99 protein-coding genes, 2 pseudogenes and 2 riboswitches (3 of these 103 running past the window's edge) are annotated in these 115,343 nt (G+C 73.2%); of the genes and pseudogenes, 47 read left to right on the top strand and 54 right to left on the bottom strand.

The genetic code is table 11. The annotated features are described in order from the left end of the window. Positions 1-273, bottom strand: the 5' portion of a protein-coding gene (locus tag C6W10_RS08295) for a DUF2993 domain-containing protein (RefSeq protein ID WP_107257556.1). It extends 540 nt beyond the left edge of the window; only the first 273 of its 813 coding nucleotides appear in the window; its start codon is at positions 271-273; its stop codon lies beyond the left edge, outside the window. Between the two features lie 148 nt (positions 274-421). Continuing rightward, positions 422-1,459, bottom strand: a complete 1,038-nt coding sequence (locus C6W10_RS08290; protein WP_107257555.1) for a hypothetical protein — start codon at positions 1,457-1,459, stop codon at positions 422-424. A gap of 269 nt (positions 1,460-1,728) precedes the next feature. Between C6W10_RS08290 and C6W10_RS08285 the strand changes: the two genes are divergently transcribed. From C6W10_RS08285 to pstB, 7 genes are all read left to right on the top strand, one after another. Continuing rightward, positions 1,729-2,442, top strand: a complete 714-nt coding sequence (locus C6W10_RS08285; RefSeq protein WP_107257554.1) for a response regulator transcription factor — start codon at positions 1,729-1,731, stop codon at positions 2,440-2,442. A gap of 231 nt (positions 2,443-2,673) precedes the next feature. After that, positions 2,674-3,768, top strand: a complete 1,095-nt coding sequence (locus C6W10_RS08280; protein ID WP_234361663.1) for a polysaccharide deacetylase family protein — start codon at positions 2,674-2,676, stop codon at positions 3,766-3,768. 46 nt (positions 3,769-3,814) lie between these two features. Next, positions 3,815-4,849: a mycothiol synthase gene (gene mshD, locus C6W10_RS08275; RefSeq protein ID WP_199853892.1), complete on the top strand. Its 1,035-nt coding sequence runs from the start codon at positions 3,815-3,817 to the stop codon at positions 4,847-4,849. Between the two features lie 417 nt (positions 4,850-5,266). Continuing rightward, the gene (gene pstS, locus C6W10_RS08270; protein WP_107257553.1) at positions 5,267-6,370 is read left to right on the top strand and encodes a phosphate ABC transporter substrate-binding protein PstS; all 1,104 of its coding nucleotides are present in this window, start codon (positions 5,267-5,269) and stop codon (positions 6,368-6,370) included. Between the two features lie 49 nt (positions 6,371-6,419). After that, positions 6,420-7,538: a phosphate ABC transporter permease subunit PstC gene (pstC, locus tag C6W10_RS08265; RefSeq protein WP_107257552.1), complete on the top strand. Its 1,119-nt coding sequence runs from the start codon at positions 6,420-6,422 to the stop codon at positions 7,536-7,538. Further along, positions 7,535-8,614 carry a phosphate ABC transporter permease PstA gene (gene pstA / locus C6W10_RS08260; RefSeq protein ID WP_107257551.1) on the top strand — a complete coding sequence of 360 codons (1,080 nt, stop codon included), beginning with the start codon at positions 7,535-7,537 and terminating at the stop codon, positions 8,612-8,614. The genes pstC and pstA overlap by 4 nt, the downstream gene beginning before the upstream one ends. 16 nt (positions 8,615-8,630) lie before the next feature. Next, complete coding sequence (gene pstB / locus C6W10_RS08255) at positions 8,631-9,407, top strand: phosphate ABC transporter ATP-binding protein PstB (protein WP_107263761.1); 777 nt, start codon at positions 8,631-8,633, stop codon at positions 9,405-9,407. Positions 9,408-9,482: 75 nt separating this feature from the next. Here pstB and C6W10_RS08250 read toward each other — a convergent pair whose 3' ends face one another. After that, positions 9,483-10,313, bottom strand: coding sequence for an NUDIX domain-containing protein (locus C6W10_RS08250; protein ID WP_107257550.1), 831 nt, complete (start codon positions 10,311-10,313; stop codon positions 9,483-9,485). A gap of 577 nt (positions 10,314-10,890) precedes the next feature. On the opposite strand from C6W10_RS08250, the gene C6W10_RS08245 reads away from it, so the two are divergent. Next, positions 10,891-11,886 carry a Gfo/Idh/MocA family protein gene (locus C6W10_RS08245; RefSeq protein WP_107257549.1) on the top strand — a complete coding sequence of 332 codons (996 nt, stop codon included), beginning with the start codon at positions 10,891-10,893 and terminating at the stop codon, positions 11,884-11,886. Between the two features lie 92 nt (positions 11,887-11,978). On the opposite strand, the gene C6W10_RS08240 is transcribed toward C6W10_RS08245, so the two are convergent. Next, complete coding sequence (locus tag C6W10_RS08240) at positions 11,979-12,980, bottom strand: inorganic phosphate transporter (protein WP_107257548.1); 1,002 nt, start codon at positions 12,978-12,980, stop codon at positions 11,979-11,981. 3 nt (positions 12,981-12,983) lie between these two features. Then, the gene (locus C6W10_RS08235; RefSeq protein WP_107257547.1) at positions 12,984-13,610 is read right to left on the bottom strand and encodes a DUF47 domain-containing protein; all 627 of its coding nucleotides are present in this window, start codon (positions 13,608-13,610) and stop codon (positions 12,984-12,986) included. Positions 13,611-13,916: 306 nt separating this feature from the next. On the opposite strand from C6W10_RS08235, the gene sigJ reads away from it, so the two are divergent. Further along, positions 13,917-14,885 carry an RNA polymerase sigma factor SigJ gene (gene sigJ / locus C6W10_RS08230; protein ID WP_107257546.1) on the top strand — a complete coding sequence of 323 codons (969 nt, stop codon included), beginning with the start codon at positions 13,917-13,919 and terminating at the stop codon, positions 14,883-14,885. A gap of 49 nt (positions 14,886-14,934) precedes the next feature. On the opposite strand, the gene C6W10_RS08225 is transcribed toward sigJ, so the two are convergent. Beyond that, positions 14,935-15,438, bottom strand: a complete 504-nt coding sequence (locus C6W10_RS08225; protein ID WP_107257545.1) for a DUF402 domain-containing protein — start codon at positions 15,436-15,438, stop codon at positions 14,935-14,937. Positions 15,439-15,721: 283 nt separating this feature from the next. On the opposite strand from C6W10_RS08225, the gene C6W10_RS08220 reads away from it, so the two are divergent. Next, on the top strand, positions 15,722-17,839 hold the full coding sequence (locus C6W10_RS08220; RefSeq protein ID WP_107263760.1) for an ATP-dependent DNA helicase: 2,118 nt from the start codon (positions 15,722-15,724) through the stop codon (positions 17,837-17,839). Positions 17,840-17,918: 79 nt separating this feature from the next. Here the strand turns inward: C6W10_RS08220 and C6W10_RS08215 are convergent, their stop codons facing one another. Beyond that, a complete protein-coding gene (locus C6W10_RS08215) occupies positions 17,919-19,220 on the bottom strand; it encodes an AI-2E family transporter (RefSeq protein WP_369938656.1) in 1,302 nt (433 codons plus the stop codon). A 103-nt stretch (positions 19,221-19,323) separates the two neighbouring features. Here C6W10_RS08215 and C6W10_RS08210 point away from each other — a divergent pair, with 103 nt between their 5' ends. Further along, positions 19,324-19,662 (top strand): co-chaperone GroES, encoded by a 339-nt coding sequence (locus C6W10_RS08210; RefSeq protein ID WP_101369320.1) that lies wholly within the window; start codon positions 19,324-19,326, stop codon positions 19,660-19,662. A 76-nt stretch (positions 19,663-19,738) separates the two neighbouring features. On the opposite strand, the gene C6W10_RS08205 is transcribed toward C6W10_RS08210, so the two are convergent. Next, positions 19,739-21,298, bottom strand: coding sequence for a PrsW family intramembrane metalloprotease (locus tag C6W10_RS08205; RefSeq protein ID WP_107257543.1), 1,560 nt, complete (start codon positions 21,296-21,298; stop codon positions 19,739-19,741). A 66-nt stretch (positions 21,299-21,364) separates the two neighbouring features. Further along, positions 21,365-21,484: riboswitch (SAM riboswitch) on the top strand. A 46-nt stretch (positions 21,485-21,530) separates the two neighbouring features. Between C6W10_RS08205 and C6W10_RS08200 the strand changes: the two genes are divergently transcribed. Continuing rightward, the gene (locus C6W10_RS08200; RefSeq protein WP_107257542.1) at positions 21,531-22,841 is read left to right on the top strand and encodes an aminotransferase class V-fold PLP-dependent enzyme; all 1,311 of its coding nucleotides are present in this window, start codon (positions 21,531-21,533) and stop codon (positions 22,839-22,841) included. Positions 22,842-22,890: 49 nt separating this feature from the next. Here C6W10_RS08200 and C6W10_RS08195 read toward each other — a convergent pair whose 3' ends face one another. Beyond that, complete coding sequence (locus tag C6W10_RS08195; protein ID WP_107263759.1) at positions 22,891-24,123, bottom strand: aromatic acid exporter family protein; 1,233 nt, start codon at positions 24,121-24,123, stop codon at positions 22,891-22,893. A 175-nt stretch (positions 24,124-24,298) separates the two neighbouring features. Here C6W10_RS08195 and C6W10_RS08190 point away from each other — a divergent pair, with 175 nt between their 5' ends. After that, entirely contained in the window at positions 24,299-25,693 is a 1,395-nt protein-coding gene (locus C6W10_RS08190; protein ID WP_107257541.1) for an FAD-binding oxidoreductase, read from the top strand. A gap of 71 nt (positions 25,694-25,764) precedes the next feature. On the opposite strand, the gene C6W10_RS08185 is transcribed toward C6W10_RS08190, so the two are convergent. Then, complete coding sequence (locus C6W10_RS08185) at positions 25,765-27,588, bottom strand: glycerol-3-phosphate dehydrogenase/oxidase (protein WP_107257540.1); 1,824 nt, start codon at positions 27,586-27,588, stop codon at positions 25,765-25,767. A gap of 162 nt (positions 27,589-27,750) precedes the next feature. Here C6W10_RS08185 and C6W10_RS08180 point away from each other — a divergent pair, with 162 nt between their 5' ends. The 3 genes from C6W10_RS08180 (at position 27,751) to C6W10_RS08170 (ending at position 31,897) form a co-directional block, all read left to right on the top strand. Beyond that, a complete protein-coding gene (locus tag C6W10_RS08180) occupies positions 27,751-30,510 on the top strand; it encodes a S8 family serine peptidase (RefSeq protein ID WP_199853891.1) in 2,760 nt (919 codons plus the stop codon). Positions 30,511-30,580: 70 nt separating this feature from the next. Further along, the gene (locus C6W10_RS08175) at positions 30,581-31,546 is read left to right on the top strand and encodes a GNAT family N-acetyltransferase (RefSeq protein WP_107257539.1); all 966 of its coding nucleotides are present in this window, start codon (positions 30,581-30,583) and stop codon (positions 31,544-31,546) included. Positions 31,547-31,654: 108 nt separating this feature from the next. Continuing rightward, on the top strand, positions 31,655-31,897 hold the full coding sequence (locus C6W10_RS08170; protein ID WP_159104514.1) for a hypothetical protein: 243 nt from the start codon (positions 31,655-31,657) through the stop codon (positions 31,895-31,897). Positions 31,898-31,948: 51 nt separating this feature from the next. Here C6W10_RS08170 and groL read toward each other — a convergent pair whose 3' ends face one another. After that, positions 31,949-33,571 carry a chaperonin GroEL gene (gene groL, locus C6W10_RS08165; RefSeq protein WP_107257537.1) on the bottom strand — a complete coding sequence of 541 codons (1,623 nt, stop codon included), beginning with the start codon at positions 33,569-33,571 and terminating at the stop codon, positions 31,949-31,951. Positions 33,572-34,618: 1,047 nt separating this feature from the next. Next, entirely contained in the window at positions 34,619-34,822 is a 204-nt protein-coding gene (locus tag C6W10_RS08160) for a cold-shock protein (protein ID WP_033342363.1), read from the bottom strand. Positions 34,823-35,329: 507 nt separating this feature from the next. On the opposite strand from C6W10_RS08160, the gene C6W10_RS08155 reads away from it, so the two are divergent. Beyond that, positions 35,330-35,776, top strand: a complete 447-nt coding sequence (locus C6W10_RS08155) for a GNAT family N-acetyltransferase (RefSeq protein ID WP_234361885.1) — start codon at positions 35,330-35,332, stop codon at positions 35,774-35,776. A gap of 122 nt (positions 35,777-35,898) precedes the next feature. Here C6W10_RS08155 and paaN read toward each other — a convergent pair whose 3' ends face one another. The 3 genes from paaN to thrC form a co-directional block, all read right to left on the bottom strand. After that, the gene (gene paaN / locus C6W10_RS08150; RefSeq protein ID WP_107257535.1) at positions 35,899-37,572 is read right to left on the bottom strand and encodes a phenylacetic acid degradation protein PaaN; all 1,674 of its coding nucleotides are present in this window, start codon (positions 37,570-37,572) and stop codon (positions 35,899-35,901) included. 63 nt (positions 37,573-37,635) lie between these two features. Then, complete coding sequence (locus tag C6W10_RS08145) at positions 37,636-38,652, bottom strand: GNAT family N-acetyltransferase (RefSeq protein ID WP_107257534.1); 1,017 nt, start codon at positions 38,650-38,652, stop codon at positions 37,636-37,638. A 412-nt stretch (positions 38,653-39,064) separates the two neighbouring features. Continuing rightward, positions 39,065-40,360, bottom strand: a complete 1,296-nt coding sequence (gene thrC / locus C6W10_RS08140; RefSeq protein WP_107257533.1) for a threonine synthase — start codon at positions 40,358-40,360, stop codon at positions 39,065-39,067. Between the two features lie 13 nt (positions 40,361-40,373). Then, a riboswitch (SAM riboswitch) is annotated at positions 40,374-40,490 on the bottom strand. A 197-nt stretch (positions 40,491-40,687) separates the two neighbouring features. On the opposite strand from thrC, the gene C6W10_RS08135 reads away from it, so the two are divergent. Both C6W10_RS08135 and C6W10_RS08130 read left to right on the top strand, forming a co-directional pair. Further along, the gene (locus tag C6W10_RS08135; RefSeq protein ID WP_107257532.1) at positions 40,688-41,431 is read left to right on the top strand and encodes a dienelactone hydrolase family protein; all 744 of its coding nucleotides are present in this window, start codon (positions 40,688-40,690) and stop codon (positions 41,429-41,431) included. 53 nt (positions 41,432-41,484) lie between these two features. Further along, positions 41,485-41,763: a DUF6295 family protein gene (locus tag C6W10_RS08130; RefSeq protein WP_107257531.1), complete on the top strand. Its 279-nt coding sequence runs from the start codon at positions 41,485-41,487 to the stop codon at positions 41,761-41,763. Positions 41,764-41,815: 52 nt separating this feature from the next. Here C6W10_RS08130 and C6W10_RS08125 read toward each other — a convergent pair whose 3' ends face one another. From C6W10_RS08125 to C6W10_RS08110, 5 genes are all read right to left on the bottom strand, one after another. Next, a complete protein-coding gene (locus C6W10_RS08125; protein WP_107257530.1) occupies positions 41,816-42,706 on the bottom strand; it encodes an oxidoreductase in 891 nt (296 codons plus the stop codon). A gap of 219 nt (positions 42,707-42,925) precedes the next feature. Beyond that, positions 42,926-43,738 carry an ABC transporter permease gene (locus C6W10_RS08120; RefSeq protein WP_199853890.1) on the bottom strand — a complete coding sequence of 271 codons (813 nt, stop codon included), beginning with the start codon at positions 43,736-43,738 and terminating at the stop codon, positions 42,926-42,928. Continuing rightward, positions 43,735-44,673: an ABC transporter ATP-binding protein gene (locus C6W10_RS37185; RefSeq protein WP_159104513.1), complete on the bottom strand. Its 939-nt coding sequence runs from the start codon at positions 44,671-44,673 to the stop codon at positions 43,735-43,737. Before C6W10_RS37185 ends, C6W10_RS08120 begins: the two co-directional genes overlap by 4 nt. After that, the gene (locus tag C6W10_RS37180) at positions 44,670-45,548 is read right to left on the bottom strand and encodes a S24/S26 family peptidase (protein ID WP_159104512.1); all 879 of its coding nucleotides are present in this window, start codon (positions 45,546-45,548) and stop codon (positions 44,670-44,672) included. The genes C6W10_RS37185 and C6W10_RS37180 overlap by 4 nt, the downstream gene beginning before the upstream one ends. Beyond that, on the bottom strand, positions 45,545-47,236 hold the full coding sequence (locus tag C6W10_RS08110) for a PqqD family peptide modification chaperone (protein ID WP_107257528.1): 1,692 nt from the start codon (positions 47,234-47,236) through the stop codon (positions 45,545-45,547). The genes C6W10_RS37180 and C6W10_RS08110 overlap by 4 nt, the downstream gene beginning before the upstream one ends. A 239-nt stretch (positions 47,237-47,475) precedes the next feature. On the opposite strand from C6W10_RS08110, the gene C6W10_RS08105 reads away from it, so the two are divergent. Continuing rightward, positions 47,476-48,174 (top strand): response regulator, encoded by a 699-nt coding sequence (locus C6W10_RS08105; RefSeq protein WP_234359443.1) that lies wholly within the window; start codon positions 47,476-47,478, stop codon positions 48,172-48,174. On the opposite strand, the gene C6W10_RS08100 is transcribed toward C6W10_RS08105, so the two are convergent. From C6W10_RS08100 to C6W10_RS08090, 3 genes are all read right to left on the bottom strand, one after another. Next, positions 48,117-49,388 (bottom strand): sensor histidine kinase, encoded by a 1,272-nt coding sequence (locus C6W10_RS08100; RefSeq protein ID WP_107257527.1) that lies wholly within the window; start codon positions 49,386-49,388, stop codon positions 48,117-48,119. The genes C6W10_RS08105 and C6W10_RS08100 overlap by 58 nt on opposite strands. Positions 49,389-49,529: 141 nt before the next feature. After that, positions 49,530-50,414: an ABC transporter permease gene (locus C6W10_RS08095; RefSeq protein WP_107257526.1), complete on the bottom strand. Its 885-nt coding sequence runs from the start codon at positions 50,412-50,414 to the stop codon at positions 49,530-49,532. Beyond that, a complete protein-coding gene (locus tag C6W10_RS08090) occupies positions 50,414-53,332 on the bottom strand; it encodes an alpha/beta fold hydrolase (protein WP_107257525.1) in 2,919 nt (972 codons plus the stop codon). Before C6W10_RS08090 ends, C6W10_RS08095 begins: the two co-directional genes overlap by 1 nt. A gap of 374 nt (positions 53,333-53,706) precedes the next feature. Here C6W10_RS08090 and C6W10_RS08085 point away from each other — a divergent pair, with 374 nt between their 5' ends. From C6W10_RS08085 to C6W10_RS08050, 8 genes are all read left to right on the top strand, one after another. Next, on the top strand, positions 53,707-55,050 hold the full coding sequence (locus C6W10_RS08085) for a hypothetical protein (protein WP_159079287.1): 1,344 nt from the start codon (positions 53,707-53,709) through the stop codon (positions 55,048-55,050). Beyond that, positions 55,040-58,036 carry a nitrate- and nitrite sensing domain-containing protein gene (locus tag C6W10_RS08080; RefSeq protein WP_107257523.1) on the top strand — a complete coding sequence of 999 codons (2,997 nt, stop codon included), beginning with the start codon at positions 55,040-55,042 and terminating at the stop codon, positions 58,034-58,036. The genes C6W10_RS08085 and C6W10_RS08080 overlap by 11 nt, the downstream gene beginning before the upstream one ends. Further along, a complete protein-coding gene (locus C6W10_RS08075) occupies positions 58,033-58,500 on the top strand; it encodes a roadblock/LC7 domain-containing protein (protein WP_107257522.1) in 468 nt (155 codons plus the stop codon). Before C6W10_RS08080 ends, C6W10_RS08075 begins: the two co-directional genes overlap by 4 nt. A gap of 76 nt (positions 58,501-58,576) precedes the next feature. Next, positions 58,577-59,080, top strand: a complete 504-nt coding sequence (locus C6W10_RS08070) for a DUF742 domain-containing protein (protein ID WP_107257521.1) — start codon at positions 58,577-58,579, stop codon at positions 59,078-59,080. A 211-nt stretch (positions 59,081-59,291) separates the two neighbouring features. Continuing rightward, positions 59,292-59,843, top strand: a complete 552-nt coding sequence (locus C6W10_RS08065) for an ATP/GTP-binding protein (RefSeq protein WP_318396947.1) — start codon at positions 59,292-59,294, stop codon at positions 59,841-59,843. A 53-nt stretch (positions 59,844-59,896) separates the two neighbouring features. Beyond that, positions 59,897-60,310 (top strand): hypothetical protein, encoded by a 414-nt coding sequence (locus tag C6W10_RS08060; RefSeq protein WP_107257520.1) that lies wholly within the window; start codon positions 59,897-59,899, stop codon positions 60,308-60,310. A gap of 146 nt (positions 60,311-60,456) precedes the next feature. Then, entirely contained in the window at positions 60,457-61,356 is a 900-nt protein-coding gene (locus C6W10_RS08055; protein ID WP_107257519.1) for a cellulose binding domain-containing protein, read from the top strand. Between the two features lie 54 nt (positions 61,357-61,410). After that, complete coding sequence (locus C6W10_RS08050) at positions 61,411-63,669, top strand: AAA family ATPase (protein WP_107257518.1); 2,259 nt, start codon at positions 61,411-61,413, stop codon at positions 63,667-63,669. Between the two features lie 49 nt (positions 63,670-63,718). Here the strand turns inward: C6W10_RS08050 and C6W10_RS08045 are convergent, their stop codons facing one another. Next, a complete protein-coding gene (locus C6W10_RS08045) occupies positions 63,719-64,126 on the bottom strand; it encodes a nuclear transport factor 2 family protein (protein WP_107257517.1) in 408 nt (135 codons plus the stop codon). A gap of 89 nt (positions 64,127-64,215) precedes the next feature. Between C6W10_RS08045 and C6W10_RS08040 the strand changes: the two genes are divergently transcribed. Next, complete coding sequence (locus C6W10_RS08040; RefSeq protein ID WP_107257516.1) at positions 64,216-64,800, top strand: TetR/AcrR family transcriptional regulator; 585 nt, start codon at positions 64,216-64,218, stop codon at positions 64,798-64,800. 74 nt (positions 64,801-64,874) lie between these two features. On the opposite strand, the gene C6W10_RS08035 is transcribed toward C6W10_RS08040, so the two are convergent. The 5 genes from C6W10_RS08035 to C6W10_RS08015 all read right to left on the bottom strand — a co-directional run bounded on the left by C6W10_RS08035 (position 64,875) and on the right by C6W10_RS08015 (position 70,875). Then, complete coding sequence (locus C6W10_RS08035) at positions 64,875-65,393, bottom strand: hypothetical protein (protein WP_159104511.1); 519 nt, start codon at positions 65,391-65,393, stop codon at positions 64,875-64,877. After that, positions 65,390-66,370 carry a hypothetical protein gene (locus tag C6W10_RS08030; protein WP_159104510.1) on the bottom strand — a complete coding sequence of 327 codons (981 nt, stop codon included), beginning with the start codon at positions 66,368-66,370 and terminating at the stop codon, positions 65,390-65,392. The genes C6W10_RS08035 and C6W10_RS08030 overlap by 4 nt, the downstream gene beginning before the upstream one ends. After that, complete coding sequence (locus C6W10_RS08025; RefSeq protein WP_107257513.1) at positions 66,367-68,718, bottom strand: hypothetical protein; 2,352 nt, start codon at positions 68,716-68,718, stop codon at positions 66,367-66,369. The genes C6W10_RS08030 and C6W10_RS08025 overlap by 4 nt, the downstream gene beginning before the upstream one ends. Beyond that, on the bottom strand, positions 68,711-69,328 hold the full coding sequence (locus C6W10_RS08020; RefSeq protein ID WP_107257512.1) for a toll/interleukin-1 receptor domain-containing protein: 618 nt from the start codon (positions 69,326-69,328) through the stop codon (positions 68,711-68,713). The genes C6W10_RS08025 and C6W10_RS08020 overlap by 8 nt, the downstream gene beginning before the upstream one ends. A gap of 248 nt (positions 69,329-69,576) precedes the next feature. Beyond that, entirely contained in the window at positions 69,577-70,875 is a 1,299-nt protein-coding gene (locus C6W10_RS08015) for a helix-turn-helix transcriptional regulator (RefSeq protein WP_199853320.1), read from the bottom strand. Positions 70,876-71,087: 212 nt separating this feature from the next. Here C6W10_RS08015 and C6W10_RS08010 point away from each other — a divergent pair, with 212 nt between their 5' ends. Beyond that, the gene (locus tag C6W10_RS08010) at positions 71,088-71,522 is read left to right on the top strand and encodes a hypothetical protein (protein WP_107257511.1); all 435 of its coding nucleotides are present in this window, start codon (positions 71,088-71,090) and stop codon (positions 71,520-71,522) included. A gap of 77 nt (positions 71,523-71,599) precedes the next feature. On the opposite strand, the gene C6W10_RS08005 is transcribed toward C6W10_RS08010, so the two are convergent. The 3 genes from C6W10_RS08005 to C6W10_RS07995 all read right to left on the bottom strand — a co-directional run bounded on the left by C6W10_RS08005 (position 71,600) and on the right by C6W10_RS07995 (position 73,839). Beyond that, positions 71,600-72,118, bottom strand: coding sequence for a GNAT family N-acetyltransferase (locus C6W10_RS08005; protein ID WP_107263753.1), 519 nt, complete (start codon positions 72,116-72,118; stop codon positions 71,600-71,602). Positions 72,119-72,317: 199 nt separating this feature from the next. After that, positions 72,318-72,914 carry a DUF4291 domain-containing protein gene (locus C6W10_RS08000; protein WP_107263752.1) on the bottom strand — a complete coding sequence of 199 codons (597 nt, stop codon included), beginning with the start codon at positions 72,912-72,914 and terminating at the stop codon, positions 72,318-72,320. A gap of 91 nt (positions 72,915-73,005) precedes the next feature. Further along, positions 73,006-73,839: a hypothetical protein gene (locus C6W10_RS07995; protein WP_234361660.1), complete on the bottom strand. Its 834-nt coding sequence runs from the start codon at positions 73,837-73,839 to the stop codon at positions 73,006-73,008. A gap of 306 nt (positions 73,840-74,145) precedes the next feature. Between C6W10_RS07995 and C6W10_RS07990 the strand changes: the two genes are divergently transcribed. Beyond that, entirely contained in the window at positions 74,146-74,358 is a 213-nt protein-coding gene (locus C6W10_RS07990) for a hypothetical protein (protein ID WP_107257510.1), read from the top strand. A gap of 36 nt (positions 74,359-74,394) precedes the next feature. Here the strand turns inward: C6W10_RS07990 and C6W10_RS07985 are convergent, their stop codons facing one another. From C6W10_RS07985 to C6W10_RS07970, 4 genes are all read right to left on the bottom strand, one after another. Further along, a complete protein-coding gene (locus C6W10_RS07985) occupies positions 74,395-74,826 on the bottom strand; it encodes a DUF3263 domain-containing protein (RefSeq protein WP_107257509.1) in 432 nt (143 codons plus the stop codon). 232 nt (positions 74,827-75,058) lie between these two features. Then, positions 75,059-76,075 (bottom strand): ABC transporter permease subunit, encoded by a 1,017-nt coding sequence (locus tag C6W10_RS07980; RefSeq protein WP_107257508.1) that lies wholly within the window; start codon positions 76,073-76,075, stop codon positions 75,059-75,061. Further along, on the bottom strand, positions 76,072-77,085 hold the full coding sequence (locus C6W10_RS07975) for an ATP-binding cassette domain-containing protein (RefSeq protein ID WP_107257507.1): 1,014 nt from the start codon (positions 77,083-77,085) through the stop codon (positions 76,072-76,074). Before C6W10_RS07975 ends, C6W10_RS07980 begins: the two co-directional genes overlap by 4 nt. 98 nt (positions 77,086-77,183) lie before the next feature. After that, complete coding sequence (locus C6W10_RS07970) at positions 77,184-78,083, bottom strand: hypothetical protein (protein WP_107257506.1); 900 nt, start codon at positions 78,081-78,083, stop codon at positions 77,184-77,186. A gap of 153 nt (positions 78,084-78,236) precedes the next feature. Here C6W10_RS07970 and C6W10_RS07965 point away from each other — a divergent pair, with 153 nt between their 5' ends. Both C6W10_RS07965 and C6W10_RS07960 read left to right on the top strand, forming a co-directional pair. Further along, positions 78,237-79,427, top strand: coding sequence for a sensor histidine kinase (locus tag C6W10_RS07965; protein ID WP_159104509.1), 1,191 nt, complete (start codon positions 78,237-78,239; stop codon positions 79,425-79,427). Continuing rightward, positions 79,424-80,074, top strand: a complete 651-nt coding sequence (locus tag C6W10_RS07960; RefSeq protein WP_107257504.1) for a response regulator transcription factor — start codon at positions 79,424-79,426, stop codon at positions 80,072-80,074. Before C6W10_RS07965 ends, C6W10_RS07960 begins: the two co-directional genes overlap by 4 nt. A gap of 150 nt (positions 80,075-80,224) precedes the next feature. Here the strand turns inward: C6W10_RS07960 and C6W10_RS07955 are convergent, their stop codons facing one another. The 3 genes from C6W10_RS07955 to C6W10_RS07945 form a co-directional block, all read right to left on the bottom strand. Next, positions 80,225-80,740, bottom strand: a complete 516-nt coding sequence (locus C6W10_RS07955; protein ID WP_159079284.1) for a hypothetical protein — start codon at positions 80,738-80,740, stop codon at positions 80,225-80,227. A 178-nt stretch (positions 80,741-80,918) separates the two neighbouring features. Continuing rightward, on the bottom strand, positions 80,919-81,569 hold the full coding sequence (locus C6W10_RS07950; protein ID WP_107257502.1) for a hypothetical protein: 651 nt from the start codon (positions 81,567-81,569) through the stop codon (positions 80,919-80,921). 89 nt (positions 81,570-81,658) lie between these two features. Further along, positions 81,659-82,444: a DeoR/GlpR family DNA-binding transcription regulator gene (locus C6W10_RS07945; RefSeq protein ID WP_101369278.1), complete on the bottom strand. Its 786-nt coding sequence runs from the start codon at positions 82,442-82,444 to the stop codon at positions 81,659-81,661. Positions 82,445-82,668: 224 nt separating this feature from the next. Between C6W10_RS07945 and C6W10_RS07940 the strand changes: the two genes are divergently transcribed. The 3 genes from C6W10_RS07940 (at position 82,669) to nagA (ending at position 85,845) form a co-directional block, all read left to right on the top strand. Continuing rightward, positions 82,669-83,598, top strand: a complete 930-nt coding sequence (locus tag C6W10_RS07940; protein ID WP_107257501.1) for an SIS domain-containing protein — start codon at positions 82,669-82,671, stop codon at positions 83,596-83,598. Between the two features lie 11 nt (positions 83,599-83,609). Then, positions 83,610-84,575 carry an ROK family protein gene (locus tag C6W10_RS07935; RefSeq protein ID WP_369938655.1) on the top strand — a complete coding sequence of 322 codons (966 nt, stop codon included), beginning with the start codon at positions 83,610-83,612 and terminating at the stop codon, positions 84,573-84,575. Positions 84,576-84,723: 148 nt separating this feature from the next. Beyond that, a complete protein-coding gene (nagA, locus tag C6W10_RS07930) occupies positions 84,724-85,845 on the top strand; it encodes an N-acetylglucosamine-6-phosphate deacetylase (protein WP_107257500.1) in 1,122 nt (373 codons plus the stop codon). 266 nt (positions 85,846-86,111) lie between these two features. Here the strand turns inward: nagA and C6W10_RS07925 are convergent, their stop codons facing one another. The 3 genes from C6W10_RS07925 to C6W10_RS07915 all read right to left on the bottom strand — a co-directional run bounded on the left by C6W10_RS07925 (position 86,112) and on the right by C6W10_RS07915 (position 94,073). Then, the gene (locus C6W10_RS07925; RefSeq protein WP_107257499.1) at positions 86,112-87,200 is read right to left on the bottom strand and encodes a DUF3068 domain-containing protein; all 1,089 of its coding nucleotides are present in this window, start codon (positions 87,198-87,200) and stop codon (positions 86,112-86,114) included. Positions 87,201-87,306: 106 nt separating this feature from the next. Beyond that, complete coding sequence (locus tag C6W10_RS07920; protein ID WP_107263749.1) at positions 87,307-92,370, bottom strand: alpha-(1->3)-arabinofuranosyltransferase family protein; 5,064 nt, start codon at positions 92,368-92,370, stop codon at positions 87,307-87,309. Continuing rightward, positions 92,367-94,073, bottom strand: coding sequence for a substrate-binding domain-containing protein (locus tag C6W10_RS07915; protein WP_107257498.1), 1,707 nt, complete (start codon positions 94,071-94,073; stop codon positions 92,367-92,369). The genes C6W10_RS07920 and C6W10_RS07915 overlap by 4 nt, the downstream gene beginning before the upstream one ends. A gap of 100 nt (positions 94,074-94,173) precedes the next feature. Between C6W10_RS07915 and C6W10_RS07910 the strand changes: the two genes are divergently transcribed. Beyond that, positions 94,174-95,349, top strand: coding sequence for a glycosyltransferase family 4 protein (locus C6W10_RS07910; RefSeq protein ID WP_107257497.1), 1,176 nt, complete (start codon positions 94,174-94,176; stop codon positions 95,347-95,349). A 187-nt stretch (positions 95,350-95,536) separates the two neighbouring features. Here the strand turns inward: C6W10_RS07910 and C6W10_RS07905 are convergent. The 3 genes and pseudogenes from C6W10_RS07905 to C6W10_RS07895 form a co-directional block, all read right to left on the bottom strand. Next, positions 95,537-97,210: pseudogene (locus C6W10_RS07905) on the bottom strand (hypothetical protein); the annotation flags it as partial. A 3-nt stretch (positions 97,211-97,213) separates the two neighbouring features. After that, on the bottom strand, positions 97,214-99,217 hold the full coding sequence (locus C6W10_RS07900) for a hypothetical protein (RefSeq protein ID WP_107257496.1): 2,004 nt from the start codon (positions 99,215-99,217) through the stop codon (positions 97,214-97,216). Further along, entirely contained in the window at positions 99,214-99,975 is a 762-nt protein-coding gene (locus C6W10_RS07895; RefSeq protein ID WP_107257495.1) for an FkbM family methyltransferase, read from the bottom strand. The genes C6W10_RS07900 and C6W10_RS07895 overlap by 4 nt, the downstream gene beginning before the upstream one ends. Before the next feature lie 113 nt (positions 99,976-100,088). On the opposite strand from C6W10_RS07895, the gene C6W10_RS07890 reads away from it, so the two are divergent. The 4 genes from C6W10_RS07890 (at position 100,089) to C6W10_RS07875 (ending at position 104,446) form a co-directional block, all read left to right on the top strand. Further along, the gene (locus tag C6W10_RS07890; protein ID WP_107257494.1) at positions 100,089-101,291 is read left to right on the top strand and encodes a nucleotide sugar dehydrogenase; all 1,203 of its coding nucleotides are present in this window, start codon (positions 100,089-100,091) and stop codon (positions 101,289-101,291) included. Further along, positions 101,288-102,136 (top strand): glycosyltransferase family 2 protein, encoded by an 849-nt coding sequence (locus C6W10_RS07885; RefSeq protein WP_107257493.1) that lies wholly within the window; start codon positions 101,288-101,290, stop codon positions 102,134-102,136. The genes C6W10_RS07890 and C6W10_RS07885 overlap by 4 nt, the downstream gene beginning before the upstream one ends. Positions 102,137-102,147: 11 nt before the next feature. After that, a complete protein-coding gene (locus C6W10_RS07880; protein ID WP_107257492.1) occupies positions 102,148-103,173 on the top strand; it encodes an NAD(P)-dependent oxidoreductase in 1,026 nt (341 codons plus the stop codon). Between the two features lie 67 nt (positions 103,174-103,240). After that, on the top strand, positions 103,241-104,446 hold the full coding sequence (locus tag C6W10_RS07875) for a lipopolysaccharide biosynthesis protein (protein WP_107257491.1): 1,206 nt from the start codon (positions 103,241-103,243) through the stop codon (positions 104,444-104,446). Here C6W10_RS07875 and C6W10_RS07870 read toward each other — a convergent pair. Together C6W10_RS07870 and C6W10_RS07865 are read right to left on the bottom strand one after the other, a co-directional pair. Next, entirely contained in the window at positions 104,410-105,831 is a 1,422-nt protein-coding gene (locus C6W10_RS07870; RefSeq protein WP_107257490.1) for a WGR domain-containing protein, read from the bottom strand. The two genes, C6W10_RS07875 and C6W10_RS07870, sit on opposite strands and share 37 nt — an antisense overlap. A gap of 163 nt (positions 105,832-105,994) precedes the next feature. Further along, a complete protein-coding gene (locus tag C6W10_RS07865) occupies positions 105,995-106,468 on the bottom strand; it encodes a hypothetical protein (RefSeq protein ID WP_107257489.1) in 474 nt (157 codons plus the stop codon). A gap of 396 nt (positions 106,469-106,864) precedes the next feature. Between C6W10_RS07865 and C6W10_RS38440 the strand changes: the two are divergent. Together C6W10_RS38440 and C6W10_RS38435 are read left to right on the top strand one after the other, a co-directional pair. Continuing rightward, positions 106,865-107,470 (top strand): annotated as a pseudogene (locus C6W10_RS38440) (FAD-binding oxidoreductase); the annotation flags it as partial. A 604-nt stretch (positions 107,471-108,074) separates the two neighbouring features. Then, positions 108,075-108,467 carry a BBE domain-containing protein gene (locus C6W10_RS38435; protein WP_234361658.1) on the top strand — a complete coding sequence of 131 codons (393 nt, stop codon included), beginning with the start codon at positions 108,075-108,077 and terminating at the stop codon, positions 108,465-108,467. A 90-nt stretch (positions 108,468-108,557) separates the two neighbouring features. Here the strand turns inward: C6W10_RS38435 and C6W10_RS07855 are convergent, their stop codons facing one another. The 4 genes from C6W10_RS07855 to C6W10_RS07840 form a co-directional block, all read right to left on the bottom strand. Beyond that, positions 108,558-110,645 (bottom strand): LamG-like jellyroll fold domain-containing protein, encoded by a 2,088-nt coding sequence (locus C6W10_RS07855; RefSeq protein ID WP_159104508.1) that lies wholly within the window; start codon positions 110,643-110,645, stop codon positions 108,558-108,560. A gap of 108 nt (positions 110,646-110,753) precedes the next feature. Beyond that, a complete protein-coding gene (locus tag C6W10_RS39650; RefSeq protein WP_107257487.1) occupies positions 110,754-111,143 on the bottom strand; it encodes a DivIVA domain-containing protein in 390 nt (129 codons plus the stop codon). A gap of 58 nt (positions 111,144-111,201) precedes the next feature. Further along, positions 111,202-111,765: a hypothetical protein gene (locus C6W10_RS07845; RefSeq protein WP_159104507.1), complete on the bottom strand. Its 564-nt coding sequence runs from the start codon at positions 111,763-111,765 to the stop codon at positions 111,202-111,204. Further along, positions 111,762-111,959 (bottom strand): hypothetical protein, encoded by a 198-nt coding sequence (locus tag C6W10_RS07840; protein ID WP_159104506.1) that lies wholly within the window; start codon positions 111,957-111,959, stop codon positions 111,762-111,764. Before C6W10_RS07840 ends, C6W10_RS07845 begins: the two co-directional genes overlap by 4 nt. 256 nt (positions 111,960-112,215) lie before the next feature. On the opposite strand from C6W10_RS07840, the gene C6W10_RS07835 reads away from it, so the two are divergent. After that, complete coding sequence (locus C6W10_RS07835; protein ID WP_107257484.1) at positions 112,216-112,446, top strand: winged helix-turn-helix domain-containing protein; 231 nt, start codon at positions 112,216-112,218, stop codon at positions 112,444-112,446. A 29-nt stretch (positions 112,447-112,475) separates the two neighbouring features. On the opposite strand, the gene C6W10_RS07830 is transcribed toward C6W10_RS07835, so the two are convergent. The 3 genes from C6W10_RS07830 to C6W10_RS07820 are packed head-to-tail and all read right to left on the bottom strand — an operon-like array spanning position 112,476 to position 113,858. After that, entirely contained in the window at positions 112,476-112,916 is a 441-nt protein-coding gene (locus tag C6W10_RS07830) for a hypothetical protein (RefSeq protein ID WP_107257483.1), read from the bottom strand. Next, the gene (locus C6W10_RS37175; RefSeq protein WP_159104505.1) at positions 112,909-113,526 is read right to left on the bottom strand and encodes a hypothetical protein; all 618 of its coding nucleotides are present in this window, start codon (positions 113,524-113,526) and stop codon (positions 112,909-112,911) included. The genes C6W10_RS07830 and C6W10_RS37175 overlap by 8 nt, the downstream gene beginning before the upstream one ends. Continuing rightward, positions 113,523-113,858: a hypothetical protein gene (locus C6W10_RS07820; protein ID WP_159104504.1), complete on the bottom strand. Its 336-nt coding sequence runs from the start codon at positions 113,856-113,858 to the stop codon at positions 113,523-113,525. Before C6W10_RS07820 ends, C6W10_RS37175 begins: the two co-directional genes overlap by 4 nt. A gap of 305 nt (positions 113,859-114,163) precedes the next feature. Between C6W10_RS07820 and C6W10_RS07815 the strand changes: the two genes are divergently transcribed. Further along, entirely contained in the window at positions 114,164-114,886 is a 723-nt protein-coding gene (locus C6W10_RS07815; protein WP_107257480.1) for a DUF3105 domain-containing protein, read from the top strand. A gap of 113 nt (positions 114,887-114,999) precedes the next feature. Next, positions 115,000-115,343 carry the 5' portion of a helix-turn-helix transcriptional regulator gene (locus C6W10_RS07810; RefSeq protein ID WP_107257479.1) on the top strand. 7 nt of this gene lie beyond the right edge of the window, so only the first 344 of its 351 coding nucleotides appear in the window; the start codon lies at positions 115,000-115,002; the stop codon falls past the right edge of the window. Then, positions 115,334-115,343, top strand: partial view of an SRPBCC domain-containing protein gene (locus tag C6W10_RS07805; RefSeq protein ID WP_107257478.1) — the beginning only. Its footprint extends 467 nt past the window's final position; only the first 10 of its 477 coding nucleotides appear in the window; the start codon lies at positions 115,334-115,336; its stop codon lies beyond the right edge, outside the window. The genes C6W10_RS07810 and C6W10_RS07805 overlap by 17 nt, the downstream gene beginning before the upstream one ends.

The following is a 115,343-nucleotide window of genomic DNA, read 5'->3' as shown; positions in this document are numbered from 1 at the left end:
GTCGTACCGGCCGTTCAGCACCTGGGTGAGGAACGGGAAGCCGCCGACCGTCACCTCGGGCGCCGAGGACTGCACGTTCTTCCGGGATATCTCCTTGTCGATCTGGTCCGCGACGACCCGCTCGGCGACTCCGGCGGCGACCCGGTCGGCCACCACCAGCAGCGCGGCCAGCACCAGGAGCAGGATCACCAGGATGACGAGCGCCCGACGCCCCCTGCGCCGACGGGGCCGTTCGTCGTACGTCCCGCCGTCTGCCGGATAGCTGCCCGCCACGCCGTCCCCCTGATCCGGTGCCGTCGCACCCGCCTACCACCGTCGTCGGGACCACTATCTACCCGACCGGACACATCTCCAACCGTCGAGGTACACCGCCGTACCGGGTGTCGGGAGGCGCCTTCTCCCCCGCCCGGTTCGGCCCTCTTCAGAGGAAGAAGACGCTCATCGCGTACGCGGCCGGTGCGGCCAGCGCGAAGCCGCCGAGCGGACCCTGCATGTGCCGGGCGACCCACATCGTCGGCGGTTCCCCGGCCATCAACCGGCCCGCCTCGGCGTAGCCGACCCCGAGGTCGGCCAGCACCGCCGCGGCGGCGGCGACCAGTCCGACCAGGGCACCACTGGTCGGGGTGAACGCGACCAGGTAGCTGCCGAGGATGCCGGCGGCGAGGGTGCCGAGCATCGCCCCGATCACCACACCGGCGGCACCGCGCGGCACCTGCGGGGCCAGGCGCGGCCAGGGCAGCACCGCGTCGGTCACCCGGGCGACGGCCAGCGCCACCGCCGCGGCGGTCAGGCAGACGAGGATCGCCTGGGTACCCTTCGGGATCCGGCTGAGCACGATCAGCGTGCCGAAGGCGACCACGCCGACCACGATGAAGAGGGTGGCGCCGAGCGACTCGGTCACCCGGGCCCGGTCGGCCCGGCGGACGAGCTGCCCGAGCACCCCGACGAGGAAGCCGCCCGCAGCCACGTACCCGAGGGGGGCGAGCGCGGCGATCTGCGGCAGCACGGCGGCCGCGTCGGCGGCGGCCGCGACCACCACCGCGACGCCGCCGACCAGCAGCAGGGCGGGCGGGCGCATCGCCATGGTCCAGGCGAGGACGAAGAGCAGCTGCACCCCGAAGACGACCACGGCGAACGGCAGCCGGGCGCCCGGACCGGCCGTCTGGGCCCCGAAGATCAGGCCGACGCCGAGCAGCCCGGCGAAGCCGGCGATCGCCACCGACAGCAGCCGGCGGATCGGTACCGGCGGCAGCTCCTCCTCGGCGTCGAGGTCCTCGGGGTCCGCCTCGCCGCCCGGCGGTCGGGGGGCGTCGGCCGGGCGCGGGCCGTCGAAGGGGGTGCGGGGGTCCGGGCCGGCGGGGCGGCCGCGCGGGTCCGGGGCGCGGTGCGGGCCGGCCGGGCCGGGGCGGTTCTCCGGCCAGGAGTCGCGGCCGGTCTCCGGTGGCGTCGAGGGGTACACGCCCCGATCGTGCCAGACCGACCGCCCGACGCGCCGGGCCCGGCTTCCCCGAACCGGTGGCACGATCGGAAACCTGCCTGTAATGACCGATCACACAACCGATGAACCGAACGTGTGAGAGCGTCCGGCGGAAGTTCCGATAAGGTTGAGCCTTACCTACCCGTCAGTGACGCCGGGACGACCCCAGTCTCCAGCGGTCCCGGATCCCCCGCCCGAGTGCCGCTGGCCACCGCGCGGCGCCCTGCGTGCCGCCGGGACGGAGGTGATGTGTGGAGATCCTGCTGCTGGTGACCGCGCGCGCAGGCGAACCATCCGTTGTGCTGCCGGCTCTCGACCTGCTCCCCCACTCGGTGCGTACCGCCCCGCGCGATGTCCGCACCCTCGTCTCCGGGCCCAGCCCGGACGCCGTGCTCGTCGACGCCCGCTCCGAGCTGAGCGAGGCCCGGGCCACCTGCCGGATGCTGCACGCCACCGGGCTCGGCGTGCCGCTGGTCGCGGTGGTGACCGAGGCCGGGCTGATCGCCCTGAACGCGGACTGGGGCGTCGACGACGTGATCCTGGCCAGCGCCGGTCCGGCCGAGGTGGAGGCCCGGCTGCGGCTGGCGGTCGGCCGGCTCAGCAACGCGACCGCGGCGGCCGGCGGGCTGATCCGGGCCGGCGAGCTGACCATCGACCCCGACACCTACGCCGCCAAGCTCAAGGGCCGGCCGCTCGACCTGACCTACAAGGAGTTCGAGCTGCTCAAGTTCCTCGCCCAGCACCCGGGTCGGGTCTTCACCCGCGACCAGCTGCTCCGCGAGGTCTGGGGCTACGACTACTTCGGCGGTACCCGCACGGTCGACGTGCACGTACGCCGGCTGCGGGCCAAGCTCGGCTCGGAGTACGAGTCGATGATCGGCACCGTCCGGCAGGTGGGCTACAAGTTCGTCACCCCGCCGTCCCGCCCGCTGCCCGAGTCGGAGAGCGTGCCGCTGCCCGTCTGAGCCGATCCCACCGACGCACAGTTCCACCAGGAAGGCCATCCGGTACGGCCGGGTGGCCTTCTGGCGTACCGGCCTGGGGACAGTTCGCAGCAGATGCGAGAAACCATGATGATTCGGGCAATACGTACGTAGCCTTGACCGGGAGCGTCCGGAGGAGGCAGAGGTGACACCAGCGGTTTCCACGGTGGGTTTCAGGACGGTACGGGCCGATGCCCCCGGGGTGCACCGCTGATGCCGACGATGTCCCGTACCCGGATGCTCACGATCGCGGCGCTGGTCGCCGTCACCGTGCTCGGCGGCGCGTACGCGCTCGGCCACACCCTCGGCCGGCCCGGCGGGCCACTGGCGGCCCGGCCGGAGAGCCGCGCCCAGCACCAGGCCGACGGGGCGACCGACCAGCACTCCGCGGACCGGGCCGGCGGGCCCGCCGAGGGACGGGCCGACCCGGGGCAGACCGGCGGGCCGACCAACCGGCCGGCGGACCCGGCGCTGCCGGCACCGTCCGCCACCGTCCCGCCCAGCGGCGCTGCGCAACCCGCCGATCCGGACCGGACCCGGGCGCACGAGCCACCGAGGCTGCCAGCCGAGCAGGACGGGCCGCACGGCGCCCGGATCAGCACCGGCGCCGGCTACGTGGCGCTGACCTTCGACGACGGCCCCGATCCCCGGTACACCCCGCAGATCCTGGCGGCGCTGGCCGACTACCACGTCAAGGCGACCTTCTGCCTGGTCGGCGAGAACGCCCAGGCACATCCGGAACTGGTCCGGGCGATCGTGGCGGAGGGACACACCCTCTGCAACCACTCCTGGCGGCACGACATCGGATTGGGCAGCCGGCCCAGCGCCAGCATCCGGGCCGACCTGGTCCGCACCAACGAGGCAATCCGGGCCGCCGTACCCGACGCGCGGATCGACTATTTCCGGCAGCCCGGCGGCGCCTGGACCGCCTCCGTGGTCGCGGTGGCCCGGCAGTTGGAGATGACCTCCCTGCACTGGGCGGTGGACCCGCAGGACTGGACCCGCCCCGGCGCCGGGGCCATCGCGGCGCGGGTGAGTGCCGGCGTCCGCCCCGGGGCGATCGTGCTGCTGCACGACGCGGGCGGCAACCGGCAGGGCACCCTGGTCGCGCTCCGCTGGCTGCTGCCCGACCTCGCCCGGAGGTACGCCCTGGCGGCGCTGCCGAGCGGCCCACCGTCGAGCGGTACGCCGTCCGCCGGCACGCCCTCGACCGGTGAGCCGCCGCAGGGTCGGGCGGGCGGCGCGACGCCCCCGGCCGGACGACCCGCGGCCGGTACCCCGTCGGCCGGGCAGCCGGTGCGGTCCTGATCGTCCGGCCGGCGGCCACACCGGAGCGGGAGGCTACGGTGACTAGATGACCATGGAGCAGGCGGCGGACCCCCGGGTGACCCGGCTCGACCGGCTCGCGCCGGACGATGTCGCGGCGATACTGGCGCTGGCCGGCGTCGCGGGGGCCGCCGACGGTGCCGACCCGCTCTCCGAACACGTGACGCTGCGGCTCCGGCAGGCCGCCGGGGAAGGCACCGCCACCCACCTCGTCGTCCGGGAACCCGCCGGGGCGGTGGTCGGGTACGCGAACCTGGAGGCGCCGGACGGGGCGGCCGAGGTCGCCGCCGAACTCGTCGTACACCCGATGTGGCGTCGGCGGGGGCTCGGCCGGGCGCTGGTCTCGACGGCGCTGGTGGGCGTACCCGAAACCGGCGCGCTGCTGGTCTGGGCGCACAGCGACCATCCGTCGGCCGCCGCGCTCGCCCTCGACCTGGGACTGCACCGCTCCCGGGTGCTCTGGCAACTGCGCCGTTCGCTGCGGGACCCGCTGCCCGAGCCGCAACTGCCGGACGGGGTCTCGCTGCGCGCGTTCCGGCCCGGCAGCGACGACGAGGCGTGGCTGGAGGTCAACCGGCGGGCCTTCGCCAGCCATCCCGAGCAGGGCCGCTGGGACCTGGCCGAGCTGCGGCTGCGGTTCGCCGAGCCGTGGTTCGACCCGGCCGGCTTCCTGCTCGCCGTCGAGGAGTCGTCGGGACGGCTGCTCGGCTTCCACTGGACGAAGGTGCACGGCCGGACGGAGGCGCACGGCCGGGCTGAGGCGCACGGCCGGGCGGAGGCGCACGGCGCGACGGCGCGGGGCGACCAGCCAGCGGGCGGCGCGCCGATCGGCGAGGTCTACGTGCTCGGCGTCGACCCGGACAGTCACGGGCTCGGGCTGGGCCGGGCGCTCACCCTGGCCGGCCTGCACCACCTGCGCGACCGGGGACTGACCCGGGTGATGCTCTACGTCGACGAGTCCAACACCGGAGCGATGGCCCTCTACACCCGGCTCGGCTTCGCGAACTGGCTGCGGCACGTGCGGTACCGCTCGACGCCCACCTCGGCGCAGACCCCGGCCTGACCGCCGCCGCCCTCGTCGAGGCGCTGGCGGCGGGCGCGCCGACCCTGCCCGTCCGGAGTGGACGCGACGGTGTCCCGGGCAGCGGGCGGCGGCGACCACACGGGGGATCGCCACCGTCCGGCCGGTTGACCGGCCCGGGCCGTACGGAGCATCCGGCACCGTCCGTCCGGTTGGCCCGGGCGGGTTGCGAACCGTACTAATAGCCCTAGATGTCGCACCGGTCCCACGGTTCACGGAACGGACATCTTGCCCTCAGGAGTCGGCCACCCAGCCGGCTCCCCCTGTTCACCCTGCGTTCACTCGCGACCGGCGAACCGGCTACCTGGCGCTCCTAACTTCCCTACTAGCCGACCACCAGTCGGCTCCCGGGGCAGCGCCTCGGGGCTTGCTTCGTACAAGGTGAAGGGAACCTTTCAGGTGAAGCTCCAGCGGCACGGCACCATTGCCTGCCTCGCTCTGGCCACGGCACTGGCAGTCAGCGCGTGCGGCTCGGACAATAACGAGCCCACCGAGGCATCGGCCTCCGGCTCCGCCGCGGCGGCCGACTGCGCCACGGGCACGATCAACGCCCAGGGTTCGTCGGCGCAGAAGAACGCGGTCGACGAGTGGCGCAAGGCGTACCAGCAGAAGTGCAGCGGCTCGACCATCAACTACGAGCCGAGCGGTTCCGGCGCGGGCATCCAGGCCTTCATCGCCGGTACCGCCGACTTCGCCGGCTCGGACTCGGCGCTCAAGGAGGACGAGCAGCCGAAGGCGGACGCCAAGTGCCCGGACGGCAAGGCGATCCACCTGCCGATGGTGATCGGCCCGGTCGCGGTCGTCTACAACGTCAACGGCCTGGACAACCTCCAGCTCAAGCCGGCCACCCTCGCCAAGATCTTCGCGGGCAAGGTCACCAAGTGGGACGACGCCGCGATCAAGGCCGACAACCCGGGTGCCACCCTGCCGTCGACCACGATCCAGACGGTGCACCGCTCGGACGAGTCGGGTACCACCGACAACTTCACCGACTTCCTGGCCAAGACCGCCGAGGCGGACTGGACCTTCGGCAAGGGCAAGGCGTGGAAGGCCCCGGGCGGCACCGGTGCGGCCAAGTCGGACGGCGTGGCCAGCGCGGTCAAGCAGGCCGACGGCAGCATCAGCTACGTCGAGATGTCGTACGCCGAGAACGGCGGCCTGAAGATGGCCAAGATCGGCAACGGGGCCGGCGAGTACGCCGAGCTGACCGCCGAGTCGGCCGGTAAGACCATCGCCGGTGCCGAGGTGGTCGGCCAGGGCGACGACCTCAAGATGAAGATCGACTTCAACACCAAGGAGTCCGGGGCGTACCCGATCGTCCTGGTGACCTACGAGATCGTCTGCTCCAAGGGCCTCGCCGCCGACAAGTTGGCGCTGGTCAAGGGCTTCCTCAGCTACGCCGCCAGCACCGAGGGGCAGGCCGACCTGACCGAGCTGGGCTACGCCCCGCTGCCGGAGTCGGTCCGCAGCAAGGTCGAGGCGTCGGTCAAGGCTCTCGCCTGATCCACCGATAGATCATCCTCATAACTTCGTCAACGGAGCGAGCGAGCAGATGGGCGACACCCCAGACCGCTCGGCCAACGCCGGCACCGGCGGACCCGCTGTGACCATCGGTCACCCCGGGTCCGCCGGTGCCGCGCTGTCGGTCGACGTACCAGTGACACCCGCGGGCCGCGCTCCGGACGGAGCCGGCTGGCGCGGCGGCGACGGCACCGGCCTGGGTGGCGGCGGTGCGCTGCCCCGGCGGCGGGCCTTCGGCGCCGAGCGCCTCTTCCAGGGCTTCACCATGGCCGCCGGGACGATGGTGCTGGTCATCATCGTGGCGATCGCGATCTTCCTGATCGCCAAGGCCGTACCGGCGCTCAACGCCAACACCGTCAACTTCCTCACCTTCGAGGGCTGGTTCCCCAACGAGGCGGAGCCGAGGTTCGGCATCGGCGCGCTGGCCTTCGGCACCGTACTCACCTCGGTGCTGGCGCTGCTGCTCGCCGTACCGGTGGCGCTCGGCATCGCGCTCTACCTGTCGCACTACGCGCCCCGCCGGATCGGCACCGCGCTGGGCTTCCTGGTCGACCTGCTGGCGGCGGTGCCGAGCGTCGTCTTCGGGCTCTGGGGGCGGGACTTCTTCTACAGCCCGGTCCAGGAGTTCTCGGTCTGGCTGAACAGGTACTTCGGCTGGATCCCGATCTTCGGCGGCGAGGGTCCGTTCGGCCGGTCGATCCTGCTCGGCTCGCTGGTACTGGCCATCATGGTGCTGCCGATCATCACCTCGCTCTCCCGCGAGGTGTTCCGGCAGACCCCGACCGCCAACGAGGAGGCCGCGCTCGCGCTCGGCGCCACCAAGTGGGAGATGATCCGCACGGCGGTGCTGCCGTACGGGCGCCCCGGCGTCATCGGCGCCACCATGCTCGGCCTGGGTCGGGCGCTCGGCGAGACCATCGCGCTGGCGATGACCCTCGGCATCGTCTCCAGCATCTCGTTCAACATCATCGAAAACGGCGGTAACACCGTCGCCGCCAACATCGCCAACGCGTTCGGCGAGGCCAACGACGTCGGCCGGGGCGCACTGATCGCCTCCGGCCTGGTGCTCTTCTCGATCACGCTGATCGTCAACATCACCGCGCGGGCCCTCATCTACCGGCGCCGGGAGTTCACGGAGTCCGCCGCATGACGACGACACTTCCCTCGGCCGCGCCGGGGCAGAGCCCGCAACTGCGTACCCGGAAACTGCCGCTGGCGGCGAGCCTCGGCATCGCGGTCGCCGCCGTGCTCCTCTCGGCCGCGCTGGTCTACGGCGCCGGGATCGGCGGCGCCGCCCTGGTCGTCGCGCTCGCGGTCGTCTTCTACCTGATCGGTCTCTTCGCCGCCAGCAACGCGGTGGAGGGGCGGCGGCAGGCGCGCAACCGCACCTGGAGCGCGCTGATCCACTCCGCCTTCGTGCTCGCCCTGCTGCCGCTGGCCTCGGTCACCTGGACGCTGGTCAGCAAGGGCGTCGAACGGCTGGACGGCAACTTCTTCGGCACCTCGATGAACAACATCGGGGCCCGGGACCCGAACGGCGGCGCCTACCACGCCATCGTCGGCACGCTGGAGCAGGTCGGCATCGCCACCCTGATCACCGTGCCGCTCGGCATCGCCTGCGCCGTCTACATCGTCGAGTACGGCCGGGGTCGGTTCGCCTTCACCATCCGGTTCTTCGTGGACGTGATGACCGGCATTCCGTCGATCGTCGCCGGCCTCTTCGTACTCGCCTTCTGGATCCTGATCGTCTCGCCGTACTTCAACGACGGGCGGCCGGGCTACTCGGGCTTCGCCGCCTCGCTGGCGTTGAGCGTGCTGATGCTGCCCACCATCGTGCGCTCCACCGAGGAGATGCTCCGGCTGGTACCGGCACCGCTGCGCGAGGGCGCGTACGCCCTCGGCATCCCGAAGTGGAAGACGATCCTGCGGATCGTGCTCCCCACCGCGCTGCCCGGGATCGTCACCGGCGTGATGCTGGCCGTCGCCCGGGCGGCCGGCGAGACCGCACCGGTACTGCTGGTCGCCGGTGGCGGCGCGGCGATCAACTTCAACCCGTTCGAGAACAACCAGTCGTCGCTGGCGCTCTTCGTCTACCAGCAGGCCGGGGACGCCTCCCGGTACGCGCCGGCCCGCGCCTGGGCCGCCGCACTCACCCTCGTCGCCCTCGTGCTGATCCTGACGATCGCGGCGAAACTGCTGGCCCGCCGCAACCGGTTCAGCCGCTGACCCCGAAGGAATGATCATGGCCAAGCGAATCGACGCGAACAGCGTCACCGCGTACTACGGCTCGTTCAAGGCGATCGAGGACATCCACCTCACCGTCGAACCGAAGACCGTCACCGCGCTCATCGGACCCTCGGGCTGCGGCAAGTCGACCTTCCTGCGCACCATCAACCGGATGCACGAGGTGCTGCCCGGTGCCCGGGTCGACGGCAAACTCACCATCGACGACCAGAACATCTACGAGCGGGACGTGGACGTGACCGCGGTCCGCCGGATGATCGGCATGGTCTTCCAGCGCCCCAACCCGTTCCCCACCATGTCGATCTTCGACAACGTGGTCGCCGGGCTGCGGCTCAACGGGGTACGCAAGAAGTCGGTCCTGGCGGAGTCGGCCGAGCGGGCGCTGCGCTCGGCGAACCTCTGGGACGAGGTCAAGGACCGGCTCGGCAAGCCCGGGGCGGGCCTTTCCGGCGGGCAGCAGCAGCGGCTCTGCATCGCCCGGACCATCGCGGTCGAGCCGCAGGTGGTGCTGATGGACGAGCCCTGCTCGGCGCTGGACCCGATCTCCACGCTGGCGATCGAGGACCTGATGTTCAAGCTCAAGGACCGCTACACGATCATCATCGTGACGCACAACATGCAGCAGGCGGCCCGGGTCTCGGACCGGACGGCCTTCTTCTCGATCGAGCGCACCGGCGACCCGGGCCGGCTCATCGAGTACGACGACACCCAGAAGATCTTCAGCAACCCGAGCGTGAAGAAGACCGAGGACTACATCACCGGCCGCTTCGGCTGAGCCCGACACATCCGCTCTTCGGTGATCCCGGAGAGTCCGGCTCGCCCCGGCAGGCCGAACTCTCCGGGATCACGTTCAGTCGAGGTGGAAGTGCGGGATGCCGTCTTCGGTCTCCGCGAGGCGGGGCATGATCGGGGTGGCCGGGGTGCGGGCGGCGGCGATCTCCGGCAGGGCGGTCAGGTCGGGGCAGGTGTCGAGTTCGGTCAGCGTGATCATGGTTGGCGGCAACATCGCCATCTCCCCCGCCGCCGCCCGGGCCAGCGCCTCCGCCGGCCGGATCCACATGGTGTGGTCGGCCTCCCCGGAAACGTCCCGGGGTCGCTGCCCCACCGGCAGCAGCGCCACGAAGAAGTACGTGTCGAAGCGGCGCGGCTCGAACTCCGGGGTGACCCAGCGGCTCCACGGCAGCAGCAGGTCGGAGCGGAGGGTGAGCCGGCAGTCCCGGAGCAGGTCGGCGAAGCCGGTACGCCGGTTCACCAGCGCCTGCCGGGCCCGCTCCCACTCGTCGCCGCTGACGTCGCCGACCACGGCCTGGTGGTCCGGGCCGGCGAGCAGCACTCCCGCCTCCTCGAAAACCTCGCGGGCCGCCGCGCAGACCACCGCCTGGGCCGCCCCGGGGGACAGGCCGAGCCGGTCGCCCCAGCCGGCGGCGTCCGGCCCGGTCCAGTCGAGCCGGATCTCGGAGTCGCCCGGGTCGACGCTGCCGCCGGGGAAGGCGTACATGCCGCCGAAGGTCATGCTGGCGGCGCGGCGGATCATGTACACCTCGAAGCCGGGCCGACCGGACGCGTCGGGCCGGAGCAGCAGCACGGTCGCGGCCGGCCGGGCGGCCACCGGCACCCCGCCCTCGGCATAGAACCGGCGGGCGTGCGCGGCGATCGACTCCGGGACGACGAAGCTGGTCATGCAGCGAGAGTAGTGGCAGCACCGGCGCCGCCCGGCGGGCTGCCCGGCCGACCGGGGAGTAGTCGGTACGCAGACTGTCGAGCTGGGTGCACGGACGGGGCACGCAGAGCCGGGCCGCCGGTAACGGAGCGGGGCGCACAAGCAGGTCGCGGCCGCACAAGCAGGTCGCGGCCGCACAAGCAGGCTGTGGGCGCACAAGCAGGCTGTGGCCGCACAAGCAGGTCGCGGCCGCACAAGCAGGCTGTGGGCGCATAAGCAGGCTGTGGGCGGACAAGCAGGTCGCGGGCGCACAAGCGGGGCAGCTCGACAGTCTCGCCGGGCAGCTACCCCGGCCCGACGGCGCCGCCTCCCACGCGGCACGAGATCAGGGAAGCGGGTCGGCCGCCGTTCGAGGGACCCCGCACGCCCCCGCGCCCGCGCAGGGAGCGGGAGCGGGAGCGGCTGGAGGTAACCGCAGCCCGAGTCGCGAGGAGCGGCTGACGTGGTGGACGATGATCGGGTTCACGCAGCCGGCCATGTCGGGTCGCCGGGAATGCCCCCGGGCTGTTCCCCGCCGGCCCGTAGTCGAAGAGGTTCCATGGCGCAGCAATCTGGCAGCGAAAGCAAGACCCGTTGGGGCATCCTGGCCACCGGTTACATCGCCGCGACCTTCGTCGAGGACCTGAAGCTGCTGCCGGACGCCGAGGTGGTGGCGGTCGGTTCCCGTACCCCGGAGACGGCCCGCGCCTTCGCCGACCGGCACGGGGTGCCCCGGGCGTACGGGTCGTGGCAGGAGTTCGCCGCCGACGACGAGATCGACGTGGTCTACGTCGCCACCCCGCACGCCGCGCACTTCGAGGCCACGACGGCCTGCCTCGACGCCGGCCGGGCGGTACTGGTCGAGAAGCCGATCACCCTGGACCGGGCCGCCGCACAGCAACTCGTCGACGCGGCCCGTGCCGGCAACCGCTTCCTGATGGAGGCGATGTGGATGCGGTGCAATCCGGTCGTACTCCGGATCCTGGAGCTGATCGCCGACGGTGCGATCGGCGAGGTGACCAGCGTGCAGGCGGACTTCGGGGTCGCCGGGCCGTTCCCGCCGGAGCACCGGATGCGGGCCCGGGCGCTCGGCGGCGGCGCCCTGCTGGACCTCGGGGTCTATCCGATCAGCCTGGCGCACCTGCTGCTCGGCCGGCCGGACCAGGTCCGCTCCTGGGCCCGGATCAGCCCGGAGGGGGTGGACGAGAACACCGGGATCATCCTCGGCTACGACTCGGGCGCGGTCGCCACGCTGAGCTGCGGCATGATCGGCGCGACCCGGGTGGCGGCGGTGATCACCGGGCGGACCGGCCGGATCGAGCTGGCCCCGCCGTTCTACCGGCCCGGCCAGGTCACCCTGCTCCGGGACGGCGCCGACCCGGAGCTGCTGCCGGTCGACCTGACCGGTTCGGGTTACCAGCACGAGGCGGCCGAGGTGCAGCGCTGCCTCGCCGCCGGGCTGCTGGAGAGCCCGCTGGTGCCGCACGCCGCCACCCTGGAGGTGATGGGCCTGCTCGACGACATCCGCGAGCAGATCGGCGTCACGTACCCCTGACCGTCCCGGCGCTCCCGCCCGGCCCGGCCGGTGGACCGGACCGGGCGGTGGGCCGGACCGGGCGGTGGGCCGGACCGGGCGGGGCGGGAGGCTCAGAAGAGCGGGTTGACCACGACGTACATCAGGGCGCCGATCGAGCCGGCCGCCGGGAAGGTCAGGATCCAGGCGCCGACGATGTTGCCGGCCACGCCCCACCGGACGGCGGAGAGCCGCTTGGTCGCCCCGACGCCCATGATCGCCGAGGTGATGGTGTGCGTGGTGGAGATCGGTGCGCCCAGCACCAGGGCGTTGAAGTAGAGCACCCCGCTGGCGACGGTCTCGGCGGCGAAGCCCTCCGGCGGCCGGAGGTCGATGATCTTCCGTCCGAGGGTACGGATGATCCGCCAGCCGCCCGCGTACGTGCCGAGGGCCAGTACGGTCGCCGAGGTCCAGAACGCCCACTCCGGGATGTGTTCGGCACTGCTCTGGTAGCCGCCGACGAAGAGGGCGAGCACCACGATGCCGATCGTCTTGGCGGCGTCCTGCATGCCGTGCCCGATCGACATCGCCGCCGCCGAGGCGGTCTGGGCCCACCGGAAGCCCCGGTTGAGCTTGCCGGGCTGCCCGTTCCGGAAGATCCACTGAACGGCGACCATGACCAGGTAACCGAGGAGGAAACCGACCAGCGGCGAGAGGATCATCGGCAGTACGACGCTCTCCCCGATGCCCTTCCAGAGCACCGTGCCGGAGGCGGCCAGCGTCGACCCGACCAGCCCGCCGATCAGCGCGTGCGAGGACGAGGAGGGCAGGCCGAAGTACCAGGTAATCAGGTTCCAGGTGATCGCGCCGATCACCCCGGCGAAGACGATGCCGAGGCTGGAGACGCCGGGCGGCAGCTCGACCAGGCCGGAGCCGACCGTCTTGGCCACGTCCGCGCCGAAGTGCGCGCCGATGAAGTTGCCGATCGCCGCCATGCCGAGCGCGACCCGGGGGGTCAGCGCCCGGGTGGAGATGCTGGTGGCGATCGCGTTCGCGGCGTCGTGGAACCCGTTGGTGTAGTCGAAGAGCAGCGCGACGGCGATCACCGCCAGTACGGCGATGAGTTCAGGTTCCACGGGTCAGCTTTCCTTGACCGCGATGGTCTCGACGGTGTTGGCGACGTGCTCGAACGCGTCGCAGGCCGCCTCCAGCTCGTCGGCGACCTCCTTCATCTTGAGCACGGTCAGCGCGTCGTACTCGCCGGAGAAGAGCCGGACCAGCAGCATCCGGTACGCCTGGTCGCCGTCGTTCTCCAGCCGGTTGCACTCGATCCAGTAGTCCTCGAGGTCCTTCATCGCCCGCAGCCGGGGCATCGCCTCGGCGGTGAGCTTGGCCTGCTGGTCGAGGACGTTCACCAGCTCGTGCATCTCCCGGGGCAGCGACGGCAGCTTGGTCAGCCCGTAGAGGTAGAGCAGGTTGCCGACCGCCTCCAGGTGGTCCATCACGTCGTCGAGCAGCGAGCCGAGCCGGTAGATGTCCTCCCGGTCGAACGGCGTCACGAAGGTCGAGTTGATCTTCTTGTACAGCTCGTGGGTGATCTGGTCGCTGTCGTGCTCGACCTCGGTGAGCCGCTCGCTGACCGACTGCACGTCGACCCCGGGCAGCGCCAGCTCGTTGAGCAGCTCGGTACCCCGCACAAGGTTCTGAGCGGCCCTGGTGAACAACTCGTAGAACGCGCCCTCGGAGGGGCGGAGGGAAAACTTCACGGCACGGAACCTCGTTGCGTCGGCGGACGGGTGGCGGGCCGCAAGAGGCTGCCCCTTGGGGAATGCTAGGAAACCTCGGATCGTAGTTTTCGCCCGCCCACCCCTGGTCAGAGGCGGTTCATCTGGCATTCATCTGATGTTCACCTTGGCCGCCGGCAGGCCGGCACGAACCCGACCGAACAGACCCACATCACCGGCGGTGTGAGATTCGCCGCGCCGAGACCGCGGCCGACGATCCGCGCGCGGCGAACACCCGGGTCGGAGCTAACCTCGCGGAAGGGACGTACGGCGGCGGGGGAGGCAGCGGTGCGCGATCTGGCCGGCGAGTTCGAGGCCGAACGGGCCCACCTGACCATGGTCGCCTACCGGATGCTCGGCAGCTGGGCGGAGGCGGAGGACGCCGTACAGGAGACCTGGCTGCGCTACGCCACCGCCCTGGACACCCCGCAGGCCCGCGCCGAGGTACGCGACCTGCGGGCCTGGCTCACCACCGCCACCGCCCGGATCTGTCTGGACGTGCTCCGCTCCGCCCGGGTACGCCGGGAGTCCTACCACGGTGAGTGGCTGCCGGAGCCGATCGTCAGCCGGCTCACCGACCCGGCCGGCGGCCCGGACAGCTTCGCGCCCGACCCCGCCGAGCGGGCCGCGCACACCGAGCAGGTCGGCATCGCCCTGCTGACCGTGCTCGAACGACTCGGCCCGGAGCAACGGGTCGCGTTCGTCCTGCACGACGTCTTCGCGGTCCCCTTCGCGGAGATCGCCACGGTGCTCGGGACCAGCCCGGCCGCCGCCCGGCAGCTCGCCTCCCGGGCCCGGCGGGCGGTCGCCGAGGAGGGCCCGCGCCGCTCCGCCGACCCGGCCGAACACCAGCGGCTGGTCAGCGCCTTTTTGGCGGCCATCGAGTCCGGCGAACCCGAGCGGCTGCTCGAGGTGCTCGCCCCGGACGTGGTCTTCGTCGGCGACGGCGGCGGCCTCTTCCCGACCTCGCGGCACCCGGTGGTCGGCGCGGTCAAGGTCGCCCGGTTCACGCTCGGCCTGATCCGCCGGGCCGCGTGGGACACCAGCAACCTGCGGATGCGGCCGGTACTCGTCAACGGCACGCTCGGCCTCCAGATCGAGGCGGACTACCGGCCGGGCATGCCGCTGCACGGCGTCATGTGGTTCACCGCCGCCGACGGCCGGATCACCGCCGCCTACCACCAGCTCAACCCGGAGAAGCTGACCCGGGTACCCCGGATGAAGCCGGACGAGCACCCCTGGCAGCTCCGGCGCTGAGCTGCGCCGCGCGGCGTCCGCGCCCGCCCGGGGCGCGTCGGCGCCGGGATCAGACGACCAGCGCCAGCCACTTCCGGTACGCCGACGCGAACGGCTCGGTACCGTCGCCGAGCGCGACGTGCAGCCACTCCGCGGCGGCCCGGGCCTGCGCCACCGTCTCCTCGGGATAGCCGAACCGGTCCCGGTGCTCGGCGAACTCGTCCTCGTCGCGCAGTTCCACCAGGCCGGTGCCGCGTCGGCGCACCACGTCGAGGTCGAGGTCGATCAGGTGGACGGTGTCCCCCTCCCAGCGGGCCGGGCTGGTGATGTCGCAGTAGACCTCGCTGGTCCGCGGCGGCGGGTTGAACATCGCGCTCCACCACGTGCCGTGTGGCACCAGCAGCACGAACGGGATCTGTTCCACCGAGGGGCGGCCGTGGTAGACCGATGCCGTCCCGGCGGTCACGCCGAGCCACACGCCGAGGTCGTCCTCGGTCAGTCTGCGGGCGGGGTAGTCCCGGTGCGCGGTGCCGTCGTACTTGCGGTAGACGACTCGGACCACATCGCTCGACATGCCCGCACCCTAGCCGATGTGGCCCAGTACGCGCGGTGCGCGAAGCGGCCGGCAGGCGTCGGAATCGACAACATCACCCCTGCCCCGGGGGCGGGGTCGTGGACCCGCCGGGGCGAGGGAGCGCGGCGGTGTCGGGAACGGCGGGTACGGTCGCACGGTGACCGTGCCCGCCACCGACGCCAGCGTCCCCACCCTGATCGGCTCCGAGGCGGCGGAATCCGGCCGACCCCCGGCGCCCCGGTCCCGTCGGCGCCGCCGGGGCGACCGCCCCAGCGGAGCGGAGCTGCTCGCCGCGGCGGTCGGTGCCGTGCCGGGCGGCAAGGCCCGCCCCGGGCAGCAGCAGATGGCCGCCGCGATCGAGGAGAGCATCCTCTCCGGCGAGCACCTGTTGGTGCAGGCCGGCACCGGCACCGGCAAGTCGCTGGCGTACCTCGCCCCGGCGCTGACCGTGGACGGTCCGGTGGTGGTCTCCACGGCGACCCTCGCGCTCCAGTCCCAGCTCGTCGAGCACGACCTGCCCCGGCTCGCCGACGCGGTCACCCCGGTCCTCGGCGAGCGGCCGACGTTCGCGGTGCTGAAGGGCCGGCACCACTACCTCTGCCTGGCCCGGCTGGAGAACTCCACAGAGGACGAGCCGGAGGACACCCTCTTCGACACGCCCGGCCGGGGCGGTGGTGGCGGCGGGATGAAGTGGCTCGGTGAGGCCGGTCGGCTGGGCAAGCAGATCGAGCGGATCCGGGACTGGGCGATGGAGACCGGGACCGGTGACCGTGACGAGCTCGACCCGGGCGTCGACGACCAGGCGTGGCGGCTGGTCTCGATGCCGGCCCGGGAGTGCGTCGGCGCCGGCCGCTGCCCGTACGGCACCGAGTGCTTCGCCGAGGCGTCCCGGGCCCGGGCCCGCGAGGCGGACGTGGTGGTGACCAACCACAGCCTGCTCGCCGTCGACATGCTCGCCGGCCGGCACATCGTGCCGCCGCACAAGCTGCTGGTGATCGACGAGGCGCACGAGCTGGCGGACCGGGTCTCCTCGGCGGCACAGGCGGAACTGATCCCGGAGCTGATCGACCGGGCCGCCCGGCGCAGCCGGCCGCTGCTCGACCCGGAACTGGCCGAGTCGCTGGTGGCGGCCGGCGACTCGCTGGCGGTGGGGCTCGCCGAGGCGCCGGCCGGGCGGATCACCGGCGAGCTGCCGGGGCCGCTGCGCGAGGCGTGCACGCTGCTGGACGCGGCGACCCGGGGCGCGCTGGAGAAGATCGGCGACGTGAAGGCCGACGATCCCGACCCGGTACGCAAGCAGCAGGCGAAGGCCGTACTCGACGACCTCTCCAAGACCGCCCAGCGGCTGCTGGAGGAGGCCGACCACGACGTGGCCTGGGTGGAGAAGCCGGACGGTGGCGGCGCCGGCCGGCGGGCCCTGGTCGTCGCCCCGCTCTCCGTGGCCGGCACCCTCGCCACCCACCTGTACGAGGACCGCACCGTCGTCGCCACCTCGGCCACGCTGGCCCTCGGCGGCCGGTTCGACACCGTGGCCCGGGCGCTCGGGCTCGCCGCACCGGCCGATCCGACGGTCGACCCGACCCGGCCGCACCCGCGCGCGGCGGCGCTGCGGACGGTACGACCCGACGCCGGGAAGGCGGAGAGCGCGAAAGCGGACGTGGAGAAGGCGAAAGCGGACGTGGGGAACGCGAAAGCGGGAACCCCGAAGGCGGACGGGTCGCAGCCGGACGCCGGATGGCGCTCGCTCGACGTCGGCTCCCCGTTCGACTACCCGCGCCAGGGCATCCTCTACGTCGCCGCGCATCTGCCCCGGCCCAGCGCCTCGGGGCTGCCGGCGGCGGCCGGCGAGGAACTGCTCGGGCTGGTGGGCGCGCTCGGCGGCCGTACCCTGGGGCTCTTCTCGTCGCGGCGGGCCGCCCTGCAGGCCGCCGAGCTGCTCCGGGCCCGCACCGACCTGCCGATCCTGCTCCAGGGCGAGGAGGCGCTGCCGCTGCTGGTCCGCCGCTTCCGCCAGGAGCGGGCGAGCTGCCTCTTCGGGGTGATGTCGCTCTGGCAGGGCGTGGACGTGCCCGGCGACTCCTGCCAGCTCGTCGTGATCGACCGGCTGCCGTTCCCGCGCCCGGACGAGCCGCTGGCGGCGGCCCGGGCGGCCGCGGTGGACGCGTCGGGCGGTTCGGGCTTCGCCTCGGTGAGCGTGCCGATCGCCGCCGTACGGCTGGCCCAGGGGGTCGGCCGGCTGATCCGGTCGACCGGCGACAAGGGCGTGGTGGCGGTACTCGACTCCCGGCTGGAGACCGCCCGGGGGTACGGCGCCTTCCTGCGGAAGTCACTGCCGCCGTTCTGGTACACCACCCGGCCGGAGGTCGCCCGGGGCGCTCTGGAGCGGCTCGGCAAGTCCTGAGCCCTGGAGCGGCTCGGCAAGTCCTGAGCCCTGGAGCGGCTCGGCAAGTCCTGAGCCGCTCCGGTGCCGGAAGCGCTGCCTACGGTGCCTTCGCGGCGACCACCACCGCGTCCGGGGGTACCGCGGGCGGCCGGCGGTGCGCGAGTCGCCGGACGGCGGTGTTCAGCACCGCGATCAGCGGTACCGAGACCAGCGCGCCGACGATGCCGGCCAGCACCACCCCGGCGGCGATCCCGACGATCACCGCGAGCGGGTGGATCGCCACCGCCCGACCCATGATCAGCGGTTGCAGGATGTGTCCCTCGACCTGCTGCACCCCGATCACCACGCCGAGGATGATCAGCGCGGTCACCCAGCCGCTGTCGACCAGCGCGACCAGCACCGCCACCGCGCCGGAGAGGGTGGCGCCGACGATCGGGATGAACGCGCCGAGGAAGACCAGCGCGGCCAGCGGGAACGCGAACGGGATGTCGAAGATCACCAGGAAGATGCCGATCCCGACCGCGTCGATGAACGCGACCAGTACGGTCGCCCGGACGTACGCGACCAGCGTCGCCCAGGAGGCCCGGCCGGCGTCGTCGACCCGCCACCGGGCGGCGACCGGGAGCAGCCGGACGAGGAAGCGCCAGATCTTCTCGCCGTCCCGGAGGAAGAAGAAGGTGGCAAAGAGCACCAGCAGCGTACCGGTGAGCAGCTCGGCGACGGTCGCGGCGGTGGAGACCGCCCCGCTGGTCAACGACTGGGTGTTCTCGTTGATCCACTGCTCGCCCTGCTCGATGTACGAGTTGAGCTGGTTGTCCGACAGGTGCAGCGGCCCGGTCTTGAACCACTCCTGGATCTGCCGGATACCGCTGGTGGCGTTGCGGCTCAGGTCCGGTACGCCCTGGATGAACTCGTTGACCACCAGGGTGAGCGTGCCGACCACCGCGGCCAGCCCGGCGACCAGCACCACGGCGGTGGCCAGGGAGCGGGGGAACCGGGCCCGGAGCAGCAGCCCGACCAGCGGGGCCAGCAGGGCGGAGAGCAGCAGGGCGATCGCCAACGGGATGATCACGATCCGCACCGCGCCGACCAGCCGCAGCAGCGCCCAGGCGACCAGGCCGATGACGATCAGCCGCCACGACCAGGCGGCGGCGATCCGCAACCCGTGCGGCACGTCCGCGTCGTCCCGGCTCGACGTCGACGGGTGCAGTTCCCTGGCCGGTTCGTCCACGACCGGCGGCGAGACCGGCGCGACGTCGGCGGGCGTGGCGCCCGGACGACCCTCCGCCGGATCGGCGTGCCCGCCGGACGGGCCCGACGACCGTCCGAACGCGTACGCGCGACGGATCCTTGCTCGTAGCTGCTCGAAACGGCGCAAGCGCACCTCCCACGGCGGAATCGGCCTTCCTACGGTAGCCGCACCCGGACCTGCCGGCTCGGAACGGCCGGCCGGGGGTGACGCCGCCGACCTGCCCGGGGTGGCACGCGGTACCGTTCCGGTCGTGACCGCCGAGGAAACCAACGACAACGGCCTGCCCATCCGCCTGCTGCACGACCGGGTGCTGGTGCGGGCGGACGGCGGCGAGGGCGAGCGGCGCTCGACCGCCGGCATCGTCATCCCGGCGACCGCCTCGATGGGCCGGCGGCTGGCCTGGGCGACCGCGGTGGGTGTCGGTCCGAACGTCCGCTCCATCGTCTCCGGCGACCGGGTGCTCTTCGACCCCGACGACCGGTCCGAGGTCGAGTTGCACGGCCGGGAGTACGTGCTGCTGCGCGAGCGCGACGTGCACGCCGTCGCCGCCCAGCGGGTGGAGACCGACTCCACCGGCCTCTACCTGTGACGCCCCCGGCCGCCCGCCAGCACTGACACCCGCCCGGCCGCCCGCCCCGCCCGGCACCCCTGCCGGGCCGGCCGGGTCAGCGCCGGTACGGCCCCGGCCAGGGCCCGGCCGGCCCGGAGCCGGGTGCGGGCGGTCCGCCGTACGGGCCGGGTGCACCGGGGTACGGGCCGGGTGCACCGGGGTACGGGGCCGGCGGTCCGCCGTACGGGCCGTACCCGGGTGCGGCGTAGACCGGAGCCGGCGGGGGCGGCGGTGCCACCAGGACCACCGGGATCGGCACCACCGGTTCGGCCGGGGCCGGCAGGGACCGGCGGGAGCCGTCCGGGAACGACAGGTGGTAGCGGGAGCCGTCCCAGATCCCGGCCGGTGCCTGCGGATCGCGGCCGACGAAGACCCTGCGGGCGGCCTGGATCGCGTCGAGCAGCCGGCGTTCCTCGTCGAGCCTGCGGGCGAGCTGCGCCGGCCGGTGCTCCAGCCCGCGCACCAGCCCGTCCCGGAGCAGGGCGAGCCGGGTCGCGGAGATCTGGAGCGCCCGCATCGCCTTGGCGCCCTCCTCACCGGCGATCCGGCGGGCCCAGCGGCGGGCCGCGTGCCGCCGGCCGAGGGTGCCGAGCGCGGCCAGTTCGGGTGGGGTGAGCCAACCCGTCGACACGTAGTCGGGGAGCCGCCGCTGGGTGAGCCGCCCCTCCCAGCTCCGGACCCATACGGCGAGGCCGACCACGCCCAGGAAGATCGGCACCATCAGCCCGAGGTAGCTGTAGAGCAGGATCAGCGGCTCAGCGAAGAGCTGGGTGAGGGTCGCGGCCAGGTTCCAGGCGCCGTGCAGGATCATCGCCAGCAGCAGGCCGGCGAGCGGGGCGAGGATCCGGATCGGTCGGCTGCCCGACCGGACGGCGATGCCGAGCCCGATGCCGGTCATCGAGGTGAAGAGCGGGTGGGCGAAGCCGCTGATCAGGACCCGCAGGATGAAGATCCCGAAGACGTTCTGCGCGCCGGTGGCCGGGCCGTACTGGTCGACGCCCTCGGCGTAGCCGTGCAGGCCGAAGTAGAGGATGTTCTCGACCATGGCGAAGCCGACCGCCGACAGGCCACAGTAGACGATGCCGTCGGTGATGCCGGACCACTTGCGGCGCTGGTAGAGCAGGAGCAGGAGCGGGCCGAGCGCCTTGGTCAGCTCCTCGATGAAGGGCGCGACCAGCACGCCGACCAGCGGTAGCGGGAGCTGGAGCGTGTCGGCCGCGAAGGTGTTGGTCCGGAGCGCGGCGAAGGTGGAGACCGCGGCACCCCAGCCGAGGCAGAAGGCCAGATACTTGACCGGCTCCGGGTCGTACCGGTCGAGCCAGAGGAAGCAGGCGACCAGCACCGGCACCGGCAGCGCCGCCGCGGCCAGCCCGATCAGCGGCGGCGTGACCCCGGCCGGCGACACCAGCTCCCAGGCCATCAGCACCGCGCAGACGACGATCAGCGCGATCGCCCCGATCATCGTCAGCAGCCGGGCCCGGCTCCGCCGCTCGGGCGCCGCCACCTGCGGCAGGCTGCCCGCGGAGGGCGGGAACTGCCCCGACGGGGCGGGCGGCCACGGCGGGGTCGGCGACGGCGGCTGGGGCGCCGCCGCACCGGGCGGGGTGTCGGCCATGTGATCAGCGTAGTTCCTCCGGACAGCCCGGCCGGAGCACAACCGGGCCGGTTATGCTCTCTGGCAGGTCACGAGCGCCAGCGTCAAGCCCCGGCTTGCTGGCCGGCAACCCTCGTCGAGGTTCGCGGTGGGGTGCCCCGGGTGATGACCGGGCTCGGTGCACGCCGCACCGGGCAAGCGCGGACCCCGTTCCCACCCGCTCCGGGGTCCCTGGCCACCGGAGGTATCCCCGATGAGCAGCACCGTCGTTTCCGCGCCCGCCCGGCCGACCGGCGTGGCCGCGCCGGCAACGCCGACCCCGGCAACCCTGACCCCGGCAACCCTGGCCCCGGCGGCGCCGCTCGCGGTGCTCGGGGTGCCGGGACAGGTCAACCTCGACTACGCCGCCACCGCACCGTGCGCGCGGGCCGCCGCCGACGCCGTGGCCGAGCTGCTGCCCTGGTACGGCAGCGTGCACCGGGGCGCCGGAGCGCTCTCCCGGCGCAGCACGCTGGCGTACGAGCGGGCCCGGCAGCAGGTCGGCGACTTCCTCGGGGTACGCGCGAACGACCACGTCGTCTTCACCCGCAACACCACCGACGCGCTCAACCTGCTGGCCCGGGCCCTGCCGCCCGGCACCCGGGTGGTGACCTTCGCCGCCGAGCACCACGCCAACCTGCTGCCCTGGCCCGCCGGTACGGTCCGGTTGCCGGTGCCGGGCTCGGCCGGCGACGCCGTGCGGGCGGTCGACGCGGCACTGCGGGAACTGCGCCGGGGCAGCGGCGGCGGGGCACCGATCCTGGTCGCGGTGACCGGGGCCAGCAACGTCACCGGCGAGTGCTGGCCGGTCGCCGACCTGGCCCGGGTCGCCCACCGGCACGGCGCCCGGATCGCGCTGGACGCCGCCCAGCTCGCCCCGCACGCCGAACTGGACATCGCCGCCCTGACCGTCGACTACGTGGCCGTTTCCGGACACAAGCTGTACGCGCCGTTCGGGATCGGCGTACTGGCCGGACGGGCGGACTGGCTCGACGCCGCCCCGCCGTACCTGGCCGGTGGCGGTGCGACCCTCGGCGTCGGGGCGGCCACCCATGACGTGCGCTGGGCCGAGGGGCCCGCCCGGCACGAGGCGGGCACCCCCAACCTGCTCGGCGCGGTGGCGCTGGCCGGGGTCTGCACCGCCCTGGCCGAGGCGGACCGCGCCGCGCTGTACGCGCACGAGCAGGCCCTGCTCGCCCGGCTCCGGTCCGGGCTCGCCGCCCTGCCGGAGGTGGTCGAACTGCGTACCTTCGACGCGGCCGCGCCCCGGGTCGGCATCGTCTCGTTCGTGGTCGCCGGCCGGGACTCGGCGGCGGTCGCGGCCGACCTCGCCCAGCGCTGGCAGCTCGGGCTGCGGGACGGGCTGTTCTGCGCGCACCCGTTGGCCCGGCGGCTGCTCGCCGAGGCGGCCACCCGGAGCGGACGACGGGACCTGCCGCCGACCGCGCTGCGCGCCAGCATCGGGCTGGGCAGCACCGCCGGGCACGTCGACCGGCTGCTCACCGCCCTGGCGGCGATCCGCTGACCTGCCCGCGCCCGGCGAGGGCGTGCTGCCGGGCGGGGACCGGCTCCGGTCAGCGGGCCGGGCCCCGCTCGCCCGAGGGGCCGCCGGAGCGCCCGGTCGACGGCGGGGTGCCGGGCTGCCGGGCGGCCTCCGCGGCGGCCTCCCCGGCGTGCCCACCCGCCGCCCGGCGTACGAGCTGGTTCGCCTCCAGGCGTTGGATGCCGGTGGCCCGGAGCAGGTCACTGCCGGTGGTACGCACCTGCGCGATCACCACGCTGCCGGAGAACCCGACCCCCTCGGCGTACGCCCGACCGGCCTGGCCGATCGCCTGCAACGCCTGCTCCCGGGCCGCCTCCGGGCGTATGCCGTGCCCGAGGTCCCGGCGCAGCAGCCGTACCGCCTCGGCGAGCATGGTGACCGCGTTCGACATCTCCTCCGGGATCGGCTCCTCGTCCTCCAGCGCGGTGACCGCCCGCCGGATCAGGGTCCCGCTGTTGTGCACCGCGTGCTCGATGTACTCGGAACTCTCCACGTACTGCGTCAGCGCGCCCCGGCGGCGCCAGCGCACCGGGGCCAGCAGCGCGGTTTCCCGGCCGCCCTCCAGCGCCTCCTCGAAGCCCTGGAAGTGCTCCTCCACCTGGCGGAGCCGGTCCAGCGCGGCCTGTGCCCGGGGCGCGTCCCGGGTCTTGATCGCCTCGGCGGTCTCGGAGAGTTCGTCGGCGAGCCGGCCCAGCGCCGGCCGGGCCGCCCGGTCCACGATCCGCAACGGGTTCAGCGGCAGCAGCAGCGCGAGCACCACGAGCCCGGCGAAGCCGCCGATCAGCGCGTCGATCACCCGGGGGAACTCGATGTTGGCCTCGTGCGGCATGTCGAGGGTCGCGATCAGCACGGCGGTGGCCGCCGCCTGGGTGACCACGGCCGGGCCGCCGCCGAGGAAGATGCTGACCACGATCGACAGGAAGACGATCAGACCGAGCTGCCACGGCCCGGTGCCGGCGGCGAAGACCAGCGCGTCGCCGAGGCCGATGCCGATCGCGATCCCGAAGATCATTTCGACGGTACGGCGGAACCGCTGCCCGACCGAGGAGGCGAGGGTACCGATCGCGGAGATCGGTGCGAAGACCGGCGACGGGTTGCCCAGCAACTCGTGCGAGCCGAGCCAGGCCAGCGCGGCCGCCAGCGCCGCCTGGAGGGCCAGCACCAGGTTGAACCGTACGGCGTGCCAGCGGTCCCGCGCGGTGGCCCGGGACCGGTTCCGGAACTCCTTCGCCAGGTTGGCGATCCGCTCCCGATCGAGGTCCACGGGCGTTTTGGCCACGGTGGCCCGGACGGAGCGCATGGCGGGGACTACCCGCTGACGAACCGGTCGAACCCGTTCGGACGGCACCGGTGAGCCTCGACCGGACTGTCCGGGGTGTTCCCCGACGGCCGGAAACGACCGTGGTCGGCGTACTCGTCGGGCGGCTAGCCTGCCAGGCATGCCGGATCTTCTCGACGACCTGCGGGCGGCGCTCGGCGATTCCGCCGTACTGACCGACCCCGACCTGCTCCGCGGCCACCAGCGCGACGAGGCCGACCTCTGTGCGGCCGGCATGCCGGCGGTGGTGGTCCGGCCCCGGACCACCGAGGAGGTGGTCGCGGTGGTCCGCACGGCCGCCGCGCACGGGGTACCGGTGGTGCCGCAGGGGGCCCGGACCGGGCTCGCCGGAGCCGCCAACGCGGTCGACGGGGCGGTGCTGCTCTCCACCGTGCTGATGGACGAGATCCGCGAGGTCGACCCGGTGAACCGGATCGCCGTGGTCCAGCCCGGCGTGGTCAACGCCATGCTCGCCGCCGCCGTCGCCAAGCACGGCCTGCGCTATCCGCCCGACCCCGGCTCGTGGGAGTCCTCCACCATCGGCGGCAACGTGGCGACGAACGCGGGCGGGATGTGCTGCGTCAAGTACGGCGTGACGACCGAGTACGTCCTCGGCCTGGAGGTGGTGCTCGCCGACGGCGAGGTGCTGCGCACCGGACGGCGTACCGCAAAGGGGGTCGCCGGATACGACCTGACCCGGCTCTTCGTCGGCTCGGAGGGCACCCTCGGAGTGATCACCGAGGTGACCGTCTCGCTCCGGCCGGCCGCCGAGGAGTCGCTGACCCTGGTCGCGGTCTTCCCGTCCACCACCGACGCCGGGCGGGCGGTCGCGGAGATCTCCGCCCGGGGACTCAGCCCGAGCCTGCTGGAACTGCTCGACCGCACCCATCTGGGCGCGATCGAGGCGTACCGGCCGATGGGGTTGCGCACCGACGCCGGGGCGCTGCTGCTGGCCGCCGCCGACACCGGCACCCGGGCCGCCGCCGACCTGGCCAGGCTCGCCGAGGTCTGCACGGCGAGCGGCGCCGACGAGGTCTTCGCGGCCACCGACGCCGAGGAGGCGGCGGCCCTGCTCCAGGCCCGTCGGCTGGCGCACCCGGCGATGGAGCGGTTCGCCGCCGCCACCTATCCGGACGGCATCGGCGGGCTGGTCATCGACGACGTGGCGGTACCCCGGGACGCGCTCGCGGCGCTGCTCGACGGGGTGGCCCGGATCTCCGCCGAACACGACGTGCCGATCGGCGTGGTCGGGCACGCCGGGGACGGCAACATGCATCCGAACATCGTCGTCGACCGGGCCGACCCGGCGAACCTGGAGCGGGGCCGGCGCGCGTTCGACGCGATCATGGAGCTGGGTCTCTCGCTCGGCGGCACCTGCACCGGCGAGCACGGCGTCGGCCTACTCAAGCGGGACTGGCTGGCCCGGGAGATCGGGCCGGTGGGCCTGCGGGTGCACCGGGCCATCAAGGACGCGCTCGACCCGACCGGGCTGCTCAACCCCGGCAAGGTGCTCTGACGGTGCGGCGCCGCGCCGGTCCCGGACGGGTCGGCCGGGCAGTGCGGCTCTGCGCCGGTCCTGGACGCGGGTCAGCCGGCCAGTTCCGCCCCGTCCCGGCCGGCGCCCCGGTCGGCGGCGAAACCGCGCACGTCCGGCGCCCCGACCCGGGCCGCGTCGGCGGTGGCGTCGTCCGGCATCCGCTGCGACTGCCGTTCCGCCTGCACCCGGGCCAGGTAGTGCTCGACCTCGCGGGCCCGGACCCGGGCGTCCCAGCCGAGCACCCGCCCCATGATCTCGGCGGCCTGCTCGGCCGACTCGACGCCCCGGTGCACCGTCTCGAACGAGATCCGGGTACGCCGGGTCAGCACGTCGTCGAGGTGCAGCGCCCCCTCGGCCCGGGCCGCGTACGCCACCTCGGCGGCGAGGTACTCCGGCGCCCCGGCCAGCGGGGAGCCGAGCAGCGGCTCGGCGTCGACCATCTCCAGCAGGTGGGTGGTGAGGTTGCCGTACCGCTCCAGCAGGTGTTCGACCACCCCGGCCTGTACGCCGTGCCGGCGGGCCAGGTCGGCCCGGTCCCGCCACAGCGCGGCGTAGCCGTCGGCGCCGACCAGCGGCAGGTCGGCGGTGCGTGAGGCGCGTACCCCGCCGAGCCGGCGGGCGGCCCGGTCGACCACGTCGGCGGCCATCACCCGGTACGTCGTGTATTTCCCGCCGGCCACCAGCAGCAGCCCGAGCATCGGCTCGTAGACGGCGTGTTCCCGGGAGAGCTTCGAGGTCGAGTCCGCCTCGCCGCTCAGCAGCGGGCGCAGCCCGGCGTAGACGCCCTCGATGTCGGCGGTGGTCAGCGGCCGGTCCAGCACGGTGTTGACCTGGTCGAGCAGGTAGTCGATGTCCCGGGCCGAGGCCGCCGGGTGGGCCCGGTCGAGCCGCCAGTCGGTGTCGGTGGTACCGATGATCCAGTGCCCGCCCCACGGGATCACGAAGAGCACCGAGGTCGGGGTACGCAGGATCAGTCCGGCCTCGCCGGTGATCGCCGAGCGGGGCACCACCAGGTGTACCCCCTTGGAGGCCCGTACCCGCAGGCCGCGCCGCACGCCGACGTCGCCGAGGAGTTCGGACATGTCGTCGCTCCACACTCCGGTGGCGGCGATGACGGTGCGGGCGCGTACCTCGAACTCGGCGTCCGGGGAGCCGGGCGGCGCCTCCATGTCCCGGACCCGTACCCCCGTCACCTCGCGGGCCTGCCGGAGCAGGCCGACGACGCGGGCGCTGTTCACGGTCGCCGCGCCCAGGCTGGCCGCGGTGCGGGCCAGGGTGACCACCAGGCGGGCGTCGTCGACCTGCCCGTCGTAGTAGCGGATCGCCCCGGAGATCGCGTCGGCGCGGAGGCTCGGGAAGGTGCGCCGGGCTCCCTCCCGGGTGAGGTGCCGGTGCAGCGGCATGCCCCGCCCGCCGCCGAAGATCCCGGCGAAGGCGTCGTAGGCCGCGACCCCGGTGCCGTAGTAGGAGCGTCGCCAGGCCCGGCCGGCGAGTCCGGCCGGACCGCTGCCGGGCGGCAGCGGCACCAGGATCGGCACCGGGCGCACCAGGTGCGGTGCGAGCCGGGTGGCGAGCAGGCCCCGCTCGGTCAGCGCCTCGTGGACCAGGTGGAACTCCAGTTGCTCCAGGTAGCGCAGCCCGCCGTGGATCAGCTTGCTGGACCGGCTGGAGGTGCCGGAGGCGAAGTCGCGGGCCTCGACCAGGGCCACCTTGAGCCCTCGGGAGGCGGCGTCGAGTGCCGCCCCCGCGCCGGTCACCCCACCACCGATGACGAGTACGTCGAAGCGCTCGCTCCGCAGCCGTCGTAGGTCGGCGGCGCGGCGGGACGGGGAGAGCCGGCTGGCCTCGTTCCGGGAAAGGCTGGGGTCACGCACCCGTCCACGGTAGCCGTACCGGCGCCCGGAGCGAGCTCTGCGGGTGTCACTTCCGGCGGGGCCGGCGGCGGAGCGCACCGAACCGGAGGCGGAGGGCCGACCGCGGTCGTACCGTGGCGGCCGAGGTCGGCGGTGGGCGGGGCCGCGCCGTACTGTTCGGTGATGCAGGATGGTCCGCCACCACCGCCCGACGAACCCTCCGCGCTGCCACCGCCCCCACCGCCGCCGGTTCCGGGCCAGCCGTCGCCGCCGGTGGCCCCACAGCAGCAGCCCTGGCCGGGAGCCCCGCAACAGCAGCCCTCGCCGGCAGCCCCGCAACAGCAGCCCTGGCCGGGAGCCCCGCAGCAGCAGCCCTGGCCGGGAGCCCCGCAGCAGTCCTGGGCCGGCGGGCCGCACCCGGGGTGGCCGGCGCCGCCGGTCCGACCGGCGCCGGCGGCCGGTGGCGGGGTCTGGCCGGTGGTCGCCGCCGCACTGGTCGGGGTCGGGGCGGTCGGCGCGACCGTCGGCGGCCAGACCGTCGGCTGGCTCGTCGAACAGGTGCTGCTCGTCGCCGGCCTGGACCGGCAGGACTGGCTCTGGCCGGTGACCGGTGTCGTGACCGCGCTGCTCGTCGGGGTACCCGCCGGACTGCTCGCCGCGCTGCCCCGCTCCCCGGCCGTCCGGGCGGCCGGCCGGGCCTGGCTGCTCGGCGCGATCGCCCTCGGCGGGCTGGGACTGCTCCGGGCGGTACCGCCCACCCTGCCGGAGGTCTACCTCGGCGGGCTGGCCGGGGCGGCCGGAGTGGGCGCCCTGCTGGTCCGGCGTTTCGGCGGCCCGGGTCGGCGGTCAGCCGGCCGGCCGGGACAGGTCCGGGCCGAGCCGGCGGCGACCGGCCTGGCCGTGGCCGGTGGACTCGCCCTGCTGCTGCCCTGGGTCTGGCTCGGCGCCCTCGGTGGCGTACTGGAGACGCTCTGCGGGCTGCTCGCCTCGGCCGCGCTGGGCTGGCTGGCCGCCACCATCCTCGATGGAGGGTTCTGGGCCGGCTACGAGCGGCCGGCGACGACGCACGGCGGCGGGTCGGCGGCGGGTCACGGCGGCGGGTCGGCACCGGAGCGCCCGGTGGGCGGGGCGCGGCTGGTCCTGGTCGGCGGGCTGGTGGCCGGGGTGACGCTGGCGCTGCTCGCGGGCGGGATCGGCCAGTCCGGGGCGCAACTCGGCGCACTGCTCCTCCTCCCACCGGCCGGCTTCGCGCTCGCCGCCCTCCGGGTGACCTCCCGGCCCCGACCGACGGCCGGGGCGACGGCCGGGACGACGGAGCCGCAGGCGCGACCGGTCGGCTCCGCCCCGGTCGGTTGGCTGGTCGGCATCGCCGTCGCCGGGCCGCTGACCCTGGTCGACCCGGAGGAGATCACCCTGCTGCTCTCCGGCGCCCGGGACGTGCCGTTCTGGGCCGCCGTCGCCGCCGCCGGCTCGCTCGCCGTCGCGGTCCTGCTCGGCATCGGGTACGGGGTCGGCCTCGGTCGCCCCACCGCACCCGTACCGCGCCGCCCGGTCGCCGCCGCCGTGGCCGGAGTCCTGCTGCTCGCCACCGGTGCGGTGTACGTCGGACTCGGCTCCCCCGGCTGGCACGGCGAACGGCTCTTCGTGGTACTCCGGGAGCAGGCGGACCTGACCGGCGTGGCGGCGCAGACCGGTCCGGCCGGTCGGCAGGCCCGGGGCCGGGAGGTGTACCGGAGACTCGTCGAGACCGCCGAACGGTCCCAGGCGGACCTGCGCCGGGAACTGGACCGGCTGCACCTGGAGCACACCCCGTACTACCTGGTCAACGGCGTCGAGGTGCAGGGCGGCGCGGCGGTACGGGCCTGGCTGGCCCGGCGCGGAGACGTCGACCGGGTACTGGTCAGCCAGCGGTTGCGCCCGCTGCCGGCCGGCGGGTCACCGAGGCGTGGCGACGAGCCGGCGCCGGCCGTACCGAGCTGGAACCTCGGCCTGATCGGCGCGGACCGGGTCTGGTCGCAGCTCGGCGTGGACGGCTCGGGCATCGTGGTGGGTGGTTCGGACTCCGGCGTGGACGGCCGGCACCCGGCGCTCTCCGCCGGCTTCCGGGGCGGCGACGACTCCTGGCACGACCCGTGGAACGACTCCCGCTCCCCCACCGACCTGGGCGGCCACGGCACGCACACCCTGGCCACCGCCGTCGGCGACGAGCGGGTCGGGGTGGCGCCCGGAGCGCAGTGGGTCGGCTGCGTAAACCTGGACCGGAACCTGGGCAACCCGGCGCGCTACCTCGACTGTCTCCAGTTCATGCTGGCGCCGTTCCCGCCCGGTGCCGACCCGTTCACCCAGGGGCGCCCGGATCGGGCACCCCAGGTGCTCAGCAACTCGTGGGGCTGCCCCGAGATCGAGGGCTGCGCCCCGGAGACGCTCCAGCCGGCCACCTCGGCGCTGGCGGCGGCCGGGATCTTCTTCGTCGCCGCCGCCGGCAACACCGGTTCGTTCTGCGGATCGGTCGACGACCCGCCCGCCCCGTACCCGGACGTCTTCACCGTCGGTGCCGTGGACCGGCAGCGCCGGATCACCTCCTTCTCCAGCCGTGGCCCGGCACCGGGCGGGGTACCCAAACCGGACCTGGTCGCGCCCGGCGCCGACGTGCTCTCGGCGCTGCCCGGCGGCGGGTACGGCGTGCTCAGCGGCACCTCGATGGCGGCGCCGCACCTGGCCGGGGTGGTCGCGTTGATGTGGTCGGCCAACCCGGCGCTGGTCGGCGACCTGGAGACGACCCGACGGATCCTGCTCGACACCGCCGGACCGGCCGACCCGACCGACCCGTCGGGGCTGAGCACCGACATGTGCGGCTCGGAACGGAACGTCACCGGCGCCGGCCTGGTCGACGCGTTCGCGGCGGTCGGGGCCGCCCGGGAACTCGGCCGGTCCGGCCGGTAGCCGGCGTCCGGGGCGTGCCCGCCGAGCCGGGCCGCGTCGGTTCGGGCGGGCTCGGTTAGGGTCTGCGGCTGTGAGCGTCGAGCCGTCCTTCACCGAGTTGACCGACGACCAGCTACCCGCCGTGGTGGAACTCTGCCGGGTGGCGCTGGACCTGCCGGAGGACTCGGCCGAGGCGGCCGAGATCGTGGCCCGGCTCCGGGACGACTCCGCGCTGCCGGGCGCCGCCGGGCCACGCCGGACCGTCGGGGTCGCCGCGTGGCAGCAGGGCCGGCTCGCCGGGGTCGCGCTCGGCTCGATGGCCGACCGGGGTCCGGATCCGACCGCCGGCCACCTCGACCTGGTCGCCGTGCGCCCGGACCGGCGACGGCAGGGCATCGGCCGGGCCCTGGTGACGCGGCTGGAGCAGGCGCTCGACGGGCTCGGCGCGACCCGGGTACGCGTCGCCGGCAACCCGCCGCACTACGTCTGGCCCGGCATCGACGTCCGGTACACCCCGGCGATCTGCACCGTGCTGGCCCTCGGCTACGCCCCGGAGGGCACCGCCTGGAACATGACCGCCGACCTCTCCACCGAGTCCTCTCCGGCGCTGCGTTCCACCGAGGCGGCCGAGCGACGGCTGGCGGAGCAGGGCGTCACGGTACGCCGGGCCGAGCCGGCCGACCTGGAGCTGCTGACCGGGTTCGCCCGGTCGACCTTCGGTGGCAGTTGGGACGTCGAACTGCTGCACTCGGTCGGTCGGCAGGGCGCCGGCTGCCACCTCGCGGTCCGTACGCCGGCCGGGGGCGGGGCGCCGGAGTTGCTCGGCTTCGCCGCGTACGGCTCGTCCCGGCCGAGCTGGTTCGGGCCGATGGGTACGGCGCCGGCCGCCCAGGGCCTGGGGATCGGCGGCGTACTGCTGCGCCGGTGCCTGCGCGACCAGCGGGCGGCCGGGCACCTGCGGGCCGAGATCGGCTGGGTCGGCCCGGTGCCGTTCTACGCGGGCAGCGCCGGGGCGCGGATCGAGCGGGTCTTCTTCCTCTACGCCAAGCAGCTCTGACGGCCGGCTGTCGGGCGGGCGGTCCCGGCAGCGGTTCACATCGATACCGCGCCATTTGCCCGTGTGACCGGCCCGGGCCTCCTACCGTTTCCGGTGGAGGAGGAAGTCATGGCAGAAGACGACGAACCGGTCGACGATCTCTCGGTCGCCTGGGCCCCGACGGCGGACCTCTCCACGCCCGGTCCGCCGGCCCGGTTCGACTACGGGGACGCCGACCAGCGGGCGGAAATGGCCGGGGCCGAGGGCATCCCGCCCGAGGAGGTAGTGGCACCGGTGGACGCGCCGATCTCCGTCCGGGAACCGTTCAGCCAGGCGGAGAAGCGACGCAACCAGCGGCGGATGCCGACATGACGAAGGGGCGGACCGCTGACGCGGCCCGCCCCCACGACGTGGAGCCTGGACTCAGAAGTCCATGTCCCCGCCGCCCGGCGCGGCCGGGGCAGCCGGGGTCTTCTCCGGCTTGTCCGCCACCACAGCCTCGGTGGTCAGGAACAGGGCCGCGATCGACGACGCGTTCTGCAGCGCCGAACGGGTCACCTTGGCCGGGTCGATGATGCCGGCCTGGAGCAGGTCGACGTACTCACCGTTGGCCGCGTTGAGGCCGTGCCCGGCGTCCAGGTTGCGAACCTTCTCGACCACGACGCCGCCCTCGAGGCCGGCGTTGACGGCGATCTGCCGCAGCGGGGCGTCCAGCGCGATCTTGACGATCTGCGCGCCGGTCGCCTCGTCGCCGGCCAGGTCCAGCTTGTCGAAGGCGGTCTTGCCGGCCTGGACCAGCGCGACACCACCACCGGGGACGATGCCCTCCTCGACGGCGGCCTTCGCGTTGCGCACCGCGTCCTCGATGCGGTGCTTGCGCTCCTTCAGCTCGACCTCGGTGGCCGCGCCGACCTTGATCACCGCAACACCGCCGGCCAGCTTGGCCAGGCGCTCCTGCAGCTTCTCGCGGTCGTAGTCGGAGTCGCTCTTCTCGATCTCGGCGCGGATCTGGTTGACCCGACCGTTGATCTGGTCGGCGTCGCCGGCACCGTCGACGATGGTGGTCTCGTCCTTGGTCACCACGACCTTGCGGGCCCGGCCCAGCATGTCGAGGCCGACGGCGTCCAGCTTGAGGCCGACCTCCTCGCTGATCGGCTGCCCGCCGGTCAGGATGGCGATGTCGCCCAGCATGGCCTTGCGGCGGTCACCGAAGCCCGGCGCCTTGACGGCGACGGACTTGAAGGTGCCCCGGACCTTGTTGACCACCAGGGTCGCCAGGGCCTCGCCCTCGACGTCCTCGGCGATGATGGCCAGCGGCTTACCCGACTGCATGACCTTCTCGAGGATCGGCAGCAGGTCCTTGACCGTCGAGATCTTGCTGTTGACGATCAGGATGTACGGGTCGTCGAGCACGGCCTCCATCCGGTCGGGGTCGGTCATGAAGTACCCCGAGATGTAGCCCTTGTCGAAGCGCATGCCCTCGGTCAGCTCAAGCTCGAGCCCGAAGGTGTTGCTCTCCTCGACGGTGATGACGCCTTCCTTGCCGACCTTGTCCATCGCCTCGGCGATGATCTCGCCGACGCTGGTGTCACCGGCGGAGATGGAGGCGGTGGAGGCGATCTGCTCCTTGGTCTCGACGTCCTTGGCGAGCTTGCTCAGCTCCTCCGAGACGTTCGCGACGGCGGCCTCGATGCCCCGCTTCAGGGCCATCGGGTTGGCACCGGCCGCGACGTTGCGCAGGCCCTCACGGACCAGCGCCTGGGCGAGGACGGTCGCCGTCGTCGTGCCGTCACCGGCGACGTCGTCGGTCTTCTTGGCGACCTCCTTGACCAGCTCCGCACCGATCTTCTCGTACGGGTCCTCGAGCTCGATCTCCTTGGCGATGCTCACACCATCGTTGGTGATGGTGGGGGCGCCCCACTTCTTCTCGAGCACGACGTTGCGGCCCTTCGGGCCCAGCGTCACCTTTACGGCGTCGGCGAGGGTGTTCATGCCCCGCTCAAGGCCGCGGCGCGCCTCCTCGTCGAACGCGATCATCTTGGCCATACGGCGTTGTCCTCCTGGACACTCACGGCCGCCGGAGCCTTGCCGACCCCGACCTGCCGCCTGATTACGCACCTTCGGACGTCACTACGGCACTGGCGGACGGGGCTCGCCGGCACCCGCAGGGGTGCCCGCCGTGCTCCGTCGCGCTGTGCGACAGTGACGTCCGCCGGCCGGGCCGGACAGCCCGCGACGACCGGCCATGTGCCGCGCACCCGCTCCCGGGCCCGCGACCGTGGCCCTACCGCCCCGACCTTGGCACTCACGGTGTGCGAGTGCCAAACACTTGTTTAGCACTCTCCCCTGCCGAGTGCAAGCGAGTGAGCGGGTCGGACCGAGCCGTGGTACCGGTCCGGGCGCGGCCGGAGTACGGCGGGCGGCCGGTACCCGAACCGGAGCGGAACGGCAGCCGAACCAGCGATGTCGGGCTCGGCCCGTGCTCGACGGGCGGGACGTCGACCGGTTCCGGCATCAGGTGGCCGCCACCGGGAGCAGCCGACGAATCCGGGCGGTCCCGCCCCGCCGGCCGGCACGGCCCGATCAGCCGCTACCCCTTCCCCGGCAACAGACCCGCGCCAGCCCGCCGTCCACCGGCACCGAATTGCGCGGTTCTCGCAATCGGGAAAAGTCCCGCAGGGCGCGGTCGAGTCGCCCCGATCGGGACACCGTCGCGTTCCGGACCGCGGACCCGGGACCGGTTCCCGACCGCACACCGCCGGGGTGACGATTCGTCTCGGCAACCCCGGAAGATCCTCCGGGAGAAAGCGACGGAGGGCGCGACCGGGCGCCACACATGGGCACCCGGAGCCGGGTGACCGGCCCGGCTACTCGACCGTCGGCACCCCGATCCGATCGGCACCCGAAAAGGCCGAACACGCACGGGTACTCGACACGGGGACCCGCCGGGCCGCAGACCGCGATCACCGATAGCGGCGTCGAACGGTGGGGGTCCGGAACGGGCCGGAAACGGTCCCGGCCACGGCGGGGCGGCGACCGGGTGGTGCGGAACGGGGACGAACCCGAGGAGCGGCGGGCCGACGGCCCGGCAGCTCAGGCGATGACCCGGACCTTTTCCGCCTGCGGGCCCTTCTGACCCTGGGCGATCTCGAACTCGACGCGCTGACCGTCGTCAAGCGCCTTGTAGCCGTCCATCTCGATCGCGGAGAAGTGGACGAAGACGTCCTGCCCACCATCGACCGCGATGAAGCCGTAGCCCTTTTCGCTGTTGAACCACTTCACGGTGCCCTGCGCCACGGTGCACTTCCTTACTTCGGTCGCGTCGGAGCTGCCCGAGCTCCGGCGACGCCGTATGCCTGCCGGGGCCGCCGAGTCGCTTTCCCCGAATGGATCATGCAATTGAACGGGATCCAACGAATCGAGCGGCCGAACCCGCACCGTACACCAAGGTCGGGTGGCAGCGCACTAGGCCAAAACGGTCACCGGGCGGGCAACCGGACGGTCGTTTTCCCGTCTCTCAGCCATTGGCGACCATCGCTGCCCAGGTCAACCCGCCCGCACCGAACCCGGCGGCGGCCCCGTCACCCGCCGAAACTGCTCCCCGTACGGCGTGCGACGATGGCCGGCGTGCCGGCTTCCATCCCGCAGACCACCACCGGGCCGCGCTCCGAGCACCCCACCGACCGCCCCGGGACGACCGCGCCGGACCGGGCCGCCCGGACGACCGATTACGGTCTCCGGCCAGCCGTCGAGGTCCCACCGGTCCGCCGGGTACGCCCCGGTGACGCCGCCCGGGTCCGGGCGATCCGCCTGGAGATGCTCGCGGACTCGCCACTGGCCTTCCTGGAGACGCTCGCCGACGCGGCGGCCCGGCCGCACTCCGAGTACGCGGCCCGGATCGCCGGGATGTCAACCGGGCACCGGACGGCGGCCTTCGTCGCCGAGGTCGACGGTCGGGTCGTCGGGCACGCCGGTGGGCAGGCCGCACCCGGCCAGCCGGGCCTCACCGTGGTCTTCGCCGTCTACCTCAGCCCGGCCTGGCGGGGCAGCGGCCTGCTGGCCGCCCTGGTCGAGGCGGTGGCCGACTGGTCGAGGGCGGCCGGCCGGCCGGAGCTGCTGCTGGAGGTGGTCGTCGGCAACGACCGGGCGGTACGGGCGTACCAGCGGCTGGGCTTCGTCGACACGGGGGTACGGGTGCCGCACCCGACCATCCCGACGCTGCGCGAACTACAGATGCGCCGAACCGCCTGACGGCGCGAGCCACCAACCCGCCTGACGGCACGAGCCACCAAACCGCCTGACGGCGCAACCGAGCGGACCGCCTGACGGCGGAGGGGGCCCACCGGGACGGCGGGAACCCCTCCGCGCACCGGTCAGCTGTGCCGGCGGGCCTGCACCACCCGGAACCGGTTGGCGACGTAGGCGCCGTCGGTCAACGCGGCGTTCGCCGCCGGGTTGGCGCCACTGCCGTGGAAGTCCGAGAAGGCCGCCGACTGGTTGACGAAGACGCCACCGGTGAGGTTGCAGGAGAGGTGCACCCCGGTCTCGATCGCCGCGGTCTCGGCCGCGTCCAGCACGGCGGAGTCGGTGGAGTAGACCGAGGCGGTCAGCGCGCCCCGCTCGCCGACGGTCTGCCGCAGGATCGCCAGGCTGTGCGGGGTGGAGTCGGTGGCGATCACGAACGAGATCGGCCCGAACCACTCCCGCCCGTACGTGCCGGCGTCGTCGGCGCCGAGCTTCGCGATCAGCGGCGTACGCACCACCGCACCCGGATAGTTGGGGTGCGCGACCGGGCGGGACGGCAACACCGGCTCGCCGATCCCGGCGACCTCGTCGAGCCGGGCCAGTACCCCGTCGTTGACGATGGCCCCGGTCAGCTCGACGGCCCGGGCCGGGTCGCCGGTGAGCTTGCCGACCACCCCGGCGATGCCGGCGGCGACCTCGTCGACGCTCTTGTGCCCCTGGTCGGTCTCGATCCCGTCCCGGGGCACCAGGATGTTCTGCGGGGTGGTGCACATCTGTCCGCTGTAGAGGACCAGCGAGAAGCCGATGTTGCGGCACATCCCGGCGAAGTCGTCGGTCGAGTCGACCACGATCGCGTTGACGCCGGCCTTCTCGGTGTAGACGGCCGCCTGCCGGGCGTTCGCCTCCAGCCAGTCGCCGTACTCGGTGGAGCCGGTGAAGTCGACGATCCGCACCTCGGGGCGGAGCGCCAGGGTGGAGGCGAGCTTCTCGCCCGGTGCCTCGGGGGCGAGCAGGATCAGGTTCGGGTCGAAGCCCGCCTCGGCGAGCACCTCGCGGGCGTACCGGACGGTGATGGCGAGCGGCAGCACGGCCCGGGGGTGCGGCTTGACCACCACCGGGTTGCCGGTGACGAGCGAGGCGAAGAGTCCCGGGTAGGTGTTCCAGGTCGGGAAGGTGTTGCAGCCGATCGCCAGCGCCACCCCGCGCGGCACCACGTGGAAGTTCTTCGTCATCCGCAGCGGGTCGCCCTTGCCGGCCGGCTTCTCCCAGGCCGCCGTCGCCGGGTGCCGGGTCATCTCCCGGTACGCGTAGGCGAGCGCTTCGAGGGCCCGGTCCAGCGCGTGCGCGCCACCGGCCTGGAACGCCATCACGAACGCCTGCCCGGTGGTCGCGTGCACCGCGTTGGCCAGTTCGAAGACGTGGGCGTGCAACCGGGCGAGGATCTCCAGGCAGACGCCGACCCGGGTCTGCGGCCCGGCGTCCCGCCAGGTCGGCAGCGCGGTCGCGGCGGCGGCGAGCAGCACCTCGGCGTCGGCGTGCGGGTAGCTCACCCCGAGGTCGATGCCGAACGGGCTCGCCTCGGTGGCCACCCAGTCGCCGGTGCCGGGCTGGTCGAGCGGGAACTTGCCGCCCAGGTACGCCCGGAACGCCGCCTCGCCCTCGGCGGCGGCGGTCTCGCCGTAGACCCGGGGGCTGGGCGACTCGGGGTAGGCGGACCAGTAGGAGCGCTCGGTGATCGCGGTCAGCGCCCGTTCCAGGGTGTCGGCGTGCCGGGCGAAGAAGGGGTGCGGGGTCTCCGTCATCCCGCCATCATGCCGCACCGGCCCGGCCGGTCCCAGCCTGCGCACCCGGGCGGGCGCCGCTGGTCAGAGGGTTGCCTGCCAGGTGTTGAGCCCGGCCACCGCGCGGAAGCCCAGCGCCTCGTTGATCGAGATCATGTAGTCGTTCGACGCCGCGTTGTAGGTGTCGATGACCCGCAGCGCCGGCTCGTGCGCGCGGATGTGTCGCAGGTTGTCGACCTTGATCACGGTGCCGAGGCGGTGCCCCCGGTGCGCCGGCTCGACCAGGGTGATCTGCTGGAAGGCGTGCCAGTCGCAGCTGGTGTTCATGCCGATCCCGGTCCAGGCCACCAGCCGGCCGGTGGCGTCGTGTCGGGCGCCGCTGTTGTACCAGTACTGGCCGCGCTCCTGGTGCGCCTCCTCCATCTCGCGCAGCCGGCCCACGTCCGGCCGGGCCGCCTCCCAGGTCAGGTCGCCGAGCGGCGCGTCGCTGATCAGGCGGCTGTCGAGGTAGGCGACGTCCTCGGCGTACTCGTCGGGGGTGGCGCCCCGCCAGCGCACGATCGAGTAGCCCTCGGCCCGGGCCAGTCCCTCGGTCAGCAGCCGGTCGAGTTCGGCCTCGTCGAGCGTGCTCAGGTCGAGCCGGCGGCGTACGTCGGCCAGCGCCGGTTTGGCCCCCATCGCGGCGGCGAAGGCGTCGCCCGGCGTCGTCGGCGCGGCGTCGGGGCTCATGTTCGCCACCTCGGCGATGATCCGCTTGCGCCCCTCCTGGCGGACCAGCCGCACCGCGTGGTTGTAGAGCGCCCGGCCGACGCCCCGGCGGCGGTACTCCGGATGGACGGCGAGCACCAGCTCGGCGTTCTCCAGGTTCTCCCGCTGCGGCAGCGAGACGCCCAGGTAGCCGACGGCCACCCCGTCGAGATAACCGAGCGCGTGCCGGCCGTCGCTACCCGGCCACGGGCGCCGCAGCCCGGCGAAGAAGCGCTGCCGGGACAGCGTCGGCACGTCGGGCTGGTCGACCGTGCGCGCGGCGGACTCGATCTCGTACGCCCGCTCGGTGGCGGCCACGTCGGCGACATCCAGTGGGGTGACCACGATATCCATGCTCTGGAGAGTGCCGCTTGCACGAACCGGGCGCGACCGAATATCGGGGAACCGTCACCCGGGTCGGTGGATTCGCGTTGAGCCCGACGGGCGGCGACGACGTCGGCCGGACCGGGCGGGAGAGTTTGGTCGGGAGGACGCCCGCACAACGCCTCCGGCGCTGGGTCGTAAGAGCTTTGAAAGTCTACGGCGGTGCGTCCTCCCGCACGGAGCATCTTGCGTCGTGCAGATGCAGGCGTCAAGCCCTCTTCCGCGTGTTTTCGTCACGGGCGGCAAAAGAGCAGCTACGCACCGCATCCGTACCGCCGGGTCCGACGCTTCGCCGAGGTAACCGAACGATTCCACCTGCAAGTTGCACGTGCATCTGCCCGAGCACGCTTCGGGCAGATGCCAAAAATTTCTTCCGGAAAATTCAGCCGAGCAGCCCGGCGTCGCGGACCGCCCGCAGCGACGGCTTGACCCGGTACGTCGGACCGACCTGTGCCGCCACCGCGTCCAGGGTCTTGAGGCCCTCGCCGGTGTTGAAGACCACCGTCTCGGCGTCCGGATCCAGCCGGCCGCTCGCCACCAGCTTGCCGAGTACGGCCACGGTGACCCCGCCGGCCGTCTCCGCGAAGACGCCGGTGGTCCGGGCCAACTGCCGGATGGCGGCGCGGATCTCGTCGTCGTCGGCGTAGTCCATCCAGCCGCCGGTACGGCGCACCGCCTCCAGCGCGTAGAGCCCGGCGGCCGGGTCGCCGATGTTGAGCGACTTGGCGATCCCGGTCGGCCGGACCGGGGTGATCACGTCGGTGTCGGCGTGCAGCGCGACGGCGATCGGGTTGCAGCCGACCGACTGGGCGCCGAAGACCTTCCAGCCGTTCGGCGGCGCCTCGACCAGTCCGATCTCGACCAGCTCGCTGAACGCCTTGTCAATCTTGGTGAGCAGCTCGCCACTGGCCATCGGGATGACCACCTGCTCGGGAATCCGCCACCCCAACTGCTCGGCCACCTCGTAACCCAGCGTCTTGGAGCCCTCGGCGTAGTACGGCCGGACGTTCACGTTGACGAAGGCGGTGTCCTCGAACTCGTCGGTCTCGACCAGCTCGCCGCAGAGCCGGTTGACGTCGTCGTACGAGCCGTCGATCGCGACCACGTCGCCGCCGTAGACGGCGGTGGTCACCACCTTGCCCTGCTCCAGGTCGCCGGGGATGAAGACGATCGACGGCACCCCGGCCCGGGCCGCGTGCGCGGCGACCGAGTTCGCCAGGTTTCCGGTCGAGGCACAGGCGAACCGGGTGAAGCCGAGACCACGGGCGGCGGTCAACGCCACCGACACCACCCGGTCCTTGAACGAGTGCGTGGGGTTGGCGCTGTCGTCCTTGACCCAGAGCGGCGCCCGGATGCCCAGCTCGGCGGCGAGGCCGGCGGCCGGCACCAGCGGGGTCAACCCCGGGTCGAGGGTGACCCGGGTGGTCGGGTCCTGGCCGGTCGGCAGCAGCGCGGCGTACCGCCAGAGGTTCTTCGGGCCGGCCTCGATGTCGGCCCTGGTGACCCGGGCCAGGGTCGCGGCGTCGTAGCCGACCTCCAGCGGGCCGAAACACTCGTAACAGGCGTGCTGCGCGACCAGCGGATATTCGGTGCCGCAGCCGCGACAGACGAGAACGCGGGCGGGGTTGGGTGCCACCGGGCTGGTCTGGCTGGGGGTCGCGTCGATGATCGACGTCATGGCGATAGCCGTCCTCTCATCTTTCCCTGGCGCCGCACCGCGCGGCGGGGACGGATTTGGCACCTGCTCCGCCGTGGAGTGGTTGCCGGGGCGTCATCGGGCCGTATCCCTCAGCCCCTCTGGATGAGGTATGAAGTTGTGCCGACAGTCTACGGGCACCGCAGGCCGCTGTCCCGGGTCTGTTCGCGGTGTGAGGAAGATCCCCGCACCGGGTCACCGGGTCACCGGACCGCCGCCGACCGCCGGCTGAAATAGTTACCCGGGCTAATGAGAATTCGGGTACGGCCGGCGGACGCGGTCCGGCCGGGCAGGACGGGAGCAACGACGGTGCGGGACGGGATGCAGGCCGGAACGGTCCGGATCACCGGGGCGGGCGGCGACGAGATCGAGGCATATCTCGCCCAGCCCCTCGATGCCACGCCGCACGGCGGGGTGGTGGTGATTCACCACATGCCCGGCTACGACGAGCCGACAAAGGAGATCACGCGTCGGCTGGCCAGCTACGGGTACGCGGCGATCTGCCCCAACCTCTACTCCCGGGAGGCACCCGGCGCCAGCCCCGACGACGCGGCGGCGACGGCACGGGCCGCCGGTGGCGTACCCGACGACCGGCTCGTCGGCGACGTCGGCGGCGCCGCCGACCACCTGCGCGGGCTGCCGGCCTCGAACGGCAGGGTCGGGGTGATCGGGTACTGCTCCGGTGGCCGGCAGGCGTTCCTGGCCGCCACCCGACTGCCGCTGGACGCCGCCGTCGACTGCTACGGCGCGTTCGTGGTCGGCAACCCGCCGGAGAGCTTCCCGCTGGCGGTGAAGCCGCTGCTCGACCAGGCCGACCGGCTCTCCTGCCCGCTGCTCGGGCTCTTCGGCGCCGAGGACCAGTACCCCTCCCCGGCCCAGATGGACGAGCTGTCCCGGGAGCTGACCCGGCTCGGCAAGCCGCACGAGTTCCACACCTTCGCCGACGCCGGGCACGGCTTCTTCGCCGTCGACCGGCCCAGCTACCGGCCGCTGGCGGCCACCGAGGGGTGGCAACGGGTCCGGGACTTCTTCGACCGGCACCTGAACGCCTGACCGGCGAATCCCCTCCGTCCGAGTCCCCTCCGTCCGAGCCCGAGGAGGCCGGCATGTGCACGTACGTCACGGTGAAGCGCGAGGTCGACGGCAGCGGCAAGGGTGCCGGCGGCTGGTTCCCGGTCAGCCACACCTGCGTCTACGTGGACCATCCGACGCACGCGCCGTACGCACACACCCTCAACATCGACTTTCTGAACCCGGCCGCCGGCCCGGGGGCGCGGGTCGCGGTCGAGCTGACCGAGGAGTCCGCGCTCGCCCTGGTCGAGGCGATCCAGGCCGCCCTGGCCGCCGCGCCGGCCGGGCTGGCCAGCCGCGACCAGCAGGTCTGACCCGGAGTACCCGTGGCCGGGACACGAGCCCCGGCACGGGCACCCCGGGCGGTCAGCCGGCCTGGTCGAGCCGGGCCAGTTCGTCCGGGCTGAGCCGCAGGGCGCCGGCCGCCACGTTCGCGACCAGGTGCTCCGGATTGCCGGTACCCGGAATAGCCAGGACGTGCGGGCCCCGGTGCAACGTCCAGGCGAGCCGGACCTGTGCCACCGTCGCGCCGTGCGCCCGCGCCACCGCCCGCAGCTCCACATCGGAGTCACCGGCGGCGGTCGCGCCCGCCTCCCGGCCGGCACCCGCGATCGCGAAGAACGGCACGAAGGCGACGCCCTGCTCGGCGCAGATCCGCACCAGGTCGTCGGCGCTACGCCGGTAGTCGACGCCGTACGGGTTCTGCACGCAGACCACCGGCGCGATCGTCTGCGCCTCGGCGAGCTGCTCCGGCCGTACGTTGGAGACGCCCAGGTGCCGGATCAGCCCGGCGTCGCGCAGCTCGGCCAGTACCCCGAACCGCTCCGCGATCGGTTCGGGGCCGTGCACCCGCAGGTTCACCAGGTCGAGGTGGTCCCGGCCGAGCTGCCGCAGGTTCTCCTCGACCTGGCCGCGCAACTGCTCCGGCCGGGCCGGCGGCAGCCACTCGCCCGACGGGTCCCGCCCCGGCCCGACCTTGGTGGCGATGACCAGGTCCTCCGGGTACGGCGCCAGCGCCCGGTTGATCAGTTCGTTCGCCGACCGCAGCGGCGAGAAGTAGAACGCGGCGGTGTCGATGTGGTTCACCCCGAGTTCGACGGCCCGGCGGAGCACCGCCACCGCCCGGTCCCGGTCGCTCGGCCCGCCGTCGGAGTTCCGGGTCAGCCGCATCGCGCCGAAGCCGATCCGGTTGACCGTCAGGTCGCCGAGCCGCCAGGTGCCGGCGGACGCCGCACTCACCTCGTCGGATCCTGTCATCGCCAAACGCCTCCTCGTGCGCTGTCCACCCGTGGTCGGCCGACCGCCACCGCAGTGGTCGACGGTCGGCACGGCGGCGAAGACTAGCCGGTCGCGCCACCCGGCCGGACAGGGCACCACCTGCGGCTTTCGTCGATCTCCCGTGCGACAATGGTGTGGTCGGGCCGCGTGTTGCCGTGCAGCGCCCGACTGCCGTCCGGGCGCCCCGGAGCCGCCGACTCAGAGCGCCCGGGACTGCCGCACCAGGGCCCGGCCCACCCCGGCCACCGCGACGACGGCGACCACCCCGAGCAGCAGGAAGTGCGGCCAGACCTCCGCGAACCCGCGCAGCAGCGCCTCCCGGAGCGCGGTGACGCCATGGCTGACCGGGTTGACCACGGCGAGGATCCGCGGCACCGTACCGAGATTCTCGATCGGATAGAACGACGGGCTGGCGAAGAGCAGCAGCGGGACCAGCACGTTCACCAGTACGGTGAACCGCTGCGCGTCCCGCACCACGGTGGCGAGCAGCAGGCAGAGCGCGTTGAACGCCAGCGCGGCGAGCAGCGCCCCGCAGAGCAGCGCGGCCCAGCGGTCCGCCGGCCAGCGAACCCGGAACAGTGCCGCCGAGGCCGCCAGCGCGGCGACCGTCTGCACCGACACCAGGGCGGAGCCGGCGAGCAGCTTGCCGGCGACGTACTGCCACCGGGTCAGCGGGTACGACCACAGCTCCAGCGCCATCCCGTGCGCCCGCTCCCGCACCAGCGCGGTACCCGAGATGGTGGCGGCGGAGAGCAGCGCGGAGAACATCAGCGCGGGAATGACGAAGTCGGGATAGCCGACGGTCCGGCCCCGGTAGGTGACCGTACCGATCAGGTCGGCGAGCGAGGTGGCGAAGAGTGCGATGTAGACGGCGCTCGGCACCACCGCGAGCAGCAGGTCGCCGCGGTCGCGGGTGAGCAGCAGCCACTCCCGCCGCAGCGTCGCGGTGAGTCCGGAGCCGTGCCAGGGCGGCGCGGCGGTGTCGTCGTCGGCCAGGCCGGTCAGGCTCACCGGGTGGTCACCTCCGATCGGGTCAGGGCCACGAAGGCCTCCTCCAGCGAGGCCGTGGCCAGCTCCACGCTGTCGACCGGGATCCGCTGGTCGGCCAGTTCGGCCAGCAGCCGGGGCAGCCGGCGCCGCAGGTCCGGTCCGGTCAGGACGATCTCGTTGCCGCTGCGGGCGGCGGCCAGCCCCAGCCGCAGCGCCCCGGCGGCGATCGCCGGCCAGCCGTCCACCGAGCCGCTCCGCAGCACCGCCCGTGCCTCGCCGCGTTCGTCGCGCAGATCCGCCGGGCTGCCGTCCCGGATCAGCCGGCCGTGCCGCAGCACCAGCACCCGTTCGGTGTTGCGCTCCACCTCGTCGAGGTAGTGGCTGGTCAGCACGATGGTCAGCTCGTGCTGCCGGCGCAGCTCGTTCAGGGCGGCCCAGACCCGACGCCGGCCCTCGACGTCCAGCCCGGCCGACGGCTCGTCCAGCAGCAGGATCCTCGGCACCCGGAGCAGCGCCCGGACCAGCTGGAGCCGGCGCCGCTGCCCGGCGGAGAGGGCCTGCACGAGCCGGTCCTGGCTGCCGGCCAGCTCGAAGGCGCCGAGCAGGTCGTCGGCCCGGGAACGGGCCCGGCGCCAGGGCAGGCCCCGGAACGCGGCGGCGACCCGCAGGTTGTCCCGGACCGAGAGGGTCAGGTCGAACGGCCCGGACTGGTGCACCACCGCCACGTCCCGCTTCGCCTCGCCGTCGGGCTGGCGGCCGTGCACCAGGAGCCGTCCGGAGCTGGCCGGGCAGGCCCCGCAGACCAGTTTGAGCAGGGTGGTCTTGCCGGCGCCGGCCGGGCCGAGCAGCCCGACCGCCTGGCCGGGCGCAACGTCGAAGGTCAGCCCGTCGACCGCCGGGGCGGTGGCGCCGGGATACGCCTTGACCAGGTCGGCCGCGGCGATCGCCGGGGTCACGGCGCACCGTCGAGCGCCGGCTGCGGGAATCCCGGCAGCGGGGGTACGCCGAGCGTGGCGAGGATGGTCCGGATGGCGCTCACCGGGCCGGTCTCCGACAGTGGCGGGCCAGTCCGCAGGTGGTGGTCGACGTCGTCCGGGGCGATGACCGGCTGGGCGTCGTCGGCTCCGCCCACCGGTGCGAAGCCGTCCCGGCCGCCGGACGGGGCCGGTGCGCCGAACCGGCAGCCGAGCACGATGTCGAGCCGCTGCGCCGGCCGGGCCGGGCGGCTCCGGCCGGCCAGGGCGGTACGCAGGTCGTCCACCGGGCGTACCGCCGCCGGGGAGATGCCGACGGTCACCCCGCCCAGCGCGTCGAGGGCGTCCAGGGCCCGGCGTACCCGGTCCGGCAGGGCGGAGCCGGCGGCGAGGTGGCGTACCCGGACCAGGGCCTGGGTTCGCCGGCTCCCCGACACCGGAAGCTGGTGGTCGGTCTCCGGTACGGCCCGGGCCGCCGCGCCGACCAGCCAGAGCGTGACGCCGTCCGGCAGCGGCAGGGGCGGGCCGCCGACGGCCGGGGCACCCGGGGCACGGGCCGGGACCTGCGGCACCCGGCCGAGCAGTGCCGCCCGGGGCACCGGCGGGTCGTACAGCGGCAGGTTGTCACCGGCGGTCAGCAGGTGCTCCGGCAGCCGGGCCACCACCCGGTGCACCACGATCCCGTCGCCGTGCTGGTACGCGACCACCTCGCCCGGGCAGACCTGGTCGAACTCGACCGGCTCGACCACGACGGTGCCGTCGGAGAGCACCGGCACCATGCCGGAGCCGGTGACCGGTACCCGGGCCAGGCCGCCGGCCGCGAGAGTCGCCCGTACCCCGTCGGCGAAGTCGCTCACCGGTGGCCCCCCTCGCCGGCCGGTCCGGACGGCTCGGCCGACCGGAGCAGGTCGCGGGCGTGCAGCAGCGCCACGAACTCGCGGACGTCCCGGGCGACGGCCTCGCGTTCCCGCCCGTCGTCGCCGCCGAACGCGTCGGCCAGCTCCCGCACCACGGTCGGCACGTCGCTGCCGGCGGCGAGCCGGCGCCAGATCCGCGCGGCGCTCGCGTTGAACGTCTGGAACTCCCCGTCGTCCGGGTGGTAGAGCCGGACCTCCTCGTCGTCGTCTACCCAGACGACTGCGGAGTTGATCCCGACCGTCACGCGACACCTTCCCCTCGGGTGGTCGGCAGTGGAAGCCACCGGCGTTCTCCGGACGGTGGGGCCCGGGCCCGCCGGTCGTCGTACGCCGGGCCGTCCCGGACCGGGCGGGGCGGCGTCCTCGCCCGACCCCGTCGCCGCGTACCGCCGGAGCCGGTGCAGGCGGCAGCGCCGGCAGTCCGCCGGGTCCCCGTCCTCGACGGCGCCGGCCGGCGACGGGTCGTCCGACGGGCCGGTCGGGACGGGCGGGGCGAACATCTCGTGCAGCGGCTGGTACCGCAGGTTGCCGGCCCGGTGCGGCGGGCCGGAGACCGCCCCGCGGGGATAGACGTCGCCGCGCGGGTCGACGTGGATGTCGAGGCCGTCGAGGCCGCAGTCGGCCGGTACCGGGCAGGACCGGGCCGCGAGCGGGCCCCGGCTGAGGAGCCTGCGGGCGACCGGGCTCGTCCAGGCGGACCGCCGCGCCGACGGGTGCTCCCCGCCGAGCTGTTCCCAGCCGAGGTGGAGACCGTCCGGGGTGCCCCGGTCGAGGGCGGTGTGGCTCATCATCCGGACCCGGCTGAACTCGATGCCGTCCAGGAACGCCATCAGGCTGTCCAGCGCGGCGATGTTCTCCGGCGACACCACGTGGTCGATCGCCGGCCTCACCCCGGCCGCGTTCAGCAGGCTCAGCCCGCGTACGGTCCGGGCGAGCGGGTTTTCGCCGGGGGCGGTCCCGGGCGTCTCGTGGCTGCCGCCGTACAGGCTGACGGTGATGCCGGCGAAGGTGTCGGCGATCCGCCGGGCGGTGGCGGCGTCCCGGATCCGGCTGCCGGTGGTGACCAGGTTGACGGGTACTCCCCGGTTGCGGGCCCGCTCGGCCACCTCGAAGAGGTCGTGCCGGAGCATGGGTTCGCCGCCGGTCAGGACCAGCAGTTCGGCGCCGAGGTCGGCGATCTGGTCCACCAGGTCGAGGGACTCCGCCGGCTCCAGCTCGTCCGGGAGCCGGTGGGTGCAGGAGGCGGAGCGGTCCCGGCACGGCGGGTGGCAGCCGTGCGTGATGGCGTAGCGGACCGTCCTCAGCCTCGGTTCGGCCGCCCGGAGCCGGGGCACCTGGCCCGGCAGGTACACCAGCCAGTTCAGCACCAGGACGGCGAGTACGCGTTCGAGCCGGCGCCGCCCGTCCGGCGCGGCGGCTCCGGAGGGCAGGCCGGGTCCGGGCGGCGCGGTGAACTCGGGTGGCGGGGCGGTGCCGGCGGCGAGCGCCCGCAGCAGCCCGAGTTCCTCCTCGGTGAGCACCGCCCAGGCGGCCAGGCCCCGATTCTCCACGAGATACCGGTCCCGGCACCGGAAGTAGCCGAGATCGTCCGGGACGACCAGGGAACTCCACAGTGTCGACAGCCGCATGACCACTCCCCGTCCGGCCGGAGGAACTCGCCGTCGAGCGGTTCCCCGCTGTCCCGAGGCCCGGGTCGGCGGTCTCGCCGACGGGACTCGAACCTGACAGAAGAATCACAGACAGTCATTGAGCGGTACCAGAAAGCAAAAATGTCGTCTTGACAACGCGTACGACCGGCTCTAATGTCCGGGTCCCTGCCACCCCACCGTCCCGGGTTCCGGGGTCGTCACCCCGGGCGGAAGGCGAGGTGCTGTCCATCGTGTCCGCGATCTCGGTCTCCGTGGTCGACGACGACCGGATGCTGCTGGACGGCATGGCCGCCTGGCTCGGCTCGGTCCCCGACCTCCGGCTGCTCTGCACGGCGGCCACCGTCGACCAACTCCTCGACACCGAACCGGAACCGGCCGACGTCGTCGTGCTCGACCTGCTGCTGGCGGACGGCTCCGCGCCGGTGGAGAACGTCCGTCGACTCGTCGGCACCGGCCGGCCGGTGCTGGTGGTCAGCGTCGTACCGCACGTGGTGCACGGCGTCGACGTGATCCGGGCCGGCGCGTCGGGTTACCTCACCAAGGACCACGACCTGCCGAGCCTCGCCGACGCGATCCGTACGGTCGCCCGGGGCGAGGTGGCGCACTCCCCCGAGCTGGCCTTCGCCTGGTCCTGTGACGAGCGGCCGGACCGCCCCAAGCTGGCACCCCGGGAACGGGCCGTCCTGGTCGCCTACGCCTCCGGCATGACGCTGACGGCGGTGGCCCGCAAGGTCGGCATCCAACCGACGACCGCCCGGCAGTACCTGGACCGGGTCAAGGCGAAGTACTGCGACGCGGGGCGCCCGACGTACACGAAACTCGACCTCGCCGACCGGGTCCGCGAGGACGGGCTGCACCGCTACTCGTCCGCCTCCGGCGACGACGCCGGCCAGAGCAGTTCCACACTGGTGCCGTGACCGGGCTCGGAGAAGAGTTGCAGCTCGCCGCCGACCTCGGTCATCCGCTCGGCGATCGAGCGGCGTAGCCCGAAACCGCCGTCGGCGGCCTCGGTGTCGAACCCGACCCCCCGGTCGACGATTCGTACCCCGAGTACGCCCTCGTAGCAGTCGACGGTGACCCACGCCTCGCCGGTACCGGCGTGCCGGGCGACGTTGTTCAGCGCCTCCCGGGCCGCGTCGCAGACCGCCCGTACGACGTGCCGGGGCGGCTGGGTCGGCACGTTGCCCGAGAGCAGGTGCACCCGCAGTCCGAGCCCGGTCGCGTCGGCCACCACCTCGGCGAGGCTGGCGCCGAGCGTGATGTCCGCCTCGGCCCGGTCCTCGGTGACCAGGCTCCGGATGTAGTCGGCCTCTCGGCCGCAGCGCCGCCGTACGTCCTCGGCGCGATGGTCCAGCCCGCCCCGGGCGATCGCGGTCAGCGTCGCCAGCGCGGTGTCGTGCAGCCGGCGGTAGTGGTGCAGCCGTTCGGCGTACCGGGCCGCCCCGGCCGCCGTCGCCGTCTCGGCGGCGAGCCGGCGCTGGGTCGCCTCGTCGACGGCGCCCGCCTGAGCGCAGAGGAACCGGCGGGTGAAGTGCAGCACCAGCGCGAACCAGACGCTGGAGTTGACGTGGTTGACGAAACCCGACTCCCAGGGCGGCAGCCCGCCGATCTGCACCGAGGCGGCGGCCACCGCGGTCAGCACCAGCAGCGCGAGGCCGAGCAGCAGCGCCCGCAGGGTCAGCACCGCCCCGACCAGCGCCGCCGAGCCGAGGGCGAACTTGCCGGCCCAGTTCGCCGCCGACAGCTCGTAGCCGGACCGGATGTTGGCGTTGACCAGGACCAGCAGCCCGCAGGTGATCGCCACGTCCACCACGACGTTGCCGTAGCTGAACCAGCCGCGCCGCCACACCAGCATGCCGAGCAGCACGTTCCAGCCGACCGCGCCGGACAGCAGCGCCACGTTCAGCGCCGGGCTGTGGTAGCGGTCCGCGCTGCTGGTCATCCCGAGCAGCGCCGGCACGATGTAGCTGGCCCGCTGGCAGAAGAGCACCACCGCGACGAGGCGCAGCGCCCGTTCCCGGCCGGGCATCATGACCATCAGCCGGGCGTCCACCCAGCCCAGTCGCGCCTCGGCGAGGAACCGGCTGATCCGCCGGGGCGGTCGCCCGACCCGGGTGGCGAGGTCCAGCACCGGGCACCCCCTGTCCCAGAGTCACCGGGGCCGCTCTGCTGGCGGCACCGTCGGCCGCGTTCGCGCCGGCACCGGGAGTGAGAATATCGCTACCGGCCGGCGGCGAGGGCCTGCCGGGGCGCCCGGCCCCTGCCTGACCCGCTAGGACACCACGTCCTTGCGGGTGAAGCGCCAGAAGGCGAGCGACCAGAAGACGGTGGCATAGCAGATCGCCGAGATGGCGCCCTTGACGATGTCGTCGGTCTGCACCGGCGTGGAGAGCAGGCCGAGCCAGGCCGAGCTGTAGTGCGTCGGCAGGAAGTCCCGGAGCACCCCCAGCGCGGTGATCTGGTCGAGGATGCTGGAGAGGATCCAGAGCAGCACCGCGCCGCCGACCGCGCCGAGCGCCGCGTCCGTGGTCACCGAGAGCAGGAACGCCAGGCCGGCCACGACCAGGAGTACCACCGCGAGATAGCCGAGGATGCCGAGCAGTCGCAGCAGCCCCTCCCCGGCCGGGATCTGCGCGGCCACCGTGCTGGAGAGCGGCGACCAGCCGTACCGGAGGGTGCCGGCGAGCAGCGCGGTGCCGGCCAGCAGCAGCAGGGCCAGCAGCGAGTACCCGAGCGCGACCACCAGCTTGACCGCGAGCAGCCGGGCCCGGGGCACCGGTACGGCCAGCAGGTAGCGCAGGCTGCCCCAGCTCGCCTCGCTGGCCACCGTGTCGCCGCAGAAGAGCGCCACCACCACGACCAGCAGGAACGACGAGGAGACCAGCAGCGCGAAGAGGGTGAAGTTCAGCCCGCCCGTGGTGGCCAGCTCGATCAGGCTGCCGAACTCGCCGCCACCGTTGTCGTCGTCGCCGGAGCTCTCGAACTGGAACGCGATCAGGATGATCAGCGGCAGCAGCACCATGAAGCCGAGCGCGAACTGGGTACGCCGGCGGGACGCCTGCCGGCGCCACTCGGCGGCAATCGAGAGCGTGGCCCGGGGGCGGTACCCGGCGGCACCGCCGGCCGCGTCCGGTGCCCTGGTTTCCGTGGCGGTCATCAGCGGTCCCCGCTTCCCCGAGAGTTCTCGCCGACCAGGGCGAGGAAGGCATCCTCCAGGCGGCGGCGCGGCACCACCCGGTCCACCCCGACGCCGGCCCGGACGAGTTCGGCCACCACCTCGCTCCGGGCGGTGCCGTTGGTGTCGACCACCAGCGCGCCGTTCGTCTCCGGCAGCACCCGGACACCGTCGAGCCGGTCCAGTACGGCCCGGGCGGCGTCGACGTCGGAGACGTCGAACTGGGTGGAGGGCGACTCGCCGACGATCTCCTCCACCCGGCCGGACGCCACGATCTGCCCCTTGTGTACGACGACCGCGTGCGTACAGGTCTGTTCCACCTCGGCCAGCAGGTGGCTGGAGACCAGCACCGCCCGCCCGTCGGTGGCGTACCGGCGCAGCACCCGGCGCATCTCGGCGATCTGCGGCGGGTCGAGCCCGTCCGTCGGCTCGTCCAGCACCAGCAGCTCGGGCAGCCCGAGCATCGCCTGGGCGATGGCCAGCCGCTGCCGCATGCCGTGGCTGTATTTCCGGGTCTTCCGGTGGATCGAGTCGCCGAGCCCGGCGATCTCCAGCGCCTCCTCGAAGTGCGCGTCCGCCTCCGGCCGCCCGGTCGCCCGCCAGTACGCCCGCAGGTTTTCCAACCCGCTGAGGTGCGGCAGGAAGCCCGGCCCCTCCACCAGCGCGCCGATCCGGGAGAGCACCGGTGAGCCGGGGACCAGCCGGTGGCCGAAGACGTGGATCTCGCCGGTGGTCGGCTGGGTCAGCCCCATCAGTACCCGCAGGGTGGTGGTCTTGCCGGCGCCGTTCGGCCCGAGCAGCCCGACCACCTGTCCCCGGTGCACCTCGAAGTCGATCCGGGAGACCGCGACGAAGCCGTCGGCGTACTCCTTGCGCAGGTCGCGGACGACGAGCGGGGTGTCGGCGTACTCCGGATGCACCGAGGTGTCGTGCCGGCGGTGCCGGCGGCGCAGCACGGCCACCACCACGACGAGCCCGAGCACGATCGCCGCGACCAGGCCGGCGAGCGCCCAGCGCCAGATCACCGCCGGGGTGGCGATCGGCTCGCCGGACACGGTCGGCAACGACACCTCGGCGCCGGTCAGGGCGGCTCCGGCCGGCATTCCGGGTACGGTCCCGGACGCCGGGCCGGCCAGCGCGACGGTGTAGGTGGCCGGCTCGACCGGGGTGGCGAAGCCCTGGTCGGAGGTGGCGACCACGATCCGCAGCCGGTGCCCGGCCTCGATCCGGCGCACGATCGCCGGCAGGGTGACCGTGACCGGGGTCGCGGCGGCGACGTCGGCGGGCAGCCCGGTCAGCCGGACCGGCGCGACGAGGCCGTTGGAGAGCGCGGCCGGGCCGTTCGGGTCGACGTCGTAGAGCTTGACGAAGAGCACCGCCTCGCCGGTCGGCGACGCGGCCCGAATGGTGACCGTCGGCGACCCGACCACGTCGACGGCCCGGTCCAGTGGTGCCGACTCGAACCGGGCGTGCTGGCCGGGCAGGTCACCGGCGACCCCGTCGAGCAGCGACGAGAAGCCGCCGCCGAAGGGCAGCGCGGAGATCGCCGCCGGGTTGCCGGCCGGCGGGTTCGCGATCCGCTGCGCCGGGCCGGCGACCGCGATCGACTCGCTGGTCGTGCCGCCGACGCCCGGATAGTCGGTGACGGAGAAGCCGGTGGCGACCAGGCCCCGGTCGAGCGCGTCGAAGCCGGCGATCCGGGACCAGGTGAAGCTGGCCGACGGCGTCTCGCCGGACCCCTTGACGTAGTGCTCCAGCCACTGCGCCATCAGGAAGCGCAGCCGGTCCCGGTCGGTCTGCGGGCCCTCGCCGCCGTCGTGGCCGCCGGTGAACCAGGCGACCCGGACCGGGGTGCCGCCGGCCGCGATGCCCCGGGCGTTGGCGTCCGCCTCGGCGAGCGGGAAGAGGGTGTCCGCCGCGCCCTGGATCAGCAGGGTGGGCGCCTTGATCCGGTCCAGCACCCCGGCCGGGCTGGACCGCCGGAGCAGCTCGACCGCCGCCGGGTCGGCCCGGCCGGCGGTGGCGATCCGCAGGTACGCCGCGCAGACGTCGGCGGCGAAGCGTCCACAGGCCGGGTCGGCCGGGGTACCGCCCGGAGCGGCACCCGGCACCGTGCCGAGTACCGGATCCTGGCCGGCCGCCGGCCCGTCCTCGTCCGCCTCCTCCGAGCCGGAGTTCCCGGCGGCGCCGGGTACGGCCAGCCCGCCCAGGCTGCCCGTACCGCCGCCGCTGCCGAAGAAGATCCCCGCCCAGCCCTTCTTGAAGACGCCGTCGACCGGTTCCCGGCCGGTCGCCTCGGGCAGGAAGGAGCGGGCCAGGTCGTTCCAGGTGATCATCGGCACGATGGCGTCCACCCGCTGGTCCGCCGCGGCGAGCAGCAGGGCCAGGCCGCCGCCGTACGAGCCGCCGACCACGCCCACCCGGGGGTCGCCGGCCGCGTCCTTGCGGATGTCCGGCCGGGCGGCGAGCCAGTCCAGCAGCCGGGCGGCGTCGCGTACCTCGTAGTCGGGGTGGTCCAGGTGGATCTGCCCGCCGCTGCGCCCGAACCCCCGCGCGGTGTACGTCAACACCGCGTAACCGAGTCCGGCCAGGTCCTCGGCGTCGTCCTCGACGGACCGCTTCGTGCCGCCGAAGCCGTGCGCCAGCAGCACCGCCGGTACCGGCCGGTCGGCGCTCGCCCCGTCCGGCAGGTAGAACCGGGTGTCCAGGTCGACCGGCTGGTCGCCGCCGGGTCCGGAGCGGACGGTGATCGTCGAGTCCGTTGTGGAGTAGGGCGGGCGCTCCGGCCAGGCCGCCCAGCCGACCAGCGCGGCGAGCAGCACCAGCACGGTCGAGCCGGCCACCATCCGGCGCCGGGTCGGCCGGGCACGGCGCAGCCGCGCCAGCAGTCGGGAAGGCATGGGTCACACCGTACGGCGCCGGAGCTGAGCGTTGGCTGAGATCCGCCGTACGTCCGTCCGGCTGGCCCGTTCGGTGTCCGTGACTGGTCGTCCGCGTCGCGCCACCGGGTATCCGGCGAGACGACTTCGGATTCTGTGAATTCCGATTTTTGGTGCAGGACGTACTAATCGATGCATGCACCTAGGCAACAATGCACAAGGAGTCACAATTTTGCTCACCGGGTGTTACCTGTACCCAAGTGACGCATAACTGACTGCTCGGCCCGGATCGAGGGGCTCCGACGTCTACTAGTTTTCCGGTCCGGTGGACGGGACCGGGCGGCCTCCCCACGCCCGCCACGCAGATCGACCCCTCGCGCCGATGGAGATGGACGATGACAGTTCCCGCGCAACGGTCCCGGCGCGCGCCGAACCGGACCGGTACGGCGCTGCGAGTGCTGCTCGCGGTCGCCCTGCTGATCCCGGTCGGCGTGCTGTTCAGCTCGGCCTGGCGCAGTAACGACGACCGGCTCGCCGGCACCGAACGCGAGCGGCACGGGGTCGAATACCTGCGTGCCCTGGGACAGGTGACGCTGGCCCTGGTCGACGCCCAGTCCGGTGCCGTGGCCGGTCGGGCGGCGGCCGCCGCGGCACTGCGTACCGCGGTCGAGCAGACCAGCGCGATCGACGTCCGATACGGTGCCGAGCTGCGTACCAGCGAGCGCTGGGCCGGGCTGCACGCCAAGATCGAGGCGCTGCCCGACCGCCCGCCGGGCAACCCGCAGGACGCCTACACGGTCTACACCGAGACCACCGACCTGCTGCTGGCGCTCTACGCCAAGGTGCGGGAGAGTTCCGGGCTGATCCGGGACCCGGACTCGGACTCCTACCACCTCCAGGACGCGGTGGCCGAGGAACTGCCGGAGGCGCTGGTCGCGGCCGGACGCCTCGCCGACCGCTCGGTACTGGCCTCGGGCCGCCCGCGCGGCGACCGGCTGCGTACCGCCAGCGAGCTGGCCCTGGCCCGCGCCGACGTACTCGGCCCGACGGCCGACCTGGTCGACAACCTGCGCTCGGCGGTGGAGAGCACCGCCAGCCGGACCCTCGGCGGCAACCTGCTCAGCCGGCTCGACGGCTACCAGCGCGCGGTGGAGGATCTCGCCACCCTCACCCGCGACTCGACCGCGCCCAACCCGATCCAGGTCGGTGCCGCCCGCGCCTCCGCGCAACTCGCCGGATCCGGCCTGGCCACGATCATCCTGACCGAACTCGACATCCTGCTCCGGGAGCGGGCCGACGCACGCGTCGACGAACGGCGGATCATCGTCGGCGCGCTGGTCCTGGCCGTACTCCTGGTGCTCGCCGTCGCCGCCCTGCCGGTGCTGGCGGCCCGGGCCGCCGCCCGGGCCGGCCGCGCCCCGGCCGAGGCCGGCGACCCGGTCACCGGCGGGCTCGGCTCCGCCGTCGGTACCCCGTCCGGACCTCCGCCGACCGGGCCGCCGCCGTCCGGACCGCCGCCGATCGAGTCGCCGCTGCCGGCCGGGGCGGCGCTGGCCGGGCCGCCGGCCGGCGGCGTGCCACCGCTGCCCGAGCGCCGGCCGCGCCGGCCGGACCCGGCGGGCGATCCGGGCCGGCGCTCGCCGCTGGCGGACTGGCAGGATCCGGTACCCGCCGGCCAGGCGACCCCGTCGGCCGCGCCGGACAGCCAGGCGCCGTGGGGACGTCCCGATGCTCGGTAGGCTCCGGATCCGGGGCCGGCTGGCCCTGCTCGCCATCCTTCCGCTGCTCAGCACCATCGGCCTCGCCGTCCCGGTGCTGGTCGACCGGATCTCCTCGGCCCGGGAGGCGGCCGAGACCGCCGAAACGGTGCGCCGGGCCGGCCAGGTCGGCACCCTCGTGCAGGACCTCCAGCGGGAGCGGCTGCTCTCCGTCGGCTACCTGCTCAACGTGGTCGACCGCTCCGAACTCGTCCAGCAGGGCGCCCAGGTGGGCGACCGGATCGCCGACCTGCGGGCCGAACTCGGCGACCAACTGACCGAGGAGATCGAGACCGCGATCGGCGGCATCGGCCGGCTGACCGACCTGCGGACCGGCGTACTGAACCGGCGGGCCAGGCCGGACCAGGTGATCACCACCTTCGGCCAGGTACACACCGCGCTGATCGGGTCGCTGGGGCTGACCCACACCGCCGACGCCAGTACGCCCGAGGGCCGCCAGATGATCGCGCTCGACGCGGTACTCCGCACCGACGAGGGGATCAGCGCCGCCGCCAGCCTGATCGTGCTGGTCGCCGGGACGAAGAACCCGGCCTCCGGCATCGCGTACGTCGGCACCATGGCCCGGCTCGAAGCCAACCTGGCCCGGTTCCGCAGCTTCGCCACCCCGGCGCAGAACGAGCTCTACAGCCTGATCGAGCGGGCGACGGCGGCCCGGACCGGCCCCGAGTTCCTCAGCGCCGGTGCCGCCGACCCGACCGAGGCGATCGCCGAACTGGACCTGGCGGACCTCTTCCCGGCGGCCTCCTCCCTGATCACGCTTGGTCAGTTCATCGAGAAGAAGATCGTCACCGACGTGGTCGCCGAGGTCACCGACCAGCGCCAGCGGGCCATCGCCGGGGCGTACACGGTCGGCCTGCTGGTGCTGCTGACCATCGCGCTGATGATGCTGCTCAGCCTGGCGGTGGCGCGTACCGTCGCCCGGCCGCTGACCCGGCTGACCGTCTCCGCCGAGCGGATGGCCCGGGCCGCCGAGGAGGAACTGACCCGGATCGTCGACGACGAGTCCGAGTCGTACCACCCGATCCGGCTCGACCCGGTGGACGTGGACGGCCGCGACGAGATCGGCGACCTGGCCCGAGCCTTCGAGCGGGTGCAGGGTACGGCCGCCCGGCTGGTGGAGCGGCAGGCCGCCAGCCGGCGCAACGTGGCCCAGATGTTCGGGCACGTCGGACGACGTACCCAGAACCTGGTCGGCCGGCAGATCGCCCTGATCGACCGGCTGGAACACCAGGAGACGGATCCCGGCCGGCTCCAGCACCTCTACCGGCTCGACCACGTCTCCAGCCGGCTGCGCCGCAACGCGAGCAGCCTGGTGGTGCTCTCCGGCGGAGCCGGCGGCGACGGGCACGTCGCCCCGCTGCCGCTCGGTGACGTGGTCCGGCTGGCGCTCGGTGAGATCGAGGACTTCACCCGGGTCGACGTGCAGGTCCGGCTCGACGTCGCGGTGGCGCCCGGGGTCATCGGCGACCTGGTGCTGACCCTGGCCGAACTGATGGAGAACGCCACCGCCTTCTCCCCGCCGCACACCCGGGTCACCGTGCTCGCCGAGGTCGTCCCGGGCGGGGTACGCCTCAACCTGGTCGACCACGGCATCGGGATGACCCCGGAGCGGCTGGCCGAGGAGAACGCCCGGCTGACCCGACGCGAGCGACTGGACCTGGTGCCGACCGAGGTGCTCGGGCTGTTCGTGGTGGGCCGGCTGGCCCGCCGGCACGGCTGGCGGGTCACCCTCTCGGCGACCACCCCCGGCGGTGGCGTGACCGTCGGGGTGGAGATCGCCGACCGGCTGCTGGTCACCCGGCGTCCGGAATCCGAACTGCCGACACCCCGGGCGAGCGCGTCGGCACCGCTGCCGGTCCGTCCGGTCAAGGTCGCGGAGGGCGCCATCCCGCACGGCCGGGCCACCGTACCCACCGCCGAGCCGGCCCCGCCCGGACTCGTCGAGCCGGTACCGTCCAGGCCCGCCCAGCCGGCACCACCCAGGCCCGCCGAGGCCGCACCGCCCAGGCCCGCCGAGCCGGTACCGGTGATCCCGGAGCCGGTGCCCGCGGCGGCCGGGCCGGCACCGGTGTTCCGGCTGCCCGAGCTGATGCCGGTGGCGGTACCGGCCGGCCCGGTCTTCGACGAGGAGCTGATCCGCCGGGCCACCCGGTCGCTGACCTCCGGCCAACCCTGGAACGCCTTCCTGACCCGCCCGGTCGCCACCGCCGAGCCCGGCGCGGATCGGGCGGGACACTCCGACGGCGCCGCCCCCGGCGGCCCCGATGCGGGAAGCGGCCCGGCCACCTCCGGTGCCCCGGCGACGCCTTCCGCCGACAGCGGCCCGGGACCCGCCTCGTCCGGCCCCGGCACCGGGCTGCGCCAGCGGGTCCCGGGCGCCCAACTGCCGAACACCACCAGTCGGAGCCGCCCCGAACCGACCCCGGCCGACCCGTCCGTCGTCCGGGCGCTGATCGAGGAGTTCGAGGCCGGGGTACGCCGGGCGCAGCGCGAGCAGCAGTCCCGGCCGACCGGCCCCGACCACCCGTCGGAGCAGCTCGGCACCGGGCCCGGGGAGCCGGACCGGGACGTACCCCGACCGGTCTCCTCCGGGCCGGAGCCGGCCGCCGACCCGCCGTCGGGCGGCACACCGCCGGAGCGGGACGCCCCGCGTCCGGAGGGCGGTAATGTCAGGCCGGTCGGGTCGGCATCCCGGCCCAACGGCACCCCAGCGGCGACCCCCGCCGCGACGGGCGCTCCGCCCCGGCTCAACCGGCGGGTCCCCGGAGCCAACCTGAGCGTTCCCCTGCCGACCACCCCGCTCGGCCAGGCGCCGGCCGTCGCCACCGCCGGGCCGGGCGACCCCGACCAGGTACGCGAGCTGATGATGCAGTTCGAGTCCGGTGTCGCCCGCGCGCTGAGCGAAGTCCGAACAGAACACCGCCACGAAGAGGGAACCCCACGATGAGCACTCCCTTCATCCGTACCGAGCAGGACCAGGCAGCGGGCACCGGCGAGCTGAGCCAGGAGGCACGCACCTTCAACTGGTTGCTGGACTCGTTCACGTCCGGCACCGCCGGTGTGCAGGAGGCGATCGCGGTCTCCTCCGACGGTCTGCTGATGGCCATGTCGTCGATCAAGGACCGGTCGAACGCGGAGCGCCTCGCCGCGGTGGTCTCCGGGATGACCAGCCTGGCCAGTGGCGCCGCGAACTGGTACACGCTGGGTGCGCTCAACCGGGTGGTGGTGGACATGACCGACGGCTACCTGCTGGTCAGCGCGATCAGCAGCGGCTCGGTCCTCGGGGTGGTCGCCGACCGGTCGGCCAACCTCGGCACCGTCGCCTACGAGATGACCCTGTTCGCCGGTCGGGCCGGAGGCGCGCTCACCCCTCGGCTGATCGTCGAACTGAAGAACTCCGTTCAGTCGTGACCACGGGTGTTGCGGTGGGCGGCGGTCCGCCGCGCCGTACACCCCGGAGCGCCCCCGGGCGGAGTGAGGGACCCGCATGACCGAGCGGAGCGAGGTGCCGGCGCCGGACGCGGAGCCGGAACCGGAGGTGTTGCCGACGGTCCGGATCCGTCCCTACCTCCAGGCCGCGCTTGCCGAGGAGCAGGCGCAACCGGAGGCGGACACCGGGGAGCTGCCGGTCGTGCAGCCGGCACCGACCGGGCTGCGCCCGTTCGTGCTGACTTCCGGGCGGGTCTCCGGGGCAGATCCGGCGATCGGGTTGGAGACCCAGGTGACCGCCAGGATCGACGACACCTCCTGGACCAGCCCACCGGTCAACCGGCTCTCCTCGGAACTCCAGGACATCGTCGCGCTGTGCGTCGAGCCGATGTCCGTGGCGGAGATCTCCGCCCGGCTTCGGATGCATCTCGGCGTCACCAAGATCCTGGTCGGTGACCTGCGGGCCGCCGGCCACCTCGACGTACACGTCTGTCCCGTCGAGGATGCCCACGACCCCGACCTCATTATGCGAGTGATCGATGGACTTCGTGCGATCTCCTGACTGGCCCGCCTCGCCGCCGGCCGGCCCCCTGGCGAACAGCGCACCCGGCCGGTACGGCAGCCCGGCCGGACACGGTGTCGGTACCGGTCGTGGGCTGCCCGCCGGGTACGCCCCACCGGCCCGTTCCGCGCCGCCCCGGCACGCCCGGGAGACCGGCGCCGATCCGGCCGGGGCGCACCGGTCCGACCAGCGGCGCGGCAGCGCACCGCCGATCCCGGTGAAGATCCTGATCGCCGGGGGTTTCGGGGTGGGCAAGACCACCACGGTCGGGGCCATCTCGGAGATCGCGCCGCTGACCACCGAGGCGGAGATGACCACCGCCGGGATCGGGGTGGACGATCCGGGGATCCGCTCCGAGAAGACCACCACGACGGTGGCGATGGACTTCGGCTGCGTCACCATCGACCGCAGTCTCAAGCTCTACCTCTTCGGTACCCCGGGGCAGTCCCGGTTCGGGTTCATGTGGGACGACCTGGCCCGGGGTGCGCTCGGGGCGCTGGTGGTGGTGGACTCCTCCCGGCTCGACGACTGTTATCCCGCCATCGACTACTTCGAGCGGGCCCGTCTACCCTTCGTCGTCGCGGTCAACGCGTTCGACGGCCAGATCGCGCACGACCTGACGGCGATCCGTTGGGCGCTGGCGATCGGGGAACATGTTCCACTGGTCCAGTTCGACGCTCGAGATCGACTTTCGGTACGCGACGCCTTACTGATCGTGCTGGATCGGGCCCTGGATCGAGCGATCCGGGAGCGGGAGACTTAGCCCGCGACGGTCCGGCCGCGACGGGTCGGCGGTTGGCCGGGAAGGGTGACACGATGAGGGGCGAACTGGACGACGCACTGGCACGCATGGAGCGCCGGGAGGCGCTGCAACGACGACGGGCCCAGGAGGCGGCCGCCCGGGCAGGATCACCGGTCGACGAGGTGACCGAGGCCGTGCAACGGGTGGTCGCACAGCATCCGAACGTGGCGGTCACGATGTGGGTCGCCGACGGGCCGAAGATCTCGGCGATGCACGTGGCCTGGTCGGACGGCGAGGTCACCGTGCGGCCCGCCGCCGAGCCGGCGTTGCCGGTCGCCGGGCAGGCACCGCACTCCTGGCCGATGTCGGTCAGGACGGTGCCGGGCTGGGCGGCCCCGGAGGATCCGCCGGCACCGGACGCCGCCGCCCGGCTCGCCGACCTGATCCGCCGGGACCCGTCGCTGCTCGGCCCCGACGACCACGGCTGATCCCCGGTCGAGGAGCGGTGCCGACGGACATCCGCCGGGTTTCGGGGAATCTGCCGCCCGTCTCCCGGTCGGTCCCGTCCTCGGCGGGCGATGGAGTCGGACATTTTGCATTGAGGACTGTGTATGTGATCGATACCATCCTCGCCATGCGTGCCCGCCGCGTCACCGCCGTCAGCCTCCTCGCCGCGCTGCTGAGCCTGCTCGCCGTCGGCGTCGCGCGGGCCGACGACCCGCCGAGGCTGACCGCCCCCGGCGTCCCGGTCGTGCTCGCCAACGAGCCGCACGCCCTCACCCTGACCTGGGCGCCCGCGACCTGGGCGAGCGACCCGGCCGGCGAGGACCCGATCATCTACGAGGTACGGGTGCTGCTCGGCAGCAACGTCTACCGCAACCTCGGCAGTACGAGCAGCACTACCCTCACGGTGACCGACCTGGCGCCCGGCACCGAGTACCGGATCGCGATCGGCGCCTACGCGATCAACGCGTACTCCGACAACTCACCGGAGATCAACCTCCGCACCGCGTACGGCCGGGCGAAGGTCGGCTACCTCAACCTGGACTGGTCCCCGACGAACAACCAGATCCACTACGCACTCCGGATCGTCAACACCGGCGACGAGCCGCTCGACCTCAACTACGTCCGGGTGCGGTACCACCTGACCTTCGAGGGCGGCAACACCGACCTGGTGCTGGGGTGCGACTGGGCGGCGCTCGGCTGCGACCGGATCCGGCGTACCCTCCAGTACTTCCCGCCGCCCGCGCCGCCGCCCGGCGGGCCGAGCGGCGCGCCGACGCCGAGCCCGAGCGTGTTCCCGCCGCCGGGTACCCCGATTCCCGGCTGGGTGGAGCTGACCGTCCCCGGCGCGGTGCTCGCCCCCGGCGCCTCGTCCGGGCCGATCTACCTGCGCTTCCACCGGCAGAGCTGGAGTGCGATCGACGAGCGCGACGACCGGAGCTGGCGGAGCGCCACCGGCGGGTGGATCGAGAACGGCCGGATCACCCTCGACGTCGACGGGGTACGCGAGTTCGGCGACACCTCCTCCTGAACGGCGCGGACGTCGGGTGGATGCCGGTCCGCTCCCGGCCGGTACTCTCGGCCGGTGACGGGTCGGGATCTCACGCTCACCGCCAGCCTGCGTCCGGCCGCGCTGGACGCCCGCCGGGGCATCGTCCGGCTGCATCCGGAGGTGCTGACCGCGCTGGGTCTGCACCCCGGCGCTCCGGTACGCCTCACCGGGCGGCGGAGCACCGCCGGGATCGTGGCCCGGGCGGAGCCGTCGGCGAGCCGCGCCCTGCTCTACGCCGACGACCTGGTCCTCGGCAACCTCGGGGTACGCGACGGCAGCCAGGTAACCGTCGCGCCGATCCCGGTGGTGGCGGCCCGCCGGGTGGTGCTGACCGGCCCGCCGGAGATCGTCGCCGTGGTCTCGCCGGAGATGCTCCGCCTCGCCCTGCTCGGCAAGATGGTGACCGCCGGTGACGACGTCTCCCTGCTCCCCCAGGACGTGCTGCCCGACGCGGCGGTGCGGACCCTGGTCGAGGCGGCCCGGCGCAGCCTGGCGAACACCGTCGGCTACGCCTGGACCAGCACCCTGCTGACGGTGACCTCGGCGGAGTCGGCGAACGGCTCGACCGGGCCGCTCGACACCGGCGGCGAGGCCGATTCGGTGCTGGTGACCATGGACAGTGTGGTCGGCTGGCGGGACGGTCACGCCACGCACGGCACGACCTCGGCCGAGCTGCGGGCGGTCACCGGCGGCCAGAGTCCGCGGGCGGCGACCGGGCCGGTACCGGATCCGGCGCCCGGCCTGGACGAGCTGCCCGGGCTGCGGACCCAGGCCGAGGAGTTGACCGAGCTGCTCGACCTCGGCTTCCACCACCGGGAGGTGCTGGGCCGGCTGGGCACGACGGTCTCGCTCGGCGTACTCCTGACCGGCCCGGCCGGGTCCGGCAAGTCGGCGCTGGTCCGGGCGGTCTCCCGGTCGGTGGGGGCCCGGTTCGCCGCGATCTGGGCGCCGGAGGTCGCCGCGCTGACCAACGACGCCGCCGCCCGGCGGCTCCGCGAGGCCGCCGCCTCGGTCCGGGACGCGCCGCCCGCGGTGCTGCTGGTCGCCGACGTCGAGGCGCTGGCGCCGCGCGACACGCCCGGTCCGGTGGGTACGGTCTTCCGGCAGTTGCTGGCCGAGACGGTACGCGCCGGTGCCGCCGTCGTCTGCACGACCAGCCGGCCCGAGTCGGTGGACCCGGCGCTGCGCGCGCCGGACCTGCTCTCGCTGGAGATCGCGATCCCACTGCCGGACGCCGCGCTGCGCCGGGAGCAGTTGACGGTGCTGACCCGGGGGATGCCGCTGGACGAGGACGTCCGGCTGGACGAGGTGGCCGGCCGTACGCCCGGATTCGTCGCCGCCGACCTGGCCGCGCTGGCCCGGGAGGCCGGGGTACGCGCCGCGCTGCGGCAGAAGGAGGCGACCGCCCCGACGGTGGCGATGGCGGACTTCTCGGCGGCCCTGGAGGTGGTCCGGCCGACCTCGATGGCCGAGTCGTCGGTGCTGGAGCTGGCCGACGTGACCCTGGACGACGTCGGGGACATGGCCGAGGTCAAGGAGGTGCTGACCGAGTCGGTGCTCTGGCCGCTGAACTATCCGGACACCTTCGCCCGGCTCGGCGTGCAGCCGCCGCGCGGCGTACTCCTCTACGGCCCGCCGGGGTGCGGCAAGACGTTCCTGGTCACCGCGCTGGCCGGTACCGGTCGGGCGAACGTGCTGTCGGTGAAGGGCGCGGAGCTGCTCTCGAAGTGGGTCGGCGAGAGCGAGCGGGCGGTCCGGGAGCTGTTCCGCCGGGCCCGGGAGGCGGCACCGACGCTGGTCTTCCTCGACGAGGTCGACGCGCTGGCCCCGGTACGCGGCCAGGCCACCGACGGCGGTACCACCGACCGGGTGGTCGCGGCGCTGCTGACCGAGCTGGACGGGGTGGAGACGCTGCGCAACGTGGTGGTGGTCGGTGCGACGAACCGGCCGGATCTGGTGGATCCGGCGCTGCTGCGGCCGGGCCGGTTGGAGCGGCTGGTCTACGTGCCGCCGCCGGACGCCGCCGCCCGGGCCGAGATCCTGAGGGCGGCGGCCCGGTCGGTGCCGCTGGCCGAGGAGGTGGAGTTGGCGGCGCTGGCCGAGGAGTTGGACGGCTTCTCCGCCGCGGACTGTGCGGCGCTGGTCCGGGAGGCGGCGCTGGCGGCGATGCGGGAGTCGCTGGAGGCGAGCACGGTGCACGCCGGGCATGTGGCGACGGCCCGGTCCCGGGTCCGGCCGTCGCTGGATCCGGGTCAGGTCGCCTGGCTGGCCGCGTACGCCGCGCAGCGGTGAGCAGGATCCCGGCCCGGTTCCGCCAGGTGGCTCAGGGCTGGCTGGTGGCTCAGGGCTGGCCGGTGGCCAGGGCCAGCGCGGCCGGGTTCTGGTATTCCCGCCAGTGCGCCACCCGACCGTTGCGGACCCTGAGCACCGCGATGAACGGGGCGGCGGCGGAGACGCCGGTGGTGGTGACGGTCGCGGCGAGTTCGTACTCGACGACGATCACCTCGGGGTCGGTGGTCTGGTGGATCACCACGTTGCGGCAGTCGTCGATCCGGAGCGGCAGCCCGGCCCGGCCGGCGGCGGCGAATTCGAGGAACTCCCGCCGGCCCTCGATCCGGTTGGGCCGGCCGGGTGCGGCGAAGGGCATCTCCACCACGACGTCCTCGGCGAGTTGGTCCTCGGTGAAGCCGGCCGTGTTGGCCAGGAAGTTGGCGCGGATCCGGGCGAACGCTTCGCTGGGCGTGCTCATCGGACCATCCCCTCCGAAATAAAGTGAGTGACGACTCGACTTATGAAGATAGTGAGCCCCGACTCACTTTGCAAGGAGGAGAGATCCGCATGACGCCCCGGACAGCCGAACCCGGCCGGCCGCTGCGCGCCGACGCGCAGCGCAACCGCGCCCGGATCCTGGCGGCCGCCGAGGAGGTCTTCGCCGAGCACGGCGTCGCGGCGTCGACCGAGGAGGTCGCCGCCCGGGCCGGGGTCGCCATCGGTACCGTCTTCCGGCACTTCCCGACCAAGAACGACCTGCTCGCCGCGATCATGAAGGGCGTACTCGCCGGACTGGTCGAGCAGGCCGCGACACTGGGCGGCGACGACAGCTCCGGCACCGGGCTCTTCACCTTCTTCGCCAGTACCGTCGAGCAGGCCGCCACCAAGAAGGCCGTGGCCGACCTGCTCGCCCGCGACGGTGTCGAGATCCAACTCCCCGAGGTGCTCGACGTGCTGGGCGCGGCCGTGCACGGCCTGCTGCGCCAGGCCAGGGCCGCCGGCACGGTCGACCGGCAGGTGCAGCTCCCCGAGGTGATGGCGCTGCTCGCCGCGCTGACCCAGGGTGCCCTGCGCGGCAACTGGGACGCCGGGCTGCGGCAGCGCACCCTGGCGATCGTCTTCGCCGGCCTGCGCCCGACCCCGACCGGCTGACCGGACACCCGGCGGCCGACGCAACGGGTACCCCGGGCGGCCGGCCGGACCCGGTGACCGGCCGCCGGGCACGGTCAGGAGTCGAAGGCCCGGGTCCACTCCACGACCGGGCGTACGCAGGCGTCCACCGCCTGCTCGCCGGGGCAGGAGCCGTGGTTCCAGGTCCAGAGCCAGAGCGCACCGAGAACGATCACGAAGACCGCGGGTGTCCGGGCCGCGCGGGCGAAGGCCGGTGCGGCCAGTCCGGAGACCCGGGTCAGCCCGATCGCCAGCTCCGCCACCAGGTCGCCGTAGCCGTAGGCGAGTCCCGGCGGAGCACCGCCGGTGCGCCGGTAGAGGTACGAGACCAGCAGGTCGGGCAGGAGCAGGACGGCGCCGACCGCGACCGCCAGTACGCCCAGCGCGCGGCCGACGAGCCGCCCCAGCCAGGGCAGCACCCGGCGTACCAGCAGCAGCAGGCCGCCGATCACCAGCACGGCGAGCAGGGGGAACCAGACCACTCCGCGAATCTCGACGGGAATCAGCGGGAAGTCCCGGATCCACCCGGCCAGCGTGTCGAGAATCCCCATCGGAAAGCCCCGGGCTCCGTTCACGGCTGCTCCCCGGCTTCGCCGCCCGGCGGTGACCCGGCCTCGCCGTCCCGGGCCGGCGCGTTGGACAACTCGCCGACGGCCCGGTTCGGCATCAACTGGCCGCCGCCCTGCGTGATCATCCCCTTGAAGCGTTCGACCACCGCCTGCACGGCGCCGTCCATCTCGCCGAGCCGGATCTGGTCGCCTTCCATGATCACCTTGAGCGCCTCCACGGCCAGCTTCTGGTCCTGGTCGTAGAGTGCGATCATGAAGTTGGCGGCCTCGGTCGCCTTCGTCGGATCCTGCGCCACGATGCTGCCGGCCAGCGCCGCACCACCGCCGGAGAGCAGCCGCTCGTGGAACGCCGCCCGCTCCCGGTGCCGGGCCAGGTCGGCGTCCTGGTTCAGCTTGGTCAGGGCGATCCGGTCCGTCTCGGTACGCATCGCCAACTGCTGCCGCAACGTCTGGATCTCCAGATCCTTGGCGATTCCCCCCTGCTCGGCGTTGATGGTCAGCTCGCAGCGCAGCTCGCTGATCCGCAGCCCGTTGGCGAGGTCGGTCGGCGCGTCCGCCAGCGTCGACCGGATCGCCCGTTCGGCCGCCTCCGGCTGCATCGCCGTGAACCTGCGGGTGACGGCGCGCAGCGGTTCCATCAGATAGCGCCGGCAGTCGGCGACGGGGTCGGAGACCTGCTCCCGGACCACGCTCACCGGATCGGCGACGGCGAACGAGAACCGCACCGCCGCGTCGAAGAAGAGCGTGTCACCGGCGCACGGCAGCGTGCAGGCGAAGTACGCCGGCTGCGGCGACGTGTAGACCACGTAGACCGCTCGCGGCCCACGCCACCAGACGTCCCCGGTGGTGTACGGGTGCGTCGGCGCCACCAACTGGCCGCTGGACATCTGGAACACCAGCCGGGTACCCGGCTCGGCGATCGGCCGCCGCTGGAACGGCAGCCGGCGGAGTTCTTTTCGTTCGAGGACGGGGCCACGGATCACCACACACCAACCCTTCGACTGAGTACGTTCAGCAATCTGGCCGCCAGGTCCGGCGCCAGCGGCTTGGGATCGCGCCACCGGTTGGCGTGCGCGGTCAGCAGTCGCCGCTGCCGGTCGGTGACCGCGGCCTCCATCAGCAGGGCGACCAGGGCCGGACGCAGCGCCGGGGCCTCCTCGGCCGCCTGCGCCCACCTGCGCAGCACGTTGTGCACGGCGGTGTCCACACCGGGGGCGACCAGCGCCCGCCCCCAGAGCCGGGCGACGATCCGCCCGGCCTCGGACCGGCCCTCCGCCGGGACGACGCCGTCGTCCGGGACCGTCACCGGCTGCCCGCCCTCGCCGGCCAGCCAGAGCAGGGTCGGCCAGGCCACGTCGCCGTCCGGGGTCTGCTGGTTGGTCCAGAGCGTGGCGGCGACTTCGAGGAAGCCCACCACGCCCGCGTAGAGCCGGCCCGAACGACTCTCCATCGACCAGGTCTCCAGCAGGCGGAGCAGCTCGGTCTGCCGGTCGAGCGTCGCCTCGGCCATCAGCTCGGCGATGCTGTCCCCGATGGCGAGCTGGAGCGGCGTCTCGGCGCCGTCGGCCAACTCGGCGAGGTGCTCGTCGGGGCCGCCGTCCAGCACCGCCCCGACGCTGGCGCCCAGCGCCCGGGCGGCCGACAGCCGGAGCGCGAGACCGTCCCGGTCCGCCCAGTCCAGCACCAGCCGGATGACCCGGCTCGCCGTCGCCGGGTCCCGGGCGGGCAGCGCGAGGGCGGCCACCGCCCACTCCCGTTCGTTGCCCCGGCCGCTGCCGGCCCACGGCGTCACGATGTCCCGGCGGATGGTGTCGAAGGCGAACTGGCTCAGGTAGCCGATCGCGGTCGCCGCCCGGATCCCGACCGCACCCTCCACGTCGCCGGCGACCCGCCGCAGCCAGTCCAGCAGCAGAGCCCGGTCGTAGTAGTGCTCGTGCCACAGGTGGTGCAGCAGCCGGGCCGGATAGTTCGGGTCGACGAAGGAGACGACCTCCAGCTCCGCCCAGCCGTACCGGGTGCGGCGTACCTCGGTGTCGATCCGGGCCCGGGCCGCCCGCAGCCGGTTGCGCCGGGTCTGCCGGGACCGTGGCGGCGCCTGGCCGTTGCCGGCCTCGTCCTCCCGCCACGCCTGTTCCAGCAGGGTGGCGGCCCGGGAGACCGCGTCGAAGGACATCCGGTCCAGTACGGCGATCGCGACGACCAGCGCCCGCTCGTCGAAGCTGCCGAGTTCGTCGTACCAGTCCTCGACGTCCTGGCGGGAACGGTCCTCGAACCGCGCCATGGCATCCGCCACGGTGCCCGTACCCGAGGCCACCTCGGCGAGGTCCTTCGCCAGTTCCACCAGCTGCGGCGCGTCGAACGACTCCGGCGCGATGTCGGCCAGCCGGGTACCGACGTTCTCGTCCGCCAACAGCCGTTCCGCCTCGGCATCCGAACCGAGCAGTTCCGCCAGGTGGCTGGTGACCAGCTCCAGCGCCGCGGGCGGTGCGGCGATCTTCCGGGCGAGCCGGTCGACCGCGTGGTCAGCGGCGCGCGCCGAGTCGTCGACGATCACCACCAGCCTGCCCCGGCGCCGGGTCAGCCGCTCCTCCAGCATCGGCAGCTCGCGGGCGTACAGGGTGCCGAGCTGGTTCCTGCTCAGCCGTTCGATGACGAAGCCGCACCCCTCGGGCAGGTCCTCGATCGGCAGTGCGGCGAGCGCGTCGGCGAACCGCAGTTCGTGCACGGTCTCCATCTCGGAGAGCAGCCGGACGGCGGTCGTCGTACTGCCCCAGCGCCGACGCGCCCTGATCAGCAGTACCGGGCTGTCCTCAAGGGCCTCGGCGAGGTCGACGTAGCCGTCCGGCGAGACGTACACCCGGGCCGTACCGGCGACGAACCCGGCGGTGAAGGTGCGCAGTACCGCCCTGGACCGGTCCGCGCCGGTCCGGCTGTCCCCGCCGGTGATCGGGCCGCTGAAGGTGTGCCCGTCGCCGACGACGATGACGCCGGAGGAGCGGCTGCCGAAGGAGCTGAGCGCCGCCGCCAGGGTGTTGCGGATCTCCTGCTGCTGCCAGGTCCGCTCCTCGTCGCCGGCCCCCTCGCCCGGCGACTTCGCCGCCGACCTGGCGCCGCCGAGGCTCGCGGCGAGCCCCTCGGCGGCGTCGCCGGCAGACCCGGTGGCGTCGCCCGCGGACTTCGGCTCGGCGCCGGACCCACCGGCCGTACCGGCCGGGCCGTCACCGGCCGGGCCGGGCGACCGGCCTTCCTGGGCTGGCGCCCCGGACGCGTTGCCGGAGACGTCCGGGGCAGTCTGTGAGGGTTTTCCGGACCGTTCGGCCTGCTCAGCCATTGCTGTCCCCGCCGGTGATCGGTCCGTTGAAGACCTGACCGTCCCCGGTGATGTGCACGGCGCTGTGCCGGCCGTTCGCCGGTGCCGCCGGAGCCGCCTGGCCGGGTGCGGCGGCGGTGCCGGCCGCGCCGCCCGGACCCGAGCCGACGCGCGGCACGATCCGGCCCAGTTCGTCGACCAGCCGCTGGAGGTCGCCCAGCAGGTTGCGGGTGTGCAGCGGCAGGAACTGACGGCGGGCCAGTCGCCTGATGTCGTGCGGCAGTTCCTCCTCGGTCGGCATCCGCCCCCCGTCGAGCAGTACGGGAATGACTCGGATGTCCCGCTTGAGCGCCCGGCGGATCTCCCGCCGCACGTAGTCCTTCGGATGGTCGATCCGACGGTTTCCGGAGTCGTCCGCGAGGGTGAGCCATCGGGGGCCGATAAGCGCGAGCAACACCGTACTGCGCTTCAGGTGGTACCAGATCTCGGGCGGGAAATCGAGACCCGGTTCGAGTGAACGGGAATCCCGGAAAACGCGGTCGTCGCCAAATTCCCTGCGGAGCCTCTCGTCGATCACCGGTGCGGCGAACGTTTCGTCACCGGTTCGATAGTTGATGAAGATCCCGGTCATCGGGTCGCCTTTCGGCAGAAGCGGTCGGGAACGTCGCGCCTATTGCCGATGGATGCACGCAACTGCGCGTCGTCATGCACAACTAGCGGACCGACGCCGTCCGCCGCATTTCAGACTGGCAGTGCGGCATGGGACTAGCAATACGTTGTCCTCACCCTTGTGGACGGACAACGGCGAACGAGCGGAAGCCTTCGTGGCCGGGACGGCCCGGCCACGAACCGGTCGGCAGGGGCGACCTCTCCGCCGTATTACAACCGGTAGTCCGAAGGTGGCTGATTGTCTCTGCGAAGGACGTCCAGAAGGAGCGGCATGGCCTCGTTGACCGCACCTTCGGTACGCCAGCGTCGCAACGTTCGGCTGAGGTGCCGCAGGTCGTGCCGGACAGTCGCGGAGTCGACAGTAGAGGCCTGCTCCAGCACCGACCGGAGGACCTCGCAGGCCCGTTCGAGTTCCCCGCTGTTGGCGAGCGCGAGTGCGAGGCGGGCACCGTACCGGGAGCGGGTCCGGTGCATGGTGGCGGGGAGCCGGTCGAGTTCGGCACCGAGGATCTCGGCGGACTCGGCCGGTCGCCCGAGGTCGAACAGGCACCAGCCGGTGGTGAAGGCGACCGGGTCGCGCATGGTGAGGCTGCCCAGCGCCGGTTCGGCACTCGTCTCGCCGGCCGCGTGCGTCATCAGCGTCGCCGCCCGGTCGAGCGCCTGACGACAGGCGCGATCGTCACCGGCGAGGGCGTACCCCTGGGCGGCGCGCTGGGCGGCGAAGGCGGCGACCCGGCTGCTGGACGCCCGCTGCTCCGCCTGCTCGGCGAGGGCCACCACCGAGCGGGAGTCGTCCCGGTAGAGCGCCAGCTCCGCCCGGCGGACCAGGGCGTAGGTGGGCAGTTCGTGGTCCCCGCCGCTCGTGGCGAGGTCGACGGCGCGCTGGGTCCACCACCACGCCGCACCCTCGTCGCCCTGCTCCTGGGCCATCCAGCCGGTGTATTCCGCGAACCGGGCCGCCAGGCGCAGCGCGGCGACCCGGGTCTCGCCCCGCGCCTCGGCGGCGAGTGCCCGGATGCTGTTGGTGGCCCCGACCAGCATGTGAATCATCGTCGCCGGGTCGACCCCCTGGCCGAGCAGGCGCATCTGGTCGAGCCAGGTCCGGAAGGTCGGCAGGGCGAAATCCGCCGCCTGCGGGCGCCCCCGTGCCGGAATAATCGCCCAACTCATCATGGAGGCTGCGGCGGTCAACACCGTACGCCGGTCGAAAGCCGTGAATTCACCACTGCCGTCCGCATTCATCCGCATCACCCAGACCTCGCTCGGAGTCGCTGTCTCCGGCGGCGGATCGTACGACGGTGCGTCGACCAGACGGGCGAGGGCACCATCGGCATTCAGTTCCTGATCGCATCGACGCGCCAGGTCCACACTGGGCCGTTTGACGCCCGATTCGATCTTGCTCAGATGGCTCTTGCTGTAGTTGATCCGTCCGGCCAACTCCGTGAGGGTGAATCCCTGCCCGGTTCGCCGCCGGCGGAGTTCTCCGGCGAACGTTATCGGACCAGGCACCTCGCCCACCATGGCCACCACCGCGTTTCCATTGTCCGGCCCGAAAGGATGTGGACAACACTATCTGCCGAGCACAAACGTCGCCGCCCACGAACGCGACGTCTGTTCACACCACCGATGTGGATCTCCGCTACTGTGGATCTCCGCTACTGTGATGACACCCCGGACCGGCGCACCAGGTGGAGTGTGCTGGCAACCCTCAGGAGGCGTACTTGGCGGACGAGGACGAACTCCGGCTGCGCCACCTCGCCGACGTGCAGGCGACGATCGCCCGGATGTCCCAGCACTCGTTCGTGATCCGGGGCTGGTCCGTCACGCTGGTCTCCATCGTCTTCACCGTGCTCGGCACGCAGGGCCAGAACCTTCGCCTGCTCGCGGTGGTGGCACTGGCGCCCGCCGTGATCTTCTGGGGACTGGACGCCTACTACCTACGCCAGGAGCGCCTCTTCCGGCGGCTGCACGCGGCGGTCGCCCGCCGGCTGCTCGACGGTGCCGAGGCGCCCGACGTACGGCCGCTGGAGATGGGCGTGGCGCACTACCGGGACGAGGTGCCGGGATACTGGCGTACCCTCGTCGCCCCGCACGTGCTGGCGATCCCGGCGACCCTGATCGTGCTGACCCTGGGCTACACGCTGCTGCTCGACTGATCCGCCCGACGCGGCGGCCCGGCCGGCCGGGTACGGCGCACGATCCGGGGGTTCGGCGCACGAGCCGACGGTACGGGTCACCAAACCCCGACGGCGTCCTCGCCGACGCCGAGCCGGATCTCCGCCCGGACCGCCACACCGTCCTGACCCAGCACCGCGCCGCACCGCCGCAGCAGGTTCAGCGCCGGCAGGTTGTCCGCCCGCGTCTCGGCCACCACCCGCCGGGCGCCGGCCTCGACCGCCTCGGCGAGCAGCAGCCGCAGTGCGATCAGCCCGATCCCCTGCCCCCGGCTGGACTTGCCGAGCCATATCCCGGTCTCCAGGGTGCCCGGCTCGGCGTGCCGGCCCAGCCGGGCCATCCCCACCACGTCACCGTCCTGGACGATCGCGTACATCAGGCTGCCGGTCGGCCCGCCCAGGCCGCCGAAGTTCGCCCGGTGGAACTCCCGGAACGCGTCGCGCCGCGCCTGCGACCAGCCGGCGGGCGCCTCGACCGGCGGCATCACCTCGTCCGGTTCGGTCTCGGCGACCGCCACCGACAGCAGCGGTTCGAGATTCTGCTCGTCTACCGGCGTCAGCCGTATCTCACGGGTCACGAACCCGATGTTTCTCGCCGCGTCACCGCCGCGTCCACTGGTTTGGCAGACCCGCTCCGTTCGGACCACCCCGACCCGGCCGGGCGACCCCCTCACCGACTGGCTGGTCGTGCCGCCCATGGCGCCGGCCGGCCGACCCGCACCATTTCGGACATCGGCCACGGAATCGGGAAGGGCGGACGGATCAGTGCCGCTCCGGTCAGGACGCGCCGACGACCGCCGCCACCGGCTCCGGCAGCGGGTACGGCCGTTCGGCCGGGAGCAGCGCGGCGGCCGCGTCCCGCTCGCCGGCCCGCAGGTGCGCCCGGATCGCCCGCGCGGTCGCGGTGACGTCGCTAAGGCCGACGATCCACTCGTCGACGTACCGGGCGACGGCCGGGCCGCTCAGCCCGACCTGGAGGGACCGGTACGGCAGCGGTGTCAGCTCCAGCGAGCGCTCCGGATCCCACTGCACGCGTACCGGGCTGGTTTTGAGGAGCGCGGCCCAGTCCGCCCGGCTCGGGTACCGGTCCGGGTCGTAGTGGCTCAGGCAGGCGTGGCCCAGCGCCCACTCGAAACCCTCCCGGGTGATCTCGACCGCGAGTACCCGCTCCTGACCGGGCTTCTCCGCCCAGCCGCAGCGGTACATCATCCACCGGAAGGACGGCTTGATCCAGGTCATCCGCTCCCGCTTGAACGGGGCCACGAACCGGCCGGCAAGCAGCGCCGGCTCGGCGATCGACGGCGGGTACGCCTGGTAGACCGTGATCGTCTCGTCGGTGAAGCCGGCCCGGACCTGCCGCTGTGGAATCGACACGACGCCGATCGTCGCCGTACCCGAGGCCGGCCGCCACCCGGTTTCACCCGGCACCCGCGCCGCCGAGCCGGTGCCCGACCCGGACCGGCGCTCAGTCCTCGAACTCGCAGAGTACGGCGGTCGCGTCGTCGTGCCGCTTGAAGCCGCTGCGGCGCTGGCCGTCACCGGCCTCGACCAGCCGGACCCGGCGGATCAGCTCGCCCGGCCCGGCCTCGCTGAGCAGGTCGAGCAGGCCACGCCAGTCGAAGAGCCCGAACTGTTCGACCGCGACCGAGGCCCCGTCGGTGAGCAGCGCGGCCCGGCGGACCCGCTCCGGACCGTGCAGCGGCAGGCTCCCGACGACCGCGTGGTACGCCGCGTCCGGGTTGGCGGCGGCCACCCAGTAGCCGTGGGTCCGGTTCATCTGCTCCCGCTGCAACGCCACCGCCCGGCGGAACCGGGTCGCCGGGTCCGGCTCACCGCCGACCCGGGCCAGCTCCGCCTTCTGCCGCAGGTCGGCCATTGCCGTCCGCAACCGCTCGTCGGAGATCACCTGGACCCGCGCGCCGAGGTCGAGCACGAGTGGGCTGTCGCAGAGCACCAGGTAGTCGACGTGATCGGCACCGTGCCGCAGCAGGCAGACCGTCGCCGACGGGGTGCCGGGATGGTCGAGGTCGCAGGCGCCGCCGTGGTCGGCGCGTACCGCCAGGATCGCGGCGGCGAGGTTGCCGGTCAGCGCGGCGGCGGGCCGGTCGGCGGCGGCCAGCCCGAGCCGCGCCGCGAGCCGCCGGACGTACCAGCCCGGTCCGTGTACGCAGCCGGTGTCGAAGCCGTCCGGCACCGTCGCCCCGTCGAGTACGCCGACCAGGTCCCCGTACCGGAAGACGTGGTCCTCGTTCTCCAGCCGCCCCGGCGCGGGTCCCGAGGCCGACCGGACCAGCATCATTGGCCCGGCTCCGGCCGGCCCCGGTCTGGCGGTGTCATCGGTGGCCTGGCGGTGTCATCGGCGGCTCCCGGCGGTACGACGGGTGGTTCTCCCCTCCTGTCTACCGTGCGGCGACGCCCGCCCCGGCGGGAATCGACGGGTCGGCGGGCAGTTCCGACCGCCCGTGCCGTCGCGCCGGGTCCGGTGGCAGGCAGGCCGGCGTAACACCCGGTGCCGGATCCGTGGACTCATCCGGGAAACTCGCCGACCAGCGACGATTACCGACGGTAGCGTCGGTGCCGAGGGCTTGACGCGAGGGGGACGCAGATGTTGGAACACCTGCACCGGATGGGCCTGCGGGCCGAACACATGTACATGGCGGGAGCGGCCAGCATCGGGCTGTCGTTCCTGAGCTGGTGCCTGTCGAAGCAGATGGAGAGCGCCGGTATCGACCGCGCCGACCGCTGGGGCATCTTCATCGGCGAGTGGGCGCCGACCTTCATCGCGCTCGGCAACGGGCTGCGTACCTACGAGAAGTAGTCCGGCGCGGCGGCGCCGCCTCCGTGGCGGGGCGGGTCAGCGGCGGCGGTTGCGGCTGCGGGCCGCGCGCAGCCGCCGGAGCCGGGCGACCAGCATCGGCTCGGCCTCCAGCGCGGCCGGATTGTCCAGCAGCCCGTTGAGGATCTGGTAGTAACGGGTGGCGGAGAGGTCGAAGGCGTCCCGGATCGCCTGCTCCTTGGCGCCGGCATGCTTCCACCAGCGCCGCTCGAAGGCGAGGATCTCACGCTCCCGCTCCGACAGTGCCGGGTCGGCCGGCGGCGCCGGGGCGGGAATCCCGGGTACCTCCGGCGCCTCGGCACCGGGCGCGGACCGTGGCTGCGGGACATGGGCGACCTCGGCGTGCCCGGCGGCGTCGTCAGACTCGGCCTGCCCCGCGGCGTCGCCCGCCTCAGCCTGCCCGACGGCGTCGTCCGCCTCGTCGTCGGCCGGAGCAGAGGCGTTCCGCATGGCGCTCCTCCGGGGGTAGAACAGGGCACGACCTGGGGCTCACCAGCCTACCGACGCCCGGCCGGGACCGCACCGGTCGGCACGGGCGACAACCGTCACCCCCGACCGACCCCCGACCGGCCCCCGGCCGCAGCGCCGCACCGCTGTTCGACACCCTTTTCGAGGGCGGGCCGCCGGGGGCGGCGCCCCCCGGCCGCCGCCCCCGACCCCCGTCACCCGCCACCGTGCCGGGTCAGGTGATGTCCCGCCGCCGCATCGACCAGATCGCCCCGCCGAGCACGACCAGCAGCCCGACGGCGAGCAGCACCGACGAGTTCTGCCAGGTGATGTCCTTGGTCAGCGGTTCACACTCGCCGCTGAACGACGCCTGGCAGGCGTCCCAGTTCTTCAGCGTGACCTTCTTGTCCATCCAGGCCAGCAGGTACGTCGGCAGCAGCCAGCTCTCGATGAACCTGACCTGGGCCATCGCGAGTACGACGCCGAGGCCGAACTGCCCGACCACCATCACCCCGAGCACCCCGCCGAGCGCCAGCGCGGTGTGCCGGCCGAGCGAGGCCAGGCCGAAGCCGAGCGCCCCGGCCACCAGGATCAGGGTGAGCCCGCGCAGCCCGGTCAGCCCGAACGACTCCCAGGCCCCGGCGGTCATCCCGGAGGTGCTGCCCCGGAAGCTGCCGGTCGCCCAGAACGCCGCCGTCCAGAGTGCGCCGGCCAGCACGGTCACGCCGAACAGCGCGGAGAGCAGCGCGGCCAGCTTGGTGAGGAGTACCCGGATCCGCTGCGGTCGCCAGAGCAGCAGGTTCATCATCCCGCCGGTACTCCACTCGGCGCCCACGAACGAGGCGCCCCCGACGAACGCCACCAGCGCGAGTACGGCGGTGAGCGTGGTGACGGTGGCGGCGAACTCCTCCCGGAAGTCGAAGGTGGCCGGCAGGTGCCAGTCGCCCTGGAACGCCTCCCGGGGCGGCGGCTGGATGCTCGCGCAGTCCTCCGGGAAGCCCTCCTTGGCGGCGGTACCGGCCGCCTTCGCCCGCTCGCAGTTCTCCCGGTACTGCTCGGTCATCGCGACGTTCTGCTGGTAGTCCCGGTCCGCCGCGCGTTCCGCCGCGGCGACCTGGGCCGGGCCGATCTTCTGGTTGGTGAAGAACATCCCGACCGCGACGGCGACCAGCACCAGCAGCCCGGCCAGGGTCAGGTAGCGGACGAACCGCCGCTTGGCGAGCCGGCGCAGTTCCGTGGTGTAGAGGTTCACACTCCCCACCCCCCGTTCGCCCGGGAGTCGGTCCCGGCGATGCCGTCGACCACCACGGACTGGTCGACCTGGCGGTGCTGACCCGGCACCGGCGCGGTGGCGGTCAACTCCAGGAAGACGCTCTCCAGGTCGACGGTGATCGGAGCCAGTTCGCTGACGTAGAGGTCGGCGGCGGCGAGGGCACGGGTGACGGTGGCCGGCTTGTCCACCTCGTACACCAGCAGGTGGTCGTCGTGCGGGGTGACCCGCGCGCCGGTCCGGCGCAGCACGTCGACGGCGGCCGGCAGGTCGGTCACCGCCTCCAGCCGGACCCGCAGCCCGCCGCCGGAGTGCTCGGCCAGCACCTCGGCGACCGGGCCGGCGGCGACCCGGCGGCCCAGCGAGATGATGGTGACGGAGTCGCAGATCAGCTGCACCTCGCCGAGGATGTGACTGGAGACCACCACGGTCATGCCGGAGGCGGCGAGGTCGCGCATCAGGCTGCGCATCTCCCGGATGCCGCCCGGGTCGAGCCCGTTGGCCGGCTCGTCGAGGATCAGCAGCTTCGGGTTCTTCAGCAGGGCGGAGGCGACCGCGAGCCGCTGCTTCATGCCCAGCGAGTAGGTCTTGACCCGGTCCTTGGCCCGCTCCCGCAGCCCGACCAGCTCCAACACCTCCATCACCCGGGTCTGCGGCACGCCGCCGGCCCCGGCCAGCAGCGAGAGGGTGTCCCGGGCGGAGAAGTGCGGAAAGAACTGCGGGCTCTCGACGATCGCGCCGACCCGGCCGGCGACCGAGGGCAGCGCCGCCGGCACCTCCTGGCCGAGGATCGCCATCCGGCCGCCGTTGGGCCGGATCAGCCCGAGCAGCGTACGCAGCGTGGTCGTCTTGCCCGAGCCGTTGGGGCCGAGGAACCCGTGCACCTGGCCGGCCTCGACCCGCATGTCGAAGCCGTCCAACGCCTGCCGGGTGCCCCGACGTCTGCTCCGGTAGGTCTTGCGCAGACCTTCGATCTCCAGTACGGCAGCCATTTCGGCCTCTCTGGTCGTGTCCGGCATCACTCACGTCCGGTAACGACCGACACCGTACCATCGCTTTGCACGCTACCGCGCTATACACGCTACTTCGGTCAGAGAAGTGCTCCCTGCCGGCGCGCCGCCCGCTCCCGGGCATCCGCCGACCGCCCCCACCGGGTACGCGGCCACGGCTTCAGCACGGAGAGGATGGTGGCCACCCAGAGCGCGACCGTGAACGCGGCCAGACACGCCGTCAGGGCCACCCCGGTGGACCCCGGCACGGCGGCCGGATCCACCGTACGCAGCGCCAACTCGTCGGCGAGCGCACTCTCCACCGTCCCGGCGACCAGCGGGATGCTCACCGAGATGGCGAACTTGACCAGCACCCACCAGTGCCGGACCAGACCCCACTTCATACCGAGCGAGACCACCAGGCCGGTGATGATGGCGAGGAACATCGACGGGATCGCCGCCGCCAGGTCGACGACGTGCAGCACCTCGTACGCGCCGTGCCGGAGCGCGTGCGAGTCGGCGGCGCTGCCGACGATCGCCAGTACGGTCATCGTGAGCGCCACGCCGAGCCAGCCGACGCTGAAGCCGACGTGCAGGACCAGCCAGACCTTCCGGGTCCGGGGCGACATCCGGGGGAACCTCGGCCGGCTCACCGCCAGGATCGTCAGCGACAGCGGGATGCCGAGTAGCGCGACCGGGGCCGGGATGCCGAAGACGAACTGCGCCAACGCCATCACCAGGTGCAGCACGATGGTGACCCGGCGACCCCGCTCCGGTCCCCGCAGCGCGGCGGCCACCGACAGCAGCGCCGCCACCGGATAGCCGACCAGGGCCGCCGCCCGGAGCACCGCGACGTCGGAGCCACCGAGCAGCGACCCGACGGTCAGTACGGCGAAACCGGCGAAGACCCAGTGCAGCACGGTGACCGGCGCCGGCCGGGACCGGCCGCCGGCGGGACCGGAGGCGGGGCCGGTGGACTCGGGTCGGATATCGAGAGACATGCCCCGACGCTAGGTTCGGCGGAGCCGGCCGCCATCGGCCGGGATGAGTCACCTCGCCGGCCGATGGTCGCCCGGTCCGACCGCCGGGTGCTACCAACGGATGAATCCAACGGCCGAGGCGCACCGCAGCAGAGCTGCATAGACTTCCCCGGCATGGGTCCCCGCCAGCGCCGCGCCGTGGACCTGCTCTTCGCCGCGGTCTGCGTACTGGCCGGCGTCTGGGACGGGTTCCAGTCCGGGCTGTTCGAGGGCTCCCCGATCGTCGACCACCGCGCCCCGCTGGCCGTCAACGCGACCCTCGGGGTGCTCACCGGGCTCGCCGTACTGGTCCGGCGCGACCGCCCCCTGCTGCTGTACGCCGCCGCGCTGCTCTGCTGGACCGTCGTCGGGGCGTACCCGGCGACGATCCTGGCGCAGTACTCCCTCGGCGCCCACCTCCGCTCGGCCCGGCTGCGGGTCGCGCTCACCGCCGTCATGGTGGCCGCGGTCGCCTGGCCGATCTGGCGGTCCAACGGCGGCGACGCGGGCGCCCCGCTCAGCGTCGCGCTCTGCATCCTGCCGGTGCTGGTCGGGCTCTACCTGTCGTCCCGGCGGGAGGTGCTGGCGAACCTGGCGGAACGCGCCCGGCGCAACGAGCGGGAGGAGCGGCTCCGGATCGACCAGGCCCGGGCCGAGGAGCGGGCCCAGATCGCCCGGGACATGCACGACGTGGTCACCCACCGGGTGGCGCTGATGGTGCTGCACGCCACCGCGCTGGAGTCGGCGCAGGGGCGGGACGCGGTGCGCATCGCCGGCCGGATCCAGGGCATCGGCCGGGAGGCGCTGGCCGAGCTGCGTACCCTGGTCGGCGTGCTGCGGGACGGCGCCGCCGTGCCGCTGCGCCCGCAGCCCGGCCTCGACGACCTGGCCGAGTTGGTGGCCGCGTCCCGGGCGCTCGGGCACGCGGTCGAACTCCGCGTCGAGGCCGGGCTCACCGCCCCGGCCCTGGTGCAGCACGCGGTCTACCGGGTGGTGCAGGAGGCGCTGACCAACGTGCACAAGCACGCCTACGACGCCCGCACCACGGTGGCGCTCGGCTCGGACGACGACGGACTCTGGCTGGTGGTCCGGGACGACGGCGGCACCAGCGCGCCGGCCGTGGCGCCGGGCGGTGGGCACGGGCTGCTCGGCATCGCCGAACGCGTCCGGCTGGTCGGCGGCACCCTGGAGACCCGTCGACTCGCCGACGGCGGCTTCGAGGTGTCGGCCCGGCTGCCGCTGCCCGGCCCGGATCTGGCGGTCGGTCCCGACCCGGAGGGCGGACCGGATCTGGCGGACAGGGCGCATCTGGAGGGCAGCGCGTGATCCGGCTGCTGGTGGTGGACGACGAGTGGATGGTCCGGGCGATGCTCCGGACCATCATGGACGCCTACGACGACATCGAGGTGGTCGGCGAGGCCGGCGACGGGGACGAGGCGGTACGCCAGGCGCGCGACCTGCGCCCCGACGTCGTACTGATGGACATCCGGATGCCCCGCGCCGACGGGCTCGACGCGACCGCCGCGCTGGCCCGGTTCGCGGTGCCGCCGAAGGTGGTCGTGCTGACCACCTTCGACCTCGACGAGTACGTGGCGACGGCGCTCCGGCACGGCGCGGTCGGCTTCCTGCTCAAGGACGCCACCGCCGACCAGATGGCCGCCGCGGTCCGCAGTGCCGCCGCCGGTGACGCGATGCTCTCGCCGCAGGTCACCCGCAGGTTGCTGCACCGGTTCGCCGAGCCGGCCGACCCTGGCCGTCAGGACGCCCTCCGCCGGCTCGACGTGCTGACCGGCAAGGAGCGGGAGGTGCTGGTCGCGCTCGGCGAGGGACTGACCAACAGCGACATCGGCCGGCGGCTCCATCTCAGCGAGGCCACCGTGAAGAGCCACGTGAGTCGACTCCTCGCCAAGCTCCAGCTCAGCAACCGGGTGCAGGCGGCGATCCTGGCGCACCGCGCCGGCCTGGTCCGTTGAACCAACCTGGTCCGCTGAGCCGGCCTGGCCCGCTGGACCGGTCTCGTCCGCTGAACCGGTCTCGTCCGCTGAACCGGCCGGTGTGCCCGGTCAAGGTGCCTCCGGTCCGGGTGCCTCCGGTCGGGGTGCGGCCGGTCGGGGTGCGTCCGGTCAGAAGGTGCTGATGTCGAAGCGGGTGGCCCGGGCGGTCACCGGCCCCCGGCCGAGCTCGTTGCCGTCGATGTCGAGCGCCCGGTAGCTGCCCCGGCTGGTCAGCGTGTCACCGCGTACCTCGGCGTGGTGCAGGGCCCGGACCTCGCCGTTGTAGCGCGGCGGCATCCCCTTCAGGTCCTCGGGCAGCACCTGCCAGAGGGTGAACGTGACGGTACGCCGCCCGGTGGCCTCCCAGCGCCCGGTGGCGATGTGGATCCCCTGGGCGAAGGAGAGGAAGAAGCCGCCCGGCAGAAAGGTGAAGAGTGCCACCTCCTGCTCGTGCGGGAGCGTGACGACACCACGCCAGGTACCCGCGACCGGGCTGTCCGGCCCGCGACGCCCGGATGCGGACGCCTCGGCAGCCCCGCCCGCGCCCACCGCCACCCCGCTCGCGGTCACCGCCGCGCCGATCGCCATCGCACCGGCACCGGCGGCACGCCGCAGGAACCGCCGCCGGTCGTCGTCTCCGGTCATCGGAAACACCTCGCTCTCGCTCACCCGGATTGGCCGAGCCGACCGTACGGCGATGCCGGGTTCGTCCACATCGCCCGTTGGTGGTCGGAGCCGCCCTCCCCGGCCCACCCTTCGACTGAGTCGTCCGGCTGGATCTGGCGACGTCGTGCGGCTGAGTCGTCCGGCGGAGTCGTTCGGCCTACCGGGTTTCCGCCCGCCACAGCTCCCAGGCCAGCCAGGCCGAGCCGATCCCGACGAGTACGCCGTGCGCGATCCGTACCTCGGCGGGGGTGAAGAACTGCGGCAGGAAGAGGGCGAAGCCCAGCGCGAACGGGATCCCGCTGTACCGGGTCAGCCTGCCCGACCGCCAGACCGCGATCGCGGCCAGCACCGCGCCGACGCCCAGGGCGAGCAGTCCGATCACGAAGGTGGTGCTCGCGGCCGGGCCGAAGCGTACGGCCTCGACCACGGCGAGCAGGTCGAACCGCTGACCGTCGGCGGCTGCCCGGGCGAGGGCGTGCAGGCCGAAGTCCTCGGCGCCGTAGTACGGCAGGACCAGCCCGGCACCGACCCACCCGGTCAGCAGCGCGGCGACGGCGGACCGTTCGCCCGGGGTGCCGTCGAGCGCCCGGCGCAGCGCGAGGAGCCCGAGCGGCAGCAGGATGAAGCCGATCATGGCGAACAGGTGCGAGGCGACCCAGGCGGTGGAACCCATCGCCGCGATGGCCCCGGTGGGGGTGGACTCGTCGTCCCAGGGCCGGCTGGCCGGATAGAGGACGAAGAGCACGCCGGTGGCGGCGAACAGAACCGCACCGGCCCGGGTACGGACGGCGGCCGGCGCCGGGGGCACGACAGCATTAGGATGCTTCATAGCTCACTAGCTAATGAGATTAGCCGTACCGTGTCAAGCGGCCGGAAGACCGGTACCGCCTCGGTGGATCAGGCGCAGACGACGTTGACGCCCGCGTCCCGGAACGCCTGGAGGGTCGCCGGGTCGGCGCCGGAGTCGGTGACCAGGGTCTCGACCCGCTCGATCGGGCAGATCCGGGCGAAGGCGTGCCCGCCCAGCTTGGACGAGTCGGCGATGATCACGACCCGCTTGGCCCGGGCCACCATCAGGTTGTTCATCGACGCCTCGCCCTCGTGGTGCGCCGCCGCGCCGAGCTGCACGTCGATGGCGTCCACCCCGAGCAGCGCCACGTCCAGGGTGACCTCGCGGAGCAGCGCGCCGCCGAGCGGGCCGACCAGCTCGAAGGACTGCGGCCGAACCACCCCGCCGGCCACCACGATCTTCATCCTGGACCGGACCAGCAGCTCGTTGGCGATGTTCAGCGCGTTGGTCACCACGGTCAACTGGGCACCGTCGGCGCTGCTGTTCAGGTCCGGCCGTACGGCCAGCCCCCGGGCCACCTCGGTGGTGGTGGTACCGCCGTTGAGCCCGACCACCATGCCCGGGGCGACCAGGGCTGCGGCGGCGGCGCCGATCCGCTGCTTCTCGGCCGAGTGCTTGGCGGTCTTGTAGCGCAGCGGAAGGTCGTACGAGACACCGTTGGCGACCGCCCCACCCCGGGTACGCGTGATCATCTGCTGTTGGGCGAGCTGGTCGAAGTCACGCCGGATGGTCGCCTGCGAGACGTCCAGCCGGGCGGCGGCGTCCTCCACGCTGACCCGACCGGTGTCGGTCAGCAGTTCGAGCAGCGCGTTCCATCTCGCATAGCGGTCCACCTCGGGCCTCCAGCTTCGTCGCGGAGATTCCGTGCACAATAGTGCGCGAAACGCGCAGCCGCAAAACTTTGTTCTGCGCAAAGCTGCGCGCGGTTGCCACGACCGATGTCTTTCGCGCAGAATGACGCGCGAAAGATCGTCAAACCGAGCCGTATTGCGCAGGCCGGTCCGCCGTCACATGGCGCCGCCCCGCCGGTGCGGTCTCCCGCCCGCGAGGAGCTGCGATGGGCCACGTCGACGCGGAGATCGCCAGCCAACCCGAGTGCTGGCGACAGGCCGCCACCCAGGCCGCCGACTCGACCGCCGCACTGCCCCGGCCCGGCGAACGGGTCGCCGTGGTCGGCTGCGGCACCTCCTGGTTCATGGCGATGGCGTACGCCAGCCTGCGCGAGCGCGCCGGACACGGCGAGACGGACTCCTTCCAGGCCTCCGAGTTCCCGCTCGACCGCCGGTACGACCGGGTCCTGGCGATCACCCGCTCCGGCACCACCACCGAGGTGCTGGACGTCCTCGCCGCGCTGCGCGGACGCCGGCCGAGCACCGTGATCGTCGGAGATCCGGACTCCCCGGCCACGGAACTCGCCGAGCAGAGCATCGCGCTGCCCTTCGCCGACGAGCGCTCCGTGGTGCAGACCCGGTTCGCCACCAGCGCCCTGGCCCTGCTCCGGGCCCACCTCGGCACCGGCATCACCGCGCTGGCCGCCGACGCCGAGGTCGCGGTACGCGCCCCGCTGCCGTTCGACCCCGCCCGGGTCGAGCAGATCACCTTCCTCGGCCGGGGCTGGACGGTCGGGATCGCCCACGAGGCGGCGCTCAAGTGCCGCGAGGCGGCCGGTGCCTGGGCCGAGGCGTACCCGGCGATGGACTACCGGCACGGCCCGATCTCGATCGCCGGACCGGGCCGGCTGGTCTGGGCCTTCGGCGAGGTCCCCGACGGGCTGGCCGAGGACATCGCGGCCACCGGGGCGGCGTTCGTGCACAGCCGGACCAGCAACGTGCACGCCGTGATCGGCGGCTGGGCGGCGGGCCGGCCGCCGCTGGACCCGATGGCCGACCTGATCCTGGCGCAGCGCTTCGCGGTCGCCCTGGCCAAGGGGCGCGGCCTCGACCCGGACGCGCCCCGGCACCTGCGCCGGTCCGTGGTGCTCGCGTGACCGACCCCGCCGTGCCGGCGACCACCGGCGCCGGCACACCGACCGGTGGCAACGGCCAGGACGGGAGTGTGGTCGTCGCGCTCGACGTCGGCGGGACCGGGATGAAGTGCGCCCTGGTCCGGACCGACGGCCGGGTCGCGCATACCGAACGGCACCACACCCTGGCCGAGCACGGTCCGGCGGCCGTGGTGGAGCGCATCCTCGACGTCGCCGAGGGGCTCGCCGGAAAGGCGCGGGCCGACGGGCTGACCCCGCTCGCGGTCGGGCTCGCCGTGCCCGGGGTGGTCGACGAGGCCACCGGCCGGGCGGTCTGGTCGGCGAACCTGGGCTTCCGGGACGTACCCCTGCGGGAGCTGGTCACCGCGCGGCTCGGCCTGCCCTCGGCGCTCGGCCACGACGTGCGCTCCGGCGGCCTCGCCGAGGCCCGGCTCGGCGCCGGACGGGGCACCCGGCACGTGCTCTTCCTCGCCATCGGCACCGGGATCGCCGCCGCGCACGTGGTCGACGGGTCGGCCTTCGCGGGCGCGCACGGCGCCGCCGGCGAGCTGGGCCACGCCGTCGTACGCCCCGACGGGCCGCGCTGTGGCTGCGGCCGGCTCGGCTGCCTGGAGGCGGTCGCCTCGGCCGCCGCCGTCGGCCGGCGCTACACGGCGCTGACCGGTTTTCCGGCGACCGCCGCCGAGGTGGTCACCCGGGCGACCGGCGGCGAGGAGACCGCGAGCCTGGTGTGGCGGGAGACGGTCGACGCCCTCGCCGACGGGCTCGCCATCGCCCAGGCGCTCTACGACACCGAGGTCGTCGTGCTCGGCGGCGGGCTGGCCGAGGCCGGCGCCGACCTGCTCGACCCGCTCGGTGTGGCGCTGCGGCAACGACTGACGTTCCAGACCGAGCCCCGGCTGCTCCGCGCGGCCCTCGGCGACGAGGCCGGCTCCCTCGGCGCCGCCCTGCTCGCCCTCGACGCGATGAACCGACCGTGAGCGGCCGCGCCGCCCTCCCCGGCCCGCCCGACGCGAGCCGTCCCGGCCCGGACCGGCGGGAGAGGGACGACGACATGACCGAGCCAGACGTCGTCGGTCGGATCGGTCTGATTTGTCATGGCGACGACCAGCACAGCGAGGAGACGACATGACCGTCCGGGTCAGTGGCAAGGTGGTAACCCCGACCGGCGTGATCCGGCAGGGCTGTGTGGAGCTGGACGGCGAGCGGATCTCGGCGGTCGCCGAATATCCGTCGATCCGGGACGGGCACTGGATCGTGCCCGGCTTCGTGGACATGCACAGCCACGGGGGCGGCGGGCACACCTTCACCACCGGGGACGCCGACGAGGCCCGGGCCGCCGCCGGATTCCACCTCTCGCACGGCACCACCAGCATCCTGGCCAGCCTGGTCAGCTCGCCGTACGAGCTGATGCGGGACGCCACCGAGGCGTTCGCCCCGCTGGTCAAGGAGGGCGTACTGGCCGGTGTGCACTACGAGGGGCCCTATCTGTCCGGGGTGCGTTGCGGGGCGCAGAACCCGAAGTTCCTCCGCGACCCCTCCCTGGACGAGCTGACCGAGCTGCTCGCCCTCGGCGACGGTACGGTCCGGATGGTCACCATCGCCCCCGAGCTTCCCGGCGCGCTGGCCGCGATCGAGCTGCTCGTCTCCCGCCGGGTCGTCGCGGCGATCGGGCACACCGACGCCACGTACGAGCAGACCGGTGCCGGGGTGATCGCCGGGGCGACCGTGGCGACGCATCTCTTCAACGGCATGCCCAGCGCACACCACCGGGAGCCGGGACCGGTCTTCGCGCTGCTCGGCTCCCCCAACGTGGTCTGCGAGCTGGTCGCCGACGGCGTACACCTGCACCAGGGCACCCTGGCGTTCGCCGCCGGGGTAGCCGGCGCGGACCGGGCCGCCCTGATCACCGACGCGATGGCGGCGGCCGGGATGCCCGACGGCGAGTACGAGCTCGGCGGCCAGCCGGTGGTGGTGGCCGAGGGTACCGTCCGGCTGGCCACCGCCGACTCCTCGCCGGGGGCGATCGCCGGCAGCGTGCTGACCATGGACGCGGCGCTGCGCGCGGCGGTGGCGGCCGGCATCCCGATGGTGGACGCCTGCCGGATGGCCGCGACCACCCCGGCCCGGGCGATCGGGCTCGGCGACCGGCGGGGTGCGCTGCTGCCCGGCTGGCGGGCCGACCTGGTGGTGCTGGACGACGACCTGAACGTCGTCCAGGTGATGCGCGGCGGCGAGTGGGTCGAGTAGCTCGCTGCTTGCCTCGCTGCCTGCGAGGTGCGGGGGCATCGACACCGCACCGACTGCCGCGGAGCCCCCGGCCGGGGCGCCGAGGGACCGCTGCGAAGGACTTCCTCCGCGGCCGACCACCCGCCCGCGGTCGCGCATGCCGTGCATGCCGTGCATGCCGTGCATGCCGTGCATGCCGTGCGGCGAGGGTGGCGCGATGGCCCGCTCAGAAGCTTGCCCCCTGAGGTGCCGTCCCGGTCGGGACGGCACCTCAGGGCACCGGCGTGCTACCCGTCGGAGTTCTGTTGCCGGCCACGATCGGCCGACGGCGCCGCACGTTCCGGCTTGCCGGCCCCGGTCGACACCTTGTCGGCGGCGTGGCGACCGGAGCGGGGCTCGGGGACGGTGTCGCCGACCGCCGCCGCGCGGGGACGGCGCAGTGCCTTGAGGAGCCCGACGATCACCAGGGCCAGGCCGATGACCAGGAGCGCGAGCGGGCCCCACAGCTTGACCATCTGGAGCAGCTGCCGGTTGGAGCCGGCCGCCTCGGCGCTGCGCGCGATCGTGTCGTCGGTGTAGGTGAAGACCGCGTCGAGGATGACCGCCTCCTGCCCGTTGTTGCCGACGAGGCTCTTGCGCTGCGCCTCCTGCACCTTGATGAACTGGCCGGTGGTCGGCTCCACCCAGACGGAGCGGGTGTTGCTGTAGCGGACCTGGCTGGTGGTGGCGCCGGGCAGCAACTGACTCGCCAGCAGCTGGAGGCGGTCGGCCGGCAGCTCCTGCGTCGCGTCGCGGATCTCCTGGGTGAACTGGTACGTCTCCAGCCCCTTGATCTCCTCGGTCTTGACGAAGCGCGCCGGCTGGGAGGCGTTGATGTCCCGGTCGAAGATGTCGTACGTCTTCTTCTCGGTGCCGAACGGGAACTTGTAGATCTGGCCCGAGTAGCTGACGCTCTGCCGGTTGTTGCCGGTGTCGAGCCACTGCTTGTTCCACGGCCGGGCGGCGCCGGTCTTCCGATCGAGTGCCAGCGACGTACTGTAGGCGCTGATCAGGGCCTTGGTGTCGGTGCGGATGACCTCCTGGCCGACCAGCCACACCACGGCGTCGCCGTCGAGCGGGCCCTCCAGTTTCGCGGTCTCCTTGGCGTCCGGCTGCACGGTGATGGTCGAACGGAGGGTGCCCTGGTTCACCTCCGCCTTACCCTCGGTGATCTGCAGGAATCGGGCGTTGGGCGCTTCGGCGACGGACTGGGTGCGTTCCAGGTCGTACGGCAGACGGTCCACCTGGGGTGCCACGACGAACGCGAGACCGCCAGCGAAGACCAACGCGAGAACACCGACGCCGAACAGCGCCGCGCCGATGACGCGGGACCTCATAGTGCCTCCACGATTCAGGAACGGATATTCGGCAGGCGGACTGCTTGCCGGCTGCCAGAGGTTACTACCGAGTCACATCCGGATGCGACCCCTGCGCGGCTTGTTCCTACTCCCGATCGTCGGGTTTTGCCGTCTTGCGCAGCACGATGGTGAAATTCCAGCTGAACGTCTCCCGCAACACCGGGACTCGGGCCACCCAGCGCGCCCACCCCGGGTGGTACCGGGGCAGCACGTCGACGATCTCGATCAGGCCGGCGCGCCGGGCCGCCCTGGCCCACCGCATCGCCCGCGCGGCGCTGACCGGGAAGAGGGTGTGCCCGACCCGGTTCTTCGGCTCCCGGCCGTTACGGCGCAGGTAGCGCCGTCGGGCCCGCTCGCCACCCAGGAAGTGCCACGGCGACGTCTCGTGGCCGCCCCACGGGGACAGCCACGGGGTGAACGACACGAAAACGGTGCCGCCGGCCCGGGTCACCCGGACCATCTCGTCCAGCATCGCCTCGGGCGCGGCGACGTGTTCCAGCACATTGGACGAATAGCAGACCGCCACCCCGCCGGACCGTACGGGCAGCGCGGTCCCGCTGCCCCGTACCATGCCCGACACGGCGGCACCGGCCGCGGCGAAGTCACCGACGGCCGGGTCCAGCCCGAGGTACGCCGCGCCGGCCCTGCGGAATTCGGTGGCGAAGTAGCCGGGGCCGCCACCCACGTCGAGGACCCGCGCTCCAGCCAGATCCACATAGGACTTGAGCTGGCGCACGGAGTCGTCGGCGAGCAACGAGTAGAACCGGTCGGGGTCGGACTGTTCGTGCAGGAACCCCCGGAACAGCGCGATCGACCGACCGAGCGTCGCCCGGTGCCGCTGCTCGCCCGGCCGCTCCGGCCGCTCGTCCGGCTGCTTCGGCCGCTCGTCCGGCTGCTTCGGCGACGGCTCCGGCTGCTCCGGCTGCTCCGGGTCCGGCTCCGGCTGCTCCGGGGCCGGCGACGGCCCGGGCTCCGGCCGCAGTTCGGTGTCGGTGTCGGTGTCGGAGCCGGTGTCGGAGCCGGTGTCGGACCTGGACGGGCGGCTGGCGGTCGGCGCCACGGTCGCCGCGACGGCGCACACCGCCGTGAGCATCGCCGTCTGCACGACGGCACCGTGCACCCACTCCTGCCCGTGCCCCAGCATGCGGCCGAGGACGGCCGCCACGATGCCGCCGGTACCGGCGACCAGGGCTATCCCCGGCAGTGCACCCGGGCGCAGCAGGCGTACCAGCATGGCGGCGAGCAGCAGCGCGGTCGCGGCCGCACCGCCGAGGGCGACCGCGAGCGCCACCAGCGGCACCACGATCCACCAGCCACCGACACCCGACGAGAGTTCCGTCGCCGGGCCGTCGGCCGGTCGGCGGCGTCGGGCCACCGGAAGCGCGGCGAGTCCGACGAGGAGCACGGCGGCGGCGCCCGCCGCCAGCCCGACCCGGTAGGGCCGGTCCGGGGCGAAGCTCAGCGTCACGGTGCCACCGGCACCGGCCGGCACCTCGAACGCCTGCTGCCAGCCATCGACGCGTTCGGCCCGCAGCCGCTCTCCGCCCAGTGTGGCGGTCCAGCCGGCGTTGAAGTTCTCCGGTACGACGAGCAGCGCCGCCTCGCCCGCGCCGATCGTGACCGTCCGTTCGGTGGCCTTCCACCTGTCGACCCGCACGTCGCGGGACCGGGTGGGCGCCGCCGGGCCGGCCCCGGCCGGCACGAGCGCCGCCGAGTCCACGACGAACTCGGCCGACGGGGCCGTACGCAGGCGGTGCTCGCCGGCGGGGAGCTGCACCCATTCGCTGGCGAAGTCGTCGCAGACGGTCACCGCGAGCGACCGGCCGGCGCGCAGGTCGGCGAGGGTGCCGGAGACCGACGTCGGGTACCCGACGCCGTCGAGCGTCACCGTCGGCCCGTCGCCGCACGGCACCGACACCGGTGGGTCGGCATCGGCCGGCGCCAGGAGGTCGGCCAGCCCGGGAACCTCGACCTCGGCGACGCCGACCGGTGCCGGCCACGCGCTGCCTCGGGAGTCGGCCACCGCGCCGTCGAACCCGCTCACCGTGACGTCCAGTCGGTCGGTCGTCGACCTCGGGAAGCGGATCCAGCCGTCCGCGCCGACCGGCGCGCTGGTCGCACCGCTCCCGGTACGCAGCACGACCTGCCGGGGCACGGCGGAGACCGGCGCCGTCGGCGCGACCAGTCGCAGCCGGTCGATCGTCCGACGCTCGTTCCAGCGCAGGCGCAGCGTCGGCCTTTCGTCGACCGGCTCCGCGAGCCATGCCGTGGCCGGATCGCCGTCCACCGCCGCGCCTGCGCCGACCGAGACGTCCCCGGCGAGCACCGACGAGGCCGACGCGGTCACCGGGCGCCGCACCGGCATCGACCCGTTCATGCGCGGTCGCGCGGTCAGGCCCAGCGAGTACCTCGCTGGCACCGGTGTGGCGAAGAACCGGTCCACGCCCAGCGGTTCCTCGCCCGAGCGGGCCAGGAACTGGTCGCAGCGGAGGCCGTCCGAGCCGGTGAAGCAGGCGCCGCGCTCCTGCGGGGCACGGCCGAACGCGTACGCCGGTGCCGGCCCCCCGCTCAGGTCGGCCGGCGCGCGCAGGGCACGGTGGGCCGTCAGCCCCGGAACGCCGAGTTCGCGCAGTGCCACCGGGCCGCCGCTGTAGCCCTGGCGAAGGGCGAGCACCGTCACCCGTACGGTCGTGGTCAGGCCGGGGAGCGTCTCGAGTCGGTGTGGCCCGGGGGTGTCCGGCACCGCCCGGTCGACCTCGCCCTGGTCGGTGCCGACCCGCACCAGCCCGACCGGGAGCGCCGCCCGCAGGTCGTCGGAGAAGTCCACGGTCACCTCGGTGACCCGGCGCGGCGTGTCCAGGGTGACCTCCAGCCACTGGCCCGGGGCGGGTTCGAACGGGTCGGAACGCCAGGCGGTGGTGGGGTCGCCGTCGAGCGCCGCGAACGGCAGGTAGGACGGCTCGGTGCCGCCGAGCGAGTCGGCGAAGCTGGCGCCGCTGGACGCGTCCACCGAGCGGATGCCCTCGTACGCGGCAACGGTCTGATGCCCGGCGGGGGCGAACGGCAGCAGGTCGCTGCGGAGCCGTCCCTGCCGGGTCGCCTCGTCGGCGGTCAGGGTGTGGCTGACGTTGTCGCGCATCCGGCCCACGTTCAGCTCGCGTCGACGCAGCCCGTCGGTGACGATCCGCGGGCCGGTCGCGTCGGCGGACTCCGCGTCGCCGGTCAGCAGGACCGGCTGCCGGGGGTCGAGCAGCCCCTGCTCGAGCACCCCGAGCAGCGACTCCGGCCCGCCGCTGACCACCGGCACGTCGGCGCGGGCCGACGCTGACACGGTGGGGACCGCACGGTCAACGGCGAAGATCTCGATCACCGGTACGGACTCGGCCGCGTCGACGGGACTGCGTTGCGGATCGTCGACGCCCACCGTCGGACCGAACGACGCGGCCCGCCGCAGCCCGGGGGAGTTCGCGATCGCCTGCCGGATGACCGCGACCGGCGGGGCGCCGCTGGCCGCCCGGTCGATGTCGTGCCGGACCAGCAGGTAGCGGTAGCCGGAGCGGGCGAGGAAGTCGGCGAGCGCCGGTGAGCCACGGCCCTGCGCGAGGACCGCCTCGACGGTGTCCATCACCCGGATGTTGCCCTCGGAGCCGAGCGGGATCTGGTGTCGGGTCGCCCAGGGGGCGCCGGCCAGCGGCTGGATCGGCTCGTCGACCGTCCGGCCCCAGGTGTGCTGCGCGAACCCTGATCCGGGGACGACCAGCGTGCGCGCCCGGGAATCCTGGGCGGCGAGCCAGTCGGCCGCCTGCCGCCAGTGCCCGGGCAGGTCCGTCCAGCCCGGACCCGGCCGCAGCATGAGCAACCAGGCGGGCGCGGACGCGACGATCAGCAGGGCCGCCACGACCGGCGCCACCGGGATCCGTACCCGGGGTCGGGCGATCCGGCGGCTGGCCGCGTGCGCGAGGCCGAGCAGCAGCGGCAGCCGCAGCACCGGCTCGAACTTGTGCACGTTGCGCAGGGGCGCGAGTGGCCCGTCGAGCAGGTCGCGGACGAACGGGGCGAATGGGCTGTCCAGGGTGCCGAGGTAGCCGACGGTCAGCAGGGTCAGCCCGGTCAGCACGCCGAGGACGAGGAACCGGCGCTCGGGCAGGCCGCGCAGCGCGAGCCCGACCAGGCCGACCAACGCGACCAGCGCGGTCGTGACCATCAGTACGGGGTTGTCGACGAGCATCCAGCCGGCCGGCCACCACGGTTCGCCCTGGACGATGTAGCCGACCCACTGGTTGGTGCCGCGTACGGCCTGGAAGAGCGAGGTCACCGCAGTGGTCGTCACAGACGACTCGATGTAGTCCAGGAACGGCAGGCTGTACTGCCCGAAGAGCAGCAGCGGCACCACCCACCAGAGGGTCGCGCCCGCCACGAAGACGCACCACCAGGCGCCGAGCACCGCCAGGTGCCGGTCCCAGCGCCGGGTCGCCAGCCAGAGGACGGGCAGCACCAGCGCCATCACGGTGGCGGCGGCGTTGATTCCGCCCATGAAGAGCACGGCCAGCCCGGAGAGGGCCGCCGCACGCCGGGCCGAGCCGATGCGGCGCACCGCCACCAACGGCAGCAACACCCATGGCAGCGCGACCACCGGCAGCATCTCCGCGGAGAGGGGGCCGATCTCGGTCAGCATCCGGGGTGCGAGCGCGTAGGCCAGCCCGGCCAGCAGCCGCCCGGGCTCCGTACCGATCCGCAGCGCCCGGGCGAGCAGCACCACGCCGAGGTACCCGGCGCAGAGCAGGAGCGCGCTCCAGGCTCGCTGGGTCACCCACGGGGGCAGGCCGAGCAGGTCACCGGCGGCGAAGAACGGGCCCATCGGGAACAGGTAGCCGTACGCCTGCTGCTGCAGCTCCCCCGAGGCCGCCTCCGGGTTCCACAGGTGCAGCGCCCGGGCCATGAACCCGATCGGGTCGACGGCCAGGTCCAGCTTGGTGTCGAAGGTGGTCCGGCCGGGGCGCTGCACCACGGCGAGCACCACGAGGAGGAGCGCGCCCGCCGAGGTCGCGAGACGCCGCCGGCGACGGCCCACCGGATCGGCCCCGCCGGTCGCGTCTGCCGGTCGGGCCGGGGTCGGCCGGGAGACGCGGTCCCGCGTGCTGGCCGTCATCGGCGGCACTTCGGCGGCAGGCAGCTGAACTCGGCCAGCGCGGAGAAGAAGATCTGCTGGATGCCGGACGGTCGCGGGGTCAGTGCGACCCGGCCGCCCGTGGCGCGGGCGATCTGTCGGAGTTCGTCCGGATCGATCTGCGGGCCGACGCCGATGAACAGGATCGGCAGGGGACGGCGCTTGTCGCGCAGCCTGGCCAGCTCGTCCAGCAGCTTCGCGCGGCTGATCCCGCTCGCGTTGTCGTCCTTGCCGTCGGTCAGGACCAGCACCATGTTGATCCGCCCGGCGGTCCAGTTCCGGGTCGCGTCGCGGTACGCGGCGAGAGTCGTGTCGTAGAGCCCGGTCGCGCCGTTCGGCTTGACGCGTACCCGGTCGAGCGCCTTCGCGATCTCCGCGCGGCGCGGGCCGACCGGACCCACCGGTATCACCTCGCGGTAGTCACGCTCGCCGTCCAGGTTGGTGGAGAACTCCCAGACGCCGAGTTCGGTGGTGCCGAGAAGCAGTTCCGCACCGTCCTGGGCGGCCTTGATCGTGGCGGAGATCCGGGTCTCCGCCGAACCCGGCATCCGTGCGGCCATCGAACCGGAGATGTCCAGGACCGCCAGCATCCGGGCGCTGATGTGCACCCCGCCCCACGCGTTGATCAGCGCGGTCGCGTCCGCCTCGGCGGGCAGGGGCACCGGCGGGTACGTCCCGGTGCGGATCCCGTTGCCTGCGGTGATGCCGGCCGGCGGCCCGCCGCTCGGGGTACGCAGGCCGTGGCCGGTCACCGCCGCCGCACCCTCGGCGGCGAGCATCCCGCGCAGGAAGGCGGCGGCGCCCTCGCGGGCCGCACCGGCGGTGAGGATCGCGTACGGGTAGTCCGGGCCGGGCACGGGCCGAGGCGGGTAGACGGCGACCTGGCGCGTGCCGCCCTCGACGGCGGCCAGCAGGACGTCCTGCTCCGTGCTGACGACAGCGGATTCGGCCGCACCGGGGCCGGTGGGCACGGGGGGCGCACCGGGGAACGGCACGGTACGGGCCGCCAGTCGACGCATGATCGCCGCCGCGCCGGCGGACGGTTGGGCGGTGTCGGCGAGCGCCCGGGCGGCCACCAGCGCGCCGAAGCCGAGCGGGCTGGCCGTCGGGTCGGGCAGCGCGACGGGCAGCGGTGGTCGTTCGGCGGCGACCAGCGTGGCCCAGCCGAGGGTACGGTCGCGGCTGAGCCGCGCGTGCGACCGCACGTCGAGCGACAGCACGACCGGGGTACTCGCCACGGAGACGCCCTCGGCCGGCACCTGGAAGGCCCCGGCGGCGCGCGCCCGGCGCAGCCACAGGGTCGACTCCGGCAACCAGGCGTCGGGGGGAGCGGTGGCCGTCGCCGTGGCCGTGCTGGGCGGCGGGTTCGTCGGTGTGCCGGGTACGGCAGCGTCGGCCGCCCGCGTCGTGAGGTCGCGCAGCACGTCCGCGGACTCGCGTGGCTGCACCAGGACGTCGAGACAGCGTTCCCGGGCGACCAGGTCGCGCGCGACCTGTCGGGCGGGCGGCTCGACGCTCGGTGCCACCGCGATCCGGAGGGTGGTCCGTTTCGTGCAGGGCGGTTCCTGCCGGGTCCGCTCCAGATATGTGCTCGCACCCCAACCACCGAGCACCGCGACCAGCGCGCCGCTCAGTAGCAGGACCGGCCAGAACTCCGGCCGGGTCCGCAGGCCGCCGTTCGCCACGCGTCCTCCTCAGTGACGTCACCGTTGCGGATGTCTGCAGAGCGCCCTAGTGTGACCCAACCGCGAACCGTACTCGCTAGTAGGGGTGGATGAGTAGGCCATGACCTCCGGTCCGCACGTCCTCTTCCTGAGCTGGCGGGACACCCGCCATCCAGAGGGCGGCGGTTCGGAGGTCTTCCTCGAACGGGTCGCAGCCGAGCTGGCCGCGCGCGGTTACCGGGTGACCCTGTTCTGCCAGTCGCACGAGAACGGCCCCGCGTTGGAGGCGATGGCCGAGGGGGCCCACATCCTACGCCGCGGTGGCCGCCACACGGTCTACCTGTACGCGGCCCTGATCTACCTGGCGGGCACCATCGGCATCGGCCCGCTCGCCCGGCGGCGGCTCGGCCGGCCGGACGTGATCGTCGACGTGTGCAACGGCATGCCGTTCCTCAGCCGGGTCTACGCCCGCCGCCCGGTCATCGTGCTGGTCCACCATGTGCACCGTGAGCAGTGGCCGGTGGTCTTCGGCCCCCGGGTGGCCCGGATCGGCTGGTGGATCGAGTCCCGGCTGGCGGTACGGGTCTACCGGACCTGCCGGTACGTCACCGTGTCCGAGTCGACCCGCCGGGAACTGGCCGGGCTCGGGGTGGACCCGGGCCGCGTCGCGGTCATCCACAACGGAACGCCGGACGTCGTCGGCCCGCCGGTGCCGCGGACCGCCCACCCGAGCCTGGTGGTGCTCGGCCGGCTCGTTCCGCACAAGCGGGTGGAGCTGGCGCTGCGCGCCACCGCGCTGCTCGCGGCGGAGCTGCCAGGGCTGGAGCTGGTGGTCGCCGGTCAGGGCTGGTGGAACGAGCCGCTGCGGCAGCTCGCCGCCGACCTCGACATCACCGAGCGCGTCCGGTTCACCGGCTTTGTCCCCGAGAGTCAGAAGCACGAGCTGCTGTGCCGCTCGTGGGTGTCGCTGCTGCCGTCGCTCAAGGAGGGTTGGGGGCTGACGATCGTGGAGGCCGGCGCCCGGGGCACTCCGTCCGTCGCGTTCCGCGCCGCTGGCGGCGTCGCAGAGGCGATGGCCGACGGGCAGACCGGCATCCTGGTGAACGACGAGGCCCAGTTCTTTCACGCGGTCCGGGCGTTGCTGTTGGATCCGGACCGGCGCGCGGAGATGGGCACGGCGGCGGTGGCCTATGCGCGCCGCTTCACCTGGTCGGTGTCGGGGGCGGCATTCGCGGAGGTGGTTGCCGGGCAGTTGCCGGCAGCCACGTCGGAGCTAGCGGATCAGCGGGTGCCGTAGACGTTGCTGACAGCGGTGTCGGCGGTCTCCTCGGCGACGTGGTCGGCGGACGGACTCACCGCTCCGACCGTCGCGAGGAGGCTGATGAATCCCAGTGCCGCGCCGAGGACGGCAGCGACGGCGAACGTGGCCAGCTTGGCCATGGCTCTACCTCCCCGGGTTCGCAAGTGCGCGGACCATACCACGATCTACGCCGATTGAGCAGTAGCGCCAGGAGAGCGAGAACCACGACCGCCGCGGCGAGCAGGTGCGCGGCGGCCACGGGCCAACGTCCGGCGGCGGGCGGTGGCGGGACGGCAGCCGGGTTCTCCCACAGTTGGAGGTGCGGGCCGGTGTGCACCGGACGCAGGCCGGCGAGGGCGGTCGCGGGCCACTCGACGCCGGGTTCGCGCCGGATCAGCACCCACCGGATCCCCAGCCCGGCGAGCGGGCCGTCGGCGTCGAGAACGGCGCGGACCCGCGCCGCCCGGGGATTCTCGCCGTCGACCGTCACGTCGCCGACCCGCAGCGCGTCGTTCATCAGTACCGGCGCGTCCAGGTAGCGCGGCGCCGGGTCGCGGACCACGATGCCGCGGGCCCAGTCGTACCGCTGGTAGCCCTCGAACGGCAGCGAGAGCACCTCGCCGGGGGTGTCGGCGACCCGGGCCGCCACCGCGTCCCAGTCGGCCGGGTAGATCACCGGCCGGAGCTGCCCGGCGGCACCGAAGGCCAGGTCGGGCAGGATTGCCACCGGCAGCAGCGCGGCCGCGACCAGCACGACCCGGCCCGCTGCGGCGTCGAGGCGGCGAGCCAGCCGGCCGGCCAGCACCTCGACGCCGAGGGCCACCCCCACCGCCAGCAGGAGCGCGTACGGGATCAGGAACTTCTGACCGTCGCGCAGCAGCCCGGCGCCGGGAACCGTGCCGACGAGCCGTTCCAGGACCGGCGCGCCGGGCCCGGTGCCCGCCGCGGCGAGCAGGAACGCGCCGGCGGCGAGCAGCCCCAGCCGGCCGGCCCCGCCCGGCCACCGCCGACGCAGTTCTCGCAGCCCGAGCAGGGCCACCGCGAGCAGCACCAGGGTCGCGACCGGCACGAGCGGCGAGGCCCGGCTGACGGGAACCGTCTGCGCGTTCCAGATGCCGCCGGTGCCGGCCAGCGCGGTCCACGAGCCGCCCCAGTTCTCGGACCGCGCGGCGAACGCGGCGACGCCCTCCGGGTCAGACCGGCCGTCGGCGGCGCTCGTCGCGGCCGCGACGAGCCAGGGCGCGTTGAGTGCGGCGACCACGCCGAGGGCGGCGGCGGTGGCCCGGCGCCAGCCGGCGAAGCCACCGGGCAGCAGCACCGCCACGGTGCCCAGCGCGATCACGCCGCCGGTCGGGGTCACCGCGGCCGGCGCCGCCGCCAGCGCCAGGCGGGCCAGCCCGCCGGGCCGACCGGTGCGTACGTCCCGAACGGCGGCGACCAGCCAGGGCAGGGCCGCGTACGCGAGCAGCAGGCCCCACTGCCCGAGCAGCAGCCGCTCGGCGAGGTACGGCGTCCAGGCGTAGGCGAACGCGCCGGCCACTCGGGTGAGCGTCCGCCCGGTCGGCATCAGCCGGGCCATCCCGAGCGCCGCCAGGTAGACGATCGCGACCAGCGCGACCCGCTGCACCAACCAGCCCGGCGCGACGAGGTTGGCGGCCGACACCAGCGCGTCCAGCGGCACGGCGCGCGGCAGGGCGTCGGCCGGCGCGACCATCTCCCAGCTCATCGGCTGGCGTGGTACGAAGACCATGTCGTAGCGCAGCACGTAGCCGGGCAGGGCCAGCGGGGCGAGTACCACGGCGGTGATCGCCGCCGCGACGGCGTGCGGCACGGCGCGCGAGATCAGCCGGCGGCGCACCGGCTACCCGACCGGCTGTGGCACCAGCGCGCCGATCTCGATCTCGTCGGTGCAGAACGAGGCCGCCGGGTCGGCCACCGTCAACTGGACCGCATTGCCGCCGCCCGACACGAGCAGGAACATCGCGTTGAGCCCGCGGTGTACCTCGAACGGCACCACCTCGCTGTCGCCGAGTTGGAACATGGCGGTGGTGTCCCGGTCGCTGATGTAGGCGATCCGCACCGCCTGCCAGTAGTCGACCACCGTGCCGGCCAGGGGGATCCGCGCCGGTCGGCCGCCGGTGACCTGGTAGCCGCAGCCCGGCGCCGGCCCGGGTGCCGCCTTGACCCCCTTGACCCAGGCCGGGCGGACGCGGCCGGATGCGTCGAAGACCCACAGCCTCCGGGCCTTGGTGACGAAGACGGGTTCTTCGTCGAGCGGCGCGAAGAATCGCGACTGGAGGTTCCACGGGTGGGCCAGCCCGGGGACGACGATCTCGGGCACCGGCTGGTCCATGAACACGGTTCCGGGCTCGGCGGCGGCCAGGTCGGCGCGGGCCGTGTTGAGATAGTCACGCCCGGCCTTGGACTGCCAGTCGGTGCCGAAGTCGACGCCGCTGTAGACGCTGCTGCCGACCAGCAGGACCAGGCCGACAGCGAGCGCGGTGGCGAATGCCTGCGGGTGCCTGCGGATGGGTGCCGGCTCGGTGGCCTCGGCCGGCTGCACGGCTCTGGCCGGCTGCACCGCTTCGGCAGGCTGCGTGGCTTCGGCACGCTCCACGGCTTCGGCAGGCTGCGTGGCTTCGGCACGCGCCACGGCTTCGGCAGGCTGAGTGCCTTCGGCAGGCTGCACGGCTTCGGCAGGCTCCGTTCGGCGCAGGCCGCAGAGCGCCACGCCGACGCAGAGCGCCGCGACCAGCAGCACGTCGCCGAAGTATCGCGGCACCAGGCCGGCCACACCACTGAACCCGGACCCGAGCCGGGTGGCGCCGATCAGGCCGGCGCCCAGCGCGGAGTAGAGCAGCAGCAGGGTCCACGCCCGGACCGCCACCGCGCGGCGCAGCCACAGCGTGCATCCGACGAACGCCGCCACGATCACCCACGAGACCACCTGGGCGGTCGGGGTCAGGGCGACGACGGCGGGACCGTCCGAGGCGTCGAGCCAGGTCCATGGGCCGCCCACCAGGCCGGTGGGGAGGGACTGCCCGTAGAACTGCTGAAGGAACGTGCTCACCTCGGCCGCCGAGACCGGCTCGCGCAGCGTCGAGGCCGACATCGACAGGTACCCGGCCAGGTACACCACGGAGATCCCGCCGAGCACCAGCCAGGCGGGCCACCAGCGGCGGATCGTCGTCAGCACCGCCCGCAGCGGCCCGCCCGGTGCGTAGAGGCAGAGCGTCAACAGGAAGACCGCCGCGACCACCAGCAGTGCCTTCTCGAAGAAGAGCAGGGCGACGACGACCGAGGCGCCGAGCGTGACCAGGTGGCGGGGCCGGCGGGTACGGAGGTAACGCACCTGGGCCCCGACGGCCACGATCATGGCCAACTGCATCGGCAGCAGGTTGATCGCCACCGCCCACCACGCGCTGTCCTCCAGCGTCAGCGGGTTGAACACGAACAGGCAGAGCGGCAGCAGCATCGCCCAGCCCGCCGGGAGCAGGAGGCGCAGCAGTCGGTAGAAGGCGATGCTGACGGCCACCTGACCGATCAGCATGAGCGTGGCGTACGGCCAGTACTCGTACTCGGTCAGCCGGTGGGTTGCCCAGGTGAGCAGCCGGGCGGCCGGCATGAAGTGGTTGTTGTAGAGCCCGAAGAGGTGCTCCGGACTCAGGCCACCGGCGTCGGCCTGACCGATGATCGGAAAGTCGTCGCTGGTGAGGTAGCCGCGCGTGGTGATCGAAGCCCGCCAGAGCACGCTCGCGGTGATCAGCACGACGGCGGCGAGGTGGACCGGGTCGACGGCCTTGGCAACGGTGGTGTTCGGCGCGGCCGCACCGCTCGACGCGGCCGTGCTGCCCGGCTCCGTCATCGGCTCGGCTCCGCCCGACGGAACAGGACCATGTTGACGTAGCGGGGCCGTGGGTCGATGATCCGTCGGGCGAGACTCTGCGTCACCCGGCGGACCGCCGCCCGCTGGTGCCCGACCAGGTCGAAGTCGGCCAGCGGCACCCAGCGGTCGTCCGGCATGACGTACGGCTGGTAGCCCCATCCGTCGAGCAGCGCCAGCACCGGGTCGATCGGCTGGATCCGTTCCTCGAGTTCGATGAGCAGCAGCGGACCGTCCCGTCGGATGGTGCGCTCGGCGCCGCGTAGCGCCGGCAACTCGTGGCCCTCGACGTCGAGCTTGACGAACCGCACGTCGGTGAGGCCGAGGCCGTCCACCGTGATCCGTTCGACCGTGACCGACGGGCCGTCGCCGTGCTCCACGGACGAGGTGCCGATGCCGGGACCACCGGCGGGAACGAACAGCTCCGCCGTGCCGGACCGGTCGGAGGCGACCGCCTCGACGACCCGTACGTCCGGGTAGGCGGCGGCCACCGACCGGGCCAGTTCGGCGGCCGGCTCCACCGCCACGACCCGGTCGGCCAGCCGCCGCAGCCCCCGCGTCCACGGCCCGTACCAGGCGCCGACGTCCACGGCGGTGCCGCCGCGCGGCAGGTAGGAGGAGAGCCGGGCGAGTTCTGGTTCGACCCGGGGATAGGCGAGCCGAACGGTGGCGCCGACGGCACGGGCCGGGAGCCTGCCGGCTAACCGCGAACTCAGTTCCGTGGACAGCGTGCTGGCCATGGTGTGGAACCTTAGACCCTTTCCTACGGGTGGGTAGACCCGAGGTTTCCTCACCAGTAACCTGCACTGACCAGCGGACGATTTCCGCGCCGGGCCGGCGGAAAGGTGCGGCGATGACAGAGGCGGACGGTGCGGCGGTCGACGTCTGCGTCGTGGGCGGCTGCGGGCGGGTCGGCCTGCCGCTCGGCATCGCGCTGGCCTCGCGCGGCCTGAGCGTCGTGCTGTACGACATCGACGCCGCCGCGGTCGACCGGGTCAACTCCGGCGCGCTGCCCTTCGCCGAGGCGGGCGCCGCAGAGCTGTTGACCGAGGCGCTGGCCGCCGGCCGGTTGCGCGCGAGCACCGCGGCGCCGAGCGTCGGCCTGGCCGACACCCTGGTCGTGGTCGTCGGCACCCCGGTGGACGAACACCTCAACCCCGACCTCGGCGCGGTGCCCCGGGCTCTGGAACGCTGTATCGAGCACCTGCACGACGGGCAACTGGTGATCCTGCGCAGCACGGTCTACCCGGGCGTGACGGCGCTGACCGAGAAGCTGCTGGCGAGCCGGGGCCTCGCGGTCGACGTGGCGTTCTGCCCGGAGCGGATCGCCGAGGGCCGGGCGATGACCGAGCTCTTCACCCTGCCGCAGATCGTCGCGGCGCGGACGGCGAAGGCCAGAGAACGGGCCGAGCTGCTCTTCCGCCGGCTCACCGACTCGATCGTCGCGCTGGAGCCGGAGGAGGCCGAACTCGCGAAGCTGTTCACCAACACCTGGCGGTACGTCAAGTTCGCCACCGCCAACCAGTTCTGGATGATGGCCAACGACTTCGGGCTCGACTTCGCCCGCATCCGGCACGCGGTCGCGTTCGACTACCCCCGGGCGGCCGACCTGCCGATGCCCGGCTTCGCCGCCGGACCGTGCCTGCTCAAGGACACCATGCAGCTGGCGGCGTTCAACCGGAACAACTTCGTCCTCGGCCACTCCGCGATGCTGATCAACGAGGGCCTGCCGCTGTACCTGGTCTCCCGGCTGGAGGACCGGTTCGACCTCGCCACGATGACCGTCGGCATCCTGGGCATGGCGTTCAAGGGCGGCAGCGACGACACCCGCAGCAGCCTGGCCTACAAGCTGCGCAAGATTCTGACGCTCAAGGCGGCGCAGACCCTGTGCACCGACCCGTACGTGGTCGACGACCGGCTCCTCCCCCTCGACGAGGTGCTCCGGCGCGCCGACCTGCTGGTGATCGCCGCGCCGCACGCCGACTACGCCGACCTCGACACCGACAAGCCGCTCATTGACATGTGGGGCCTGACCGGGCAGGGCGTACTGGTGTGAAGCCCCAGGTCACGGTGGTCATCCCGGTCTACAACGAGGGCGCGGGCGTCGTCCGCTGCCTCGATCGCATCCTGCGCGAGGTGTTGCTGCCGGCCGAGGTGCTCATCGTGCACGACATGCCGGAGGACACCACCGTCCCGTACGCGCTGGAGGTCGCTCGCCGCGATCCACGGGTCCGCCCGGTGCTCAACACGTACGGGTCCGGGCCGGCGAACGCGATCCGGTTCGGCATCGACGCGGCGCGGGCGCCGGTCGCCGTGGTGACGATGGCCGACGGCTGCGACGACCCACGGCAGATCGACGAGCTGGCCCGGCTCGTCGACCGTGGGGTGGTGGTCGCCGCCGCGTCCCGCTACATGCCCGGTGGGCAGCAGGTCGGCGGGCCACGGCTCAAGCGGATGGCCTCCCGGTGGGCCGGGCGCAGCCTGTGGCTGCTGGCGCGGGTCGGCACCCGCGACGCGACCAACAGCTTCAAGGCGTACGACACCGACTTCGTCCGGGAGGTCGGCATCGAGGCCCGGACCGGGTTCGAGATCGGCATCGAGCTGACCGCGAAGGCGACCCGGCTGCGCCGCCCGGTCGCCGAGATCCCGACGATCTGGCTGGATCGGCAGCTCGGCGAGTCGCACTTCGACCTGGGGCGGTTCCTGCCCAGCTATCTGCGCTGGTACTTTTTCGCGTTCGGTCGGCGGCTGACCGCGCAGCAGCTCGCCGCGCGGTGGGAGGCGCGGCGCCCAGCCTCCCCCGCGCCCACGCCCGCGTCTGCGCCGGACACCGCGACCGACGGCGTGGGCTCCGACGACGTGGTGACCGACGACGTGGTGACCGACGACGTGGCGCGGTAGAGGAGATACGGATGGCGACGGTGCTGGTCACCGGCTCGGCCGGCTTCATCGGCGGCTACCTGGTCGAGGAACTGCTCGGCCGCGGGCACGACGTGGTCGGGCTCGACAACCACTCGAAGTACGGTCCGGTGGCGCACAGCTACGACGACCATCCCCGCTTCCGGTTCGTCGAGGGCGACGCCCGCGACGCCACGCTCCTCGCCGACCTGCTCGCCGGCTGCGACCACTTCGTCGCCGGCGCCGCCATGATCGGCGGAATCTCCTACTTCCACACGTACGCCTACGACCTCCTCGCCACCAACGAGCGGATCATGGCGGCGTCCTGTGACGCGGCGATCGCGGCGCACCGCGCCGGCCGGCTGCGCAAGGTCACCTATCTCTCGTCGTCGATGGTGTACGAGTCGACCGACCGTTGGCCCAGCCGGGAGGGCGACGAGCGGCAGGTCCCGCCGCCACTGTCGTCGTACGGCTTCCAGAAGTTGGCGGTCGAGTACTACGCGAGGGCGGCCTGGGACCAGTACCGACTGCCGTACACGATCGTGCGGCCGTTCAACTGCGTCGGCGTCGGCGAGGGACGGGCGCTCGGCGAGGCGGAGGTGCTCTCCGGCAACGTCAAGCTGGCGATGTCGCACGTGGTCCCCGACCTGGTGCAGAAGGTCGTCAAGGGGCAGGACCCGCTGCGCATCCTCGGCAGCGGCGAGCAGGTGCGCCACTACACCTACGGCGGCGACCTGGCGCGCGGGATCGCGGTGGCGATGGAGCACGAGGCGGCGTACAACGAGGACTTCAACCTCTCGACCGCCGAGTCGACGACGGTGCTGGAGCTGGCCGAGCTGATCTGGCGCAAGATCAAGGGCCCGGACGTGCCGTTCCGGTACGTCAGCGACGAGCCGTTCGCGCACGACGTGCTCAGGCGGGTGCCGGACGTCGCCAAGGCCCGCGAGGTGCTCGGCTTCACCGCGACGACCGGCCTCGACGCCATGCTCGACGAGGTGATCCCGTGGGTTACCCGGGCCGTGCACGACGGCCGCCTCTAGAGCGGGCCGGACCCGCCGGCCCTGGCGCGGGGCCACCAAGCGACCCATCTCCCGGACAGTTGAGGCCATGACCGTGACGACCTCCGCCCCGCGGCGCGTCGGCGTCTCCGGGGTCGCGGTGGCGATGGCAGGTGCGCTGACCAGCGGCCTCGGCTATCTGGTACCCGTCCTGGGCGCCCGACATCTCGGCCCCGGCGACCTGGGCGCGCTGGCCACCGTCCTCGCGATCGCGGCGATCGCCGGCGTACCCGGAACGGGGCTGCAGATCGCGGTCGCGATCCACCGGGCCCGTACGCCGGGCGCGGCGAGCGGCCGGATCGGCTGGCTGACCGCAGCCGTCTGTGCCGGCGTCGTGCTGGTCCTCACGCCGGTGGCGAGTGCGCTGCTGGACCTTCCGCCGGTCGTGTCGCCGCTGCTCGCCGGCTACACCGGCGCCGTGGTGGTGGCCGGCAGGTGGCTGGGCGAGCTACAGGGCGACGAGCGCTTCCTGCGCCTGGCGGCCGGCATGGCGGTGTTGGCCGTCTGCCGGTACGGGGGCCTGGTCGCCGGCCTGCTGATCGGCGCCGGCCTGATCGGTTCGGTCCTGGCGGGTACGGCCGTCGCGTTGCTGATCCCGCCGATCCTGGCCCGACTGGCCCGGTCGCGGGCCGACGCGTCCGGCGGCACCGGCATCGCCACCCGCCAGGTCGTCACCGCCTGCTCGGCGACGCTCGCGATGCTCGTCGTCTCCTACGCCGACCTGCTCCTGGCCCGCCATCTGCTACCCGCGGACGCCTCGGGCGCCTACGCGGTCGGCACGGTCCTCACCAAGGGCGCGCTGTGGGCGCCGCAGGTGGTCACGGTGCTGGCGCTTCCACGCCTGGCGCGGGGCAACCGGCGGGCCCTCATGATCGCCCTCGGGCTGGTGACCGGCTGCGGCGCGTCACTGGTGGGGGCGTCGGCGCTCGCCGGTGGGCTCGCGTTCCGCCTGGCGGGTGGCGCCGACTACGTCGACCTCGGCCGCTACGCGCCGGTCTTCGCCGCCACCGGCGCCCTCTACGCGCTGGTCTTCGTGCTGGTCAACGCCCAGGTGGCGGCGGGCGCCAAGTGGCCGTCGGCACCGCTGTGGGCGGCGGCGGTCGGCCTGCTCGTGGTCACCGAGTGGCTGGCGCCGCACACCTTCACCGCGATCCTGTGGTGCGCGGTCGGCACGGCCGCGGTGGCACTCGCACTCACCGCGGCCGCAACCCGCCGGGGTCAGACGAGCCGGCGGATGTCGCCGTACGCCCGGTAGAAGCCGCCCCGCCCCGCCTCGCGCACCTCGCTGACCAGGTAGCGGGCCCTCGGCTCGCGAATGCCCTTGGGGAACTGCACCAGCCAGTCCCGGCGGTACCCGTCGGAGAGCACCCGGATCCGCAGCCGGCCGCCGTCCTCGACGCACTCCACCAGCACGCCGTCGCCCGGGTCGTGGGTGATCTCGACCGTGGTGGATGGCACCACCGTCGGCAGCCGGGGCGGCGCCTTCACGTCCAGCACGTCCGGCACACTGCCCTGCTCGGCCGCGCGGATCGCCGGCTCGCTGGCGTCGATGCAGGCCAGCGCGCCGGTGGTGGTGACGATGTAGAGCCGCTGCTCGTGGTATTGCATGGAGTAGGCCGAGCCGCATCCGGTGCCGAGCTTCCAGAGCCGGTTGCCGGCGGCATCGAAGCAGTAGACCGAGGACGAGCTGTCCCCGGCGAAGACGTACTCGCCGCCGGGGGCGGTGGCGCAGGAGTAGATCGGGGCGTCGCACCGGTAGATCCGCTCCGACTGGCCCTGCTTGCTCAGCCGGGTCACCTGGTTGGCCACCGTACCGGCGTAGACCGCGCCCGGCTCCTGCCAGCCGAACAGCACCGCGCTGGTCGGCCGGTGCCACTGCGGCTGCCCGGTACGCCAGTCGTAGCTGGTCACTCCCTTCGAGGCGCCGTGGTAGATGGCGTCCGCGTCACAGCGCACCATCCAGCCGGCCCGGCCGTGGCCCTGACGACGCCAGATGAACTCGTCCTCGTGGTCGATCGCCGCGACCCCGCCGCCGGAGTCGGAGACCCCGAGCACACCGTCGTGGATGTCGAGCCAGTAGATGTCGATGTCCGGCGCGATCCGGTAGGCCAGCCGGGGCACCTTACCGGAGATGTCGTAGACGTTGCCGTCGTCGCAGCCGGCGTAGCGCCAGTCGTCGTCGGCGACGATGCACTTGACCCCGTCGGGCAGCCGGTACTGCTGCACCACCTCGGCGTCGTGGCTGAGCGTGGTGATCACGCCGTACTCGTTGCCGACCATGCAGCCCTGCCGGTCGACGAAGATGCCGAACGCCGGGGCGCCCGATTCGTAGCGCCAGAGCACCGGTGCCCGGCGGGCGGTGGAGCGGGTGCTGACGATCTGCCGCCGGGAGACCGCGCGCTTCTGCCGCACCCCGGGCACGGCCGGTGCGTAGCCCTTGCGCACCTTCTCGCCGATTTTCTTGGCCGCTTCCTTCCGGGCTCTGTCCACATTGGTGAAGACGTTCCGCTTCACCTGGCCCGAGTCGCCGATCCGGCCGTAGCGAATGGTCAGCTCCGGGCCGTCGACGGTCACCTCGTAAAACTTGTGCGAGCCACCGTCCGCTTCGGACAGTTCGAGGTAGGTCGTTTCCTGTGCCATGGGGGTCTGCGCCTCCGGGGTGGGGGGTGACAGCCGCCGGCAGGAACACCAGCGGTGGCGACGGACGAGACGGTAGCCGCCGGCACCGACAGAATCCGGCCGTCAGCCCGCGGGTACCCGGCCAGTGGCGTGGGCCGGGCGGTCCGTCCGGAGTGGAGCCGTCTCACTTCCCCCCGGGGAAGGCTATCCGGGCGGAAGGGCGGGTCAATCCCACTCCGGCGACGGCCCCGGCCCCGGTACCGGCGCGACCGGAGCGAGCGCCGCCCCGTCGACCCGGCACATCCGTCGGTGCAGCAGCACCGCCCCGACGAAGACCATCGGCGAACGAGGTGAGCCAACCGACCACGGCGGCGGCAGCGGCCTCGACGGTGTGCGCGAGACCGAGCATCACCAGCGGCAGCAGCACGAGCGGCGCCACCGCGTAGGGCCAGAGTGCCGGGCTGCCGAGGAACCGCCCGGCGCCCCGGAAGAAGTAGCCGATCCCGGCGCCGAAGTTCACGATCGGCCGGGTGCCCTGATAGGCGGCGGTACGCGCCGTCCGGGCCGCTCCGGACGCCACCGAGGCGGCGGTCTGCGCGGCTCCGTCGGCTACCGCGCGGCCGGCCCGGCGTACCGCCTCGATGTCCGGGACCGGCATCTGCCGGGGAGCCCACTGCCGCTACGGGCCGGCGAGGGGCGGTTCCACCGGAGCCAGCATCGCCGCCTCGCCCGGGACGATCTGCTGGCCGAGGAGGTCCGGCACCGGGGCGGCCGGATCGTCAGCTCCGGCGGGACGGGGGTCGGATGGGGGGTTCCGGCTCGAGCGTACGCATCTGCCTCGACGACCCTTCGTCTATCGGGGGTAAGTCGTGACCGTCGAGGCGAAGCGGCCGACCTGGAGGGATGGGGACAGCCGCTCGGCCCCGAGTTCCCGGGCAGTCTAGTTCCGATCCCGGAGCCTGACAGTCCCGTCCGACCGGTGCGGTATCCACATTGGGCGACGGTAGGGGTACCGCCACCCTCGCCCTTCCCGGCAGCGGGATGTCGCTGTCGCATGGCCCCTCATACGGTCGAAAAGGTCGACAACAAAAAAGGGGGGGGTCCGAACGTCCACAGCCGACGGAGCGTGCTCCGTGGCGCCGCGATGACGGCAGGTGCGCTGGCGGCGGGTACGGCGGCAACCGGCGCGGTGGCCTCCACCGCAGCGGTCACGGCGCCGACCACCGATGCTGCCATCGGCGGTCCGATGGGCCATGTCGGGCCGACCGACCCGCGGTACGCGTACCTGGCCGGGCGCGGTTACAACGAGCGGTTCCTCGGCTCACCCGACCATATACGCCTGGTCGGCTCGACGGAGGACGTGGTGCGCGCGGTGAACGACGCGGTACGCGCCGGCAAGCGCGTCGCGGTACGTAGCGGCGGGCACTGCTTCGAGAACTTCGTCGACGACCCAGCCGTGCGGATGGTCATCGACATGAGCGCTATGACCGCAGTCTCCTACGATCCCGCGCGCCGGGCGTTCGCAGTGGAGGCCGGCGCGACCCTGGGCGAGGCGTACCGGCGGCTCTTCCTGGGCTGGGGCGTGACCATCCCCGTCGGCTGGTGCCCCGAGGTCGGTGTCGGCGGGCACGTGGCCGCCGGAGGGTACGGCCCGCTGTGTCGCCGGCATGGCCTGGCGGTCGACCACCTGTACGCGGTGGAGGTGGTGGTCGTCGACGGCGCCGGTAACGCCCGCAGCGTGGTAGCGACGCGGGAGCCTACGGATCCCAACCGAGACCTGTGGTGGGCGCACACCGGGGGCGGGGGAGGCTCGTTCGGCGTGGTGACCCGGTACTGGTTCCGGGATCTGCCGGAGCCGGCCGCCGAGGTGTTGACGTTCACGCTCCAGTGGTCGTGGGAGGGGCTGCACGAGCCGGCCTTCACGCGGCTCGTGCAGAACCACGGACGCTGGTTCGAGCGGTACGGCGACCGGTACCCGGACCTCTACACCGAGTTTCTGTTGTTCCGCCGCCAGCAGGGCATGATCATGCTGATCGGGCAGGTCTCGGGCGCCGACGCGGAGCGGGTACTCGACGAGCACGTCGCGGCGCTCGGCGACGGAGTGGGCGCACCCAGCTCTCGTACCCTCGGAGCGGGGGCCCTGGCTCGCGGCCGCACTCAAGGGCTCGGAAGAGACGTTCGGGTGGCGGTTGAAGGTGAAGTCGGGATACCTGCGTCGCCCGTTCACCGACCGGCAGATCGCCGTTGCGTACCGCCATCTGACAATGGACGACCTCAGCCTCGTCAGTGGCGCGGTGAGCCTCAATTCGTACGGGGGCAGGGTCAACGCGGTGGCACCGGACGCCACCGCCACCGCGCATCGCGACGCCATGCTCAAACTCTTCTACCTGTCGGCGTGGGCGGAACCGGCCGACGACGCCCGGCACCTGGCCTGGATCCGCGAGTTCTACCGCGACATGTACGCCGACACCGGCGGCGTACCGGTCGACGGCGGCGCGTATATCGGATACCCGGACACCGACCTCGCCGATCCACAGTGGAATAGGTCGGGCCTGCCCTGGTCGACGCTGTACTACGGCGACAACGCGGCGAGGCTACGCGCGGCGAAGCGGCGGTGGGACCCCCGGAACGTGTTCCATCACGCGCTAACCCCGTGATCGAGGCTCCTTCCAACGGCCCCCAGGTGGCGCGTCCCGTGGGAGGGGCAGTCGCCCCTCCCACCGCGCCGACGCGCTAATCCGTCGACGTCACCGGGTACCCCTTCGGGTCCCAGGGCACGGCAACAGATAGAGGTCCCAGTACGTCCCTGCCGGGGAGATCTCGATCGTCACGCTGGCGCAGCGCCCCTCGTGACTGGTCGACAGGGTGTAGGTGCCGGCCGGGAAGCCGGTGAAGGAGTAGGCGCCGTCGGGGCCGGTGGTCGACTCGAAGCCGCCCGGCTCCATCCGTACGATCGCCCCCGCGACCGGATTGAACGTCTCGATGTCGATCACGGTGCCGGTGACCTGGGGCTGCCCGGTCACGGTGAACGTCCCGAGCGCCAGGCCGCTGACGCGGTTGCCGCCGTCGACCGCGACCGCGTGCACCGGCCGGTCGCCGTGCAGGCTGCCGACGTCGAATGTCACAGTCGCCGTGCCACCCGGCTCCGTTGCCGGAACCTCGGTGCCCAGCCCGGCGTCGCCGACGCTGTACCGGAACGTCGTCACGTTGGTGTCGCCACGGGCATCGAACACCACGGTCAACTGGCCGCCGGCATCGGCGACGGTTCCGTTGGGGAAGGTGATCGCCGGTGGCAGCGGTACGGCCAGCGCGGCGAGCTTCGCCGGGTTCTCGAGGTAGTCGTAGAGCCGTACGTCGTCCACCGCACCGGTGAAGAACCCCTGGTCGGTACCGTTCCACCGGCGCTTGCCGATCGTGGTGTCGGTAGTGGTGCCGAATCCACCCGCCAACACGACGGTCGTGCTCTGCGCGACCCCGTCGACGTACAGGGTCAGCGTCCGGGTCGCCGCCTCGTAGACCCCGGCCAGATGCGTCCACTTCCCCGGTACGGCGGCAGCGTCGGAGGTCACCGAGTACACCGCCGGGTCGTCCGCGTCGGTACCGGTCATGGAGAACCGCCACCGCTCGACGCCGCCCGCATAGCCCAACGAGTACCCGAAGGTGCGGGTGCCGTTCCCGGCCAGTACGACCTGCTCGGCGGGGCCGGCCGGCGAGGTGATCCTGGCCCAGGCGGCCACCGTGAAGTCCGCATCCGTCCGGACCGGTACCGTCGTGCTCTCACCCGGGCGGGTCAGCGTCACCGGCCCGCTCACCGTGCCGGCCGCGCTGCCGTCCAGCGCCAGTGCCGTGCCGACGCCCGAGCGTCCCGGCACCCGGGTCGCGGCAGCGTCGAGGGCGGCCGTGTTGCCGTGCCCGCTCACGTCGACGGCGTCGCCGCCGGTCTCCTCGAACGTCCAGTGCCCGGCCGGCCCCCACGGCGCCCGCACCGAGAATGTGTAGATCCGCGCCTGGGTCGAGAACCGGCCGGCGCGGTCCTTCGACCACACCCGGAGCATGTTGATCCCGTCGCGGGGCGGGGAGACCGTCAAGGTGGCCCCGTGGTCGGTCGACCGGGCCGGGATCGTGGCAGCGGTCGTCGGCAGCGTCCCCGAGTCGAAGGTCCAGGCGTACACCTCGACCTCCTGCGGATCCACCTCGGGCGGCGCGATCTCGAACACCCCGGGCCAGCCGACCGCGCCGTGCGGGGCACCGTCGTCCGGGTAGTCGGTCGAGGTCACGTTGCCGGGCATCGGCGGCGGGGTGGCGTCGACGGTGAACTCGCAGACGCCGGACCAGGCGCCGTACCGGGCGCCGTCGTACGTACGGGCCTGCCACGCGTACGTGCCACCGTCGACCAGGCTGCCGGACGGGATCGCCTTCGCCACCGCTGACGGGTTGCCGGAACTCTGCGAGACCTTGTCGACGTCGTTCCGAGCGTCGCCAACCGCCCACCAGTGGAACCAGGTGGTCAACGACTGCTGCCCGGTGTCCGGATCGGACTGCCGGCCGGCCAGGAACGGGGTCGTGGTCAGCACGTACGGCCGGGCGTCTCCGGTGGCGCACGGCTTGCCGTCCGAGGTGCGCTCCGCCAGCACGTTCGGCGGCGCGTTGCGGCCGGCCGCGGGGCGCGACACCTGATCCGACTGCGGTTCGGAGCCGTCCTGCACCGGCGATGCGGCAGCCGGACCGGCGGGGGCCAGGACCATCCCGGCGGTCAGGACGACGGCGACGGTCGGCAGCGCCGGAAGCCGCCAACCGCAGGTGGTGGAGCGAAGGCGGGCACGCCGAGCACGCATGAAACCCCCGGTTGACGTAGCTACGCTGAGCGATCGGACGATGACTGTACCAAGCCCATAGATCTTGGACAACATCGTTGAGCATCAACGGACCGAGCCCGGTCGCGCTCACCACGGCCCCTGGTTCGGCGTACGCCAGGCCGGGTCGACGAACCAGCATCGGACGTGCCGGGACTGGCAATGTCGCAGCCCCTGCCGGATTAGCTCCGCCTCGGCGCGGGCGGCGCTCTCGGCCCGCCGCAAGTCCTCCAGTTCGTCGGCGAGGTGGCGCAGGTAGGCGTACACCTGATCCGGATCGAGGCCGCGCCACCGCGAACGGAACACAGCCGCGCGGACCTGGACAGGCTGCTCGGCCGGACGGCTCGTCGCGGTCCCTCGGGCTGCTGCCGGTACCTTCTCGTGTCGCACGTCGATCCCCTCGGAGAGGTGGCGGGCGGCGCCGAGGCGGACGGGGTCGGTCGCCGGCTGTCCGGACAGCCGGCGGCCGGAGCCCGGCATCCGCCCCGGGCCCTTTCCCACTCCCGGCCGCCGTGCCCCACAGCGTCCGAGAGAGGCTCTAGCTGGTCGCGCCGGTCAGCCGATCGGTGTACGAGGCCAGCGCGCCGGCCGCCTCGGTCAGGCTGGCCGTCATCGAGCCGAGCTGCTCGGCGGCCTGCGACCACTGCTCGGTCACGACGTCGGTGGAGTAGGCGGGGTCGCCCGCGTCCCGGAGCCGCTGCCCGGCGCCGCGCAGCCGGTCAGGCAGCCCGGCGATCCGCTCGGCCACCTCGGCGAACCTGGTCTGGGACACGGTCAGCATCCCGGCGACCTGCCCGATACTGGTCACCTCGTCCCAGCCGAAGCGTTCGTACACCCGCCGGATCCCGCCGCCGAGCAGTTGCTCCGCGTAGTTGGCCAGGTCGAGGGCGTCCTCTGCGCAGCGGCGGGCCTGCCGCAGCTCCGGGTGCGCCGAGCCGGCCCCGGTCCGCTCCAGCAGCGCGGCCGCCGCCGCAACGGTCAGGTACGCCTCCCGCAGCTCACCCGCGACCTGCTCGGCCGCCCACACCGCACTCGCCTCGGGGGTATCCACCGGTACGTGCGGAGAGGTCGTGTCCGCCGTCCTCGGTTCCGGGACCGTCACCGCACACCTCCGGCAGGTGCGTCGGCAACCCAATGCTGGGAGAGCGAGTTGACATCGGCCAGAAACGGCGACATCTCGTCGTCCGACAACGGTCGGAGCAGACTCCAGAGCAGCAGCATCTCCACCTCGATGACGAGGTTGGGGTCGAGCTGCTGATCGGTCACGGGCGTGCCTGCCACTTCCATCACTGTCATCTGGGCCCCTTCCACGAGGTGTATTTGGCGTGCCGGGGCAGCCCGAACCACCAGGTCGGATCTTCGGTCACCGCTCGGTGGCGCCGTGGCCACCCCAACACGTCCCGGGCGTACACCCGGAGGGCGAGCCTTCCCTGGTGCCAACCCGGGTGGCTCGCAGTCATGCTATTCCACCTAGTGACATAGGTCAACCAAGTTCTTGAGGTGGCGCTGATGAGCGTGATCAGATGAGATTGCCAACCCGGGAGGACCACCAATGCCCGCGATCCCGCTCAGTTACGCCGACATCGCCGCCGACATCACCGCCCGCATCAAGTCTGGTGAGTACGAACCCGGAACCAAGCTGCCGTCGTACACACAGCTCGCTGACCTCTACTCGGTGTCGTTCTCGACCGCCGCCCGGGCAGTCGCCCTCCTGCGCGATCGTGGAGTTGTCGTTGGGGCGCCGGGCCGTGGCGTCTTCGTCAAAGGTCTCGATCAGCAATGAGCCAGATCAGCGCTCTCTGGTGACTCGGGCTACTCCTCCACAGCCCACTGCTCCGCGAGCGAGTCGACCTCGGCGAGGAAACGCGACATTTCGTCATCCGAGAGTGGCCTGAGCAGGCGCCAGAGAAGTAGCAGCTCCGACTCGATGATGAGGTTGGGGTCAAGATCGTCCAGCTCACTGGTGTCCCCGGTCGTCGTGGCCGCGATGAGCTTCTCCGCAACCTTCGGGTCGAGATCAAATCTCGTACCCGCCATCTCGCCCCGCGCCTCGGCAACAAACCGAATGATGCTTGTCTCATCCGGAAACGTCATCTGACGCTGCTGGGCCGCGAGAAAGAACGCAGCACCGACTACGAGCCCCAGCTCATCCCAACCCTTCTCATCCAGCTGCTCGCAACGCTGGCGGTACGCCTCCGCGTCACCCTTGGCCAGCTCTCGAATGAGTTCAAGGTAGGCGGTCCGGTCAGTCACGCGTCTGTTCCTTCCTCTGCTTTCGCAAGCTTGCAGCCTTCAGAGCAACTGCGACCACGGCAGCGGCCGTGACAACTATGGCGTGAGCAGCATCGCCCGGGGTTCCTGCGGCGGTCGGATTCCTGGGTGTCGGAGGCAACTGTTGGGTCGTCGACGCGGTGCCCGCAGGTCTCGCTTCAGCGAGGATGTCAGCCACCTTCTTACCGGTTTCTCCCACCGAGTCGGCCTTGTCCGCGACCCTCTTCGCGAACCTGCGGAAGCCGTCCCTTCCGCTGGCAGCCTCGTTCACGATCTGGTCGCCTGGCGGAGTCGACTCGGTGGCCTTGTCCCTTGAGGAGACAGAGCCAGGGGCTATCTGGTTGGCGTAGGCCGCGAAGTGGCTTGCAGCCTCGGCCAGGAGACGGGCCACCTTGCCGGACTTGGCCGTAGCCTCGCTACTTGCGGCCACCCCGGTTCGGATCGCCCGATGGTTGGTACCGCGTCCGACTTCGGCAAACGATCTCTGCGCCTGCTCAGCTTCGGCCTGGGCACGGGTCACGCCCACAGCCGCCCTATCCAGGCGTTCAACCACCGTCAGCAATTGGGCGACGACCTCACGGACACTGCTCATCCCAGTGTCTCCCGATACTCGTCAGCGGCCTTGACGCTGGCATCGAGGCGGCGCAGCACCAACTCCAACTCATCGACAGCCGCCTTCAGGGTTTCCAGCCCTTTCGTGACCTCGAGGTGCCTACTGTCATGGACGGTGTGCCGCGCCAACTGAATGGTGTCCGCAGTCTCAGGCACGATCCCCTCAATGATCTTCCTGGCTGCGCCTGCCGACGTGACGCCCTGCCGGAGCCTCGCTTTGGCCTCGCCGACACTCATCGCGCCTCGATCACTCCAGATGACTGAGCGGAATAACACGAACACTATCGGACGCGCGCCGTGCGGCCAGTCCACCACCGACACTGTTCCGCGTCCGTCTCGGTACGATCGGGTCCCACACCCCTGGCCGGGAGGCGTAGACAGACATGGGCAACCCGGAACCGCCGCAGCCGCAGCAACCCAGTACGCCGCCGGGACCGCTGCCCCCGCAGCCCGGGTACGCACCGCCGCCGGTTCCGCAGCAGCCCGGATATCCGGCACCACCGCCACCCGCACAGCCCGGGTACGGGCCGCCGCAGCAACCCGGCTATGGACCCCCGCCGCAGCAGCCACAGCCCGGCTATGGACCACCGGCCACCGGTGCTCCCCCGGGTCACGGGATGCCGCCGGTCCCGCAACAGGGCTATCCCGCACCCCAACCCGGGTACGGCGAGCCACCCGGCTACGGACAGCCGGGCTATCCGCACCAGGGCGGCCAGCCCGGGTATCCGTACCAGGACGGCCAGCCGGTGCCGCCCGCGAAGTCGGGATCGCGTACCGGGCTGATCATCGGGATCGTGGCCGGTGGGGTGGCGTTGCTCCTGCTGCTCGTCTGCGGGGTGGCCGGCTTCCTTTGGTACCAGCAGCGCGACGACGCGAGCGCCGGGGACCTCTCCGGGGTGATCAACTATCGGCAGACGAACCCGGGTGCGCTCTCGACGGACCACGTCCAGGAGCCGGTGAGCTATCCGATGACCCCGCCGGCCGGCGGGCCGCACTTCCAGCGGTGGCAGAACTGCAACGGCGACATCTACCTAGCGCCGATCGAGGACGGCAATGCCGTGCACAGCCTGGAACACGGCGCGGTGTGGATCACGTACCGGCCCGGCCTGCCGCCGTCCGAGTTGGGCAAGCTGCAGGATCGGGTACGCGGGCTGTCGCACATGATGATTAGCCCGTACCCGGGGCAGTCGGCACCGATCTCGCTCCAGGCCTGGGGTTACCAGCTCGCCGTCGAGGAGGCGGACGACCCGGCGATCGGCGCCTTCATCTCGGCGTACCGGGTGACCGCCGCGATCGAGGCCGGCGCGCCCTGCGGCGGCGGGATCACCACCACCCGGTAGCGACCGAGCGACCGAGCGACCGAGCGGCTGACCGGCCGAGCGACCCGACCGGCCGACCGACCGCGAACACTTTGCCCTTGCGCTAAGTGTTCTGGCGCGCAATACTTAGCCGCATGGCACAGTATTCGGCGGAGCTCGACGGCGTCTTCGTCGCCCTGGCCGACCCGACTCGGCGCGACGTCATCCGACGCCTCGGCCGTGGTGCGACGAGCGTCGGCGATCTCGCCCGCGAGTTCCCGATGACCCTTCCCTCGTTCATGAAGCACGTACGCACGCTTGAGGCGAACGGCCTGATCCGCACCGTCAAGTCCGGTCGGGTACGCACCTGCGTGCTCAACCGCGACCGTCTCGCCCTCCTCGACGACTGGCTGGCCGAACAGCGCCGGATCTGGGAGGAGCGGACCGACCGCCTCGAACGGCTTGTCACCGACCCGGAGGAGAACGACCATGAACCCCG

This window comes from Plantactinospora sp. BB1 (assembly GCF_003030385.1).
Lineage (GTDB): Bacteria > Actinomycetota > Actinomycetes > Mycobacteriales > Micromonosporaceae > Plantactinospora.
This window is presented reverse-complemented; position numbering and strand designations above follow the sequence as displayed.

Bases quoted from the DNA above. Each gene is read 5' to 3' on its own strand.
- C6W10_RS08280 (WP_234361663.1), top strand. From the start codon at position 2,674: ATGCCGACGATGTCCCGTACCCGGATGCTCACGATCGCGGCGCTGGTC.
- mshD (WP_199853892.1), top strand. From the start codon at position 3,815: ATGACCATGGAGCAGGCGGCGGACCCCCGGGTGACCCGGCTCGACCGG.
- pstC (WP_107257552.1), top strand. From the start codon at position 6,420: ATGGGCGACACCCCAGACCGCTCGGCCAACGCCGGCACCGGCGGACCC.
- pstA (WP_107257551.1), top strand. From the start codon at position 7,535: ATGACGACGACACTTCCCTCGGCCGCGCCGGGGCAGAGCCCGCAACTG.
- pstB (WP_107263761.1), top strand. From the start codon at position 8,631: ATGGCCAAGCGAATCGACGCGAACAGCGTCACCGCGTACTACGGCTCG.
- C6W10_RS08250 (WP_107257550.1), bottom strand. From the start codon at position 10,313: ATGACCAGCTTCGTCGTCCCGGAGTCGATCGCCGCGCACGCCCGCCGG.
- C6W10_RS08245 (WP_107257549.1), top strand. From the start codon at position 10,891: ATGGCGCAGCAATCTGGCAGCGAAAGCAAGACCCGTTGGGGCATCCTG.
- C6W10_RS08225 (WP_107257545.1), bottom strand. From the start codon at position 15,438: ATGTCGAGCGATGTGGTCCGAGTCGTCTACCGCAAGTACGACGGCACC.
- C6W10_RS08205 (WP_107257543.1), bottom strand. From the start codon at position 21,298: ATGGCCGACACCCCGCCCGGTGCGGCGGCGCCCCAGCCGCCGTCGCCG.
- C6W10_RS08200 (WP_107257542.1), top strand. From the start codon at position 21,531: ATGAGCAGCACCGTCGTTTCCGCGCCCGCCCGGCCGACCGGCGTGGCC.
- C6W10_RS08190 (WP_107257541.1), top strand. From the start codon at position 24,299: ATGCCGGATCTTCTCGACGACCTGCGGGCGGCGCTCGGCGATTCCGCC.
- C6W10_RS08180 (WP_199853891.1), top strand. From the start codon at position 27,751: ATGCAGGATGGTCCGCCACCACCGCCCGACGAACCCTCCGCGCTGCCA.
- C6W10_RS08170 (WP_159104514.1), top strand. From the start codon at position 31,655: ATGGCAGAAGACGACGAACCGGTCGACGATCTCTCGGTCGCCTGGGCC.
- groL (WP_107257537.1), bottom strand. From the start codon at position 33,571: ATGGCCAAGATGATCGCGTTCGACGAGGAGGCGCGCCGCGGCCTTGAG.
- paaN (WP_107257535.1), bottom strand. From the start codon at position 37,572: ATGACGGAGACCCCGCACCCCTTCTTCGCCCGGCACGCCGACACCCTG.
- C6W10_RS08145 (WP_107257534.1), bottom strand. From the start codon at position 38,652: ATGGATATCGTGGTCACCCCACTGGATGTCGCCGACGTGGCCGCCACC.
- thrC (WP_107257533.1), bottom strand. From the start codon at position 40,360: ATGACGTCGATCATCGACGCGACCCCCAGCCAGACCAGCCCGGTGGCA.
- C6W10_RS08130 (WP_107257531.1), top strand. From the start codon at position 41,485: ATGTGCACGTACGTCACGGTGAAGCGCGAGGTCGACGGCAGCGGCAAG.
- C6W10_RS08125 (WP_107257530.1), bottom strand. From the start codon at position 42,706: ATGACAGGATCCGACGAGGTGAGTGCGGCGTCCGCCGGCACCTGGCGG.
- C6W10_RS08110 (WP_107257528.1), bottom strand. From the start codon at position 47,236: ATGCGGCTGTCGACACTGTGGAGTTCCCTGGTCGTCCCGGACGATCTC.
- C6W10_RS08095 (WP_107257526.1), bottom strand. From the start codon at position 50,414: ATGACCGCCACGGAAACCAGGGCACCGGACGCGGCCGGCGGTGCCGCC.
- C6W10_RS08090 (WP_107257525.1), bottom strand. From the start codon at position 53,332: ATGCCTTCCCGACTGCTGGCGCGGCTGCGCCGTGCCCGGCCGACCCGG.
- C6W10_RS08085 (WP_159079287.1), top strand. From the start codon at position 53,707: ATGACAGTTCCCGCGCAACGGTCCCGGCGCGCGCCGAACCGGACCGGT.
- C6W10_RS08080 (WP_107257523.1), top strand. From the start codon at position 55,040: ATGCTCGGTAGGCTCCGGATCCGGGGCCGGCTGGCCCTGCTCGCCATC.
- C6W10_RS08075 (WP_107257522.1), top strand. From the start codon at position 58,033: ATGAGCACTCCCTTCATCCGTACCGAGCAGGACCAGGCAGCGGGCACC.
- C6W10_RS08070 (WP_107257521.1), top strand. From the start codon at position 58,577: ATGACCGAGCGGAGCGAGGTGCCGGCGCCGGACGCGGAGCCGGAACCG.
- C6W10_RS08060 (WP_107257520.1), top strand. From the start codon at position 59,897: ATGAGGGGCGAACTGGACGACGCACTGGCACGCATGGAGCGCCGGGAG.
- C6W10_RS08055 (WP_107257519.1), top strand. From the start codon at position 60,457: ATGCGTGCCCGCCGCGTCACCGCCGTCAGCCTCCTCGCCGCGCTGCTG.
- C6W10_RS08045 (WP_107257517.1), bottom strand. From the start codon at position 64,126: ATGAGCACGCCCAGCGAAGCGTTCGCCCGGATCCGCGCCAACTTCCTG.
- C6W10_RS08040 (WP_107257516.1), top strand. From the start codon at position 64,216: ATGACGCCCCGGACAGCCGAACCCGGCCGGCCGCTGCGCGCCGACGCG.
- C6W10_RS08025 (WP_107257513.1), bottom strand. From the start codon at position 68,718: ATGGCTGAGCAGGCCGAACGGTCCGGAAAACCCTCACAGACTGCCCCG.
- C6W10_RS08020 (WP_107257512.1), bottom strand. From the start codon at position 69,328: ATGACCGGGATCTTCATCAACTATCGAACCGGTGACGAAACGTTCGCC.
- C6W10_RS07995 (WP_234361660.1), bottom strand. From the start codon at position 73,839: ATGATGCTGGTCCGGTCGGCCTCGGGACCCGCGCCGGGGCGGCTGGAG.
- C6W10_RS07990 (WP_107257510.1), top strand. From the start codon at position 74,146: ATGTTGGAACACCTGCACCGGATGGGCCTGCGGGCCGAACACATGTAC.
- C6W10_RS07985 (WP_107257509.1), bottom strand. From the start codon at position 74,826: ATGCGGAACGCCTCTGCTCCGGCCGACGACGAGGCGGACGACGCCGTC.
- C6W10_RS07975 (WP_107257507.1), bottom strand. From the start codon at position 77,085: ATGGCTGCCGTACTGGAGATCGAAGGTCTGCGCAAGACCTACCGGAGC.
- C6W10_RS07970 (WP_107257506.1), bottom strand. From the start codon at position 78,083: ATGTCTCTCGATATCCGACCCGAGTCCACCGGCCCCGCCTCCGGTCCC.
- C6W10_RS07965 (WP_159104509.1), top strand. From the start codon at position 78,237: ATGGGTCCCCGCCAGCGCCGCGCCGTGGACCTGCTCTTCGCCGCGGTC.
- C6W10_RS07955 (WP_159079284.1), bottom strand. From the start codon at position 80,740: ATGACCGGAGACGACGACCGGCGGCGGTTCCTGCGGCGTGCCGCCGGT.
- C6W10_RS07940 (WP_107257501.1), top strand. From the start codon at position 82,669: ATGGGCCACGTCGACGCGGAGATCGCCAGCCAACCCGAGTGCTGGCGA.
- nagA (WP_107257500.1), top strand. From the start codon at position 84,724: ATGACCGTCCGGGTCAGTGGCAAGGTGGTAACCCCGACCGGCGTGATC.
- C6W10_RS07925 (WP_107257499.1), bottom strand. From the start codon at position 87,200: ATGAGGTCCCGCGTCATCGGCGCGGCGCTGTTCGGCGTCGGTGTTCTC.
- C6W10_RS07920 (WP_107263749.1), bottom strand. From the start codon at position 92,370: ATGACGGCCAGCACGCGGGACCGCGTCTCCCGGCCGACCCCGGCCCGA.
- C6W10_RS07910 (WP_107257497.1), top strand. From the start codon at position 94,174: ATGACCTCCGGTCCGCACGTCCTCTTCCTGAGCTGGCGGGACACCCGC.
- C6W10_RS07900 (WP_107257496.1), bottom strand. From the start codon at position 99,217: ATGACGGAGCCGGGCAGCACGGCCGCGTCGAGCGGTGCGGCCGCGCCG.
- C6W10_RS07895 (WP_107257495.1), bottom strand. From the start codon at position 99,975: ATGGCCAGCACGCTGTCCACGGAACTGAGTTCGCGGTTAGCCGGCAGG.
- C6W10_RS07890 (WP_107257494.1), top strand. From the start codon at position 100,089: ATGACAGAGGCGGACGGTGCGGCGGTCGACGTCTGCGTCGTGGGCGGC.
- C6W10_RS07880 (WP_107257492.1), top strand. From the start codon at position 102,148: ATGGCGACGGTGCTGGTCACCGGCTCGGCCGGCTTCATCGGCGGCTAC.
- C6W10_RS07875 (WP_107257491.1), top strand. From the start codon at position 103,241: ATGACCGTGACGACCTCCGCCCCGCGGCGCGTCGGCGTCTCCGGGGTC.
- C6W10_RS07870 (WP_107257490.1), bottom strand. From the start codon at position 105,831: ATGGCACAGGAAACGACCTACCTCGAACTGTCCGAAGCGGACGGTGGC.
- C6W10_RS07865 (WP_107257489.1), bottom strand. From the start codon at position 106,468: ATGCCGGTCCCGGACATCGAGGCGGTACGCCGGGCCGGCCGCGCGGTA.
- C6W10_RS38435 (WP_234361658.1), top strand. From the start codon at position 108,075: ATGGACGACCTCAGCCTCGTCAGTGGCGCGGTGAGCCTCAATTCGTAC.
- C6W10_RS07855 (WP_159104508.1), bottom strand. From the start codon at position 110,645: ATGCGTGCTCGGCGTGCCCGCCTTCGCTCCACCACCTGCGGTTGGCGG.
- C6W10_RS39650 (WP_107257487.1), bottom strand. From the start codon at position 111,143: ATGCCGGGCTCCGGCCGCCGGCTGTCCGGACAGCCGGCGACCGACCCC.
- C6W10_RS07840 (WP_159104506.1), bottom strand. From the start codon at position 111,959: ATGACAGTGATGGAAGTGGCAGGCACGCCCGTGACCGATCAGCAGCTC.
- C6W10_RS07835 (WP_107257484.1), top strand. From the start codon at position 112,216: ATGCCCGCGATCCCGCTCAGTTACGCCGACATCGCCGCCGACATCACC.
- C6W10_RS37175 (WP_159104505.1), bottom strand. From the start codon at position 113,526: ATGAGCAGTGTCCGTGAGGTCGTCGCCCAATTGCTGACGGTGGTTGAA.
- C6W10_RS07815 (WP_107257480.1), top strand. From the start codon at position 114,164: ATGCCGCCGGTCCCGCAACAGGGCTATCCCGCACCCCAACCCGGGTAC.